Annotated in this window: 63 protein-coding genes (1 of these 63 only partly in view); 30 read left to right on the plus strand and 33 right to left on the minus strand. The window is 50.1% G+C overall.

Translation table 11 applies throughout. From position 1 onward, the window contains the following. From BUB38_RS03755 to BUB38_RS03770, 4 genes are all read left to right on the plus strand, one after another. A protein-coding gene (locus tag BUB38_RS03755) for a glycoside hydrolase family 9 protein (protein ID WP_073157228.1) crosses the window boundary here: on the plus strand, nt 1–4,807 show its 3' portion. It extends 1,097 nt beyond the left edge of the window; the window shows 4,807 of its 5,904 coding nt (coding positions 1,098–5,904); its start codon lies beyond the left edge, outside the window; it ends in the stop codon at nt 4,805–4,807. 85 nt (nt 4,808–4,892) lie between these two features. Beyond that, nucleotides 4,893–7,178 carry a PAS domain-containing sensor histidine kinase gene (locus tag BUB38_RS03760; RefSeq protein WP_073235557.1) on the plus strand — a complete coding sequence of 762 codons (2,286 nt, stop codon included), beginning with the start codon at nt 4,893–4,895 and terminating at the stop codon, nt 7,176–7,178. A 1-nt stretch (nt 7,179) separates the two neighbouring features. After that, nucleotides 7,180–7,554: a response regulator transcription factor gene (locus BUB38_RS03765; protein WP_073157234.1), complete on the plus strand. Its 375-nt coding sequence runs from the start codon at nt 7,180–7,182 to the stop codon at nt 7,552–7,554. Between the two features lie 24 nt (nt 7,555–7,578). Then, the gene (locus tag BUB38_RS03770; RefSeq protein ID WP_073157238.1) at nt 7,579–9,105 is read left to right on the plus strand and encodes a sigma-54 dependent transcriptional regulator; all 1,527 of its coding nucleotides are present in this window, start codon (nt 7,579–7,581) and stop codon (nt 9,103–9,105) included. Here the strand turns inward: BUB38_RS03770 and BUB38_RS03775 are convergent. The 3 genes from BUB38_RS03775 to BUB38_RS03785 all read right to left on the minus strand — a co-directional run bounded on the left by BUB38_RS03775 (nt 9,102) and on the right by BUB38_RS03785 (nt 12,748). Further along, nucleotides 9,102–10,055, minus strand: a complete 954-nt coding sequence (locus BUB38_RS03775; RefSeq protein ID WP_073157241.1) for a class I SAM-dependent rRNA methyltransferase — start codon at nt 10,053–10,055, stop codon at nt 9,102–9,104. The two genes, BUB38_RS03770 and BUB38_RS03775, sit on opposite strands and share 4 nt — an antisense overlap. A gap of 32 nt (nt 10,056–10,087) precedes the next feature. Next, nucleotides 10,088–10,531 carry a transcriptional regulator NrdR gene (nrdR, locus tag BUB38_RS03780; protein ID WP_073157245.1) on the minus strand — a complete coding sequence of 148 codons (444 nt, stop codon included), beginning with the start codon at nt 10,529–10,531 and terminating at the stop codon, nt 10,088–10,090. A 147-nt stretch (nt 10,532–10,678) separates the two neighbouring features. Then, nucleotides 10,679–12,748, minus strand: coding sequence for a transketolase family protein (locus BUB38_RS03785; protein ID WP_073157248.1), 2,070 nt, complete (start codon nt 12,746–12,748; stop codon nt 10,679–10,681). A gap of 225 nt (nt 12,749–12,973) precedes the next feature. On the opposite strand from BUB38_RS03785, the gene BUB38_RS03790 reads away from it, so the two are divergent. From BUB38_RS03790 to gmk, 4 genes are all read left to right on the plus strand, one after another. Continuing rightward, nucleotides 12,974–14,938, plus strand: coding sequence for a M6 family metalloprotease domain-containing protein (locus BUB38_RS03790; RefSeq protein WP_175547635.1), 1,965 nt, complete (start codon nt 12,974–12,976; stop codon nt 14,936–14,938). After that, nucleotides 14,935–17,541: an NPCBM/NEW2 domain-containing protein gene (locus tag BUB38_RS03795; protein ID WP_073157254.1), complete on the plus strand. Its 2,607-nt coding sequence runs from the start codon at nt 14,935–14,937 to the stop codon at nt 17,539–17,541. The genes BUB38_RS03790 and BUB38_RS03795 overlap by 4 nt, the downstream gene beginning before the upstream one ends. A gap of 20 nt (nt 17,542–17,561) precedes the next feature. Next, nucleotides 17,562–18,473, plus strand: coding sequence for a glycosyltransferase family 2 protein (locus BUB38_RS03800; protein WP_073157257.1), 912 nt, complete (start codon nt 17,562–17,564; stop codon nt 18,471–18,473). Between the two features lie 119 nt (nt 18,474–18,592). Next, nucleotides 18,593–19,153, plus strand: a complete 561-nt coding sequence (gene gmk / locus BUB38_RS03805) for a guanylate kinase (protein WP_073157260.1) — start codon at nt 18,593–18,595, stop codon at nt 19,151–19,153. A 126-nt stretch (nt 19,154–19,279) separates the two neighbouring features. Here gmk and BUB38_RS03810 read toward each other — a convergent pair whose 3' ends face one another. Both BUB38_RS03810 and BUB38_RS03815 read right to left on the minus strand, forming a co-directional pair. Beyond that, the gene (locus BUB38_RS03810) at nt 19,280–20,251 is read right to left on the minus strand and encodes an L-threonylcarbamoyladenylate synthase (protein WP_073157262.1); all 972 of its coding nucleotides are present in this window, start codon (nt 20,249–20,251) and stop codon (nt 19,280–19,282) included. A gap of 102 nt (nt 20,252–20,353) precedes the next feature. Beyond that, entirely contained in the window at nt 20,354–23,254 is a 2,901-nt protein-coding gene (locus BUB38_RS03815) for a DUF349 domain-containing protein (RefSeq protein WP_073157265.1), read from the minus strand. A gap of 128 nt (nt 23,255–23,382) precedes the next feature. Here BUB38_RS03815 and priA point away from each other — a divergent pair, with 128 nt between their 5' ends. Further along, nucleotides 23,383–25,470, plus strand: coding sequence for a replication restart helicase PriA (gene priA / locus BUB38_RS03820; protein WP_073157419.1), 2,088 nt, complete (start codon nt 23,383–23,385; stop codon nt 25,468–25,470). Nucleotides 25,471–25,537: 67 nt separating this feature from the next. Here priA and BUB38_RS03825 read toward each other — a convergent pair whose 3' ends face one another. The 3 genes from BUB38_RS03825 to BUB38_RS03835 form a co-directional block, all read right to left on the minus strand. Next, complete coding sequence (locus tag BUB38_RS03825; RefSeq protein WP_139258210.1) at nt 25,538–27,718, minus strand: PEGA domain-containing protein; 2,181 nt, start codon at nt 27,716–27,718, stop codon at nt 25,538–25,540. A gap of 119 nt (nt 27,719–27,837) precedes the next feature. Beyond that, entirely contained in the window at nt 27,838–28,521 is a 684-nt protein-coding gene (locus tag BUB38_RS03830) for a M15 family metallopeptidase (RefSeq protein ID WP_083541893.1), read from the minus strand. 42 nt (nt 28,522–28,563) lie between these two features. Next, nucleotides 28,564–30,909, minus strand: coding sequence for a peptidase associated/transthyretin-like domain-containing protein (locus tag BUB38_RS03835; protein ID WP_073157270.1), 2,346 nt, complete (start codon nt 30,907–30,909; stop codon nt 28,564–28,566). A gap of 36 nt (nt 30,910–30,945) precedes the next feature. On the opposite strand from BUB38_RS03835, the gene BUB38_RS03840 reads away from it, so the two are divergent. From BUB38_RS03840 to BUB38_RS03845, 3 genes are all read left to right on the plus strand, one after another. Beyond that, a complete protein-coding gene (locus BUB38_RS03840) occupies nt 30,946–31,704 on the plus strand; it encodes a nitrilase-related carbon-nitrogen hydrolase (protein WP_073157272.1) in 759 nt (252 codons plus the stop codon). Between the two features lie 192 nt (nt 31,705–31,896). Then, nucleotides 31,897–32,028 (plus strand): hypothetical protein, encoded by a 132-nt coding sequence (locus BUB38_RS16850; protein WP_254917571.1) that lies wholly within the window; start codon nt 31,897–31,899, stop codon nt 32,026–32,028. An 87-nt stretch (nt 32,029–32,115) separates the two neighbouring features. After that, nucleotides 32,116–32,421, plus strand: a complete 306-nt coding sequence (locus tag BUB38_RS03845) for a hypothetical protein (RefSeq protein WP_139258212.1) — start codon at nt 32,116–32,118, stop codon at nt 32,419–32,421. An 80-nt stretch (nt 32,422–32,501) separates the two neighbouring features. Here the strand turns inward: BUB38_RS03845 and queA are convergent, their stop codons facing one another. From queA to gltX, 4 genes are all read right to left on the minus strand, one after another. Beyond that, nucleotides 32,502–33,545 (minus strand): tRNA preQ1(34) S-adenosylmethionine ribosyltransferase-isomerase QueA, encoded by a 1,044-nt coding sequence (gene queA, locus BUB38_RS03850; RefSeq protein ID WP_073157278.1) that lies wholly within the window; start codon nt 33,543–33,545, stop codon nt 32,502–32,504. Between the two features lie 2 nt (nt 33,546–33,547). After that, nucleotides 33,548–34,528 carry a WYL domain-containing protein gene (locus BUB38_RS03855; RefSeq protein WP_073157281.1) on the minus strand — a complete coding sequence of 327 codons (981 nt, stop codon included), beginning with the start codon at nt 34,526–34,528 and terminating at the stop codon, nt 33,548–33,550. A 13-nt stretch (nt 34,529–34,541) separates the two neighbouring features. After that, a complete protein-coding gene (locus tag BUB38_RS03860) occupies nt 34,542–35,786 on the minus strand; it encodes a BON domain-containing protein (RefSeq protein WP_073157284.1) in 1,245 nt (414 codons plus the stop codon). Between the two features lie 139 nt (nt 35,787–35,925). After that, nucleotides 35,926–37,398, minus strand: a complete 1,473-nt coding sequence (gltX, locus tag BUB38_RS03865; protein WP_073157287.1) for a glutamate--tRNA ligase — start codon at nt 37,396–37,398, stop codon at nt 35,926–35,928. Between the two features lie 310 nt (nt 37,399–37,708). On the opposite strand from gltX, the gene BUB38_RS03870 reads away from it, so the two are divergent. After that, entirely contained in the window at nt 37,709–39,151 is a 1,443-nt protein-coding gene (locus BUB38_RS03870; protein WP_073157290.1) for an alanine/glycine:cation symporter family protein, read from the plus strand. Nucleotides 39,152–39,325: 174 nt separating this feature from the next. On the opposite strand, the gene BUB38_RS03875 is transcribed toward BUB38_RS03870, so the two are convergent. Together BUB38_RS03875 and BUB38_RS03880 are read right to left on the minus strand one after the other, a co-directional pair. After that, nucleotides 39,326–39,586, minus strand: a complete 261-nt coding sequence (locus BUB38_RS03875) for a Txe/YoeB family addiction module toxin (RefSeq protein ID WP_073157425.1) — start codon at nt 39,584–39,586, stop codon at nt 39,326–39,328. Continuing rightward, the gene (locus BUB38_RS03880) at nt 39,567–39,851 is read right to left on the minus strand and encodes a type II toxin-antitoxin system RelB/DinJ family antitoxin (RefSeq protein ID WP_073157293.1); all 285 of its coding nucleotides are present in this window, start codon (nt 39,849–39,851) and stop codon (nt 39,567–39,569) included. The genes BUB38_RS03875 and BUB38_RS03880 overlap by 20 nt, the downstream gene beginning before the upstream one ends. A 268-nt stretch (nt 39,852–40,119) precedes the next feature. On the opposite strand from BUB38_RS03880, the gene ispD reads away from it, so the two are divergent. The 4 genes from ispD to BUB38_RS03900 all read left to right on the plus strand — a co-directional run bounded on the left by ispD (nt 40,120) and on the right by BUB38_RS03900 (nt 44,425). Further along, complete coding sequence (gene ispD, locus BUB38_RS03885; RefSeq protein ID WP_073157296.1) at nt 40,120–40,839, plus strand: 2-C-methyl-D-erythritol 4-phosphate cytidylyltransferase; 720 nt, start codon at nt 40,120–40,122, stop codon at nt 40,837–40,839. Nucleotides 40,840–40,926: 87 nt separating this feature from the next. Continuing rightward, a complete protein-coding gene (locus BUB38_RS03890; RefSeq protein ID WP_139258214.1) occupies nt 40,927–42,306 on the plus strand; it encodes a hypothetical protein in 1,380 nt (459 codons plus the stop codon). Between the two features lie 12 nt (nt 42,307–42,318). After that, nucleotides 42,319–43,629 (plus strand): hypothetical protein, encoded by a 1,311-nt coding sequence (locus BUB38_RS03895; RefSeq protein ID WP_073157302.1) that lies wholly within the window; start codon nt 42,319–42,321, stop codon nt 43,627–43,629. Between the two features lie 190 nt (nt 43,630–43,819). Next, nucleotides 43,820–44,425, plus strand: a complete 606-nt coding sequence (locus BUB38_RS03900; protein WP_073157305.1) for an HD-GYP domain-containing protein — start codon at nt 43,820–43,822, stop codon at nt 44,423–44,425. Here the strand turns inward: BUB38_RS03900 and BUB38_RS03905 are convergent. The 8 genes from BUB38_RS03905 to BUB38_RS03940 all read right to left on the minus strand — a co-directional run bounded on the left by BUB38_RS03905 (nt 44,422) and on the right by BUB38_RS03940 (nt 52,988). Continuing rightward, nucleotides 44,422–46,524 (minus strand): heavy metal translocating P-type ATPase, encoded by a 2,103-nt coding sequence (locus tag BUB38_RS03905; protein ID WP_073157307.1) that lies wholly within the window; start codon nt 46,522–46,524, stop codon nt 44,422–44,424. The genes BUB38_RS03900 and BUB38_RS03905 overlap by 4 nt on opposite strands. Before the next feature lie 35 nt (nt 46,525–46,559). After that, entirely contained in the window at nt 46,560–46,787 is a 228-nt protein-coding gene (locus tag BUB38_RS03910) for a DUF1490 domain-containing protein (protein ID WP_073157310.1), read from the minus strand. Between the two features lie 86 nt (nt 46,788–46,873). Further along, nucleotides 46,874–47,302, minus strand: coding sequence for a flavodoxin (locus BUB38_RS03915; RefSeq protein WP_073157312.1), 429 nt, complete (start codon nt 47,300–47,302; stop codon nt 46,874–46,876). A gap of 25 nt (nt 47,303–47,327) precedes the next feature. After that, the gene (locus BUB38_RS03920) at nt 47,328–47,888 is read right to left on the minus strand and encodes a DUF3793 family protein (protein ID WP_073157315.1); all 561 of its coding nucleotides are present in this window, start codon (nt 47,886–47,888) and stop codon (nt 47,328–47,330) included. 127 nt (nt 47,889–48,015) lie between these two features. After that, nucleotides 48,016–49,149 carry a hypothetical protein gene (locus BUB38_RS03925; protein WP_175547636.1) on the minus strand — a complete coding sequence of 378 codons (1,134 nt, stop codon included), beginning with the start codon at nt 49,147–49,149 and terminating at the stop codon, nt 48,016–48,018. A 275-nt stretch (nt 49,150–49,424) separates the two neighbouring features. Further along, a complete protein-coding gene (feoB, locus tag BUB38_RS03930) occupies nt 49,425–52,235 on the minus strand; it encodes a ferrous iron transport protein B (protein WP_073157317.1) in 2,811 nt (936 codons plus the stop codon). A 37-nt stretch (nt 52,236–52,272) separates the two neighbouring features. Further along, nucleotides 52,273–52,557 carry a FeoA family protein gene (locus BUB38_RS03935; RefSeq protein ID WP_083541872.1) on the minus strand — a complete coding sequence of 95 codons (285 nt, stop codon included), beginning with the start codon at nt 52,555–52,557 and terminating at the stop codon, nt 52,273–52,275. After that, nucleotides 52,554–52,988 (minus strand): metal-dependent transcriptional regulator, encoded by a 435-nt coding sequence (locus BUB38_RS03940; protein WP_073157320.1) that lies wholly within the window; start codon nt 52,986–52,988, stop codon nt 52,554–52,556. Before BUB38_RS03940 ends, BUB38_RS03935 begins: the two co-directional genes overlap by 4 nt. A gap of 227 nt (nt 52,989–53,215) precedes the next feature. On the opposite strand from BUB38_RS03940, the gene BUB38_RS03945 reads away from it, so the two are divergent. The 7 genes from BUB38_RS03945 (at nt 53,216) to BUB38_RS03975 (ending at nt 63,947) form a co-directional block, all read left to right on the plus strand. Continuing rightward, a complete protein-coding gene (locus BUB38_RS03945; protein WP_073157323.1) occupies nt 53,216–54,598 on the plus strand; it encodes a hypothetical protein in 1,383 nt (460 codons plus the stop codon). 14 nt (nt 54,599–54,612) lie between these two features. After that, nucleotides 54,613–56,445, plus strand: a complete 1,833-nt coding sequence (locus BUB38_RS03950; protein WP_073157326.1) for a hypothetical protein — start codon at nt 54,613–54,615, stop codon at nt 56,443–56,445. A gap of 27 nt (nt 56,446–56,472) precedes the next feature. Next, on the plus strand, nt 56,473–57,180 hold the full coding sequence (locus BUB38_RS03955; RefSeq protein ID WP_083538158.1) for an outer membrane beta-barrel protein: 708 nt from the start codon (nt 56,473–56,475) through the stop codon (nt 57,178–57,180). An 18-nt stretch (nt 57,181–57,198) separates the two neighbouring features. After that, on the plus strand, nt 57,199–58,806 hold the full coding sequence (locus BUB38_RS03960; protein ID WP_139258216.1) for an NAD(P)H-hydrate dehydratase: 1,608 nt from the start codon (nt 57,199–57,201) through the stop codon (nt 58,804–58,806). Nucleotides 58,807–58,825: 19 nt separating this feature from the next. Further along, nucleotides 58,826–61,663 (plus strand): DNA polymerase I, encoded by a 2,838-nt coding sequence (gene polA, locus BUB38_RS03965; RefSeq protein WP_073157331.1) that lies wholly within the window; start codon nt 58,826–58,828, stop codon nt 61,661–61,663. Between the two features lie 106 nt (nt 61,664–61,769). Beyond that, on the plus strand, nt 61,770–62,378 hold the full coding sequence (locus tag BUB38_RS03970; protein WP_073157333.1) for a hypothetical protein: 609 nt from the start codon (nt 61,770–61,772) through the stop codon (nt 62,376–62,378). Between the two features lie 123 nt (nt 62,379–62,501). Further along, complete coding sequence (locus BUB38_RS03975; RefSeq protein ID WP_073157336.1) at nt 62,502–63,947, plus strand: glycoside hydrolase family 5 protein; 1,446 nt, start codon at nt 62,502–62,504, stop codon at nt 63,945–63,947. Nucleotides 63,948–64,027: 80 nt separating this feature from the next. Here BUB38_RS03975 and BUB38_RS03980 read toward each other — a convergent pair whose 3' ends face one another. Continuing rightward, nucleotides 64,028–64,657: a GNAT family N-acetyltransferase gene (locus BUB38_RS03980; protein WP_083538157.1), complete on the minus strand. Its 630-nt coding sequence runs from the start codon at nt 64,655–64,657 to the stop codon at nt 64,028–64,030. 330 nt (nt 64,658–64,987) lie between these two features. Between BUB38_RS03980 and BUB38_RS03985 the strand changes: the two genes are divergently transcribed. Together BUB38_RS03985 and BUB38_RS03990 are read left to right on the plus strand one after the other, a co-directional pair. Then, nucleotides 64,988–67,120: a glycoside hydrolase family 5 protein gene (locus BUB38_RS03985; protein ID WP_073157342.1), complete on the plus strand. Its 2,133-nt coding sequence runs from the start codon at nt 64,988–64,990 to the stop codon at nt 67,118–67,120. 202 nt (nt 67,121–67,322) lie between these two features. After that, nucleotides 67,323–69,398 carry a glycoside hydrolase family 5 protein gene (locus tag BUB38_RS03990; RefSeq protein ID WP_073157344.1) on the plus strand — a complete coding sequence of 692 codons (2,076 nt, stop codon included), beginning with the start codon at nt 67,323–67,325 and terminating at the stop codon, nt 69,396–69,398. A 158-nt stretch (nt 69,399–69,556) separates the two neighbouring features. Here the strand turns inward: BUB38_RS03990 and BUB38_RS03995 are convergent, their stop codons facing one another. From BUB38_RS03995 to BUB38_RS04020, 5 genes are all read right to left on the minus strand, one after another. Further along, entirely contained in the window at nt 69,557–73,300 is a 3,744-nt protein-coding gene (locus tag BUB38_RS03995) for an SNF2-related protein (protein WP_083541877.1), read from the minus strand. 52 nt (nt 73,301–73,352) lie between these two features. Continuing rightward, nucleotides 73,353–75,716, minus strand: coding sequence for an ATP-binding protein (locus tag BUB38_RS04000; RefSeq protein ID WP_073157349.1), 2,364 nt, complete (start codon nt 75,714–75,716; stop codon nt 73,353–73,355). Between the two features lie 131 nt (nt 75,717–75,847). Next, the gene (locus tag BUB38_RS04005) at nt 75,848–77,566 is read right to left on the minus strand and encodes a Na/Pi cotransporter family protein (protein WP_254794871.1); all 1,719 of its coding nucleotides are present in this window, start codon (nt 77,564–77,566) and stop codon (nt 75,848–75,850) included. A gap of 167 nt (nt 77,567–77,733) precedes the next feature. After that, nucleotides 77,734–78,219, minus strand: a complete 486-nt coding sequence (gene ispF, locus BUB38_RS04010) for a 2-C-methyl-D-erythritol 2,4-cyclodiphosphate synthase (RefSeq protein WP_073157352.1) — start codon at nt 78,217–78,219, stop codon at nt 77,734–77,736. 364 nt (nt 78,220–78,583) lie between these two features. Beyond that, nucleotides 78,584–79,357 carry a DUF6261 family protein gene (locus tag BUB38_RS04020; protein ID WP_073157357.1) on the minus strand — a complete coding sequence of 258 codons (774 nt, stop codon included), beginning with the start codon at nt 79,355–79,357 and terminating at the stop codon, nt 78,584–78,586. Nucleotides 79,358–79,604: 247 nt separating this feature from the next. Between BUB38_RS04020 and BUB38_RS04025 the strand changes: the two genes are divergently transcribed. Further along, a complete protein-coding gene (locus BUB38_RS04025) occupies nt 79,605–79,886 on the plus strand; it encodes a hypothetical protein (protein ID WP_139258218.1) in 282 nt (93 codons plus the stop codon). Here the strand turns inward: BUB38_RS04025 and BUB38_RS16240 are convergent. Together BUB38_RS16240 and BUB38_RS04030 are read right to left on the minus strand one after the other, a co-directional pair. Next, on the minus strand, nt 79,883–80,026 hold the full coding sequence (locus BUB38_RS16240) for a hypothetical protein (RefSeq protein WP_175547637.1): 144 nt from the start codon (nt 80,024–80,026) through the stop codon (nt 79,883–79,885). The two genes, BUB38_RS04025 and BUB38_RS16240, sit on opposite strands and share 4 nt — an antisense overlap. A gap of 8 nt (nt 80,027–80,034) precedes the next feature. Continuing rightward, nucleotides 80,035–81,039, minus strand: a complete 1,005-nt coding sequence (locus BUB38_RS04030; protein WP_073157362.1) for a hypothetical protein — start codon at nt 81,037–81,039, stop codon at nt 80,035–80,037. A 345-nt stretch (nt 81,040–81,384) separates the two neighbouring features. Here BUB38_RS04030 and BUB38_RS04035 point away from each other — a divergent pair, with 345 nt between their 5' ends. Beyond that, complete coding sequence (locus BUB38_RS04035) at nt 81,385–82,863, plus strand: GGDEF domain-containing protein (protein ID WP_175547638.1); 1,479 nt, start codon at nt 81,385–81,387, stop codon at nt 82,861–82,863. A 361-nt stretch (nt 82,864–83,224) separates the two neighbouring features. Here the strand turns inward: BUB38_RS04035 and BUB38_RS04040 are convergent, their stop codons facing one another. Then, nucleotides 83,225–83,407 (minus strand): hypothetical protein, encoded by a 183-nt coding sequence (locus BUB38_RS04040; protein ID WP_139258220.1) that lies wholly within the window; start codon nt 83,405–83,407, stop codon nt 83,225–83,227. Between the two features lie 271 nt (nt 83,408–83,678). Here BUB38_RS04040 and BUB38_RS04045 point away from each other — a divergent pair, with 271 nt between their 5' ends. Continuing rightward, nucleotides 83,679–85,409, plus strand: a complete 1,731-nt coding sequence (locus tag BUB38_RS04045) for a hypothetical protein (RefSeq protein WP_073157371.1) — start codon at nt 83,679–83,681, stop codon at nt 85,407–85,409. Nucleotides 85,410–85,421: 12 nt separating this feature from the next. Next, nucleotides 85,422–85,577 (plus strand): hypothetical protein, encoded by a 156-nt coding sequence (locus BUB38_RS16245; RefSeq protein ID WP_170932261.1) that lies wholly within the window; start codon nt 85,422–85,424, stop codon nt 85,575–85,577. Here BUB38_RS16245 and BUB38_RS04050 read toward each other — a convergent pair. Continuing rightward, nucleotides 85,574–86,263, minus strand: a complete 690-nt coding sequence (locus BUB38_RS04050; RefSeq protein ID WP_073157374.1) for a PD-(D/E)XK nuclease family transposase — start codon at nt 86,261–86,263, stop codon at nt 85,574–85,576. The genes BUB38_RS16245 and BUB38_RS04050 overlap by 4 nt on opposite strands. A gap of 219 nt (nt 86,264–86,482) precedes the next feature. Then, nucleotides 86,483–86,680, minus strand: a 198-nt coding sequence (locus BUB38_RS16250) for a hypothetical protein (protein ID WP_175547639.1), incomplete at its 5' end; no start/stop codon positions are given.

The raw sequence follows: 86,680 nt of genomic DNA on the forward strand, positions 1-86,680 counted from the left end.
CTATTCCAAGATTGTCAAGCCCACATTCATAAAATACGGAAGCGAAAAGGAAGGGGAATTTTTAGAAAAAGCCTGCGCTAGAAAAGGAAAGGCCACTTTCTACAAGACCGATCCTACCGATCCAATCCAGTTTAATGGTAAGGGTTACTACTCCGGCATGGGTCTCTGCGAAGACGATGCGGCAGCGGCCGCCACCTCTCTTTGGTACGCAACCGGAGACACGACCTATAAATATGACTTGTTCAACAACAAGGAACTGAATGTCAATAGCCATGCCGTATATGACCTAGCCTTCTTTGAAGCTGGTTATCTGGGAACAGGTCCGGGTTTCAACAATTCCTGGGCAACAGACTATCAGAATCTTTTTGCCTATGTCCTGTTCTCGATCCAGAAATTGATTCTTAACGATCCGCAAGTTACAGCCAAGTACAACATTTCTGAAACGGAACGAGATGCACTCACAAAGCGAGTCATGGCCGCTTTCCGCAAGCAGATCCAAACAAACACTAGCGGCGATTCCACCGCAGTCACCTATCCGGGATCCGCAGGAGAACCCAGAGAAAGCGAGACTAAGGTTCAAGTAACACCGCCCTACAACCTGGTATGGCCAGGCTTTGACTGGGGTGTTGTCCGTTACAATATGGGTTCGGCCGTCGCTGTGTTCCTTCTTTACGAACTGATGCAGGATGAACGCTACCTGAGAGTTTCTCTTGACAACATGTATTATGCATTAGGTGCAAACCCTTGGGATATTTCTCTGCTACTGGGCGCTGGCGACAAGAACCCACAGCACCCCCATAACCGAGCCGCCAACCCCGATGGATATAATGCAGGCGCAATGCCCTACAAGTACAAGTGCCCCATCGGCGCCCTCATGGGAGGACGTGAACCCACAAAGACATTGATTGAAGACTGGAGCAAATTCACCTCTACAGAAACTTGCATTGACTTCTCTGCACAGCTTCTCTTCCCGGCTCAGAGTTTGGCACAAACCTTGCCCATCGATGCAGAAGGTCCGCTGTTCAGCAACATTGCAGGCACTCCGATTTCTGACACAGAAGCCATTATTAGCTGGGACGCAAACGAAGTCGCCCTGGTAACCGTATTCTACAACACCTCCCCCGATCTTTCTACCGCCAAGTCCGTGCAGCAATCAAAGGCAACCAAGGGCGGCGCCATTACCTTGGAAGGTCTGACCTTGGGTGAAACCTACTACTTCTTCCTGGAAGGTATGGACACCAAGCGCAATATGACCACCGATGACAATCATGGACAGTGGTACCAGTTTACCATGACCAAGGCCGCCACAACGATCAGCGGCGTAACCATCTGCCAGGTCGACAATAGGAGCGCAAAGATTTACTGGTGGTCTTCTGACCGCATGAATGGCGTTGTCAATTACGGCACCTCCATGAGCGCCCTGAACGAAGCTCAAAATGCAGAAGGCGGAGCTGTTCTGTTCCACGAAGCAAAACTTACCGATTTACAGCCGGGCACGACATACTACTTTACCGTTTCTTCAGGCATCACCACCGATAACAACGGCGGCACAGGTTACAGTTTCACAACGGATTCCTACGCCACCTACGCCGACCTGGAAATATATATCAAGCCCAGTTCCTACCAGGCAGAATGCACCAACTGGCAAGACTGCCATGAATTCTTCATTTCTATATCCAACAACGATTCCATCAGCTTCCATGATTTTGAAGTCAGACTCTATCTGGGTAAGTCGTCAAATTTCCAGGTAATCACCTGGACTCCCCTTACCCAGAACTGGAATGGCAATGGAACCATGAAATCGATCAAGGAGATTTCTTTCGGAAACCCCACTCCTACAAATGGCGAGTACTACCTGCCCATTACCATCAAGGATACCTTGAGCGTTTCGGGCCAGATGATTTTCCAGGTCAAGTTTATGGATGGCGGAGCCACCTTCAAGGACTTTGATGGCGGCTGGTCCCTCATTCCCCATACAGCAAGCAGCGACCCGGCCTATTTCGCAGGCGTAGACCTTACACAGGCTCCCTACTTCACCGCCCAGGAAACTGAAGCGGTGGAAACCGATGCCAACGGCAACAAGGTTATTTCCTACGTGGAAGACCCCTACATCGTTGTTTACTATCACGGCAAGCATATCTACGGCTATGGCCCCGACTACACTCCGGAAAATGGTCCCCAGGTCAACCGCACCGTAGCCCTGAATTTCACCTCGCCCTTTATCAGCCCCCATTATTCTGTTGAAACAGTTGACTCCGCAATCTCCTATGTGGGATCCAGCACTGTAAGCCCCACAGGCTTCCTGGATGACCTGGAGATGAATGGAGTCTCCCAGGACTTCGTATACGACGCCTCTCCGCGTACCGACTCCTTCATCTTCAAGAAGGATTCCATTCTAGGTTACGGTAACAACTACGTAGAATGGGTCAGCTGGCACAACCATGGCGCCAATAAGAGTTCCCAGAATCAGTATGACTGCGCCTGCGCCATCTATAGGACCAACGTAGAAGTCGACACCATTACAACCCCGCCGGAACAGCGCTATCTTGTTTTTGACAAGAAGCAGTATGTTACCTACAAGGGCGAAAATGGAGCCCACAAGGCCGAAGTTCACGTATCCCTGCTAGACAGTACAATGGCCCTTATGGATACGGTTAGCATTACGCTGGAACTGACTACAGACAACAATACGGTTCAGTTCTATGCCACCTATGATGCCACAATCTCTATTACCAGCATCACCCTGATTAATGGAGAAGCCACATTCTATGTCGCCTCCAGCATTGCAGACACGACCATAATGTATGCCCGCAGCAGTGGCGGCTCCAAGATTGAGTACCAGCCAGCCTCTGCGGAACTATTCATTCAGGATCTGCCGCCCTGGCCCATTATCGAAGTGGCCAAGATGGTAGACACCGATTGCGACAACAAGCCAGACGCATTGAACATCACCCTGTCAAAGGCTTACGACGACAGTGCCTCCTTCATCGAGGTCAGATACCTTTATAAGTCCGATACCCTTACAACAACCAATATCGTCAGCCAATCCGGAAAGGACATTGTCCTCGCTCTCAATATCAGCGACACCACAACGAACACGAATCCCTTCGGATACATAGCCCTCCTCTCTAACTATAAGGGAGAAATCAAGAACGAGGAAGCTCAATACCTAGACGGTATCGCACCCACTTTGCTGTCAATCTCCGTTCTGGAACGTATGGACACCGCGAAAACGGATAAGGTGTACATGAAGTTCAGCGAACCGATTTCGGCCCCCGGCGAAATCTGGCCCATCCAGCTTTTCGCAACGGATAAGTCGACTAAGGCAGAGGCCCCCACCGTCTTGTTCTCTCAGCTTTACAACGACTCCTTGAACGTTTGGGAATTCGAAATTGCCTTCAACGCTGATGGCAGTTCCGCCGTAACAGAAGGCATGTTCGGCCAGCTGTTGACCACCAGTTCCATTACCGACAAGAGCGGCAACAAGGTATCTGAAGTCTGCGGACAGCCCATCCTCCCCATAACTCTGAAGTTACTGCCAATCCCGCTGCAGTATGCAGTGATTTCCGACGCAGACGAAGACGGCTCTGCAGAACATATCGACCTGCAATACTCCCGAGCCATGGACAGAAAACACATTCCTGACCAGATATCCATTATCTTCGGCAAGGCAAAGCCGGAAACTCTGTGGGTTGCAGGCACCTCCCTGACCTTCACTCCGGACAGTCTCTACGCAAGCCTGAATCTCCCTATTCCCTTCAGCTACGGTAACACAAGTGGTCCTTATGATGGAGGAACCATCGGGATGAACAATGCAGGTAAGGTTGCACAGCACCTCGGTTCAGACGCATCCTACGAATCAAACGAAATTCTCGCAAAGGATTCTGTCGGTCCCGTGTTCGTGTCCGCATACCTCACAAGGACAGACAAGTTTGACCTGCTGGACATCGAAATTAGTGAACCGGTAAATATCCACGACATAAATCAAATTTTCTACCGTCAGAAAAATGGTGACACGGATTCGGCAATCTATCAAAACACGATTCAGTCTTGCGCGCTGCTCGGCGGAAACTCTCATATACAGGGAATCTACCTGCAGAATGACAAGATTACCATTAACGACGGAAGTCTGCTCCGTATGCAGCCCAAGGAATTCAGCGCCCTGGTGGACCAGAACGGAAACACCCCCTCGCTGAACAACCCCTGGATTCCTATTTCTGGTTCTGGTAATCCGACCATCAAGTTTGACATTCACCTCCGCGAACAGGTGACAAGACCCCTTGCTACCGACTTGAGCCTTCCCGGAAAGTCCGGTATAAGATTCTATGCACTTGACGTAAATACAAAAAAAATAGACCTTATAGAGAACGGTCAAATCGTTCAAACAGGAATCAGTCCCGATCTTCTCCGTGGAGCCATCTGGGAAATCGAGATGGAAGTCCCCCGTGGAGCCTCCACTTCGGAATCTGCAGCATGGGACGCACTCACATTCAAACTTAACATGCCTATCTACTCCAACCTGGGCAGCTATGTTAACCGTTCCCTGGTTCGGTACGTCTTGACTCCCGACAAGCATCTGTCAACTGCCGGCAAGATAAAACTCTACCTGGAATGGCCCAATATGGCAGTAACAGGCCTTCAGTCTGAAAATGGACGCTCTGTGGGAACAGGTGCCTACATATTCAAGGCTCAGATAGACTACATTTTCACACCGAACCTGTCTAAGGATAGTAAGACAATCAGCAGATTCAATTACAAGGATTCCTACGACAAAACCGAAAAGTTTGGTGTAAAACGAGCAAAATAAAATGTCCGAGATTATCTACTCAGATTCCCCATACTTGTTAATTCTATCGGCAATAGCACTTGTGCTATCCTGCTATTTTCCGACAATGCTCGGAAACAAGATGACGGTTCAGCTGATACCGAAGCCGCTCCGTCGTCTAATCTTGATTAACATCGTCTGGAACCTGTGTAGTATCATCGGCATTCTCTTTTTTAGCGGAATCATGGAACCCGGTTCATCGGCTCATATCGGGCGCCAGATTGTATTCGGGATCCAGGCTCTCGCCTGGATTAGAGTCGGTAATGAATGCTACCATATTGGAGAACAGGTATCGTTCAAGAAGCACGAAAAATTCCGCACCCTATCCAACACCATCGGAACTATTATCATCCTAGCATTAACTCTATTGCTAGCGATTGCTCCCGAAGCTTTGACCAGTTTGACTTTTTGGGAAATCCAGCCGTTTAAGGAACGTCCAATTTTCATTGCATTCGTTCTTATATACATGGTCTTCCTGTTGCCCAGCTACATAGCCGTCATTTATCAACTGGGACGAAACGGACTCAGCTCCATCAACGTCGTGGCGGCCAAGACCAGTTCTTACATGGGTGTGTCCTTCGCTATCATTGCGGCTCTGGCCTTCTGTTTCGACATCATCATTCCCTTGCTGAAGGGAGTCTATACCGGCCCCGAAAAATTCATACCGGGCACAACGCAGCTCATGATCTGGAACCAGTTCATGGCGGTATTCCTCACTCTTCTTTGCGGTCAATACTACACCTCGGTATCTTATAAAAATAAAAGTTCCTACTGGTTAGTTAACAAGCTGATCAGCAAGATGGAAGAAGGCATCATCTATTTCGATGACAACGGACAAATCGAGCATGCCAACCAGGGCGCCGCTAAGTTGTTAGGAATTTCCACGACCAACATGAAAGGTCGTTCCATCAAGAGTATCTTCCCGCCCAGTCTGGAATTCTTCAAGGAAACGGTCTACAACGACATTCGCATTACCATCAACGGCGAGACGCACTCTTTCAAGATTCATTTCTTCAAGAACAGTCAGACCTTGACCACCGTGCTGAACATCGCCTTTTTTGTAGACCAGTCAAAGACCTTGCTCCTACAGCAAAATTTGAAGACGTTGAACGACCAGTATGTGGAATACACTCACGACCTCGTCCGTTACCAGGACCGTCTAAATAGAGAAGCCAGCATCAAGGCCGAAAAGGAAAACGTCCTGAACACCTTGATTAACGCGCTCCCCTTTAGAGTGTGGTACAAGAACGAACTGGGTGTCTACCAGAAACAGAATCAGCTGGATCTAGAAAAGAACGGTGCCCGCGAAGGCGCCAGCGATGACGCTCAGGACATTACCAGTTTTGAACGGGATGCAAGAGAACTGGGCGAAGTCCGCGTACACCCCTCCATCGAAGATAAGGACGGCAAGGAGATTACCCAGGACGAAGCCAACGCGCTGGCCAAGAATGGGGAATCCTACGGATTCTTCGACAACATGTACATTCCTATTATCCAGGGCAAGGCCCCCTACAAGACCCTGTGTATCAAGGTGGACATGACGGAACAGCGCAGACTGGAACAGGAACGTAACATGCTCCGCGAACAGAAGTTCATCCATTCCCGCCTCGAAGAATTGGGTACTATGTGCGGTGCATTCGCCCATGACTACAACAACATTCTCGGTTCCCAGATTGGGTTCTGCCAACTTGCCCAGGAAATGCTTCCCGAAGGACACCAAGCCAGCATGTTCATCGCCGAAGCCCTGAAGGCCGCCCAGCGAGGCAAGACATCCCTAGAAGAACTGTTGAACGCCATCCGCGGAAACGCCAGCGCTGCAACGCCGGCCATGGTGTTCTCTCCCTACATGATTATCGAAGATGTGGTTAAGAAGGTTTCGCTGACTCTTCCGCCCAACATTACGCTGAACAGCCGAGAACTGGACCACAGCCTAAAAATCAAGGGCATCGTCGCCTCTTTGGACCGCATCATAAGCAACATGGCCAACAACGCTATTTTCGCCATGAAGAAGACCGGAGGCACCCTGACATTCACCCTCCACCAGGCAATTCTGGAAAAGGAACTGATTACCCCCTATGCGCCCCCCGTACCGGCAGGACAATACGCCCAGATGGACATTTCGGATACCGGCAGCGGCATGGATTCGGGAACCCTGGAACGCATATTCGCCCCCTTCTTTACCACCAAGGCACCGGGCGAAGGCCTGGGATTGGGCCTTTCTTCGGCCCTAAGACTGCTAAAAGAGGGAAATGCGTACTTCACTGTGCATACAACCTTAGGTAAGGGCACAACTTTTAATCTATATTGGCCTTTGTATATAGAAAGTGAAACTGAAACGAAGAAGGAGGACTAATATGTCCACTATTTTGGTTATCGATGACGACGAACAGTTCAACCTGATGTTGAAATCCGCTCTTGAAATCAAGGGCTATTCCGTCGAAACAGCCTCTAACGGTAAGGACGCCAAGGCCCTTTACCAGAACAAGACTTATGACGTGATCATCACCGACATCATCATGCCGGATGTTGACGGTTACGAAGTCATCCTGGACCTCCGTCGCCTGAACATGAGCGACCGTACCATCGCCGTTAGCGGTGGTGGCAGAACTGCAGCCGACGACTATCTGATTACCGCACAGCACTTCGATGTTGCCGCTACCTTCAACAAGCCGGTGGACCTGCAGGCTCTCCGCGCCAAGGTAGAAGAAATCATCAAGGCTCACGCCTAATCGGTTGTTTAGGTTCAGTAGTCCATGAACATCCTGATCGCTGACTTTGATCAGAAATTTATCAGCGACATCCAGCGTTCCTGGTCTGTAGCAGGCACCAACCTGCGTACTTGCAGTACCGAGAGCGAACTCATGCCTATTGCAAAAGAAGGTTCGATAGACCTTGCGTTTATCGAGGTTCCTTTCTTGATGCAAGACAATATGGATATGGTGAGCTACCTCAAGGAACGCCACCCGGGAATTGAAATTTTTGTACTGTGCGATGACCGCAACTGGCAGGGAGCAGCCAGCGCCATCACCCGCGGAGCCAACAGTTTCTTAAAGAAACCCGTAACGCTTTCGCTACTGGAAAGCACCGCACAGAAAATCCAGGCTCAGCTTCAGAACAAGTCCAACAACCAGCTCATGGAGTCTCAGGTGCTGGACAGCCTTTTGGGAAACACTCCCGAAATGCGAAAGATTCTGAAGACGGTCTACAAGATCGCCCCTACCAACAGCACAGTCCTCATCACCGGCGAATCCGGTTCCGGCAAGGAATTCCTGGCCAACGTGGTACACCGCTACAGCAAGCGAGCCAACGAGCCCTTCGTAGCCGTAAACTGCGGAGCCATTCCCGAGAACCTTGTGGAAAGTGAATTGTTCGGTAGCAAGAAGGGAGCCTACACCGGCTCTACCACCGACAAGAAGGGCTTGTTCGAATCCGCCAACGGAGGCACGCTCTTCCTTGATGAAGTGGGCGAACTTTCTCCTGCGACCCAAGTCAAGTTGCTGCGATTCTTGCAGAGTCATGAAATTCGCAGGGTAGGCGAAACCGAAGCCCGCTACCTGGACGTTCGCATTATCGCCGCCACCAACAGGAACCTGCAAGACCGCATGGTCAGCGGAAATTTCCGCGAAGACCTGTACTACCGACTGAACACGTTCCATCTGCAATTGCCGCCCCTTCGCGAACGAAAGGCTGCGCTTCCCAACCTGATTAAATACTTTATTCTAAAGAACAAGGAAAGTCAGGGCAAGGATATTGTAGATGTGGAACCGGCGGCCTTGTATGCCCTGACCAAATACCCCTACCCCGGCAACATCCGTGAACTGGAAAATATTCTGGAACACGCCATCGTGCTATCCGAGGGGGGCATCATCCGTTTCGAAGACCTCCCCGAAAACGTCCAGAACGTTTCCCGAGAGGCTACCGTTGCTATTCCCCATATCAAGCGGGAAGCAGACAGCGAGACTGAAGAATCTGCTGAGCAGAATGCCGCCACGGAATCTATCGATTACGGAACGGTTGTTTTCAACGCCCCGATCAGCCCCATTGCCATCGCCCACGAAAGCAGCCCCGCAACGCCGACTGTCGCCGCCCCCGCAGCAGCACCCGTCGAAGAAAACGACGACCTGATTACCCTCGAGGAAATGGAACGTCGATATATCCTTCGTGCCCTCAGCGTCTGCAAGAACAACAAGACCCTGGTCTGCAGCAAACTAGGCATCAGCCGCGCCACCCTATGGCGCAAGCTTAAAGACCTCAAGATTGAAATGAACGGGGAAGATTAGACTTCAACGAGAGTTGCCACCAGGCAGCTATCCTTGGTGTTACCGCTTCCATTAAAATCAATGTCCTGGGAACGTTTCCAGGCGGTCTGTGCGTTTCCATGTACAGAAGCCACCGCATCCCGGACATCGCGGGCAAAGGCGTTCAAATTGAATTCGCTGTAGTTGGAACTGACCATGAAAAAGCCACCCTTGTTCAGGATGGTCGCACAGTCTGCAACCAGCGGCATCAAGTGTTCCCTGACGTTAAAGTTCGCACCCTTGAATCGGGCAAAGCTGGGCGGATCCAGAACGATGCCGTCGAACTTGAGGCCTTTCTTCTGAGCCCAGTGAACGTACTCGATTGCGTTACCACGGAAGAATTCTCCCGGGCGCAAATCCAGTCCATTCAGCTTAAAGTTCTCGCGGCCCTTGTCCAGAATCTTTCCGCTAATGTCGGCATTGGTAGCGATTTCAGCACCGCCGAGGCGTGCATGAACAGAGAAAGAACAGGTATAGCTGAACAGGTTCAAAAAACGCCTGCCAGCACAGCGTTTACCTATTTCCAAGCGCACAGAACGCATATCCAGGAAGAGTCCCGGATTCACCGTATCCAGCAGGTCGATGTTGAATTGGGCAGGTCCTTCGTGAACAATTCCCACGGAATCAGCAGGAGAACCAACTAGGACCTCCATAGGGGCGTTTTCGAGGGATTTTCCAGCCCGAGAAAGGCGTTCCTTAACCACAAGGCATACGGGATTAAAAACGTCTGCTATGGCCGTGGCAACGGCCTTTTTCTGACTCAACAGTTCAGGTCCAAAAAACTGAATCTGAAAACGGTCGCCAAACTTATCCAGAGTCAAGCCGGGAAAGCCATCTGCTGCCCCATTGACAACACGATAGGCATCCGTCACATCAAAGAGAGGCGAACGTTTTTCGTGGGCTTGCAGCAGAAGATTCTTGAAGTCGGCCATAGAACAAATAAAAAGGAGCCCACAGGGTCTCCTTACTTATCCATAGTTTTGATCTGATTGACGAATTCGTCAACTTCCTTGAATTCGCGATAGATGGACGCAAATCGCACATAGGCGACCGCATCCAGTTTCTTCAGTTCCTGCATGACCAGGTTACCGATCTGATCGTAAGTCACTTCGAAATTTTCGGTAACGGTCAAGGCGTTTTCAACGTTGATCGCCAGCTGTTCCATATCAGAAACGGAGACAGGACGTTTCTTGCAGGAGTTGATGACTCCGCGAAGAAGTTTTTCGCGCTGGAACGGTTCATGTTCCCCGTTGCGTTTGATAACAGTCAAGGGCTGAAGTTCCACGTACTCACGAGTGGAGAAGCGGCGACCGCATTCCACGCACTCGCGACGGCGCCTGATGTAGGAACCGATAGCGCGGCTATCAACGACCTTGTCGTTATCTTTCTTGCAAAACGGGCAAATCATATTGGTATTGAGGTATGAGGTCGGGCCTATGGCCCTAGAGGAGTGAGGTTCCGAAGATAAAACAGAGATTTCACACTTGCTTTACCCCAAAGCCTTGCGCAGCAAGGCGAGCTCACACCTCGAAGGCGCAAAGCGCCGCCCTCACAGCTAGTTATTCTTCTTGAATTCCTCTACGTTAGCCTTGTATTCAGCCAGGTATTCCTTGGCTGCGGCAACAACGGCTTCCGGAGTGTAACCGAATTCCTTTTCCAGGACGCCAGCCGGAGCGGAAGCACCGAAGCGTTCCAGACCGGAAACCTTACCAAAGCCACCTACAACCTGAGCGAACAGCAGCGGGAGACCGCTGGACTTGGCAAACACCGGAGTCCACGGAGTGATGACGGAGTCGCGGTATTCCTTGCTCTGGCTCATGAAGAGGGCCGGGCTAATCATAGAAACAACGCGAACCTTGAGGCCTTCGGCACGGAGCACTTCAGCAGCGTCGTGAGTCAGGAGCACATCGGAACCGTTAGAGACGAAGGTGAGGTCCGGACGGGCGGAACCGCAGTTATCACTAACAACGTAAGCACCCTTGCGGCACTTGGCAGCTTCAACCTTGCGATCGCCGGGGAGAGTCTTCACGTTCTGGCGGGTCAGGATGATGGTAGTGGGGCTATCGTTGTTTTCGAAAGCCATTTCCCAGGCAGCCACAGTTTCAAAAGCGTCAGCCGGACGGAGGACCAGCATTTCAGACTTACCGTTAGCCTTCTTGAGGCCTTCCAGAAGACGAATCTGAGTTTCGTGTTCGATGGGCTGATGAGTGGGACCGTCTTCGCCAACGCGGAAGCTGTCGTGGGTGTACATAAACTTAACAGGCAGACCCATGAGAGCAGCCATACGGAGCACCGGCTTCATGAAGTCGCTGAACACGAAGAAGGTGGCGCAAATCGGGTAGAGACCGCCGTGGAGGGCGATACCGCAGCAGATAGCACCCATGGTCAATTCTGCAACGCCAACCTGGACGAAGCCGCCCTTGAAGTCGTTAGCGCGGAAGATACCGGTCTTGTTCAGGAAGGCCTGAGTGTTATCGGAGTTAGAAAGGTCAGCAGAAGAGCAGATGCAGTTCTTCACATTTTCAGCCAGGTGGCCGAGGATGGTACCGGAGGTAACGCGAGTTGCAACGCCTTCCTTCAGTTCCAGACCGGAGAGGTCGATCTTCGGAGCCTTGCCGGAGAGCCATTCCTTGAGGGTTGCAGCCTTTTCAGGATTTGCAGCGTCCCAGGCAGCCTTGGCCTTCTTCCAGGCTTCAACTTCCTTGCGGAGTTCGGCCTTGCGGGCTTCGAATGCTTCTGCAACTTCGGGGAAAATTTTGAACGGATCAGCCGGATCGCCACCCAGATTCTTGACGGTAGCGTCGGTAGAAGCACCAGCGGCATTCAGCGGCTGGCCGTGAGTGGAAACAGCACCTTCGAAGGACTTACCGTCTTCAGCAATGGCACCCTTGGCCATGGTGGTGTGACCAATCACGATAGTGGGCTTTTCAGTTTCTGCCCATGCTTCCTTGAAAGCCTTACGGAGAGATGCAATGTCGGAACCATCAGCCACGTCGATAACGCGGAAGCCCCATGCTTCGTACTGCTTCTTGAAGTCGTGGCTCATCACGTCTTCGCAACGGCAGGACAGCTGGACCTGGTTTGCATCGTAGAAGAAAATCAAGTTAGAGAGTTTGAGGTGACCAGCAACGCGGCCCACGCCGTAGGCGATTTCTTCTTCGAGACCGCCGTCGGAAACCAGGCAGACCACCTTGTGGTTCAGGATGTCGCCGAAACGTTCCACCATGAAGCGTTCTGCAATGGCGTTACCCAGGGCAACTGCATGACCGATGCCCAGAGGACCACTGGAGTTTTCGATGCCAAGAGCCACTTCAACTTCCGGATGACCGGGAGTACGGCTGTTCAGCTGGCGGAAGTTCTTCAGGTCTTCCATATTGAGCTTACCCTGGAGGGCAAGTTCGGAATAGAGAAGTGCAGACATATGGCCCGGATCCATGAAGAAACGGTCACGAGCTTCCCAATTGGGGTTTTCAGGATCGAAGCGGAGGAATTCTGCGAAAAGCAGGCTGATAGCATCAGCTGCACCCATGGCTCCACCCGGATGACCGGACTTAGCCTTCTGCACCATGGCAGCGGAAAGAATTCGAACGTTGTCAGCCGCTTTAGTAACGATCGCGTCTTGCACTTTTTTACCTCTCTCTATATAATAGGCGATGAGCCGCCCTTAAAATTTGAGCCAAATTTAGTTTTTTACATAAAATTCTCAAGGCCACATATCCCACTACGTGAACGAAAACGGGAATTTCAGCCCCAAGCAGTACACAGACGTTCACTAAACGAAACAAAAAACCTCATTTCTATAAAAATTTGAGTGTTTCTCTGCCATCTTATTTTTTTTATGTTCATTATCATGAAAACGTCTCGTTGTCCTATCTGGGTCTTTGTATGGTCACTCATCCTGGCGACCAGTGTCTGGAGCATACCCGCCCCCGAAAAGAACTACGAGGTAAGACAACCTGACGGAACCACCCTAACCGTAACCAAGAAGGGGGACGAAAGATTCCATTACGTCGAATCCGTTGACGGCTACCCCATGACCCGCGACAGCAAGGGCGTACTCCGTTACGTAGGCGATGACGGCAAACCCTCTTCCAGAAAGCCGCACAAAAAATCAGACGCCCTCAGCAAACTCCGCGAACAAATCAGCAACCCTATCAATCCGGACGCCCCGGCAAAAATGGATAGCGCCAATACGGAGCAATCCACCCCGTCGCCCCTCCGTATGCCCGCCGTAAATCCCAACCTGAAATCCGGAGAAAAAAACGTCCTAGTCGTCCTCGTCCAATTCCAGGATGTGAAATTCTCATCCGAGAATCCCCAGGCCGTTTTCGATAGTCTACTCAACCAGGAAGGATACAAGCTAGGCGGAAATCAGGGCAGCGCCAGAGATTACTATGTAGACAATTCCCTTGGCATATTCAAGCCCCACTTTGACGTGGTCGGTCCATTCACTGTCAGCAACACAGTAGCCAATTACGGAGAACTATCCCGCAACGGAACCATGGGGGCGCAAAACGCCTTGAAGGAAGCGCTGGACTCTCTTAAAAAACAGAATTTTGATTTTAGCAAGTACGACAACGACAACAACCGTTACCTAGACTTCGTCCACATGATCTTTGCCGGCTTCGGCGCCCACGATTCCAAACAGGATTCATCCATTTGGCCCCATAAATGGATATTCAGAAGTCCCTACAGGGTTTCGACATCCCTGAGAAAGACCTACTACGTAGAACCCTACGCCTGCAGCGCCGAACTGGATGGAGCAACGAACCAGCAAGATTCCACGACAAAAATAACATCGGGTGTCGGGCAGTTCCTTCATGAATTCAGCCATCTGTTAGGTCTTATGGACCTGTATTCAAACAACGATACCATTTTCACGCCTTCCACCTGGGACCTTATGGACGCCGGAGCCTACGACCGTCTAACGACTAAAGAAGCGGCAGGAACGGTTCCGCCAAATTTATCTGCATTTGAGAGACTTTCACTGGGCTGGATTTCTACTACGGAATTGAATATAAAAGGATCCGTCAAACTGAGTGGCCTCCAGAACAACGTCGCCCTGCAAGTGACCAGCCCCAAAAATCCCGACGAATTTTTCTTGATGGAATACCGCAGTTCCTCGGGATGGGACAAAGCCTTGCCTACCCACGGCATGCTCATATGGCATATCGACTATAACAAGAATGCCTGGGATTCCGCCGCCGTAAATACGGGCGTTCACCTGCACGTAGACATCGAAGAAGCCAGCGGAAACGGAAGCTATCAGAACCGAACAAGAACGCCATTCCCCGGAAGTGCGCGAGTCAGAAGTTTTAACAAATTCATCACCTGGGGCAACACAGACCTGGGGGTATCCATTAGCAATATTTCCGAATCTCGCAACTATTCCTACATCACGTTCAATGTGGATATGGACGCCGACTCAGGAAGCATCGACCTGATGGAAGGTACTGCAGAGGACCTGATGGAAGTACCCTCGGACAGCGTTCCCGTGGATGAAGAAATCATCGATCTCCAGGTATCTTCCAGCAGCAAAGCGGAAGTGGAACCGGAGCCTGAATCCAGTTCCGCCCCCTGGATTGAAATCGCCGAAGAGGACGTTGCCGGAAACAGGCTTTCGCAGACAAATTTTGAAAGCACGCAAGTCAAGACCTTGCAGGTTTTCTCTATGAACGGTCAGCTTTTATTCCAGGAAGAATTCACCGGCAGCATGCCCACAGAAAAGCTTCGCCATTATAGGCAACCATTGATGCTATCGGTAAGCCGCAACGGCAAAAAAATCGGGCACAGTTTATTTATATTTAGGGAATGAATTCTCTAAAGAAACTTTTGAAAAATCTGGCTCATGGTGGAACCATTGTCGGTCTTATCGTAGCCATCATAATTCCCTTTCTCATTTACCTCGGACCTAATGTAGGCCACAAGTCCACCATACAGATGCTGGATCTTAAATTGCCTATGCCCCTGTTCCTCGTGCAGCTCGCCGCAGGGATCGCCCTGCTTGTCATGCTTCACAAGGATTTGCGCGATTGGCTCAAGTCCATCCTTCCGGCGAAACCTTACTGCATCGCCATCCTGGTCTTTACAGCAGCCATTACCATTTTTGCCGGCACCCAGATTGAGGCCCGCCATCGAGTCCAAAGCGATGAAAGCATTTTCCTTTCTGTTGCACAGAACATGTTCTACAACCAGGAATCAGGAACTTGCAACCAGGGGTACTTCGAAAACGGTTCCCTGAACTGCATCGCCAAATCCAACAGCTTCAAGACCAAGGGTCTGGCATTCCTCTACCTCATCGGCATGCCGTTCCTCGGCACTGATCTTCATTGGATATTCAACATGGAATTGGCCATGCTTCCTCTGGCCATCCTGCTCATGTTCCTGGCCGTGGTCGCCTGGACAAGGCAACCGCTCCTAGCCTTCTTCGCCTCCCTGTTAATGGCGCTACAACCCACCGTACTTTTCCAGTTCCGCGCCATGTCCGTGGAACCCCTCTACATTTTCCTTTCGGCCCTGGCACTCCTGGTTTTCAAATGGACCTATGACCGTAACACAATCAAGCATTGGGCCATACTGGCACTGGTTCTGGCCTTCTTCGCCCAGACCCGTCAAGAAACAGTATTCTGCTTTGCGCCCTTCATCCTGTTTGCATTACCCAAACTGTTGGATTCCAAAAGCGCCAAGTGCCCCACCTTCTTCGTTATCCTTTCCGTATTCTCTACCCCCGTTTTGCTGACCATCAGCTACTTCCAGGGTTTCGGTTTCCAGGGGGGCGAATTCAGCGCCCACGGCCACTTCCTTGAAGACCTGGTCAAGAACTGGCAAGAGATGACCTTACCCCTCAAGGAAAACGGCGAACTGACCAACCCCTTCCTGACTTACTTCAACTATCTGTTTGCCGTTGGCGGAATCTACCTGCTATGCAGAGCCGTCTGGGATTCCGTTAAGGGATCCGGAGAAAGCCGCTACTTCTATCTGAAAATGCTGGCGTTCCTGCTCCTCTATCATATCCAGACCTACATGATTCTTGAAAACGTCTCCGGGGATTTCGGCATCCAGATCAACCAGCGCTACAGCCTAGTCATGATTCCCAGTATGGCTTTCGTGGCAGCACTGCCCATAGCCCACTTGATCCAGGCATTGGCCAACAGCCTAAGCGACAAGAAGCCTTCGCCGGTCACTCTGATCGCCATTATGATACTGGTCGCCCTCGGCTTTACCGGGTGGACGTTCCACTACAAGGCAGACTTCAACAACAACATCATGTATAACCGCAATCACCTGACCGTAGAAGAACATTCCATCCTAGAATGGCTGGGAGAACTTCCCAAGAAACCGAGGATGTTTATCTATGGCAGACCTTGGCACTTTGTCGGTTACGGAATTTCTTCCATTCATTATGACAGGGCCAGAAATCTGTCCTCCGAAAATATGCAGAAATTGATAGATCGCTACCAGGGAGAAGTCTATTATATCCGTGGACTGGATTGTTGGGATAGCAAGACCTACCACAAGAAAGCAGTGGAACACCGCATCCCCACCACTTGCGACGTATTCGAGCGCGAAATGGAAATGGACGGAATCAAGAACATCCTTATTACGAACAACTACTGGGTTCAAATCGCCAAGTTTAACGGTCGCAAGAACTACAATACTCAAAAGATTATTGACGTCCAGGAACCCAAGCTAACCGAAGCACAGCCCGCAGAAAAAAACTTGAACGAGGTTGATGAAAACACAGACGTAAATAAAGTCGTCACCGACACCTTGAGCATTTCCTACTCCCTAAAGGAATCTAGCGAAGCCATCGCAAACTGGGAACTGATCATTACTCTGAACAACAAGATTATGATCCGCAAGCCTTACCAACTTGGTGAGTTCCAGCAGGTCACCTCGACGGAGGCCTTGCAGCCCGGTTTCAACCAGTTCCGCTTTATAGTTAATGACACAAGTAAGCAGAAAAAACTGGCAGACAAGGTGATTAACTATATGAACAAGGAAGGTGGCGCCATTCCGCTAACCGAATTGAATTATGAAAGTCATCAGCAAGGCTGGGGCAATCTTCACTTCAACACAAGCATCGAAGGGAAGAAGATGACCGTTGACGGGCAAAATTACGACAGCGGACTGGGAACCCATTCCCCCTCCCAGACGACTTACGATGTCGGCGGCAAGTACTCCCTATTCCGCACCACAGTGGGTCTGGATGACGAATCCCTCTGCAGTGACGGCGTTTTTGTAGAAATTGAAGGTGACGGAAAGGTGTTGAATTCTACACCGGTCTTCACAAATGGTACCGCACACACCTTAACAGTTCGTATTGAAGGTGTCCAAAAGCTAACTTTGAAGTCGACCCCCAAGGGCAGCAAGGACTGCACTCACGTAGACTTCGTAAATGCAGTTCTTATTCCCTAGTTTAAATCGGTTAGGTTAAAATGCTTTTATCTGTTATTATTCCCGTCTTTAACGAAGAAGAAATCGTTGCCAAGACATACGAAGTTCTTGAAGAAGAACTGAAAAACGTGGAACATGAATTAATTTTCGTGAACGACGGATCCAAGGACCGCACTCGCGAAATTGTAGAAGGTTTACTTCCCAGCAACCCCAACAACAAGATCGTGAACTTCAGCCGCAACTTCGGTCACCAGGCAGCCTTTAGCGCAGGCCTGGACAAGGCTTCTGGCGATGCAGTCGTCATTATTGACGGTGACCTGCAGGACCCGCCCAGCCTGATTCACGAAATGCTGGAAAAGTGGCGTGAAGGTTATCAAGTTGTCTACGCCCAGCGCAACAAGCGTGCCGGCGAAACCATTTTCAAGAAGTTTACCGCATTTGCATTTTATCGCCTTATCGGCAAGTTGACCAGCATCGAGATTCCGCCCGACACAGGCGACTTCCGTCTTATGGACCGTTGCGTGGTGGACCAGCTGAAGAACCTGCCGGAACGTAGCCGATTCCTCCGCGGTCTCGTGTGCTGGGTAGGCTTCAAGAAAATCGGAGTCAAGTACGATCGAGCCGAACGTACTGCAGGCACATCCAAGTATCCCCTAAAGAAGATGCTCCGACTGGCGTTCGACGGCATTACTGGATTCAGTTCCGCCCCCTTGAAGCTCAGTTTCTACGCAGGCATGTTTGCCACAATCGTGGGACTCGGTCTGTTCGTCTGGTCCATTATCGAAAAGATTTTCTACCCCACCACCACGGTTCCCGGCTGGGCATCTCTCATGACGGCCATCGTATTCTTTGGCGGTGTACAGTTGATTTCCATTGGAATCATGGGCGAATACATCGGACGAATCTATGACGAAGTCAAGCAGCGTCCCCTGTACATCGAAGACAAGAAATAGTAGACAGCCACGAGTGATGAGTGGCGAGCATTGAGATTTAAACAAGGCGGCGAAGCCGCGTTAAACAGAGCAGAAAGCAACGCAGTTGCGAGCTCGAAACAGAAAACTGAAAGCAGAATATGAACAACAAATTATTCGTTATGAGTGCCGCTAGTGGCGCAGGCAAGACCACCCTCAAGGACCTGGTCATCAAGGACTTTCCGGACATCAAGTATTCCATCTCTGCAACCACCCGCCAGCCCCGTGCCGGTGAAGTCGATGGCGTTCATTACTTCTTCAAGACCAAGGAAGAATTTGAAGAACTGATCAAGAATGACGGTCTGATTGAATGGAATGAAGTTCATGGAAACTACTATGGAACTCCCAAGAGTTTCGTTGAACAGACTCTGGCCGAAGGCAATCGAGTCCTGTTTGACCTTGATGTTTTCGGCAAGGTGAATTTTGACAAAGTCTATCCCACTGCAACAGGCATCCTGATTCTCCCGCCCAGCGACGAAGAATTGGAACGTCGCCTCCGCGGTCGTGGCACCGACTCCGAAGAAGTCATCCAGCTCCGCCTTGCAAACGCCAAGAAGGAAGTTGAATTTGCTAAAACTCAGGGCAAGTACGAACACATCATCGTCAACGACGACCTGCAAAAAGCCGCCGACGAACTCCGCGCCATCCTGAAAAAGAAATAAAAAATCGTTGAAATAAAACAGTCAATCCCGAGTCCTCTCGGGATTGACAAACAAAAAATCGTTGAAGCGAAACTCAACGACCAGAATGTGCAACGCACATTCTGAGCAGGGGGTCCAGGAGGGCAGTTAGCCCCCATGCATCTTTATAGAAGCTCTCTTTAGGCGATCGTTCAAGGCCATCCCCACCCCAACATTGGGAACCGGGTCCACCAAGATCAAATCGTATTCCGGCAAATCCAGATCATGCATGTAGGCATACAGTTTGGCGGTCGCTTCCAACATATCTCCCTTTTCGGAAAGATTAAGGGTAGCGGGAATCGGCCCGACGGTATCACCAAATGCAATACGCACAGTATGTTCCGGAAGTTTGAATCCGGCAGGAACCTCGCCGTAATAAAGAGGCACCTGAGGGCGGTAATGGGTATCGCACTGGCCAGGAGCGGCCATGGGTTGACCCGGCTTGGATGTAGATTCCTTGATAGCCACCTTACCCAAGACCTTCTCCACCATTTCGGGAGTTATGGCACCGGGGCGAAGAACCGTAGGAATTTCCGTCACCACGGATATGATGGAACTTTCAACGCCCACGTCGCAGGCGCCACCATCAACAATACCCGCCAACCCACGATCAGCCAGCTGGTCTGCCACATGCTGGGCGGTTGTGGGGCTCACGTGCTTAAACAGGTTTGCGCTAGGGGCCGCCAAAGGCACACCAGCCTTGCGGATAATTTCCTGGGCAATGGGATGAGCCGGGAAGCGTACAGCTACAGAAGGAAGGCCGCTAGTACACAGGTCAGGGATGCAATCCTTCTTGGGAAGGATCAAGGTCATGGGACCAGGCCAATAAGCTTCAGCCAGCTTGTAGGCCGCCTCGGGAATATCCTTGGCAATATCCTTCAACTGTTCCACATCGCAAATATGAACAATCAGGGGATCAAAGGTCGGACGTTCCTTAATGGCAAAAATCTGTGCCAGAGCCTTAGGCTCGTATGCATTGCCGGCCAAGCCGTAAACCGTTTCGGTAGGAATAGCCACCACCTGCCCGTCTGCCAAAAGTCGGGCGGCTTCATCCACTGATGTCCAAGGGGGAAATTTCATGATGGCCCAAATTTAGAAATTTGACACCGATTCTGCTAGATGCAAAAAAGGATGGCCCAAAGGACCATCCTTAAATTTTTGCATTTATCCTTAGGTTTCCGCTTATTCTGCGGTTTCGGCAGCGGGAGCCTCTGCAGAAGCATCAGCAGCTTCTTCAGCCTTGGGTTCATCCTTGCGGCCAAAAGCGAACACCTTGTCGCAGGCGGAGTTAAAGCGGTTCCAAGTCTTCTCGGAATGTTCACGGGGAACGGCACCCACTTCCTTCCAGAGGCGACGGAGGTGCTTCACCTTGTTCATGGAAGCGCCCACGGTAGCTTCGCTCAGGTCGGTCAGCAGGTCTTCGGCCTGTTCGCAGAGCAGCAACTTCTTCTGAAGGTTGTTCTGGCGAGCCTGTTCCTGAATGTCCAGCTGGTCACGACGGCGGGTGAAGAAGTCATCGCAGATTTCGCGGAAGCGCTTGTACATAGTCATGTCTTCGGCGCCGCAAGAACCGGCTTCACGCCATTCCTTCTGGATTTCGCGGACAGCATCGGCCAACTGGTTGGATCCGGCGCTTTCTGCAAATTCAGAAACCTTGTTGATCATTTCCTGCTTCTTGGCCTTGATTTCGGCAAGGGCGGCAGCCAGGGTTTCATCGGCTTCTGCCAGGCGGGCAAGAATCTTATTGTAAACGGTATTGAAGCGATCGCTGATAGCTTCTACAGCTTCCTTGGGAACCATACCCAAAGACTTCCATTCTGCTTCGGCGGCCTTCAATTCTTCCAGGGAAGTCTGTTCGCTAGTACCTTCCAGCTTTTCGCAAAGGGCGGTCTTGGCCTCCAGATTCTTCTGCTTGGAAGCATCCATTTCTTCGAAGTGAGCACGCTTCTTTTCAAAGAAGGCATCGCAGGCGGTACGGAAGCGAGTCCAGATTTCGTCAGACTTGCTCTTGGGTACGGGGCCAGTAGCCTTCCATGCATCCTGCAGCTGTTTTAACTTGTTAGAAGTTGCATTCCAGTCGCTGGATTCATGAATGGCTTCTGCTTCCAGGCAGAGGGCAACTTTCTTTTCGTAGTTAGCTTCGCGGGATTCATCTTCAGCCTTCAGGTTTTCCTTATGCTGAGCATAGAAAGCGTTGGTAGCGGCCTTGAAACGTTCGGTAAGGGCAGCCACGTTTTCCTTGGGAACCATGCCGATGTTCTTCCAGGATTCCTGGAGTTCCTGAACGGACTTGAACTTGTCCTTCCAGAAAATTTCAGCATTGGCAACCAGTTCTTCGATCTTCTGGCAAATGGCTTCCTTGTCGGCCAGGTTCTTAATGCGTTCTGCATTCATCTCTTCGATAAAGGCAGTGCAGTTTTCCTTGACCTTTTCATAGTAACCCTGGAAGCGATCGCGGTAGTCCTGAAGCTTTGCTGCAGATACGGGGCCGATTTCCTTCCAGCGGTTGCTGAATTCGCGGAGCTTGCTAAGAACGTTCTGGCTAGCTTCTTCCTTGGTCAGTGCTTCCATTTCGGTCAGCAGTTCATCGCGAGCCTGTTCGTTACGCCAGTTTTCCCACTGCTGCATTTCCTGGAAACGGCTGGTAGCAGCCTTATATTCCTGCCACAGGTCGTGGTACTTGAACTTCTGTTCGCCAACGATTTCCTTCCACTGGTTGTAGCATTCACGAACCTTCTTGTTCAGTTCGCGGAAGTCTTCATTTTCGTCGAAGGACTTGACCTTTTCGATAATGGCCTTCAGCTTGACGGAGTTTTCTTCAACCATCTTCTGAGCGGATTCAGTGAAGGAAGAAATCTTTTCGGAAAGCTTATTGCGAAGAGCATTGTAGGACTGAAGGATCGGATCTTCACCTTCAAGCAGGGGCAGCTTTTCCCATTCGCGGACAATGCCGTGAAGGTGCTTACCGGTAGTTTCATTTACGTCGGTGTCAGCCAGAGCCTGCAGACGTTCCAGCAGTTCCGGACGGGCGGATTCGTCAGCAGCGTCTACAGCAGGAGCATCCACCACCACAGGCTTGCGGACTTCCTGAACCTTGAAGTAGGCGTTGTTAAAGCGCTTGATCAAGGAGGCATCCATCATGGACTTGCCTTCGGCCCAATCGTTCAAGATAGCGTCAACGCGTTCTGCGCAATCGGCCAACTTGTTTTCGGAAACCAGCTGTTCCAGTTCTTCGAGGCTAGCAGAAAGAGCGGCAATCTTGGCGGCCTTTTCGGCGGCAGCCTTTTCAGCGGCAATCTTTTCGGCATTGGCTTCATCGCAGAACTTATTAAAGCTTGCATAAACTTCATCCAGGGCAGCCTGCTTGTCACCCATGCCCAAGGCGCGGGCTTCGGCCATCAGTTCTTCAAACTGAGACTTCACAGCCAGAGGATCCTTCTGGGCAGCCAGGTGATGTGCCTGACCCAGCAGAGCCTCCTGCTTACCAGCCAACAGAGCAGCAGCCTTCTTGCCACCATCTTCGGCTTCCTTCTTGGCGCGAATCTTATCGGCCACCATCTTACGGACGGAAGTATGCTTGGAGCTCTTGGCGATGTCAGCCATAAAGGATTCAGAAGTCACCTTTTCGGCAGCGGCCATGGCAACGGATTCCTTGGCATCGCGGGTAGCCACAATGGTAAGAACGCTAGCCTTGGTGCAAGACTTCACCAGTTCTTCGCGGATGGCATCGCAAGTAGCGGCAGCCTTCAGCAAGTCATCGGCGAAGTGAGTATCCTTAATTTCAGAAAGCAGTGCAATATCTTCACTCGTTGCAGAATCCAGGGACTTCAGCTTCTTGACGATTTCTTCCAGATAGCGGTTCTTTGCCAGGGACTTTACACTTTCGTCGGCATCATTCTGAGAGATGCGCTTGAGAGTATCCAGGCTAGCCACCTTCTTGACGGCAGCTGTACGAACACGAACATCCACGTCGCTGGCAAGACCTTCAATAATGTCCTGATCGTCGACTTCGTCTACTGCCTTGAGGCGGATAGCGGGGTCAGACTTTTTCCAGTTCGGTTTTACAAAATCAAATAAGCTCATAAATTTCTCCAATAGGTAGACAAGCCCTTGGGGGCTCGTGTATAGCATAATCTAACTAAAAAAAGTTTTGTCAATAAAAAAATGGCAGAAATTAGGTGCTTTTTACACTATTAACTATCTTTGTTGCCGTGGCAAGACGAATTCCCAAACTAAACGCCCCCGAAGAAGTTCATAACAAGCTCAAACCCGAGCTGCTGACCGACTTCTGCGAAGTGTACATCCCCATGGCTCCCGATGTCTATACATACGGAGTCCCTGTTGGCGTCACCCTGAAACGCGGTGATGTTGTATGGGTTCAGTTCGCCACACGCAAGAAGCCTGCCCTGGCCGTAGTTTCCAAGGTACACCAGCAGCGGCCCTCATTCCAGGTGCGCCCCGCCTACCCTCACCAATCCGGATACTCCTTTAACGAACGATACATGGAAAATCTGGAATGGGTCGCCAGGTATTATATAAGCACGCCAATGAAATCGCTATTTGTTTTTTGGCCTGCCGATTTTGAAAAGTTCCTGGACGCCCTGGCCGCATCGAAAAATTCAGACTTGCCGGCAGACACCCCTAGTGCAACCGTAAAGCCATCCGCAGAATCTACCGCCCAGCCGCCGCTGACGTTAGAACAAAATAACGCACTGCAGTCCCTAGTCGCCGATCTTAACGGCACCGGTTTCCGCGGCACCCTCCTTCACGGCGTTACCGGTTCCGGCAAGACCCGCATTTATCAGGAGTTAGCCCGAGTCGCCCTGAGCCAGGGCAAAAAAGTTTTAATCCTGGTTCCCGAAATCGGTTTGACACCGCAGACATCCAAACGGTTTGAAGACTTTCTGCAAGTTCCCATCGTGGTTCTGCACTCCGCCCTGTCCGCCCCCAAAAAGCGAGAAGGCTATCTGTCCATTATGCGCGGTGATGCAAAAGTAGTCCTTGGTACCCGCAGCGCCATTCTGGCTCCCTTCGACTTTGACCTTGTCATCTTAGACGAAGAACACGATTCTTCTTTCAAGCAGCAGGACCCTGCCCCACGATATCACACCCGTGAACTAGCATTCCACTTGGCATTCAAGCATGGAGCCCTTGTGGTTTTAGGCAGCGCAACTCCTTGCCTTGAAACCTACACAAACGCACAAACCGGAAAGCTAAAGCTGTTGACGCTAAAGGAACGCGCCACCCAGGCACCCATGCCTCACATCGACATCGTAGACATGGGCAAGAACCGCCAGCAGAAAGGCATCATGCTCTCCCCCGCCCTCCGCGAAGCCCTGACCGAAAACGTGGCCGCCGGAGACCAGGCCATCATCCTGATGAACCGCCGCGGTTATTCAAAGGTTCGAGTCTGCACGGAATGTGGAGAAACCCTTTACTGCAAGAACTGCCACATTCCTCTGGTATATCATAAGCAGTACCGTTCTCTCATGTGCCATTACTGCGCCACCCTCTACCCCGTAAACACCCCCTGCGGCAGCTGCGGAGCAGACACCTACGAATTCGTGGGCGGAGCCATCGAAATGCTGGAAGAAGAAATCAACGGCTGGGTTCCCGGAGCCAAAGTCATCCGCATGGACCGCGACACCACCCAGAACGTAGGTGCCACCGAAAAAATTCTGGACCAGTTCCGCAGCGGTGAATTCAACATTTTGCTTGGCACCCAGATGGTTGCCAAGGGCCACGACTTCCCCGGAGTTCGCTTGGTAGGAATCGTCGGAGCCGACAGCGGCACAGGCATCCCCGATTTTAGAACAACCGAACGTCTTTACCAATTATTGAGTCAGACGGCAGGTCGAGCCGGCCGAGCCTCCCGCAAATCCGACGACCCGCAAAGCGACCAAGGCCGAGTCTTCATTCAGACTTTAAAGCCCTCCGAGCCGGTGATGCAATTTGCCATTCACCATGACTTCGAAGGTTTCGCCTCCATGGAAACTGACGACCGACAAGCCGCCTGCTACCCGCCCTTCTGCAAGCTGGTAGAAATCAGCTGCGGCAGCAAGGACCCAGACCTTTTACGCCATACGGTGGAACGTCTAGAAAACATCCTCCGCGCCGACAAGAGCTTTATGGTATTAGGCCCCGTAGACGCCTTCGTCCCCATTGTGCAAAACGTACACTGGACCAGACTCTACATCAAGACACAGGATCTGGCCCCCGTGCGGAGAATTCTTTCGCCCATCGTCAACTCCCCCAAACCCTGGGTTATGGGAGTAGATATAAAGGTGGAAATTCAATAGGAAACGCATACAAAAAAAACGGATGTTCCTTATAGGAGCATCCGTTCTTCATTAGAAACGTTTTGACTTAGAACACAAAGGTAATCACACCAGCCAAAAGACCTGCACCGGCAACGCCATAGAAAACGTTACGGAGCGTCTGATGATGGTCGATATCATCTACAGCCTTTTTCTGAGCAGCCTGTTTTTCTTCGTAATTGCTGAACACAGAAGTGTTATAATCGTTAGCAACATCATTAGCCTTTGAGTTCTCATAGATGCCCACACCTACACCACCGGCAATAAGAACTGCGGCAGCAATTCGGGTCCATGCGCGCCAAGTCCAGGACTCGCCAGACTGCTGCTGAGTCGAAGGCATATCGCTACCGTAGGCATATTCTGCAGTAAGGCCGCGGGTTTTCAATTCTCCAGCAAGAATAGAATCGGACTTGGCTTTCCAATTGACAAATTCAGGTTCATTGGCAAATTCATTCACAGAGAAAGAACCGTCCACGTCAAAGGGAACTCCGCCACGGCTCAAGTAAAGATTGGACATTGCGATATAGCGGTCGCCAGCCTGAGTCTTCAACGGGAAATTCAGATATTCCACTTCGGTCTTGAAAGGAGCGGAACGATCAAAGGTTGCAGCCTTGTCAATCGGCATTTTCATCACACCGCTAAACAAGAACGGAGTTGCGACATCCAAGGAATCCACCACAGACACGCTGAAGGTTTCAGCTTCAGAATCATAAGAACCAATGGTCACCTGAGCCTTGGGAGCTTCGGCACGAATAGTCTCCGCCTGAACAGCAACCATGTAGTCGTTCAAGACTTCAATGGCGCGAAGCAGACGTTCACGATACTTGTCACAACGGGAAATCAGTTCACTATACTGACGGTTTCCTTCTTCTTGCCACTGATCCCTACGGCGAGCGAATTCTTCGGATGATTCGTTTGGCTGCTGGGGAGACAACTTGGGGTAAGTGGCCATAAACTTGTTGATCATCTGAGTGCGTTCGCCATCAGTCTGTCTGATACGATTTTCGATGATAACCACACGAGCCTTATACTCTTCAGACTTTGTGGAATTCTTGAGCAGAAGTTCAGAAAGTTTGATTTCACCTTCTCTAGAGAAAATGCTCTGTTCTTCAAGAACAACATCAAGTTTCAACTTGGTATTGGCCTTCAATTCAACTTCTACAACTCTTGTTTCGTAAGAGGGATAAGAAACGGTCACCGTCAACTTGCCAGGAACAACGCTTTCGAACTTAGCGGGAGCTTCCAAGGACTCACCCGTAGTAGACAGAACCACTTGAGCATTTTCGGGGAAGGTACGCACTTCTACATCGGAGTACATACCAGACTGAATTTTCCTGATTTTATCAGCCGCTTCTTCAAGTTCAGCGATACGCTTTACTGCAACGCGGGAACGTGCTTCAGAAAGTGACTTAACTTCCTTGTCGTAGACAGCTCTGCGTTTTTCAAAATCAGCCATCTTTTCAAATTCGCCCTTGGGAGCCAGAGGGGGCAATTGAGCCTTGACATCGGATTCAATCTGCTGTACGAAAATGTGGGCGGCGGTAACGCTGTCCATAATCAGCTGCAGTCGGTTGGAATAAATGTTAAAGTCGTCGGTATCCTTGGCGGTCAACTTATCCAGATCCAAAGCGGCACCAGCAGGAGCCACATTAGCCACAGGGGCAGGACTCTGCGGAGCCGGTTCTGATGCTACGGGAGCAACCGACGGTACGAAAGTAGCAGGTTGTTCGGCAGCCGGAGCGGAGGCCGGAGCAGGAGCGGGCTGGGCCACAGGGGCGGGTGCAGGAGCTGGGGCCGGAGCGGGCTGGGCCACAGGGGCGGGTGCCGGGGTAGGAGCCGGAGCGGGCTGGGCCACAGGAGCGGGTGCAGGAGCTGGGGCCGGAGCGGGCTGTGCCACAGGAGCGGGTGCCGGGGCAGGAGCCGGAGCGGGCTGGGCCACAGGGGCGGGTGCCGGGGCAGGAGCCGGAGCGGGCTGTGCCACAGGAGCGGGTGCCGGGGCAGGAGCCGGAGCGGGCTGGGCCACAGGAGCGGGTGCCGGGGTAGGAGCCGGAGCGGGCTGTGCCACAGGAGCGGGTGCCGGGGCAGGAGCCGGAGCGGGCTTAGGAGCAGGTTTTGCCGCGGGAGCAGGTTCATCCCAACCAGCGTCGTCCCAACCTACAGAATCCCAATCATCAGCCAAAACAACCGAACTGCAAAGTACTAGCGCTCCAAAAAGAACTTTTAAATTCATATCGCGTCCCTCAAAATCTTATGTAATAGAAAAGATACATTCTATATGATTTATATGCAACAACTCACCACTCAAAAATCAACCCTAAAGGGTATGTAGGAAAGCAAGCATAGGGGAAATTAGATGCCAAACTTCTCAAAATTTTCGTAGGTATAATCTCGGGTAAAGGCATTAAAATGCCACCATTCGCTTCCTAGAGGAACCCATCCCGCCTTTTTCATAATAGAACGAAGTTTATTGCGATTGTCTATCTGCTGTTGAGTCAAACGACCACTTTGCAAAGCTTCAGACTCCCCTACAGAACCCGCACAGCGTTCAAAGGAATCAAAATCAGTCCCCATATCCAGCAAGTTTCCTTCTGCATCCGTAAGACTCAAATCCAGAGCAAGTCCGAAATTATGAAGTCCCCCTTTCACCGGAGAAGAAACGTAATGGGAATATGGAGTTCCTCGCACGGTATTCCTCAGGGCTGCCTGAGCGTAAACAGGTCGAGCGGCATCAAAGATGACTAGCTTGGCTCCCGGGAATTCCTGTTCCATGACACGGATGGTTTTCTTCAATTTCTCGTAGGCTTCTTTGCGGACAAAAGCCCGCTGCACGCCGCAATACAAGTCATGTCCCGTTACGTTATCAAAAGTCGCATAGCGTAAATCCATGCGCAAGCCTTTCATACGGGTAATTTCCACAAGGCTGGAATCCTGTTCGGCAAAGGCAATCCACTGCTTTACTGCGGAACAGAATCGCAAAGGTTTTTCGGGCTTAGGCGGAACAAAGGCGACATCCGTAGGATTCGCCAATGCCATACCACAAAGGGCCAAAATTACAAGAAGGCGGAACAAGCTAAACTAGAACTGAACTTCTACACCAAACTGAGGGTACAATCCCAAGCCCTTAGCCATAAAGGGAACCAGATCATAACCGTCAGCAGAATTCTTCTTGCGGTCATCACGAGTTACATAAGAACGTTCGCGGTAGTTGTCGGAACCCAGGAATTCAACATCCAGATTTGCAAAGATGTTATCCAGTTCCAGATAGAACCTGGCCGTACGGAAGAAACTCTTCTTGGGAATCAAATCCAAATTGACGCGAAGGTCTGTGCGGAAGAAATCCGTAAACTGGTGATAATCTTTCAGTTCTCGAGTGCCAATGGAATTGGCTGTAGCCGGGGTAATCGAATAGTAATACAGCGGACGATGCAAGGCTGCATGATGAGTCAAAATTACAGACACGATAGAGTCCTTGCGGGGATAGTAGCGGAAGTGAGAAAGAATATCAAGACGGGAATTGGCTTCCCAAGGCAAGCTCCTACCGCCATCCAGTTCATATTCACCGTAGACAGAGCTGATGTTTGTCGCCATGGAGAAATGGTGAGAAGTCTTTAATTCTGCAGAACCCGAAGCACCGGCTACCCAGGCGAAATCCACCGGAGTCACATCATTATAACGGGCATAGGCCTTAGGCAAGGGCAGCAGCGGATCCGCATAATAACGACCAAAACCAGAAGCCTGGGCAATGAAGTACTTGGAATTATAACCAAGGCCCAGCTTAGCGGAAACACCCGATTCCAGACGTCCAGTCAGTTCGCCATCATCAAAGTAAGGTTTCCAGTCGCTGCGGTAGGCGGCATTACCAAAAAGGCGCCAGAAAGCAGTATCGGTCTTAGAAAGATTCTGCTGATAATCGAAAGAGGCCGTAGGAGCGGCTTCATGTTCACCCGCATCGGCAACAGCACCCAAAGAAAGAATCTTCTGAGAGTAGTCGCTCTTCCAGTTCAGACGACCCGCTCCAGAAAGCACACCCGTCTGATGATCCTTGGATTGAACACCACCAAATTCAGGATACTTATGTTCAAGAATATGATGTTCATACAGAAGAGCTCCGCTTAACTTTGATCCATAGATATCACCTTTGAATTTCTTATCCAGGCCACCGCTAAGAGTTGTGTGGGTCTGTTCGTAGCTGTCGATGAAAGCCTTTGCCATATCCTGGTCGGTACTGCCCGGGCTACGGAAACCAATCGTATCGCGCAAGGTGTCGCCCACATGTTCGCGAACCATACCTGCGTGGAAGCTGGTACCAAAACGGGATTCATATTCGGCGCCAATGACCAAGTAAGACTGCACACCTTCAATGATATCGATAAAGGCCACAGAATCAATGCGTCTAGAAGTATCCTGGTGTACGCTATATTCGTCGGAACTATACAAGGTTCGCAGAGCCCAGGTATTTCCTTCGGAATCCGAGCCGTTAAACTGGGCATAAACATCCATGGCGCTCAGGTCATAGGGGTTCGATTCAGCCACCTTGCAATCCTTGCAATCATCGGTATTCTTACGGAACTCAGAGAAGAACTTTTCTCCCATGTTCTTCAACATGTCTGCGTCCAGCATTCGGAATGCAAAACGGAAACTATCCCAGAAGAGCCACGGAGCATCCACCACAACTTCTCTCATGGTAATGCCAGCAGTTCCTCTCAAGCCCCAATCGCCCTTGGTCTGTTCGGGAATGTATTGCACAGAAGTTGCCAGGCCCTGACCGATGGGACCTTCGCCATAGTTGTCATGAATTTCGATACCGCTCAAGGTATGAGGGTTAATCACAGAAAGGTTACCCGGGAATCCCACATCCAGATGACGCATGTTGGGAATGCGGAGACGACCTAGATGGTAAGCCACATCACCGGCACGGGAACCATCATAGTAAAGAGCACTACTAAAATCCTTCTGGCCAGAAATACCAGGCATCTGACTCAAATGTTCCGTAAGGTCGAAACGCATACCGGCAGCATCTTCAAGCTTATCCAGATTAATCTTGCGTTCAACTTCCCACTGAACTTTTTCGGCGCTACCGCCAACAATGGTACTTGCACCCAGGCTACGAACGTTGGTACTCAAGGTAACCACCATATCGAACAGGTCGGCAAAATCCTGAAGTTCCACCACAACGCTATCAAAGCCATCTTTCTTAAAGACGAGGGATGCATTACTGGAGCTTACGGTATACTCAAATCGGCCATCTGAATTCGTTTCACCCACGGACTTACCCGACACATAGGTAATAGTCACATCCTTAATGGGCAAGTCATTTTCGGCTTCAAGAACCACACCCGAAATTAGGGTCGGCGTAGCACCGAATGCTACGACAGCAAAAAATACCACAGACAGAAAAACGATAAGGCGTCGAATACTCATACTAGTTAAATTAGAAATTTTATATTTCGGTATACCATGCTCAAGATTTATTTAGTACAGATGGAAGCGGTTTTAAACGATAAAACCGCAAACTTCAGGAAAGTCCGTCAACTATTAGACGAATGCAATCCCAGGGACGGCCTTATCATTCTCCCTGAAATGTTCGCCACAGGGTACATTCCCGAAGAGCCTGCCAAATATGCAGAAGACTTCGGCCATGCAGATGCAGGACTCACCGCCAACTTCTTGAGCACACTGGCCGACGAAACTGGATGTGCAGTCCTTGGCGCTGGAATTTCTACAGTTCCCAATAAAGGTCAGAACGCCCCCCTGATGCAAAACCATTCCAGCCTTTATCTGCCCGGTCGCAAAGAGGAAGCCGCCTGCTATAACAAGCGAAAGCCCTTCTTCCCCGAAGTGGATTTCATCCCTGGCGATTCCGTTAGCTTATTCAAAATAAACCAGTGGAATGTCGCCGCCGCCATCTGCTACGACCTGCGTTTTCCGGAACTGTTCCGCGACGCCGTAAAAGCCGGGGCAAGACTCATTACCATTCAGGCAGCCTGGCCCGTCATTCGCAAGGAACACTGGATCACCCTGCTGAAAGCCCGCGCCATCGAAAATCAGGTTTATGTAGCTGCCGCAAACCAATACGGAAATTCCATGATTATCTCCCCCACCGGCGAGGTTATCGCCCAGGGAGAAATGGGAGAAAAAGTGATCCAGGGGACCATTTTATCGGCTCCGCAAGAGGAATACCGCAAGGCATTTCCCGTCCTGAAAGGAATAGTCTAAACTGGAATGATTTAAATCACAATATCAAAACAACGTCATTTTCGGCAACTCATTGAGTATCAACAACTTACGGAATCTTTTGAAGAATTTTTCTTTGAAAATGTGATGTAGATGACAGCCAAATGTCAAAAATTAATTGTATCTTTCTTCATGTAAAACGGATATCAACGTCAAAAAAGAGAGAGGTGCATCATGTCAAACGAAAATAAGTTGCAGTATGTCAAGGCGTTGATTAAAGCAGGAGTTACCCGCGAACTGGTCCTCAAGATTACCTCGATTTCTGGCTACCAGTATTCTCAAATTCGCCGCGAACTCGCCGCCTAAAAAGCCAAGGCAATTTAGCTTCAAAAAATGAAAATAATCCTTGTTATACCCGCGCAGCCTGCCACCCTAAATCAGGAACGGCAGGCTGTGCTTTTATCATGCTTTCGCGACGGATCCCTGCTTTTAGAAGGCAAGGACGGAAAGAAACCAGCCCAGTTCTATATGTCTATCAAGGACAATTTTCCCTGGAGCGAATTTCTGAAGAAGATGATGGTGGCCTGGCAGTTGAGCGACTACTCAGGCGTTCCCAACGAGTTTAAGCCACTGAAGAGAATTCCTCAGTTTGTTTTAGACGAAATATTGAACGAGACTCAGGAAAATCAGCTGAAAGTTCTTGCCGCCCTAAGGCAGCAAGGTTACTTCGGGACGCTCCCGCAACGCAAGGACAAGTAGGGAGTCCCTGAGACCCGAGGCACAGAGACCCTGAGACCCTGAAATAAATTCAGGGTGACGTTCTGGGTGACGTTTGGATTCTAAAGGATCAGCATGCCGTCGCCGTAGCTGAACAGCTTCAGGCGATTTTCTACAGCCATCTTGTAGGCGGCCAGAGTGTTTTCGCGGCCATAGAAAGCAGACACCAGCAAGATCAGGGAACTCTTGGGCCAATGGAAATTGGTAAGCAAGCCGTCTACGATCTTGTAGCGATAACCCGGATAGAAGAACGCGTGAGTGACACCGCTCTGGGCACGGACAACGCCGTTGTCGTCGGCGATGGTTTCTACCACGCGGGTACTTGTGGTACCCACGGTAACAACGCGGCCACCGGCGGCTTTTACCTCGTTAATGATGCGAGCATTTTCTTCTGTAAGTTCGTAGTGTTCACCGTGCATCTTGTGCTGAGTGAAATCCTCTACAGAAATATTCTGGAAGGTACCGGGTCCCACATGCAGTGTAACTTCGGCGACCTTGACGCCCTTGTCCTTTAGAGCCTGCAGCATCTCTTCGCTAAAGTGGAGGCTTGCCGTAGGAGCGGCAACGGCACCGGAATACTTGGCAAAAATAGTCTGGTAAGCCTTCTTGTCTTCTTCGTCATCGGGGCGGTTAATGTAGGGCGGCAGGGGCACGTGTCCCTGGGCATTCATCACCGCTTCCAGTTCAACGGGCGTTACGGCAAAGCGCAGAACACGGGAACCGTCTTCGTTGATAGATTCTACAGTGGTCTTAACGCCAGCGATTATCAATTCGCGGCCCACCTTAAAAGCCTTACCCGGGCGAACCTGAGCCTCGTAACGGGCAGAACCATCTTCGGCAGGAATCATGGCCTGCACCAGCAAGGTTTCTACTTCGCCGTCGTGCATGGTCTTTCCATAAAGGCGGGCAGGAATCACCTTGGTGTTGTTCACCACCAGGCAGTCACCGGCCCTGAAAAGATCTACGATATCGGCAGCCTTCATGATATGACGTTCACCACCGTCCTTAGGGCAATGCAAAATGCGAGTCTTGCCCTTGCCCGCCGTGCGGCTGGCAATCAGTTCGGGAGGAAATTCAAAACTGTAGTCAGAAAGATTATGTTCCATGGTTACGCATCCATTTCGGCCAAAGCCTTCAGCAAACTTTCACGAACCTTATTCTTGAGGGTTTCCGGCTTAAGAATAGAGATTTCCGTAGAAACACCCATGAGCCAAGTAATAAAATCAGGGGTGATGCGGAGTTTTACATCCACAACCATATTGCCATTCTTATCGAGACGGCGGGTTGCTTCCGGGAAGAAGTGGGAACGTTCAAACTGAGTCTGAAGCCACTTGGTCTTGACCAACAGGGAAACATCTTCAGGAGTGATTTTAGAATCGGTATACTTGGCGAAAGCATACTTATAATGGATCTTCGCATCGAAGGGTAGCTTAGGTGCGGGAACATTCGTAATCGTCACGTTGGAAATTTTTTCGAACATGAAGTTCTTGAACACCTGAGTTTCTTCATAAGTTTCATCTGCGGCTATCAGATACAGGGTATCCATACGCATAATGACCTTGATAGGATTCACTATCTTCGTCTCTGGTTTTTCAGAAGAGGCGGAGTGAGTGTAATTTATGCGGATCATGGAACCATCGTGAATGGCTTTCAGCACCTTGTTCACCATGGAATCCTGCAATTTATTATCGCAGAAAGGACCGTAATCCAGAATGTAGTCCGGGTCCGTAGAAATGGCATCGGGTTTGAAGTCTTCGGGATCGGTGGTCTGCATGGAATCAATCACCTTTTCCAGCAGTTTGATTGTCTTCAAGTCGGCCGCGTTAGCGACAGAAAGGCTCTTCTTGACCTTTTCAAGTTGACGAACCACTTCCTGGTTGAAGTTCATCTCCTTGTCAGTTTGAATAACATAATAAGTTTCGCCATTTTCCTTAAACTTACGGAGTCCGCAGTTTTCCTTGGCAACGACATCCAGATGACGGAATACCGTACGAGGGCCGCAATTCAACAAAGAGGCAAGCTGTTTTACAGTGACCTTACTTTTTAGGAAGCCCTTGATATTATTGATTTTTTCGTAACCACTTGCCATAGGATTTCTCCAGTTACAGAAGTTTTAAACGGTTTTCAATGGAAGCGGTCTTTGCCTTCTTTACCACAGACAGGAACGCAGCCTGTTTTTGAATAACAGAACGCACATGACCTTCCAGCAGGAATTTTTTGTTCACGCAGGAAACCTTTACCACAGCCCCCTGCATAATGGAATGCAAGGCCAGATCCGTTTCCAGTTCCTTGCACAGCATTTCATTTTCAACTTGATCGGCAGGAATCACGGAAATGGCACAATGAAGCGCCAACACACCAGAAATTTCAGCCACCTTATTTTCCAGATCCCTGGAGTAATATTTTTCGTTGCAATAGGCGGAAACTTCTACACGGCCGAATAGGACCTTTACATCATAATTGAACAGGTGGACATTGGGTGATTCCAGCAAGGCGATAACCGCACGTTCAATTTGAGTATCCGTGATGTAGGAGTCCGTCTGGATTCGGGTAAAGTCAACACAACCACGCACCTTAGGGAGGCCGTTAATGCAAGCCTTCATGGCACGTTTAATGGAAAGGTTGCGGACCATTCCCTTAAGGTAAACCACACCCTGCCCCACTTCAATGGAAACCTTGGAAGCATCCTGCGGGAACACCTGTTTTACCTTGCCCAACACCGCCTGGGTAAGTTTATCGTTAGGCGCATTCTGAGCCTGCAACGGCAAGGTAATGAACAACAGGGTTTTGTCTTTTAACAAAACAGCCAGCTTGTCTTTTTCGCCATCGTTCACCATGCCCACGGCAACGCCGAACTGGTCGCGAATGGTATGGTAGACCTGATCTCCAAGAAGCGTATGGGCACTTTGTGCCGGCAGCAACCGGTAACCATCCGTAGACTCTTCTTTCTGGATTGTCACCTTGGGGCATTCTACCTTTTTTTCGGGACCGCTACCATAATCCAGAACCATGATATCTTTTTCGGGGCCCTGGAAGACACTTTTTACAAGACCAGGCTTAAGACTCTTCTTGAAGTAGAGCCAGTTACCCGGAGCCACACGGTTATGCCCGAAAATCTTGGCGTAGTCGGAATTGATGTGTTCCTTTCGGCAGAAACAAAATTCGTTAGAAAAGGCAACAAAAAGGGCCGTGCAGCGGGTACAGCAGCACAGCACAGGAATATGAGGGTCCAAGCCCCCATAAGTGGTATAGTTTTCCTGGGCAAAAATATCGTGGTCCGTTACCTTCTGGCAACGGCAACAGAATAGCCTCTGACTATACAACTTATGAGGAAACTGAACACGCATTGATTATTACTAGAAAGTAGGAGGCGGTCAGGTATGAGGTCGGAGCTTCGCTCCTAGAGGTATGAGGTACCTTGAAACCTCAGAGCCCCGAAAGGGGCGACCTCACACCTCAAAGGCGCTTTGCGCCGACCTATTGAATTTACCCCATGAGCGGCAAAGCTACGTCGATACGGCGGAGGGTTTCTTCCTTACCCAGGAGTTCGAAGAGTTCCCACAGGCCAGGACCAGCGGTAACGCCAGAAACTGCCAAGCGGGGAGCGCCCACCAGTTCGCCCACCTTGTGGCCGATGCGTTCTGCCAGAGCATAGAATTCCTTTTCGATGACCGGGGTCTTGAAATCTTCGATGGAAGCCAGCATGTCACGGACCTGCTGGCAGAGAGCCTTGGAGCCTTCACCGAAGTGCTTCTTGGCACCCTTTTCGTCGTAAGTTTCCGGAGCCTTGAAGAAGTAGGTGGACATGTCAGCCAGATCCTGCACGAAGTGTGCGCGGGGCTTCAGGTTCTTCACAATTTCCAGGAGACGTGCTTCAGGTTCGGCGCTCAGGTCGAAGCCCTTGGCAGCCAGACCTTCCTTCATAATGCCGAGGAGCATGGCGTCGTCGCACATATGAATGTGCTGGCCGTTCATCCACTGCAGCTTCTTTTCATCGAAGCTTGCGGGCTTGGGGTTGATGCGTTCCAGGGTGAAGCAGTCGATCATTTCCTTGATGGTCATGACTTCGCGGTCGTCACCCGGATTCCAGCCCAGGAGAGCCAGGTAGTTCACGAGAGTTTCGGGCAGGTAGCCCAGGTCGCGGAAGTCACCCACGGAGGCAGCACCCTTACGCTTGGAAAGCTTACCGCCGTTCTTGTCGAGAATCACCGGCAGGTGGCACCATACAGGAGGTTCCCAACCGAAGGCCTTGTACAGCAATTCGTGCTTGGGAGTAGAAGAAATCCATTCGTCACCGCGGAGCACGTGAGAGGTACCCATCAGGTGGTCATCGCAAACACTTGCGAAATGATAAGTGGGGTAACCGTCGCGCTTGATGAGAACCAGGTCGTCCAGCAGTTCATTCTGGTAAGAGATGTGGCCGCGGATCATGTCGTCGAATTCGGTAACGCCAGTTTCGGGAACCTTGAAGCGGATCACAGCCTTTTCGCCAGCGGCAATGCGGGCTTCAGCTTCTTCACGAGGAATGTTACGGCAGTGGCGGTCATAACCGGTCACGGAGACGCCGGCCTTTTCCTGTTCGGCACGGACTTCCTGGAGGCGTTCTTCGGTGCAGAAGCAGTAGTAGGCATCGCCGGAGTCCAGCAACTTCTTGATCTGTTCGTTATAGATGTGCAAGCGTTCGCTCTGGAAGTAGGGGCCGCAATCCTTTTCGCAACCCGGACCTTCGTCCCACTGGAGGCCAAGCCACTTCAGGTCGCGCATCAAGTCGTGCAGTGCAGTTTCGTTATAACGCTTACGGTCGGTATCTTCGATACGGAGGTAGAACACGCCGCCCATGGCCTTTGCAAAGAAGTAGTTGTAGATAGCAGTACGGGCACCGCCAACGTGGAGGTAACCGGTGGGGCTGGGGGCAAAACGTACACGGACGGGACGCTTGTTATTGCAGCAATCGCACATATTGTATTCCTTTTTTAGGGCAGCCGCGCAAGAGATCTTGTCACAGCTCCATAGTTTAAAAATTTCTATGTCAAAATTTAGCAATTTCAAAAAAACAAGATTTCCTCGCAGTCTCCCACGAGGCTAACAAAGCACCTACATAAAATGTAAAACCAATCCACGAGCAGACAATTTTAGCGAATATTTTTCCCAATTCCATCACGTTTCCCATTGAGCATCAACAAATTGACTCATATGTTTCTACATTTCACCTGCAATTTATTCATAGCGAATTTGTCTTTTGGCAAATCCGCGTAGCCAAAGGATCGATATGGAAGCTTTAACCGCTTTTCTTGATACCATCGATGGCTATGTTTGGGGAATTCCCCTCATTGTCGTCATCTTGTTTGTAGGCCTCCTCCTCACGGTCCGTCTGGGCTGCCTGCAGGTGGTAAACCTCCCCAACGCTCTGCGTTACATGCTCCACAACGAAAAGGGCGGCCAGGGCGAAGTCTCTAGCTTCGGCGCACTTTGCACCGCACTTGCCGCAACCATCGGTACAGGTAACATCGTGGGTGTGGCAACCGCTATCGGCACCGGTGGCCCGGGCGCACTCTTCTGGATGGAGGTAGCAGCCTTCTTCGGCATGGCCACCAAGTACGCCGAAGGCGTTCTGGCCGTGAAGTACCGCAAGATGGACAAGGACGGCAAGGTTCTTGGCGGTCCTTTCTACTATATCGAAACAGGCATCAAGGAACGTTTCGGCTGGAATATGAAGTGGCTGGCAGTGCTCTTCGCCATCTTCGGTGTCTGTGCAGGCGTCATGGGCATCGGCACCATCACCCAGGTGAACGGCATTACCAGCGCCATGGCTCGACTCACTCCTAACGCAGCTGAATTCGTGAACATCGGCGGAAACTCCGTCAGCATCACCACCGCCATCGCAGGCGTTCTGGTCACCGCATTCTCCGCCTTCGTGATTATCGGCGGTCTGAAGCGCATTGCCAAGGTTTCTACCTATATCGTTCCTGTCATGGCAATCCTCTACATTCTCGCTTGCATGCTCTTGCTCATGATGAACTTCGCTGCTATTCCCGAAGCGGTCCAGACCATCGTCCGCGCAGCCTTCAACCCCAGCGCTGTTACCGGCGGTGTGGTGGGCACCATCTTTATCGCCATGCAGAAGGGTATCGCCCGCGGTATCTTCAGTAACGAAGCTGGTCTCGGTTCCGCACCTATCGCAGCGGCCGCCGCAAAGACCAACGAACCTGTCCGTCAGGGCCTGGTCTGCATGACCGGTACTTTCTTCGACACCATCATCATTTGTACCATGACCGGCCTTGCCATTGTGGTTTCTGGCGCTTGGGATCCGAAGCTTGGCCTGGAAGGCGTGAACATCACCATGGAAGCATTCTCCCGCGGTCTCGCATTCTTCCCCGGTGGCGCAACCATCGCTCCTTACTTCCTGGCAATCGCTCTTGTGTTCTTCGCATTCACCACCATCTTGGGCTGGGCCTACTATTCTGAAAAGTGCCTGCAGTACCTGATCGGCGGCAAGAAGAAAAAGGCAATCCTCGCCTACCGCTGGATTTACGTTGCAGCCATCTTTATCGGCCCCTACCTGACCGTAAGCGCCGTTTGGACTTGCGCTGACATTTTCAACGGCCTCATGGCATTCCCCAACTTGATTGCCTTGATTCTGTTGAGCGGCATCGTAGCTCTCGAAACCAGGGACTTCCTGGATCGCTTGCACGACGGCAAGGTGGGCGAATAAAAAATTTAGGACGTTTATGCCAGTTCCGGACTTGGCGCAATTGGCGGATGGCTCTTTCTGGGCATTATAATCGCAATTATTTTTGCCTTAATAACTCGCGGCAGAAAAATGTAAGGCAAACACGCTTAATAAAAAAACAGATGGTGATAAACCATCTGTTTTTTTTACTGTCAGTTAATCCTCGTAGTGTCCCTTACAGGAAATCACGTCGATGACGTCTCCATTAACTCGGTACACCAAGCGATTCACATCATCGATTCGACGACTCCAGAAACCGGATAGTTTACCTTTCAAAGGCTCCGGTTTGCCGATTCCATCTTCGGCACTTCGTTCAACATCCTTAAGGAGTTGATTGATTCGTTTCAGGGTTTTCTTGTCTTGGGACTGCCAGTAGAGATAATCTTCCCAGGCTTTATCAAACCAGTTCTTCTTCATCATCCCCCCCAACTTCAATCAGTTCATGAACAACCCCCTTCCCAGCCTTAATGGCCGCAGCGCCTTCTTCCAAGAACTTCATATTGCTTTCGCTATAGAAGGGATCCGGAAGGGAAATTTCGAAAGGGATGCGATTCTCCCTGAGAACCGCCTTGACGAACAAGTTGAGGGCAGAGGACGTAGACAGCCCCACCTTTTCGCAGAACTTGTCGAAACGTTCCTTGTCCTTGGTTTCGATTCTTGCGGAAATTGTAGAAAGGGCCATAATTAAACCTCCATTTTCCGACAATGTAATACATTCGCTTGCATTTTGCAAGCCATCACAACATTTTACCGATATTTCAGCCATCTTTTTCCTTTTTCACGTTATGTTTCGCAAATCAAGCCTTGTTATGGCCTGAAGCAAGAAAGTGTTCCTGCTATTTTCTATACACGTTTTTAAAGGGAAAAATGTTTCACATTCTTGCGTAAAATGATTGTAAAAAAACTAATTTGAAGCGCACAATTACCAATCTCCTTTCATAGGCGGTCACATGGACAAGAAATTTGCAGTGGTTCTCCCGGCCGGTGGCCTGGGCAAGCGCATGGGCGGAAACATTCCCAAGCAGCTGATGCTTTTGGGCGGCAAGCCTGTTTACCGTTATTGCCTTGAGACGTTCCTGCAGATGGACGAAATTGCCGAAGTGGTGATGGCTGTACCTGTCGACTGGAAAAGCCATTTTGAAGATGAACTTTTCGGGTCGGCCGCAGACACGAGCAACTCCTGCCTCACTCCAGAAATGCGAGCCAAGTTGAAAATTGTTGTAGGCGGTGCAGAACGTTGGCAGTCCGTAGAAAACGGCGTCAATGCCTTGACCAGCAATGCAGAATACGTTCTCGTTCACGACGTGGCTCGCCCCTTTATTAGCAAGGAAATCATTCTGGACGTTTGCAACACCTTGTTGAACAAGGGGGCATGCCTTGTGGCAAAGCCTGCCGTAGACACCATCAAGATCGCAGCAGACGGCCGCGTTGAAAAGACCATCGACCGCAATACCGTCTGGATGGCACAGACTCCCCAGGCAGCCCGCATCGACGTTCTTAAGTCGCTGTACAAGCGTATCGCCGCAGAGCCGCTGGACTTTGTCCCCACCGACGAAGCCAGCATTTTGGAATTCTTCGGAGAAACCGTCTACATCGTCAAAGGCGCGGCCGCCAACGACAAACTGACTACGCCCGAAGACTTCGAAATCTTCGCCGCAAAGCTGAAGTAACAAACAGGATTCTCATATTATTTTATTACATTGGTAATTCAGTATATTGGAGTTTTGGGAAACTCAACCTTGTTGGTGAATTAGGATATGAACATTTTAAGAGTCGTGGCATTTATCGGCGCGTTGGCAGCATTTTCCATTGCCAGCCAAACCGTATCCATTTTTGTGAAAGACCCTGCCGAATTAGAAAGCCTTCAGCAGAACTTGGAAAACATCAAGACCGATTTAGGCGAAAGCAATCCTCAAATTGACGAGCTGTTGACCCGAGCATCCAAGATTGCAGAAATGAACAACCGCTGTTCCATGATTTCCATCAACGACGTGCTGGACGAGGAATGCGGACATTTCTATTCCGTGGACCTGCCCGAATTCGAAGCCCAGTACATGGAACTGACAGGTGAATTAAGCTTGAACGCCGTTAAGGTTGGAAACACCCTGGCAGAGCGCACCGAACAGATTCAGGTCTGCGCAAACGCCCTGGGCGGAATTCTCGTTTCCAAGGAAAAGATGTTACGCATGGATGGCGAAATCGCATTGGAACCTTTGAATCTAGAAGGGGCCTTTGACGCGACCTATGATTTCAACCTATACTTTGATGCAGAGCGCATGAAGGTGCAGCAAAACCTGCTGGAACGCTGGGTGGAAAAGTGCAGCGAAGTCGTAGTCCGTCAAGCACACGATGAATTCGCACCCCTATTCGTCGATCGAATCAAAGTAATAAATGACTCTCTAGAAAAGAACAAAGCCAACATGAAGATCGTGCTGGAACCTGAATACCTGGATTTTTATCTGGATATGAACAGACCGGTTGCGGGTTCCTACTTTCTAAACGGAGCGCAGATCTTTAATGTTGAATCCCTACCCTCCGGCAGAAACTTCTCGCACATCATCGTCAGTGCAGTAGACAAGAAAGTGAACCTGCCCCTGGGAACCGACGGCAAAATGCAGAACTTTAGAGGCCGTGTGGAATTCACTGCCGCCTACCAGGAAAAGGACCTGGTGGGCCGCTGGATTTGGGGAAGCCAGAAGGACATTCGACGCGCCAAGGCGAAGGGAGATATTTCCTCTGAAGTTGTTATGGGAGATTCCTCAAAACCTGCACCAGTCGTCAAGAAGTTGGCTTCCATTGACACAACTGCACTCATCACTTCTGTAGCAGATTCCGCAGTTCAAGAAACACCGAAGGATGTTGCCGCCAACGATGCAGCCAAGGACGCAGCAGCAGACAGCGGCAAGAAGAAGTCCTGGATTCCGCCCGCTATCGCAGGGGCTGTCATGATTGGCGGTGGTGTAATGGCCGCAGTCTTCAACAGCAAGGCCAAGAAGGAAAGCGAAAAGAAAACGCTTACCCGTAAAGAATACGACGACCGTTGTGATAAGATTGAAAACGCACAGACGTTGCGAGCCGTAGGTTTGGGAATTGCCGCCGCAGGCCTTGTTGGCGTAGGCGTTACACTGTTTTTCTAAGGAGAGGATGATATGAAATTGAGCAACCTCGCCCGCGTCATTCTGAGCAATCCCGCCCGCGTCATTATGAGCAAAGCGAAGAATCCAGTCCTTGCCGCCTCCCTCGTCGCACTTGTAGCCTGCACCGACTACCTGGAAGACTTCCAGGACAAGTATGACAACGGCAACGCCTTCGCAGAAATTTCTAGCGACAGCGACAATGGCAGCGACGACAGCAGCAGCGACAGCAAACTCAGTTCTTCCAACGGTGGCGACAGCGAGCTCAGTTCTTCCAGCAAGGACAACGGCGATGCAGAATCTTCCGACAGCACGGACAGTTCCAGTTCAGCAACTGATCCAGGCAGTTCTTCTTCTGTCACAGAATCCAGCAGCAGCGCATTCGAATCTTGCACCGGCTCCGTGATTTATGACGCGGAAGAAGATCCAGAGTTTAATAGTTTTGGTCGAAAATTTAGTATGTATGTCCCAGAGTATAGCTCAGATTCGAGCAAAACAAGTTCAGACGGAGTAACAGCACAACTTTCTGAAGCAAGCATGTTAATAATGCCTTTGGCAACATACCCAAATACCATGAATATTGAACCTTGGGGTGGATTCTGTGTTGAATACACTGGTTCAGGAGATCTACATGCTAACGTCGTCGATGAGAGTAGCGGTAATAAACCTATTTTGCTTTACAAAGAGATGCCTAATACAAATGGCGAAAAAAATTCATTCACATGGTCATGGGATGAAAATGAAGGTTTGATGGAGAAACAAGAAGACAATGGCAACTCAGAAGGATTTTCAATAGAAAAGGTAGAATCAATCAATTTTATCAGCTATTTGGGTAATAGCTCTATAACCATTCATAAAATCACAACATTGAAACCCGATGTTCATTTCGAATGCGACGGCGAGGAATTTCCGCTAGAACATATCGAATACTTCTCGCCCTTAGGTTTTAAAGAGAACAGGATAGACCTAGAATCCGTTAAAGAATACAAAATTACTTTATTAGGAAACAACACTGTTCTTGTGAATGATCCAGGCGATCAGGCAAAGTTAGCCAAAGCCGGTGGTTTCTGTATAGAATATTCTTCAGACAAAAATTTCTTGTTATCATTTCACAGCTACGAGACGAACGGCACACTTACAAATGATAGTGCAAATGTCACCGTTGACAAAGGGGAGAAAAAGATTTCTTACATACTATGGAAGGATTTAGAAAAAGAATTTAATGGTTTTAATCCAATTAATAAACATGTACTAGCATTCAGTGCTAAACAAAACGAAAACGAAACAACAAATATATTAATCAGTCGAATGACTCTAATCAATTAAAAAAACAAGACAAGTCAGTATATAAAAAAGGGACTGATGAAGAAATCATCAGTCCTAATTTTTTTCGATTCGTACTCATTTCCATCTTCGAGCGTTAATTCCAGTACCGATCAGCATTAAGAAAATGATGGGAATGTATTTACAAAATAGTTAGCTTTAACTAACTTTAAGTCATCGGAAGGAGGGTCACATGTCAGCCTTATCTCAATACCATGACTTAATCTTGTGCGTCGTTTCCGCCCTGGAAGCAAGAGATTCCTACACCAGTTTCCATTCCTCCCGCGTAGCGGAAATGGTGGAAGCCCTATGCAAGTTCCTTGGCATTTCAGGCGATCAGGAAGAACTATTCCATATTTCGGCACACTTGCATGACGTTGGGAAAATTGGCATACGCGACGACGTTCTTTTAAAAGCAGGACGATTGAATGATGAAGAATGGGAAATCATGAAATCCCATTCTTTGCAAGGTTACGAAATTTTACGGAAGGCAAAGCTATTTGAGAACGTAGCTATCATTGTACGCGGACACCACGAACGCTGGGACGGTAAAGGTTATCCCGATGGACTGTCCGGCGCAAACATTCCCCTGGGTTCAAGAATTATCGCAATCGCCGATTCCATCGACGCCATGATTTCGGACCGTCCGTATCGCAAGGGAATGGACGTTTCCATCTGTAAGGAAGAAATAAAAAAGAACGCAGGAATCATGTACGATCCCGACGTGGTTAAAGTCGCTTTGGAAAATTGGGATGATTTAATTAAATCGGGCACAGCCGTCTGCGCCATGCAGAGTTAAGTTCCAATTTTAGTCATGCTCTTGGCACATATAGCCATGGTGGAGGCATTATGCAGGAACGCTGATGTTGTAGGCGAAAGGAATCCAAGGAAACCGCCCAGCAAAAGCCCCGTATTGAAGGTGACGATGAACTTATAGTTGGTCTGAATTCGATCCATCAGCTTTTGGCTCAGAACGCGAAGCTCAGCCAAGTCTTCCAGATTTTCCCCTCGGAGAGTAACGTCCGCAGTTTCCCGGGCAATGTCGGAAGCATCGCTCATGGCAACAGAAACGTTTGCGGCAGCCAAGGCGGGAGCATCGTTAATGCCATCCCCCACCATAATGACGCGTTTGCCTTCTGCTTTCATCCGTTCCACGTAATTGTGTTTGTCTTCGGGCAAAACTTGTGCGTAGAAAGTGTCTATTCCCAGGATTTCAGCGGTACGTTCTGCAGCCTTCTGACTATCGCCTGTAATCATCACCACATTCCGAATACCGGTTTCACGAAGGCGCTTAATGGCAGTGGCAGCCTCTTCTCGCGGAGGGTCGCTAATGCACAAGACACCAGCCAACTTGCCGCCAATACCCAAGTAGATGACGGATGCGGCACCGCCCACTTCTTCGATGATCGCCTGCTGTTGTTCCGTCACGAGAACCTTTTCATCCTCGATTACGAAATGCCTGCTACCGATGACAGCCCTCTCACCTCTAAGGGTTGTGGCAATGCCGTGGGCCACAATATACTTCACGTCCGCATGTTCTTCCGCGTGGTCAATGCCACGTTCTGCGGCACCGTTCACAATGGCCCGGGCCATACTGTGGGGAAAATGTTCTTCGATGCAGGCCGCTATCTTTAAAATTTCTTCTTCGGAACGACCACCAAAGGCAATGACTTTCTGAAGTTTCGGTTCCGCCTTGGTAAGCGTCCCCGTCTTATCGAAAATGATGGTATCTGCCAAGGCAAATTCCTCCAGATACTTTCCGCCCTTCACCGTCATATTCATGTCCGCCGCCTCGCGCAACGCAGAAATCACAGAAATCGGGGTAGAAAGTTTAATGGCGCAGGAATAATCCACCATCAGAATTGAAACTGCCTTGGTAATGTTTCGGGTAAATAAAAGCGTCAGGCCAAATCCAAAAAAACTGAAAGGCACAATGCTATCCGCCAGATGTTCTGCACGGCTTTGAATACCAGCCTTCAAATCTTCGCTATGGTCAATAAGTTCAATAATCTTCTGGATTTTTGTATTTCCATTAACGGCACGGACCTTTACCACAAAGGAGCCTTCGTCCAAAATGGTGCCAGCAAAAACAGTCTTACCTTCGTTCTTCAGCACCGCCTTGGACTCGCCGGTCATGGTAGATTCGTTGACAAAGGCTTCCCCTTCTACAACGGTACCGTCCACAGGAATCATGGCACCATCGCGGATTCTCACCAAGTCACCCGGCACCACGTCCTTCAAGTTGACTAAGGTGTCCACGCCATTTTTAACCACCCAGACTTTGTCCACTTTTACGGCAAGGCTGCCCGTAAGCGCTGTGCGGGTGCGAGCCTTGGTGTAATCTTCCAATAAGCCAGAAACCCCTAGCAGGAACATGACCGTACCTGCGGACTCATAATTTTTCTGGAGCATGGAGGCTCCAATGGCGGCACCATCCAGAACTTCGACGGTCAACTTACCTTCTGCAAGAGTGGATAATCCCTTAGCCACATATTTGAGGCCGCGGAAAACCGTTATGGCCGTTCGAATCGGCAAAGGAACAAACCAGCGCATGAGATAGCGGCGGGCTATCATTTTGCACAGGCTGTTCTGGAAATTGTCATCCAGGGATTGCAACTGGTAATCCGTATCCGGATCCACTTCGGGCAATTCCCTCGGTTTTAAGGCAGTTACAAAATCCAGAATCATCTGGCGATTTTCAGCAGTTGTTTCTGCAGATTCATCGCAGCCATAGTTCAGCAAAAGGCTTCCATTGGCACTATGGATTACCGCAGACTTTACGCAAGGAATCCCCACGCAAGCCTTATGGATACGGCCTTCAAACTTAGGTTCAAAGGCGTAAGGACCACAGCGAAAACGGATACGCCCCGGCCGATCGTATGCGATTCTGAATTTCATAAACTTACCTACACAAGATGACTTGACAAGAAAAATTACTTGTCCAAGCCTGCTTCGGACTTGGCGTCGTTGCAAATGTCGTTAGCTTCGTCTTTCATATCCTGGAAGGCAGCCTTGGCATCGGCAGAGAACTTCATGCCGTGAGCAAGGCCAGTTACAGCAAGTTCACGAGTTTTCTTTGCCTTGAGCACTTTCTTGGTAATAGCGGAGCCAACAGCACCAGCAACCACCAACCAGAACTTTTCATTTTTGAAGATAGACATAGGTTACTCCTTGTTAGTTTTTAACTAAGTTAGACACTCTAATTTTGTTAGCCAATTTAACTTTGTTAGACCAGCTAACTTTTATTTTAAGCCAAAGCTAAAACCTTGCCCAGTTCCTGACACTTAGCCTTTGCGTCGTCATCGGGAGCATTTTCAACAGCCAAGGGTTCATCCACAAGGTTCAAGCCCGCGGCAACTGCATCCTCTTTCCAGGGAGTCATATATTCGCCGCCGCCCCAGCCGTATGAACCGAAAAGAGCCACCTTCTTGCCAGCAAGAGCAGGTTTCATTTTTTCATAAAGAGGCTGAAATTCGCTGTCTTCCAATTCTTCGGCACCCATGGCAGGGCAACCTAGAGCAAACTTTTCAAACACCGCTGCAGAATCTGCAGAAAACTCGGTGGTATGAAAAATTGAAACGTCTCCGCCGACACCTTGTGCGCCAGCAGCAATTTCCTTCGCCATCATTTCGGTATTTCCGGTTCCGGACCAATAAATAACTGCAATTTTACTCATTTTATTTTTCCTTTTTTTTAGTAAATCAACTTGCGACAGTCAAGCGTTCCAAGGAAGCACCCTGTTCAAATCGAGTCCAAAGAATCTCCTTGCATTTTTTAAAGACCTCAAAAATATGCATGGAATTTTGAACGTCGTTATAAACCTTCCAACAGCCTATTTGCTTGTAATTTCTGCCTCCGTTGGCGATAAAATCCCGCACATCATCCAAGGGATATCCCAGAAAAACCCCTACTTCATGGGGAAAACAAACAGATTTCATCATGCGCTTTCGAAACGATTTTAGCAAGGAATCCACATCGAATTTCGCATACCCGAATCTTTTCAGGAAATTCTGGATTTCACAAGAACAGGTAAGAGATCTAAGCGCACAATCCCTATAGACATAGATGTAATAACAGCCTCTTTTCTCTGCAACAACCTTGACAAAAACGCCTTTAGGATTCAAAACCTTATTCCAGCGGGAAAGAAGATTGCATAACAGAAGGCCGTCGGCAATTTCAAGGCAGAATAAATTCCCCACCTTTACGCCAGCTAGTGTAGGCGCACATTGCCGAACGAGACATGAATCAAACATTCTAGCCATAATTAGATTAGTCTAACTTTAATTTTTTGCCAAATATATCCCGCCCGCGGCATTTACCGGGGCGGGAAACCCTCCAGCTCAATGAGGTAACATAACTTTGAGCTGGCGGAGGTTTTATGGCATTTTCTTAAAAGGCGAAGACGGTTTCCACACCAAGCTGCAAGCTAATGTCGTCATTGTCGCCGTAGTCATCACCCAGGGGCTTATTCAGCATACCGAAGCCGGTAATTTCAAGACCTTCTACAGGGGCAAAGTAAAGACGGAGGCCTGCAGCAAAGGAACCCAAATCCTCATCGCTATCCAAGGTGTTGCTGTGGTATTCCAGCGGGATTCCCAAGGTAAGAGCGCCCACCAAATTCAGGCTGGGTTCCACATAGGCAAAGAAGTATTCCGGGATTTCTTCACCGTGATCGATGGGAGCATCTTCGTCAAAGAGAGCGTAGAATGCGGTTGCCTTGATGTTAAAGCCACCCACTTCAAAAGAGGGTTCCACCAGGAAGGCATGAGTTGCACCCGGTTCATCTTCACCAAGGGCATCCACATGGAGACCATACACGGCGTGGAATCCGAAGCCGCCAAATTTCAGGTTGGCATCCACACCAGCGTGGAGTTCATTGTGTTTCGGTTCCTGATAGGACTTGTAATCCACATAGGGGCGAACCGTGTGTTCGCCTAAGCCCAATTCATAGGCCAAGTGAGCGTTGTATGCAACGCCTACGCACGATTCTTCACCATCTTCTTCAAAGCATACTTGATTGTCGTTGTCGCCGCGACCAAAGCCAAGGCCAAAAACAAAGCCATTATAGTCAACTTCAACTCCTCGGATGTCGTGTTCGGCCATACCAGCGGCATTGTCGGCAGGATCGTCGTAGCCGTAGTAGTTCAGGAAAGCTCCCTCAGAAAAAGTCAAGTCACCGGCCTTGACCACAAAATTTTCGCTCTTGGTGTACTGAACGAATGCGCCATTGTAAATAGCGGCAGGATCAGTAGATTCGCCATCCGCTTCCAACTGCACCTCTGCAGACCATTGATCATTGAACTTTACTGCAAAATTCAAATCAAAGGTGGAGGCGTAGCTATGGGTAACTTCGTCGTCATTGAATAGATCGCCGGTGTAGGCATCGAACTCGACTTCGCCAGAAATTGCGACTTCAGGGCCCTTGGATTCTGCAGCGGATTCAGCGGAAGCGGCTTCTTCTGCAAAAGTATTTGCTGCAAGGAGGGAGGCGGTCATTAAACCGAATGCAATATTGTATTTCATTGTTTTTCCTTTTTTCTTTTTGTTATAAACTTTAAAGGCTGTGCCGGGCATTGCCATCATCTAATGGATAATCGCCGCGCAGTTGTTTTTAGCTTAAGTAAACTTTATTAGACTAGACTAACCACGAGTTTGTAAATTAGGGCCGTTGGAGGAGACACGTTCCAACGGCCCCGATTTACGTTTTTTGTATTTCTCGATTCACACTCATTTCCATCTTCGAACGCTACATTACAATTTCTAAAACTGGAACCTCGCGCCTCGAACCTGGAACCTCATCAGTCTTCGAATCTCTTCTGCTTGTTAGCCTTGATGCCGAAGAGTTTCAGGAAGATTCCAGTACCAATGAGGACAATCACTGCCGTGACAATCCAGCCGGTGCTTCCGCCCACAGGAATCTGGTAGAGAAGTACGGCAATGGCCCAAGCAAGGATCGTCTGAACAGTCGCCATCAGCACGCCAAGACCCAGGCCGATTTCGCGGACCACCACGCCCATGGCTGCCAAGCAAGGCACATACAGCAGGATGAATACCAGGAAGGCAAACACCTGCCAATTGAACCCGTCGTGACCGCCGTTATGGAAGTAGGAACGGAGGTTTGCATAGATGTCGGCGGTTTCGCTCAGGTCGCCTTCTTCAAGAGCACCCATGGCATCTTCATCCAATTCGATACCGGCAGCGGCAAGCTTTGCAAATACAGCTTCGCGAGTCTTTTCGTCCTCCTCTTCTTCGCCGAAGGTTTCGATAGCGGCATATTCTTCGCAGGTCAAGACCTTGGCTTCCTGGATCTTATCCAAGGTTTCCTTCTTCAGTTCTGCAGCGCTTTGGGCTTCAAGTTCGCCAGAGGTTCCCAGGATGTCCGTAAGAGAGCCAAAGACTTCGCTGAGGTTTGCAGGGATAGAAGAAACTGCTTCAATGAATGCAGCCTTGAGATCAGGAGCACCATCTTCCTCTTCTTCTGCAGGGCATTCGTCAACACCTGCGATGAGAGGCTTTTCTTCTTCGGCGGGAGGTTCTGCAACTGCGGCGGTTTCGGCAGGTTCCGCACTGGATTCTTCGCTTGCGCTCAGAATGACGCTAGGAGAGTCGCTCGGAATGACACGGGATGCGGTTTCGCTCAGAATGACGTTGGAGTCAGCAGAAGCAGCAGTGCTGTCGGTAACAGCCACACTTTCTCCTTCTGGTGCCGGGGCGGTTTCAACAGCCGGGGCTTCCTCAGCGACAATTTCTGCGGCTTCAGAAGGTGCAGCGGGTTCAGCCTGAGGGCCTTCCACCGCTTCACTCTTCGGAGCCATGGAGTACAGAGAGTTCATGGTGCCGATGACAGCTTCCTTAGCCAAGAGTCCGGTAAAGAGGGAAACGGAGGCCGGCCAGTTATCTTCTTCGACACCAAAGGGTTCAAACACAGGGGTAATGGTCTTACCCACAGAAGAAAGCAAACTGTTTTCGGAATCTGCGTTACCGGCGGTAAACTTGCCATCCACATAGCCAAAGGCATTGAGGAAGCCGAGAATAGCCACGGCAACAGTAATCACCTTACCAGCGCGAATCACATAGTCCTTCAGCTTGAGCCAGGAATGAATCAGCAAGGACTTGATCTTCGGCAAATGATAGTTAGGAAGTTCCATCACGAAATTGCTGGACTGACCCATGAACAAGGATTTCTTCAGGAACAGACCGTAAATGATGGCGAACACAATACCCACCAGGTAAAGCAGGAACACGATGGTTCCAGCCTGCTTTCCGAAGAAGGCCGCAGCGAACAGAGCGTACACCGGCAAGCGGGCGCCACAGCTCATGAAAGGCACAAGGAATATGGTGAGGAAGCGTTCGCGCTTACTTTCAAGAACGCGAGAACCCATAATACCCGGAACGCCGCAACCGAAGCCCACCATCATGGGAACGAATGCACGACCAGGGAGGCCCAGGAATCTCATAAAGCGATCCGCCACGAAGGCGGCGCGAGCCATGTAACCAGAGTCTTCCAAGAAGGTAAGGCAGAGGAACATGAAGAAGATCACCGGAATAAAGGTAGACACAGTCTGAATACCAGCGCCAACACCATCGGCAAGAACTGCAGAAATCCAGGCAGGAGCACCAATCACATCGCTAAGCAAATAGCCCAGGCCATCCACAAAAATGGCACCGAAAGAAATATCAAAGAAATCAATAAAGGCGCTACCGATGGTCACGGCCACCCAGAACACCAGGTACATCACCAAAAGGAAGATGGGAAGAGAAAGCCAACGATTCAAAAGGATTGCATCCAACTTATCAGAATGCGTTTTCTTGGCGCGATCACCAACGATTACCGTACCGGCGATTTCGTGGGCCATGCTGTAGCGGGCATCGGCCATGACGAATTCAGATTCTTCGCCAAGCTTTGCAGTAACTTCATCCCTGTTCAAGGCAACACCGGCAGCAGCAAACTTGTCTGCATAGCTGTTACTGTTACCCAGGTACATCAAGGAAACCCAACGGGGTTCTGCGTCAAGCAACTTTGCCACAGGAGCGACCAGAGATTCCAATTCCTTCACCACATTCTCCACCTTGTCACCATAGGTGAGACCGGCAGGGATGGCAATAGGGCTAGAGATAACATGGGCCATCTGGCTAATGAAATTGGTAATGCTCTTTTCGTTCACCGCAGAAAGAGGAATGGCGGGAACCCCGAAACGCTTGGAGAGTGCTTCAAGATCAATATGGAGACCGCGCTGTTCAGCGATATCCATCATGTTCACGGCGATGACCATAGGCTGCTGCATATCCACCAGCTGGGTGGTCAGGAACATGTTACGTTCAATGTTCGTGGCATCGACGATGTTTACAATCAAATCGGCTTCGCGAGTGAGGAGGAAATCGACAGCGGCGCGTTCGTCCTCGGAGTTTGCGAAAATGGCGTAAGTACCCGGAAGGTCCACCACACGGATGTGGCGAGCGCCCAGGTCGAAGAAGCCTTCCTTCTTTTCTACAGTGACGCCAGGCCAGTTGCCTACGCTTTGGCGCGAGCCAGTCAAGGCATTAAATAAAGCAGTCTTACCGCAGTTCGGGTTACCTGCAATAGCGATTGTAAACGGTTTTGGTGACATGATATTCTCTTTTCTTTAGAATCCCGCGGATCGGGTATTAGATTCTCTTCAGGTTCAACACATTGCCTTCTTCCCTACGGAGGGAAAGGCGGTAGTTCAAGACACTCACTTCAATGGGATCCCCCAGAGGAGCAATCTGCATCACTTCCAAAGTGACGCCGCGGACAAGGCCCATGGAAAGGAGCTTGGACTTGTAGCGGGCATCGCCTTCGTTGTAGCCAATAATTTCCACCTTGTCGCCTTTCTTCAGTTCAGAGAATTTCGGCTCGACGTTCCACTTTTTCGTTTTTCCGTCGCAGCCACAGCCGCAATTACAGCTCATTTTTTGTTACCCTTTGCAACCTTCAACTTCTTTACAGTTGTGATTACAGTTTCCGAAGGCTTCATGAAGTCTTCAATTTTAGACAGAGTCTCCGCCGAGAGGATATGCTCCATACAGCAGGCGTCCTTGTCCGCAATGGCTTCGGAAACGCCGAGACGAATTAAAAAACCTTTCAAAAGAATGTGACGATTCAGCACATCGGCAGCAGCCTTGCGACCTGCATCCGTCAATTCAATACCGCTATAAGGTTCCTGGGTGACCAAGCCAAGCTTTTTCAATTCCAGGATGGCCTTTGCCACAGAAGGCATTTTAACCTGCAGGGCAGCGGCGATGTCTTTTACGCGAGCGATGCCATGAGCCAGGCGCAGCATGTGCACCATTTCTAGATAATCCTCTAGGCTCTGGCTGAGCTTTACGTGTTCGTTTTCCATTGTTACCTCTTTTTGTTAGCCAGAACTAAATTTAGTAAGCCTAGGCTAATTAGTCAAGGCTAAATTTGATAAAAAATTATCTTTAACTAACTTTTGTTAAAAATCAGACTTTTACACACCCTACGTCCCCCCAGTATCTAAAATGTGTTCGTATTATTTTATTACATTCACACAAACAAGCAGACGGTTTTTAGTTAAAGCCGCCTGGGCTTGGCGGTTTCTAGGATATGAACTTTTTGAACATTGCAAAACTTATGGTCATACTGGCAGCAGCCTCTTTTGCTAGCCAGACCACATCCATTTTCGTTAAGGACCCGACCGAACTGGAAAACCTCCAGCAGAACCTGGAAAACCTTAAGACAGAGCTGGGCGAAAGCAACCCTCAAGTGGATGATTTGCTGAATCGAGCCAGTAAAATCGCAGAAATGAACAACCGTTGTTCCATGATTTCCATCAACGACGTTCTGGACGACGAATGTAGTCACTTCTACTCGGTGGACCTTCCCGAATTCGAAGATATGTATATGGAAGTGACCGGCGAGGTGCGCCTGAATTCCGTCAAAATGGGCAACACCCTGGCCGAGCGAACCGAGCAGATCCAGGTTTGCGCTTCTGCACTTGGCGGCATTCTCGTTCCCAGGGAGCGATTGCTAAAACTGGACGGCAAAGTGGACCTGGAACCCCTTGATCTTGCAGGGGCCTTTGACGCGACCTACGACTTCACCCTGTATTTTGACCCCAGCCGACTGAAGCAGCAGAAAACTCTAGTGGAACGCTGGATGGAAAAATGTGGCGACGTGGTGATTAGAAAGGCCGGCGATGAATTTGCCCCCTTGTTTGTCGATCGAGTCAATGCCGTTAACGACTCCCTTGAAAAAAATAACGTCAACATCAAGATTATCCTGAATTCCGAAAAGCTAGACATTTACCAGGATTTAAGCAAACCCGTTTCCGGAGCCTATTTCTTGAGCGGAGCCCAACTGTTTGACGTGGCAGCCCTTCCCTCCGGCATGGATTACGCTCACTTCGTGGTAAACCTTCGCGACCAGAAGGTGGAGCAGCCTCTGGGTACTCAAGCGAAATTGCAGAATTTTAGGGGACGTGTGGAATTTACAGCTGCCTATCAAGAAAAAGATTTGATGGGACGCTGGATATGGGGAAATCAAAAAGAAATTAAACGAGCAAAGGTCAAGGGCCAGATTGCCGCCAATGTAGTCACTGGCGACACATCCAAGCCCGCCCCCGTGGTAAAGAAGTTGGCTTCTCTTGATACCACGGCATTGATTGTTTCTGTAGCGGACACTGCAGATGTCAACGAGCAAGAAGATGAAGCCGCCAAGAACGCCGCCAAAGACGCCGCACAGAACAACAGCGGTTCCAAGAAATCCTGGATTCCTACAGCCGTTGCAGGCGTGGTGATGATTGGAGGCGGAGTCATGGCCGCCGTATTCAACAACAAGGCAAAAAAAGAAAGCGAAAAGGAAGCGTCTACCCGATCTGAGTACGACGACCGTTGCGATAAGATCAAGAGCGCCCAGAACATGCGCGCCGTCGGTTTTGGCATAGCCGCCGCTGGCCTCGTAGGCGTAGGCGTAACGCTGCTTTTTTAGGACGGAGAAGAAAGATGAAGTTTTTTAGCGTAGCAAAGGACCTTGCCGTAGCCGCATCGCTTTTTGCGTTCGCGGCCTGCACCGACTATCTGGAAAATTTCCAGGACAAGTATAATGACGGCAACGACTTCGCAGAAGTGGTAAGCGGCGACGACACTGATTCTACAAGCAACAACGGTGATGTCAATTCCGCGGGCGGTAACGGCAGCGAAACCAGCAGCGCAATAGATAACGCAGCCGGTTCAAGTAGCAGCAACGCAAACAACGGTTCCAGCACTTCAAATGGAAACACCTCTTCCAGCAGCGAGCAGAAGACTGGCCTAAACGATGAAGGTTGTACGGGCACAGTCATTTACGACGCAAATAAAGACGTCAACAAAAACGTTTTTGGCAATCCGATAGAAGCGAACGACAGCGTCAGTTTCATAAAGGATGTCGGAGCAACCGCAAAAATCTACTATAGCACAAAACTTCACTCATTAATAACAGACATTGCCTCCTCGGACGACTCCTCATCAACAAGGAACATTACATCGTGGGAAGGCCTCTGCATTGAATACGCCACCGATGGTCCTGCAAACCTATACCTAGGCATTGAAAACAACTACAGACTACAAGTGCTACCAATAACTAACGGCGAAAAGAAATCATTCAAATTATCATGGGAAGACCCCAAGAATAGCAACAACATTATAAAAGGTAATTTTTCAACAGACAAGATAAAATTTTTCTCCTTCGAGAACGAAAAGTCAGACCCAACAAATATAACCGTCTCTAAAATCACAACACTCGCCAAAGTCAGTTTGGAGGAAAACTCCTCCACGGAGCAACACTGTACAGGTACGGCTATTTACGAAAATGGCAAATACAAATTGGGACAAGTTTTCGATGCAGATAATGCTGCCGAGATTGTTAACTTAAAAGATCTAACCATCAATAGTTCTAATAATCAAGTGTTCTTTTACCTTGATTCAGTTAAATCAGCCCTTTTGAATAAATACAGCATAATACACTGGGACGGTCTATGCATAGAATACTCAGCGACAGCTGATTTAGCCGTTACTGTACGCGATGCCGAAAAACAACAAGACCAAATCAATCATCCTCAAGTATTGAAAATCTACGCCACAACACAAGGATTACTACAGTCCAGACAATTTTATTGGAACGAATGGTCTGAATCCAATGGCTATTATAGGAATAACATCATAAATTCCTCAAGCGTGATTTCATTCAGTCTCGATGATCCCAATTCTACGGGATCAGTCAAAATCAACAAGATTACCACAATCGCCAACGTGCCCGAAGACAGCCTTTTGAAGCCAGCCACTTGCGGCGGCAAAGAAATTTATAATGCAAAAAAGAGCTTAAACTATTCCTTACAAGGATACCAATTACAGTTCTCAAGTACAAATCATTCAGAAAATTCCACCAAGGACGGACTCGACCTATTTTTTTCTAACGATACGACCGAAAACTACATTACCATACCTGTAGCGGATGTTTTGAGCGAAAAGACAATCGATGCGAGAGAATGGAAAGGTCTCTGTATCGAATACACTTCGGAAGACTCCTTATCTTTACAAATTTCAAAGTTAATCTCCTCTGGGTGGATAATGGAAAATTGGGAATCGGCCGCGATTCCCGAAAGGGGAACATCTCATCCACTTATGGTACCTTTTGAGAAATTTCAAAATTTCAAAACAGCGGGTTTCAATACGTTCTTAGAAGAAATAAACGAAATCGCCCTTGTATGGAAAAACGATCATAAGACTTCTTCCAAAGCAACCATTTACAAAATCACGACAATAAACCCCAACGTCACTATACCTAATCACTTTCAATAATTTCAACCCATACGAAAAGAGAACAAAATGAAAACTTTATTTACAAAGATGTTATTGATCGCAGGCCTCGCCGCCTCTGCAGCCCTCGCCCAGGAATCCCCCGCAAAGAAGGGTCATGATGCAGGCGTTGGCGTTCGTGTCGCTTTTGATTACGACATGATGTACGGTTTTGAAGAACCGGATGACGACTTCACTGACGACCCCACAGGCTTCGGTTTTGAAGCGGGTCTTACCGCACGCGTTGAAATGGTAAACAATCTGTACTTCGTTCCGGAAGTGGACTTCAATTACAGCAGCACAAACCACAGCGCAGGCCGAAATGAAAGAACCTACTCCAGCATGAATCTGGAAATCCCCCTGATGTTCCGCGGCGTTGTAGCAGAACGTTTCTACGTGAATGCAGGTGCCCAGCTGAATCTCCGTCTCGCCAGCAACGTAGATGCCCCCACATACCACACCGACCCGATTACCCACAAGGAAGTCAAGGAAGAAATGGATGACTTCGAACAGGGAGCTTTCAGCTTCGGCATTGTGGCCGGTGGAGGAGTTTTCGTAATGGACCAGGTTAGCATTGATTTGCGTTTCTACATGGGCATGTCCGAACTGTTCCCCGACGCCGATTACATCGGCGGTGGATTCAGCAACATGGATGAAATCAAGCACCCGTCTTCCATCGATATGGCTGGTGCAAAGATGATGAGCATCAAGCTCGGCGTTAACTTCTGGTTCATCTAATCCGTTGTTTTTTTCAGCATGAAACTGCTAACCGATTTTTCGTATAGCGAATGCCTCCCCATCGTGTCTAACGACGCCATGAGGGCATTAGATAACGACACAAAGGTCTACAACACCCGAAACGATTTCGCATCGTCTGCCGATGCTTCCAGAATCAGTAACACCCCCATTGGAGCAGGTTACATCTTGATGAAGGAGGCCGCCCAAGCCCTCCGCGACACAGTGCTGGATTTTCTAAAAAAGAAAAAAATGCACAAGAGCGTTGCGGTCTTTATTGGCGGCGGCAACAATGGCGGCGACGGTCTTGTTCTTGCAAAGCTCTTGATCGAAGACGGCATTCCTTGCACGGTCTATTCTCTTGCAAAGCCCGATGCCTTCAAGGACGAAGCCCGCATGGCCTGCGATGATTTTATATCGGCAGGAGGCAGACTTTATTCCTGTGAGCAGCTCCCCCTAGCACCCCACTTTACCCTAATAGTCGACTGCATGCTGGGTAACGGGGCCTCCGGAGAATTACGTCCCGCCTTCGCACAAGCGGTAAACACCATCAACAGCTGGAAAATTCCCGTATTGGCTGCAGACGCCCCTACCGGTTATGATTCCCAGCAGCACATAATGTGCGACCCCTGCATCCACGCTGCAGAAACATTGCAGTTTGGCCTCCCCCGTCTGGACGCCTACACCTCTGCAGGCGCCGCCGCTTTCGGAACCGCACTTTTGGCACAGCTCCCCTACCCCGACGAATTGATCCGCAGGGTAGACGCAGGCGTATTCCTGGCCAACGAAAGCATGATTCCCGACCTTCTGCCGGAACGCAACGAAATCGGCGACAAGCGCGCCCAGGGAACCGCCATGATTATCGCCGGTTCTTCCAATATGCCCGGCGCAGCAGCCCTTTGCACCGCATCGGCTCTTAGAAGTGGCGCAGGCCTTGTCACCTTGGCCACACCCAAGTCTAACTTGCGCACACTGCAGGCAAAGCTTAGCGAGCCCGTATTCTGCGGCCTTGGAGATGACAGTTGCGATTGTCTTTCTGTAATGCACCTGATGCACCTTCAGAGTGTCGCCTCTAGGCAGACGGCCATCGCCATCGGCCCTGGCATCGGAACCACCCAGGAAACCCAGGACGCCGTCCGTATGTTCCTGACAGGCTTAAGCACCCCGGTGGTCATTGACGCCGACGCCATTAACGCCTGCGGTTCCGCATACTTCTGCATGGAAGGCGGCCCCGCCAACGCCATCATTACGCCCCACAAGCGCGAATGGGAACGCAACTTCGGACCTCTGCCGACCAACGAAAGTTACTACCCGGAATACTTGCGTCATTTCGCCATGCAGTTCCAGCTGACTATCGTGCTGAAGGGTTCCCCCATTTACGTCGCCCTCCCGGACGGTCGCGTATATGTGATTCCCGCACGCAACTCCGGCTTGGCCAAGGGCGGTAGCGGCGACGTGCTTACAGGCGTGATCGTCTCTCTGCTTTCTCAGGGCATGCCCACTGGCGAAGCAGCCGTTCTCGGTGTGCTGATTCATCAAAAGGCAGGCCGCCTGACCCGCGAAGAACTGGGGCCATTCTCCATGCTCCCCAGCGACGTCATCAAGAACTTGTACAGAGCTTTCTGTTAGAACATTCTACTTTCGAACCATGGCCGAAAAAACTTTACTCTTGCTCGACTCCTACGCTCTCGCGTTCCGCATGTTCTATGCCTATTCCCAGAACCCGCTTAAAAACAGCGCTGGCGAAGATGTGTCCATGATGCATGGCTACTGGGGCGCCGTCCTTAGGATTCTTGCAAAGCACAAACCCACCCATTTCGCCATCGCCCGCGACGTGGCTCATACAAAAACGTTCCGCCACGAACTGTACCCGGATTACAAGGCCAATCGCGGCCCCATGCCCGAAGAAATGGCCGCCCAGATGCCCCTGCTTGGAGAATCTCTGGAGGCAAGCGGCATTCCCCTTTTGTCGGAACCGGGTTACGAAGCGGACGACGTGATGGCAAGTACCGCCGTGGCTGCCGCCGAGGCCGGTTTTGACCATGTGCTGATTATCAGTAAAGACAAGGACATGAGCCAGATCGTGAACGAAAAGATTCATTTGTTCCATCTGGAAAAAGGAGCTGACGGTATTGACTTCGGTCCGGAACAGGTTCTGGAAAAGTACGGCCTTCCGCCTGAAAAAATCCGCGACTATCTGGCCTTGATGGGAGACGCCAGCGATAACGTTCCCGGCGTTCCCAAGGTTGGCCCCAAGACCGCCATTACCCTGCTTGAAGAGTATGGTGACATGGATAATATTTACGCCAACATCGACAACATCAAGAAGAAAGGTCTGCACGACAATCTGGCCAACAACAAGGAACAGGCATTCCTGAGCCGCGAACTGGTAACGCTTCAGACCAAGCGAGCCTTTAACGGAAATTTGGATGCCCTGGAATATAACGGCATCCATGTAGACACCTTGGCCGACATGTTCAAGGAGCACGAAATCAACAGTCTGTTGAGATTGCTGGAAAAAGTTCCGAGCAAGACTGGTTTTGTGAAGCCGGCGGACGCCGACAATGCCGCAGACGAAACTACTGGAGAAAACAAGGAAGTAATCCGCGTCGATTTCGATTTGCCCAAGGATATTCTCCCCACCTACATCTGCGTAGACTCCACTGAAATCTTTGAACAGATGAAGGCCGAGTTTGCAGCCGCCCCCCTGATTGGCGTAGACACGGAAACAGACGGCCTGGACCCCATGCAGTGCGGGTTGGTTGGATTATGCTTGTCTGCAGATGAAGCCAAGGGCTATTACATCCCCCTGAACCATCACGACGAAATCGGGTTCCCCCTGCCCGTGGCCAAGGGAGCCAACTTCGACATCAACGCCGTTAAGCAATGGTTCGTTGAGATTTTTAGCCAGGATGAATCGGCAGAAGTTCAGCACACCTTTGTGTTCCACAATGCAAAATTCGACCTGCACGTTCTGGCCCGCGCCTTTGATTTGACATTACAGCAGATCGAGAAAGCAAACATTATAGACACTCTCATTGCCGCCTGGATGTTAAGCCCCGGCGAAAATGGACTGGGTCTGGATAACCAGGTGATGCAGCGACTGCAGCACGAGATGATTCCTATCGAGAATCTCATTGGCCGCGGCAAGAACCAAATTACCTTCGACCGCGCTCCCATTCCCCAGGCCACCGAATACGGCGCCGAAGATGCAGTTTACACCTTGCGCCTGTGGGCTCCGCTGCAAAAGCAGCTGCAGAAGTACGATTACGAAAAGTACTTCTACCAGCAAGAAATGCCCATGCTCAAGGTTCTGTACCAGATGGAAACCGTAGGCATCGCCGTTGACGTTCCTAGCCTTAAAACTCTGGAATACGAACTGCAACGCCGCATCGAAAATCTGGAAAAGGAAATCTGCGACATGGCTGGCTGCGAATTCAACATCGGCAGCCCCAAGCAGTTGGCAGAAGTCCTGTTCGACACCTTAGGCATGCGCCAGGTTAAAAAGCGCAGCACCGACGCCGCCGTACTGGAAGAACTTTTCTACGAAACCGCCAGTCCCTTTATTGCAGCCATTCTGGAATACCGCGAACTGAAGAAAATGCAGAGCACCTACATCAGCGTGCTGCCCACTCTGGTAAATCCAGAAACCAGGCGCATCCACACCAGCTTTGTGCAGTGGGGTACTGCAACAGGTCGCCTCAGCAGTCGCGATCCCAACTTGCAGAACATTCCCGTGCGTAGCGAACTGGGCAAAAAGATCCGTGCGGCCTTTGTTCCCCAGGATCCCGAGAACGTAATTCTTGCAGTGGACTACTCCCAGATTGAATTGCGCATGCTGGCTCATTTAAGCGGTGACGAAGCCCTGATTGATTCCTACCGCAACAACATCGACATTCACGCCCGTACCGCCGCCGCCATCTATGGCGTACCTCTGGAAAACGTCACCAGCGATATGCGCCGCGATGCCAAGGTGGTGAACTTCGGCGTGCTTTACGGTATGACCGCCTTCCGCCTGAGCCGCGATCTGAAAATTCCCATGGGTCAGGCCAAGGATTTTATTACCGGCTACTTCGACATGTTCCAGGGCGTTCAGATGTTCATCGAGAGCACCAAGGCCAACGCCCACCGCGACGGCTACGTTGAAACCCTTACCGGCCGCCGCCGCTACATCGCAGGCATCGACAGTTCCGACCGCATGGAATCCCAGATGGCAGAACGCATGGCCGTAAACACTCCCGTGCAGGGCAGCGCCGCCGACCTGATCAAGATTGCCATGATCCGCATCCAGAAGCGCATTAACGATGAAGCCATGCCTCTGCGCATGATGCTGCAGGTCCACGACGAACTTGTTTTCGAATGTCCCCGCGACCGCGTCGACGAACTTTCCGCCATGGTCAAATCCGAAATGGAAAACGCCATGAAACTTCAAGTTCCCTTGGTAGCCAGCGTAGGCTTTGGCGAAAACTGGCTAATCGCACATTAAGGAGATTTTATGGAACCCCAAAAGAAAATGTCTAACAAGACCGCCATCGCATTGATTATCGGTCTGCTGGTTTTGTGCAACGCCATCGTTCTGCTGGCACGATAACATGTCCGCAAACATGAAGTTGCTCCCGGCAATTTTGACGGCTTTGTTTTTCGTCGCCTGCAGTGACGATTCTTCTGCAGACGTGGGCTCGATTCCCGAACCGTCTTCTTCAAGCGTTGAAGTTCCCGCCCCCGAATCCTCCAGCGGGGCAGTCTCTGTCCCCGAATCCTCCAGCGACAATACGCCCGCCGAACCAGAATCCTCCGCAAACGAAATTCAGTGGAATCGCGCCAACTTGACCTGGTACGAATCCTACCCTGATGAAGGCAGCGAAGAGTGCATTGAATATAATGGTTGCGAATGGGCAGGTTGGTTTGCAGGTCTAGATGAACAACAGACCCCAGAATGGGTGGCCGAAAACAACATCATTGCCGTTCACGAAAAGGACTGGAATACATACAAGTTAAAGACATTCCGATTACGTAAAGGCGGTCACGAAATTGACGCCGTAGTGTACGATATGTGCTCTGACGCAGACTGCGACGGTTGCTGTACCAGGAATGCAGGCGCTCTCGGATTCCTCATCGATATCGAGGTCAACACGAAGGCCCGTTTCGGAGGGCAAGGTTCCGGCGTTGTGGAATGGACTTGCCTCGACTGCAATCCATAAGCATCATAGACTTATCCCGTTGAGTAAATTTCAACCTTTATAAAAAGGGTAGACGTTTTTTTTCGTACGTTCCACCCTTTATTTATATAGTTTTGTATTTGTTGTTAAAAAAAAGGGTTGATTATGAAAAAGAGTGTATTGGGAGCAGCTCTTGTAGCTGCGTTTGGTTTTGCCCAGGCAGAACCGCTTCCTACCGCCACAGAAATTTTTGAAAAGATGGGTTTGGGAATCAACATCGGCAACACCATGGAAGTGCCGGTAAATCCCACCTGGTGGGGAAACAAGTTCCCTACAGAAGCTTATATCGACACAGTAAAAGCCGCCGGCTTCAACACCATCCGCATTCCTTGCGCCTGGTATAGCCATTCCAACGCCATGAGTCGCGACTCCAGCACAACAGATATTGTCCCCGGAGGCAGCGCCAATGAAATTGCTTCTAGCTGGATGGATTCCGTACAGACCGTTGTCGATTACTGCATGCGTGCAGGCCTCGTGACCATCTTGAACATCCATTGGGATAGCGGCTGGTTAGAAGAAAAACTGAACGACGCCGATAAAGAAAAGGTTAACGAACGTCAGAAAGATTTCTGGACACAGATCGCCACCCGCTTTAGGAATTATAACGAAAATCTGCTTTTTGCCAGCGCGAACGAGCCCGCTACGACCGACGGCAACTACCAACATGAAACAGAAATCCTGATGGATTACCATCAGACGTTCGTAAATGCAGTTCGTGCAACAGGTGGAAATAACGCAAGCCGTACCTTGATTATTCAAGGACCTTCCACTAGCATCGACCGTTCCGTAGAAGTCTACCCGGCAAACAAGATGCCTAAGGATGTAATCGATGGTCGACTTATGTTCGAAGTGCATTACTATGATCCGTCACCGTACACCATTGTAGGCGAGCCAGTAAACTGGGGCGCCATTGTGGAACCGCAATATTACTGGGGCGAAGAAAATTACGCCACCGGCGCAGACATCGTTCATAACTGCGGTTACAACCCCTGGGGTGGCGCTATGGGAACCCCCTGCAGCGCCGACGATGCCATGAAGGCCTTCAAGAAGATGAAGGAAAACTACGTGGACAAGGGAATCCCCGTAATTATCGGGGAATACGGCGCCAATGACCGCGTGAATATTCTTGAAGGTGATGACTATGCAAGGCACCGTAAGGGACGTATCGGCTGGTACACCGCCGTAGCCAAGGCCGCTCTAGAAAACAAGGTTGTTCCCATCGCCTGGGATACCGGCCACGAAGGCAAAAATAACATGACCATCATTCAGCGTCAATCAGTTGACGCAGCGGTCTTCGATGTCGAGATACTGAACGCCTTGCGAAAGGTCTACGGCATGGGAGATTACGTGAACACAGGCATCACCCACGTCGATGACTTCACCAGCGAGAATACAAACAAGATTCGCACGAAGCCCATTACCAACATCAAGGCACCTACAGGCGACAACCGTATTTTTGACATGAACGGAAACCTGGTTCGCGGCAAATTGCGTCCCGGCTCCTACATATCAAAACAGGGCGGTACAACCACCCGCTTTAACGTAAAATAGTCCGACAAGTTTTCTTTCCTCACCAAAAGAAGCTGGCGAATTGCCAGCTTCTTTTTTTTGTTAGACGTTTTCTGTCGGCTTTAAACCGCCAAAATTTTCGCTCTGAAAGTCCAGTTTCCAAGATGCTTCTTGTTCAGGAGCAAATCCTCGTAGACGATTTCCCTAAAACGGTTCCGTGAATAGAATTTGGCATTGTTCTGGGAATTGGTAACCAGGTAAAGGTCGCCGCCACCATTTTTGGCAATGTAAGAGAAAATGCCTTCTTGCAGCATGCGGGATCCGTAGCCCATTCGCTGGCATTCAGGCGCCACGGCGAAATTGCTCAGGTGCCAGTGTGGTTCCTTGATGCTTTTGCAATGACGTTCCAGGCGGTCCATCATACTGGCGTAACCCAGCAGGTTAAACATTCCTCCGGGAAATGCCGCCCGGAGCGCCCCGTTCTTCAGGTATTCCCCCAAAGTCATGGTCTTGTGCCAAGGAGCGTCCATGCAGGCACAACAGACGATACGATCGCCCTCGACGCCCACAAACAGCATTTTTCGCTTGAAATAGATGTTCACCGCCGTACGATGAATGGCCCAGGTAAACCTCCGGTAGCGTTTTTCGCACTTGGGGCGGTAAATATTGCTGAACTCGTAAGGCATAAAAGCCTCGGAGCACACCCTAATACATTCCTTTAGTTCTTCTTTTTTCGCTAAACGGAACTCCATATCCTAGCCCTTCCAATCCAGTTAAACCTAAAGTATGTTATTTATGGGCAGAAAAATAGGTCAAATTTCTTATTTTTCGCAAATTTCGCCATTTTTACATAGCGCGCCCCTGGTGTGACGTAGACCTCATCTTTTGATTTGGAACACATTTTATGGCTTACAGCCGACCGGAAAGGTAAACTTTCATATACATTTGTTGAAGATATTGCACCGCTTATTTTGACGCACATCAAAGTAATGGTCCCAAACAGCCATCCCCTATTTAACTTTAGCCTTGGTTGTTTGGTTTTTGGTTGGTTAAATGGGATTTTCCCGCAAAAAGGAGTAACGATGAACGTCTCTAGACTTTTGAGCCTGGTTGCAGGCTTTGGCCTCATGGCAAGCATTTCCGCTTTCGCCCTCCCCAAGGCTTCTGATATTTACCCCAAGATGGGTTTGGGTTACAACATCGGCAACACGATGGAAGTGCCCAACGATCCTACCAACTGGGGCAACATTGTGCCGAACAAGACCATTATCGATGGCATCAAGGCAGCCGGATTTAACACCATCCGCATTCCCTGCGCATGGTACACTCATTCTACAAACGGCGTCATTGACGAAACTTGGCTCAAGACCGTCAAGGACGTAATCGACCTGGCTATCGCCAACGACATGTACGTGATGCTGAACAGCCACTGGGATAACGGTTGGCTGGAAGACAACGTTTTCGACGGCGCCCATATCGACCGCAACGGACAGAACAGCACTACCGACGCCAAGGCCATCGCCGAACTCCAGGGCAAGTTCTGGACCCAGATCGCCAACTATTTCAAGAGCTACGACGAACACCTGATTTTCGCCTCCGCCAACGAACCGGGCGTTAACGACCACCGCGGTTCTGGCGCCGCCTACACCGACAACGGTCAGCTGGGTTTTGGTGCAGACCGAATGAACATCCTTAAGGATTACCACGAAGCTTGCCTCAAGGCAGTGCGTGCAACTGGCGGCAACAACGAAACCCGTACCGTGATCGTGCAGGTTCCCCGTACTGAACACGACAAGGCCGACTTGCTCAGCGCCCAGTATCCCGAAGATCCGGCCGGTGCAGGTTACACCATGGCCGAATTCCATTACTACCCCTACCAGTTGGCCTTTATGCCCGCCGACGAAAGCTGGGGCAAGGTGTACTACTATTGGGAAGACCAGACCACCGGTGCTGACGCCGCCCATACTTGTTCCGGTTCCGCAACCGGTTCCAAGAGCGACATCGAAAAGACCTTCTCCAAGATGCAGAAGCTGTTCTCTGACAAGGGCATCCCTGTGGTGATCGGTGAAATGGGTATTGCAGGCCACTACACCCTTAGCGGTTCCGACCTGGAAATGCACCAGAAGGCTCGCGCCGCCTGGTACGGCTACACCGTGGCAACCGCCAAGAAGCACGGCCTTGTTCCCGTTGTGTGGGATACCGGCTTTGAAGGCACCTTCGCCAAGGACGAAAACGGCTCCATCAACGTGAACAACTTTACCATTATCCGCCGTCAGGCAGCTTACGGTTCCGATCTGGGTTCCGTTGTTGACAAGCAGGTCATGAACGCCATGGTCACTCAGTTCGCCGCTGCAGAAGAATACACCCCCGCACAAAAGATTGAAGTCAAGGAAGGCGACAAGGCACTTTGGGTTACCTACAACACCAAGATCAGCACCGCAAGCGAAACTGGTACCGTCCGCCTCAACTTCAACGGTGGCGTAGACTGGTCCCAGTACACAGCAATTTCCTTCCAGCTCCGCACCGAACCTGTTTCCGTCATTGGTTGCGTCGGTGATTCGACCAAGGGTTGCAATGGCTACGCCTGGACAAGTGTCGACGCCTTTGGCATGAGCACGGCAGCAAGCAGCTGGTCCGACTTCCATCTGGGAGCCATGGAAGACTTCAAGAGCGTACTGAACACTGTTACCATCAAGCTGGTTGACGCCGATGGCGACAAGGCAGACGGTCTCAAGTTCAAGGACAAGTCCAAGGTGACCGCATTCGGAATCAACATTTACGCCACCCAGCTCCAGGGCACCATGTACCTGGACAACATCGTCTTGATCAAGGCTGACGGCACTTGCGATACCCTCCAGAGCTTCGACGCTGATTTGCCGGATACCGATGGCATTGCCAAGGCTCAGCTCATTGACGCCAACGCAGACGGCACCGGTCCCGAATTTGTTGCAGGCATCAAGGCCGTGGCCGCTGTCAACAGCAAGATGTTCGTGAACGTGCAGCAGGGTTATGTGAATGCCACCTTTACCGCAGCCAAGGCAGGTGAAGCTTCCGCCAAGTTGATCAACGGTCTGGGTCAAGTTATCGCCTCCCAGAACTTCACCGCCCATGCAGGGGCCAACACGGTTCAGCTCACCACCGGCTACCGCGGCGCCGCCATGTTGCTGGTCAAGCAGGGCAGCCAGAAGTTCATGCAGAAGGTTATTCTGAAGTAATGAACTAGGTTCGCAAAAAAGTACTGCATACCTTTGATTACGGCCCCTCCCTGGAGGGGCCGTTTCTTTATAAAGTATGCGTTGTAAATTCCGATACCCATGTTGAGAACTCTACACCGGCTTTTTCAACAGCGGCACGAAAAAACAACTAATGCTCCAATCCGGAATATAAATTGTCCTTAAATAAAACTAAGGAGCAATTATGAACTTCAAAAATGCATTCGGTCTCGCCTGCGCCACTTCTTTGCTGGCAAGCGCTTCTGCATTCGCAGCACTTCCCAAGGCCGCCGATCTGGCAGGAAAGATGGGATTCGGTTTCAACATCGGTAACTCCCTGGAAGTCCCCAGCAACCCCACAGCTTGGGGCAACCCGTTCCCCACCCAGGAACTGCTGGATTCCATCAAGGCTGTTGGATTCTCTACCGTCCGTATTCCCTGCGCTTGGGATTCTCACGCTCCTAACGGTGTCATTACCGAAACCTGGCTGGACTCCGTAAAGACCGTCGTTGATTTCGCAATCAAGAACGACCTCTATGTGGTACTGAACATCCACCACGAAGGCGAAGATGGCTGGTTCCAGACTCACATCGGCGAAACTGTAGAAGCCGCAGTCGACACCAAGATGAAGAACTACTGGACCCAGATTGCAAACAAGTTCAAGGATTACGACGAACACCTGCTTTTTGCTGGTGCCAACGAACCGGGCTCTAACCTGGGTGATAATGACTGGAACGCAGCCCATGCTCAGACCTTGATGCATTACTACCAGACCTTCATTGACGCTGTCCGCGCTACTGGCGGCAACAACGAAACTCGTACCCTGATTATCCAGGGCACCAACACCGACATCGACAAGTCTGTCACCCACATCAAGCCCAACATGCTCCCCACCGACAAGCAGGCAGGCTACATGATGTTCGAAGTCCATTACTATAGCCCCTACCAGTACACCATCATGCCCAGCGAACAGGACTGGGGCGCACCTGGTGGCGAAAAGATTCTGACCCAGTATTTCTACGGTGATTACCAGAGTGCCGATGCCAAGCGCAACGCAGGCTACAACGCATGGACAAATTCCGTCGACGCTACCGTCAGCACCGGCGCCTACGTCGACAATCAGTTCCAGAAGATTGCCCAGGCTTACGGCATCCCCGTCCTGATTGGTGAATTCGGCGCCAACATCCGCTACCCGGAACTCAGCGGCGAAGAACTGCAGAAGCACATCGAAGGCCGTATCCAGTGGCACCGCGACGTGGCCAAGGCCGCCAAGAAGAACGGCGTCATCCCCGTTATCTGGGACATGGGTAACGAAAGCACCGAAGCTTACGACAATATGGCTTATCTCCGTCGTCAGTCCGCTCCCATGGGCAAGCTGCTTGACGCAGGCGCCATCAACGCCATCCGCGAAGTTTATGGTCTCCCCGCCATCAGCGGCGCCTCTACTCCCAGCTCCTCCCAGGTTGTGGAAGGCGACAAGGCTGTTCACATTTCTTACAAGACCGTACAGTCTGACTCCAGCGAAGCAGGTACCTTCCGTATCGACCTGAGCGGTGCAAACTGGAGCGACTATGTGGCCATTTCCTTCGACATGCGTGTCGCCGGTACTGTTGCAGGCCCCTGCCTGGATCAGACTCGCGACGGTTGCGGCGAATACGGTTGGGCAAGCGTTTCCCTGTTCAACATGTCCGGCAACTGGAAGTGGAAGGAAGTCAGCCTGGGCAACGTGGATTCCCTCGCTGCACTGGGTCTGAAGAACTACAAGGTTGAATTTGGTGAAAGCGCCAACCAGATGGCTATCGTCGACGCCAAGGGCATGAAGGCTATCGGCATCAACATTTACGGCACCCAGTTCACCGGCGACATGTACCTGGACAATATGCTCCTGTGGAAGGCCGACGGTACTGTTGACACCCTGAACAACTTCGACAAGAAATCTGGCACCTTCGATGGTATCGCAAGCGGTTCTCTCATTGCAGCAAACGCAACCGGCGACTGGGGTACATCTACTACTGCCGCCATCAAGAGCATCGCCGCTACCAACAACAAGGTGATGGTCACCGCCCAGAACGGTCTCGTTAGCGCCACCTTCAACGCCCACAGAAGCAGCCAGACTTCCGTCAAGTTGCTCAACAGCCTTGGTCAGGAAATCGCCTCCAAGAACTACACCGCCATGCAGGGCCTCAGCACCGTTCAGCTGAAGACTGATTACCGCGGCTCCGCTCTCCTGGTCATCAAGCAGGATAACGTGAAGTATGTTCAGAAGGTAACCCTGAAGTAAGCGGTAACGCTTCTAAAAAACTCAAAATCCTTGCGCGACTCAGGAGTGTGTTCCGCAAGGCGGGTCGGTAAAGTGGCGACATAGCCGACCCGGAGATTGTCGCCAAAAATTTGGTCCCTTGGTTTGGGAAGACGGTCGCAGACGTGCGGCCGTTTTTTTTATCCGTCCAGTCTGAAGATTTCGTCTAGCTGTTTGTCGTCCATGTCGGCAAGCCAGGTTTCGCCGGCGTTCACCGTCATCTGGGCAATAGCCTTCTTGGATTCCAGCAGGGCGTTGATCTTTTCTTCGAAAGTACCCTTGGTAATAAAGCGGTGGACCTGCACATTGCGGGTCTGCCCGATTCTAAAGGCACGGTCCGTGGCCTGGGCTTCGATAGCCGGGTTCCACCACAAGTCATAATGAATCACCTGGGAAGCCGCCGTCAGGTTCAAGCCCGTTCCCGCCGCCTTCAGAGAAAGAATCAGCACCTTGGAATCAGGATTTTCCTGGAAGTTCTTCACCATGGCGTTACGCTGGGTCTGGGAACAGCCGCCGTGATAGAAATCCACCTGCAGCCCCATTTCTCGCTGAATCACTTCCTGGAGCAGGTCGCCCATTTCGCGGAACTGGGTAAAGATTAAAGTCTTTTCGCCCTGTTCCTGGATAGAGGCCAGCAGGTCCAAAAGCATACGGAGCTTTCCGGAATCTTCCACCTTGCCCTCCCCCACCTTCAGGAATGTTCTGGGATGGTTGCAAATCTGCTTTAAGGCCATGATCATCTGAAGAATCAGACCCTTGCGCTTGAACAGGCTGCCACCCGCCGGCACTTCGGCCATTTCCAGGACATCCGCCGTAGAATCATCCATAGAAATGACGGATTCCCCATTCATAGCCGCCAACTGGGCCATAAAATCGTCCAGGGTATGCTTGTAGAGAGCCGCCTGGCTCTTGGTCAGTTCGGCGTATTCGTCCTGCTGGATCTTATCGGGCAGGTCGCTAATGATGGTCTTGTCAGTCTTCATGCGGCGAAGCATAAAGGGGGCGGTAATATTCTTGAACCGTTCGGCCACCGCCTGGTTATTGAACTTCTGAATAGGAGTCTCGTACTTGTCGCGGAACTCGGCCTGACCCGGCAAAAAACCGCGGTTACAGAAGTCCATGATGGTCCAGAATTCCAGCAGACGGTTCTCCACAGGCGTACCGCTCATGGCAATTTTCATGGGAGCCTGCTGGGCTCGCAACAGACGGCTCTGTTCACTGTCGGCATTCTTGATATTCTGGGCTTCGTCAATAATCACCACCTGCCAGCGCATGTCACGCAACTTCTTGTGATCCAGGCGGTAAGTGGAATAAGTGGTCAGCAAAATATGGTGCTGGAACTTGTCCAGTTTGCGTCCCGGGCCGTGATAAGTATAAACGGAAAGCTCCGGCGCAAAGCGGGCCACTTCCATTTTCCAGTTGCACAAAAGACCTGCAGGCACAACCACCAGCACGGAGCCGGGGCCAGGGATACCCTGTTCATCAAACCACCCCCGGGGTGTAATCTTGCCTTCCTGCTTGATCTTCAACAAGAAGGTAATCACCTGGAGAGTCTTACCAAGACCCATATCGTCGGCCAGGATACAGCCAAAGCCCATTTCAAGATTCTTATGCATCCAGGCATAGCCTCTTTCCTGGTAGGGTCGCAATGTGGCATTCAGACCTTCGGGTAACGTAAGGGAAGTATCCGCACGCCATTCATCCAGCTGGGCCTTCAACCCGTCGGTCATGGTAATGGGAACTTCGTCGCAGCGGCCCGTCAAGGCAGCCTGCAGCAGACGTGCCGTAGAGAATATGGTCTGTGAAGATTCTTCTTCCGAATCCTCAGACGAGCCGTTTTCCGAGCCTTCTGCTGTGCCCTCACCCGACGTATCCACCCCAGCGGCACCAGCCTTTCCAGAAGCCTTCTTGTCTTGCAGTCGCTGTTCCAGTAGCTTCAAGTCGTCTTCGCTGTATTCCACATACTGGGACTTCATCTTCAGAAGACCGCCGGCGTTCTTCGCCAGCTTCAAAAATTCCTGGGCAGAAACAGTCTCGTCGCCAAGGGCCACTTCCCAGTCAAAGTCCAACAGGTCGCTGGCCTTAAAGGCGCCAATGCCAAGGCTACCCTTAAGCCTCATCTGGGCCTTGGGCTTGGCAATATTCAACAGCGACTTGGGCAGTTCTGTCTTGATGCCGAATACTTCAAACTTCTTGATTCCATAGGTAACGAATTCCTTTAATTCGGCACCTTCCAAAATCAGCGTTTCCGACCCGCGATTTTCCAAATAAACCTTCATAGGCTTAAAGGTTTCGGCCACGCAGTTCAGCACATTCATCAACGCCAGAAGCCTCGGGTCGTTAGCGGCAAAAAGGTTAGCCAGGGGCGAGCGCACCTTGGTCTCGCCATCCTCTTCCACAAAAACTTCCAGGCCAACAGCCTTGCCCACTTCACCGCAGACAAACACAATCTGATTGTTGAAATCCAGGGAGTTGTAAACCGAGAACCACTTCTGGATTTTTGAGGGGATCTTCAGGCCGCCGGCAGCCAGGCGCCCGGATTTGCAGTCGAAGAAAAATCCCAGCAAGTTGTCGTGAACGCTTTTCTTGCTGCTCTGGGCCGTGCGGGAAAACCGCAAAAGTCGACCGATAAAAATGGAAAGGATATGTTCGGCAGCCTGGGCCAACTCCTTGCGCACCGGCACCTTTTCAGGCGGGTTCCCGGAATCGTCTTCAGCCCCTTCCTTGGCCACCATCTTCTCGTCAAAGGCGAAATCGTCGGGCACGAACTTTTCCAGTTCCATGACCACATTCAAGACGTCGGGGAGCATTTCGGCAGGGAGCCAGCGGACTTGTGCCGTAAAGCTGTTGACCCAGAACACCTGGGGGTAAATGGCACCGCAACGGACAAGGTAATAGGCCACCGTCAAAAGCTGGTGCAGGTAGCGCACCGTCACATGGTTATGCCACACGCAACTCTGGTTCAGGCGGCACAGAGCCCCCATGATGTTCTCTACCGCAAGGCCAGAAGCCACCACGCGGTCTTCTACCAGCTGGTCAAAAGTCCAGGACCAACCCTTGGCATGGATAACCTGCAGCCGTTCCTTTTCCATAAGGAAGGTGCGGGCGTGATAAATGCCGAAGTCCTGGGCGAACTGTTCGAAGGTTTCGAAATGATTGTAAAAGCTGCGGCACCGTTCCAGTTCGTCGACAAAGCTCTTCTTGAAGTTTCCGCCGGGGCAGAAATCCGGGAAGTTGGTGAGCATGGCCGGCAGCACATGGGAATAGTCCCGCCAGTCCTCAAAACGGAACATGGGAACGCGGGGCGTCTCTTCGCGGAATCCGGGAAACACATGGACCAGCGCCCGCTCCATGGGCACATCCGTTTCCACATTCTCGGGCTTGTAATCCTTCAGGAACGTCAGGTCCAGACCATGAATCTTGAACAGCACCAGCGGGTCAGCGGCAATCTTTTCCGCCATTTTCAGAAAGGTGGAAATCACGTACTTGCAGGGCAGAGCATCCCTGCAATCGCAGTTCATGTTCACCCGGTGGGCTTCGTCAAACAGAGCAAGGCCGCTCTTTTCAAGCAGGATCTCGATGGAAGGGTTGATGGAATCGTGGGATATGGCCACCAGGTCTGCAGGCTGCTGCTTCAAGAGCCCTACGAAAATATCGGCCTGTTCCTTGGGGAACTTGGGAAATACGATGTAGTTGTCGTGGGAGCCCCCATTGGGGCCCTTCACCTCGGAACGCACACGGTTATCCATCACGTCTAGCGACGTGACTTGACCCCTCGCCACATATTTAAGGGCAACCTCTACATCATGGGACGATACGCCGGCAAGCAAGGTGTCGAGCCACTTCTTGCTCCACCACGTCCCTCCATAAACTCCATATTCCATAACGAGCGCAAATGTAATAAAATTACGGCACTTTTGTGCAGCTCTTCGCGCTCTACTTTCTGAATTTAGCCAAGGTCTGCTTCAGCTGTGCTACGTTAATAGGCTTTGCCAGGTGGCCGTTCATGCCCACTTCCTTGCACTTCTGGGCGTCTTCTGCAAAGGCGTTAGCAGACAGGGCAATAATGGGGATCAGGTTGCCATCCTTCTTTTCAGACAGGCGGATCCTCCTGGTGGCGTCATAGCCGTTCATCACAGGCATCATCAGGTCCATCAGAATCATATCCAGGCTACCTTCAGGGGTACGTTCGAAAACCTTTACCGCCTCTTCGCCATTGTTAGCGCAAGTCACCACCAGGCCCATGTCTTCCAGGAAGTTCTGTGCGATTTCCATGTTCAGGGCGTTGTCTTCCACCAGCAGCACACGCATGCCTTCCACCGACACATTCTCGGTAGAAACCTCTTCCCTAGCCAGGGGATTGTGGTTGATCTTGAAGGGGACCGTCACGGCAAAGCGCGTACCCATGCCCTCTTCGCTATGGACTTCGATATGGCCGTTCATCTTGTCTACCAGGCGCTTTACAATAGCCATGCCCATGCCGGATCCCTGGTAGGTGCTGCGGGCGTCGGAGTGCTCCTGGGCGAACGGTTCAAAGATATGCTGAACAAAATCGCTGCTCATGCCAATGCCCGTATCATCCACGTGGAAGCAGTACACCACCTGGTCTTCCGTTTCGCTAATCATCTCGGAATGGCAGAACACGGAGCCGCCGTGCCTGTTGTACTTGATGGCATTGGTCAGCAAGTTCAGAAAAATCTGACGGACATACAGCGGGCTTCCAATAAGATCCCTATGCTTCAGGCTTACGCCGCAGTCATGATCCAGGGTCACGTTATTTTCGACAGCACGCAAACCGGCAATGGTATAGACATCCGACAGCAAGTCATAAAGGTGGAAGGGTTCCTCGGCCAGAACCGTGTCCGCATCTTCCAGCTTGCTCATTTCCAGAACGTCGTTCAGCAAGGAGAGCAAGTGGTTGGCCGCCGTGCGGGATTTCTTGCGGAACTCGTCGCGGGCCTCGCCTTCGATTTTCTTCATCTCGTCCAGTTCCAGCAAACCAAGGATTCCGTTCAGGGGAGTGCGGATATCATGGGACATGCGGGTCAAGAAGCTGGACTTGGCGGCGCTGGCACGTTCCGCCTTCTGGGCTGCGGCCTTCAGCTGAGCCTTGTAAACTTCTTCACGGGCCACCTCGTCGCTTACAGAGCGGATCACCCACAGCACACTGATACAGCGGCCATTGTCATCACGTTCCATGGCAATGAACTGACCTTCACCCCAGCCAATGTATGTACCCTTGAAGCGGACACTAATGGACTCGTGGCCACCCATGCGCAAAGGCAAGGTATCCAGGTTGGTAAAGTCGGTAATAACCTGTTCGTAGCCGGGCTCCACCATCTGTTCGCTCATGACCTTGAACTTTTCACGAGCATCCCCTTCCTGACCGATGAAGCTCTTGATGGCATCCACATCGGTGTGTCCCAGTTCGCGGAACTTGCCCGACGTTAAATCCACATAGTAAACACAGAAGTAAGCCCGTTCCAGGGCGGCAAAAACCTTCTTGCGGAATTTATCTTCATCCAGCAACATGGTCATGCGTTCCTTTTCCTTCTTTTCCTGGGTAATATCCAGGCCATACAGGATGCATTCCAGGTGTGAATTTCTGGGATTCATCAGCAAACGGACATGAATACGGCAAGGCGACAAGACCTCGTCCACAATAATGTTGTATTCCTGGTCAAAGGAAATATTACCGTCTACAAAGAACTTCTGCAGTTTTTCGCAAGAATAGTTCTGCACAAAGCGGATCTGTGACGCCTCATCGGGAATAAAACGTCCCATGTAAGCAATCAACTGGTCTACGGAACGGCAGTTCCTAAAGCTTTCTACAGAGCGGGACTTCCCGTTCAGGCCAAGCACCACGTTATCGGTTACATCCAGGTGGAAAATTCCAAACGCATCGGGAATGGAAGCGAACAGCAGGCTCACCTGGCTTTCATAAAGCTTCTCGGTACGGCGGATGTTGGTAATGTCCCAGGCGTACTCGATAAAGACCTTGCGGCCCTTCCATTCCGAAACCACGAACTTCTGCGACAGCACGCGCTTGCCCACTTCAAGTTCGTCTTCCTTGATCTTTTCGCCATCCATCTTTTCCAGCAGACAGAACGGGCAGGGGTTATCCAGACCCACCAGATACTTATGGCAGACCGCCCCCGACACAGAGGCTCCGGGAATAAAGGCCAGGCTTCGTGCAACAGGATTCGCATACAGAATCTCGTGAGTCACATAATCGCACACGATAATAATCTGGTTCGAATGCTCAAAAACCTGCTCAAGAATCTCGGAACTGTCAGCCATTTCTCACCTCTATAAAAATGCGGCAAATTACAAAAAACTTACATCACGAAATATAAACAAAAAAAAGTCCCCCGGAGGGGACTCTTCAATCTAGACCGCAAACAGGGCCTATTTTCGTCTAGAAGATTGAATTAGGAAGTCTGCTTCTTGTTCACGTGGGCTTCTACCACGTTGATCACGTAGTCGCCCAGGTGTTCACAGGCATTCACCACATCCATGTAGTGCACCGACATCTGGTAATCATACTTCTTGTCGTTGATGTCCACTACGTTGCGTTCCTTCAGGCTCTTGCGGTAATTGTTGATTTCATTTTCCACATTGCGGGAACGGTTATAGTCGGCACCGGGCTTGCCCTCTTCCACCTCGATCATATAGTCCAGAGCCACATTGCACAGTTCAATCATGTGGTTGATGTGCTTGTACTGATCTTCGGTAAAGTCGTCCTTGCTACGGAACTTGTGGTTGATGGCGCGGGCCATGTTGTAGCAGGCGTCGCCGATACTTTCCATTTCAGAAATTTCACGGAGCATGGAGCGGATATTGCTCTTACTTTCAAGGGAGAGTCGGCCTTCGCTGACCTGGTTCAGGTACTTGGCGATTTCCACTTCCATGCTGTCACTGATGCCTTCATACTTTTCGATGCGGCTGAAGATCTTGGTAAACTCGTTTTCGTCCTTGGTAGTCAGAAGGTCGGGCACCATATTGAACATCTTCTTGCAGCGCTGGGCGAACAGCACGATTTCCTTGCGGGCTTCGAACAGAGAAAGTTCTGCGGTGCTGAGGATACCGCCGGTAATGAACTTCAGACGGAATTCGTCGTCGTCGGCCTTGTCCTTGATAATCTTGCAGATGAGCTTTTCCATGGGCTGGATGAACCAGATCAGGATCAGCACGTTGCACACGTTAAACATGGTATGGAAGCCAGCCACGGCGAAGGTAACGCCATCCTGGGCGGCCTTGACTTCTTCGGGAGTAGAAGGCTTGATAGAAGGATCGAAACCCACCAGGCTGCAAACCAAGTTGATGAAGGGGTGGAACACGCAGAGCACCCACACCACACCGAACAAGTTAAACAGCATATGGGCAAGGGCCGCACGGCGAGCCTGGGTCGAAGCACTGAGGGCAACCACGTTAGAAGTGACGGTGGTACCGATGTTCTCGCCCATCACCAGAGCGATACCCTGGTAAATTTCGAGAGCGCCGCTGGAGCAGAGGATCAAGGTGATGGCCATGACTGCGGCAGAAGACTGCACACACATGGTCATAATGCTACCGATCAGCAAGAACAGCAAGGTGCTGGCAAAGCCCCACTGGCCGCAGGACTGCACAAAGCTCTGCACCGCCGGGATGTCGCCCAGGTGCATAGAGGCACCCGTGGTTCGCAGGGTGGTAATGGCAAACAGCATGAAGGCCAAGCCGAACAGGAATTCACTAAAGCTCTTGGTTCCGTTCTTCTTGGAGTAGCTCAGAATGATGCCCAGTACAAAGCAAGGGTACACCAGGTAGAGCATGTCGAACTTGAACCCCAGCACCATGATCCAACCAGAGATGGTGGTACCGATGTTCGCGCCCATGATAATAGAAATGGCCTGCTTCAAAGTAAGCAGACCAGCATTAACGAAGCTCACGGTGAGCACGGTAGTAGCGGTAGAAGACTGGATGGTGGCAGTGACTGCGGTACCGGTGGCCACACCCATTACGCGGTGTTTAGTCATGGTACCCAGCATGGTACGCAGGGTGTTTCCGGTGAGTTTCTGAAGACCTTCAGACATGGTCTTCATACCGAACATCAAAAGTGCAAGACACCCAAGAAGGGTGAGCACAGCGAGTTTCATGTCCACAGCGGGCATATATTTTCCTATCTAGCCCATCCACAGGGCCGAGTTTTGCGCCGTTATCGGATCGTACAAGCGGATTCGCATTCGCAAGAGCGCTTTCACAGTAGTTCTGCTAGTCCGGGCTCACGGCGTAGTTTTCTGTTTGTATCAAGTGCGGCTAAATATAGAAAAACATGTGCTTATTTGGAACGGACCATGGCAACAGCCTGGCTGGCAATGCCTTCACCGCGGCCCGTAAAGCCCAACTTTTCGGTGGTAGTGCCCTTGATGCCAATCTGCTTTACATCCAGGTTCAGCACACGGGCGATGTTCGCCTTCATCTGGTCCTTGTGGGGGTTCACCTTGGGGCGTTCGCACATGACAATGGCGTCGATATTGATGATGTCGTAGCCAGCCTTCGCCACTTCCTCACCCACCTTGCGCAAGAGCTCCAGACTGTCGGCGCCCTTGAAGGCGGGGTCGGTATCCGGGAAATAGGTTCCGATGTCGCCCAGGCCTGCGGCACCCAGCAGGGCGTCGCTAATAGCATGGAGCAGCACGTCGGCATCGCTATGGCCCAGCAAACCCTTTTCGTAAGGAATGTCTACGCCGCCGATAATGCACTTGCGGCCTTCCACCAACTTGTGAACGTCAAAACCAATACCAGAACGATAAATCTTATCCATAATGAATCCTTTTTTATTTACGGCAGGAAATATAAAAAATCCCCGGGTTGCGTTTTTCAGCAAGCCGGGGAGATTTTGAATGTTTGTAGAACGACGATATTTAAGTCTGTTAATTAGTCCAAAGACTCACCTTCATCATTAAGCGACTGGAAGCCATAACCGCAATCCTGGCTACATTCCAGAAGAGACGAAGTGCATTGTTACAGAAAGAACCGCGAGACGCAAAAGTAAAGGCTATAAACTTTTTCATAAGCCAAAATTCCTTCTTAAAATTTTCTCCAGCGCTGAAAAATAACAAAAAGCAAAAAAAATTCCCGGCCTTTCGTGAAGGTCGGGGTTAAAATGTGTTCCGATTAAGGAGTTTTTATGCAGCATGTTCCTTTATCTCCTCGGTAGCCGGATTTTCAGTTACCGAGTCGTCAGCCAGCTTGGCCGTCTTGCCGCGGGTTCGTCGGCTATCGACCTGAGCCAGCTTGGTCTTGACCGCATCGTTCACGGAATCGATGAACTTGTCACAGGAAGCATCCCCCTGCGCAGCAAGAACCACAGCCTGGAACGCAACCAGTTCAAAAGCCAGGGAGCACTTGCGGCGAAGCTTGAGGCCACACTCATGTTCCCGCTGGCCATTTTCCGCATTACGATCCATGGCAGCCCTTTCGAAGTTCTTGTTGGCTTCGTCAAGGCGATCCACCCAGGTCTTGAAACCGCAGGCGTTCAGCACATCTTCGCCAAGGCCCCGCAGGCCGTTCACGACGTCATCCACGTAGCCCGTCATCTGCACCTGGTTCAAGCGAGACATATTCGAATGTTCAAATATCTTCCACACCTTGGCCCCGGCTTCTGCGGCACCCTCGTTAGGATAGTCCGAAGCCACGCTGGCCGCCTTGCGGCACTTAGAGAACAGGTTGCGTCGTTCCTCGTGCAGCAAGCTGGCCACATGGCCAACTGATTCGTCTGCATTCTTGTCCATGTATCTGCTGAACTCATTGTAAGCCAACTCGTAGTCCCTGACCAGGGGTAGCATCTGCTGGGCAGTCAACTCCTTGGCGAACTGCACGCCCGCGCTGTGAATTCCCTTGAACTCATCGTTGCGCATGGTTTTATAATGGATGTTCTTGATCTTCTTGAATTCATTCATATTTTTACCTCTTTATTTTTACGTTATCAACATAACGTTCGTTTGTTGAGACAAGCATAAACTACAAAGTTCGTTTTTTCCAGACCAAGAATTTCAGGACTTTTTTGAACATTTTTTCAAAATCTGCATTTTTCGTTCAAAAAAGCCAATTTTATCGCAAAAAAAATTTATTCCTTTGTATGGCAGAGCTCTTTTCCCTCACATCCTTGCCACTTTTTTCGAATGCAGAGCACTTTTCCCTGAGGGAATGAGTGCATTTTTTTCGTGCAGAGCGGTTTTCCACCGCGGTGAAAGTGCAACATTTTGCGGCAGAGCGGAATCACGTCTCACGCAAAGTGCAAATTTTTTCGACAGAGGGGAATTCCGTTTCACGGAAAGCACAAAATTTCTTGACAAAGCAAAATCCCGCCTTCTCAAAGGCGGGATTTTGCTTGGCAGAGCCCTTTTCCTTCGCAGGAAAGGCACTCCGTTTTTAAAATTTGCAAAATTCCGTTTTGCGGAAACTGCAATGTTTTTGGATTTTGACTAATTCAACCTCAGGAAATCGCCCCAACCTTCATCATCTGCAGTATCACTCTGACTGGCACTCAGCAAGGGAGCCGCGGTCTGAACATCCACCACAGTCATCTGGGGAGCTTCGTATTCTTTCTTTTCGATTTTCACGTTCATGATTCCCCCTACTTGACCATTACCGGTGTGCGGTCGTTAACGTAAACGCCATGAGCCTTAGGCTTATTCAGGCTACGGCCAGCGGCATCATGCCAGCGACCAGCCTTGGAAGCTGCAGTAGTCTTGACAGTCTTGATTGCAGTGACGTCTTCGTCACCTTTTTCATCGGAACCTGCGCCAGGAACGGACGGATTCACGATATAAACAGAGAAGGTTTCGGGCAGGTCTTCAACAGAAACAGCCGGAGCAAAAAGCGGTTCGCTGCCAGGAACGGCAGGCTTGTTTTGACCGCATTCACCCTGCATCATGTATCCGCGCATCGGATCCACAGCGACACCGGACTTGACCTTTATAAACTGGCCAACTTGGACAGGACCTGCGCCATCCACATAATTCTGAGCATCAGCTCCAGAAAGAGCAAAGCCAGCGAATCCATACACCTTGCCAATTTCGGCCTCATACTTGCCGCCATCCTTCCAGCCCTTAAGGGTCGTGGTTCCCATCATTCGCCATCCGCCGCTATTTGCACACGGATTATTCCAGACATTGCCAGCAGTATTTGTATCAACGGTAGCCAATAATGTTACAGGAGATTCTTTGAAAGAGATCGTTTCTCCCTCAGGCACAACGATATAAGCCGCATAAGAAAAAACAAACTGATCTTCTTTATACAAGCCAACCGATGCGCTATTAACATCTACACTAGCCAACCTGTTGAATGTCGCACCGGAAACTTTACCCGGAGCAATCTTAAAAGGCAGCATAACGGTTGCGGAAACACCTTCTTGAAACTTACGTTCCAATTTTACAGAATCCACCACAACATCTTTACTAATGTTGAAAGTTCTTTGAGCTTCAAGAATGGTAGCGACCAACTTGCCATTCACGCTATCAAACTTCACACTGCCTTCAGCAAGCTTATTCAGCTCAGCCAACGGACTTCTATCCACATCTACTGCAAAAGCGGACACGGCCAGCGCGCCTGCAAACAGAGAAAAGAACAAACGTTTCATTCTTAAGACTCCCTTTGATAACATTACCAAACTAGGGAAAATTTAAAAAAACAGAAAAAATTTTCAATATTTTAAAATCGGGCTATGTTCTTTACGACCTAAAAACTTTTCGTCCCAAATTTAGGTTTTACCATAAATATGGCAATATTCGGCCTGCTTTTTCTGTATGTTCTATCACATTTAGCACTTGATTTTTGATGTCCATAATAAAAAACATATTTTTTCAAGGCACTTACAAAAAACTTACACTTTTTCATTGATTTATTCCTATCTTTTTCATAGCCTTTAAAAAAAGTTTGGTGTCTTATGTTTACAGAAATCAAGAGTTTTCTCGTAAATGCGCATATGAATCCCCAGGAGCTTCGAGCCACCCAGGAGGCAATCGATAGCAGAAACCGCAGAACCCTAAATGCGTTTTCGTTGCTTTCTATGGCAGCTTTCGCAGCGGCGACCGCGGCCGCACTTTCAGCAGACATCAACGGTATTTCGCAGAAGGCCACGGGTTACATCGCAGCCCTGGTTCTGTCAATAGTGATCTTTCTGGCCAACAAGTTGCTCGTGCCCAGATTCCCACAACTTCTGCACTCATTGGAATTTGCGTTCGAGTGTGCGCTTTATGCCGCAGGCATGTTCCTGACGTTCGTCAATTCCCCGGAACAGTTGACCATTACCCTATTCGGCATGTACCTGATCGTACCTCAACTTTTCGCCACAAGGCCTTTCCGAGTAACAGTCCTTACCATCGTTGTCGCCCTATCGTTTATCGCCCTCTATTACGGCACCGACATAAAACCCGCCGCAATCCGCATGCAGGAAATTGTCAATTCGACCATTTTCTCTTGCGTGGGTATATTCCTGGGCTGCTGCGTGAAAAAGGCCTTGCTGGAGCGTTTTGTTTTTGAGCATCGCGAAAACCTGGCCAACAGTAAGGAACGCAAGATGCAGTTGTTGCAGTGGAAGTCCATGGCCAACATCTACATTTCTATGGCGCAGGTCGACATGGATACCGACGAGTTCACCATGATGCGAACCAACCAGTTTATCCAGGACTCCCTGCCCACCGAAAAGAATTTTACCGTTTGCGTCAAAAAAGTGATGGAAGCCACCACGGATCCCGACTACTTGGAAGAGGTTCTCGCCTTTACCGACATGACCACCCTGAAGGATCGACTGAGGGACAAGAACACCATCACCCACGAATTTTTGGGAAAACATTTCGGATGGTGCCGCGCACGTTTCATCGCCGTGAAAGATAGCGAAGAAGAAGTTCTGCACCGCGTCATCTATGTGGTTGAAAATATCGACGAACAGAAGAACCGCGAAGCACACTTGACTTCCATGGCAGAAACCGACGCCATGACGGGATTGTTCAACCGCCAGGCCGGATCCACCAAGATCAAGGAAAAATTGTTCAACAAGGTGGATGGTATGTTCTGCCTTTTCGACATCGACAAGTTCAAGCAGGTGAATGATACGCTGGGGCATCAGGCTGGCGACGAGGTGATTATCGCTACCGCAAAGGCACTGCGCAAGGCTTTCCGCGACAACGACATTCTGATGCGCTTGGGCGGTGACGAATTTGTGCTTTTCGCCAAGGATATCACTACCGAGGAACTGGGCGCAAGGGTTATCCAGAGATTCTTTAATACGCTGGAAAACACCCAGGTGAAGGGCCTTGAAGATTATCGCATTTCTGTAAGCCTAGGTGCAACTATCGCAAAGGGCGGCGAAGCAAACTTCGATGAGCTTTACAAGCAGGCGGACGCTTGCACTTACGAAAGCAAGAAAGTTCCCGGCAAGTCCTTCACGTTCTACCGCGGTTAAGCGAAAACAATCCCCAAAATTCTTCCCTATTTAAAACCAACATTTATTCGTGAGTGCTGGGAAAAAAGTCGCCCCCGAAATAAGGAAATCGCCCCGACTTTTTCGTGAAGGATACAAAAAAATCCCGCAGGCTCTGCGGGATTTTTTAACGCTGTATTTGTTCTGCTTCGACTAGAGTGTTACAAGAACGTTCTCGTATCGATAGAACGAAAGTTAATCCAGGGATTCACCTTCATCATTAAGCGACTGGGAACCATAACCGCAATTATCAGAACAACAGAGCGGAGTCGCAACACCGTCCATCTTCAAAACGGTCATTTGAGGAGGACGTATTCTTTCTTTTCGATATTTTCGTTAATATTCATTTTTCACTCCTTACTTGACGATTACTTGCTTGCTGTAGAAGGAACCACGATTGGAAGGTTTCTTCTTCCGGGTCAATCACTTCGCCACCAACAGAAGGATCAACGGTCTTTATAGAATTGAGGCGATAAAGATCCGCAGCCGCTCTAATCTGATAACAGCCACGAGAATTTTTAACCATATTTACTTCTGCAGTGGGAGTCCATTTTATTAACATAATGTTTCCACCTGGTTTATTTTGTTACAAAAATAAAAATACGGATTATAAGCTGTAAATTTTTTTCCAACCCCCTTGTGATATTCATCACTACGATTTTTATAAAAATTTTACACTCCTAAAAAAAAACACCTTTTTCCCCTATATTCCAATCTATTGCGACTTTTTTTTAGTGACACCAAGAGACCACTTAACTAAATTTGGAACTGAATTTTACCTAAGAAGTGGGAACAACATGATACGTACCCTAAAAATTTCAGCAGCAATCGCTATCGCCGGAGCATTCTCCGTCGCCCAGGCCGCAACCACCTGCACCGATACACCCAAACAGTACGGACCTATTACTATCAAAAAGGTCGGTAATAAATGTTTCGCAGAAATTGATGCAGATGGCGAACATCACAATGAGCCTGCGGCAATCACTACCACAGAAACGGTGGATTCAGTATACTACTACAGAAAGAATTCTGCTACTTCCGCAAAACAAACTATTGTATTGCCCGTATACCCATCTCAAGGGTGCAAACCCACATCTACCGGCGCGAACTTAAGCGATATTCGAAGAATTTATAAAAACAAAGATTCTGTTTGGACTGTACTAACAAATCCAGTAACAACCTCTTCCACAGGATTCGAGGCAAACCGTCCTTATCTAATCGAGTTTAAGGAACGCGATAGTAACGGACTATATTTCAAGTTGGGCGGAAAAGATTGTACATTTGACCTAAATACCACTGATGGTGCTGCCGTCTCCAAATATTCTGCAAACCCTGATACCAATTCACCCACTGGTTTAAAAGGAATTTGGGAATTCAAGGGAGTTTACACAACAAAGACCTGGGACGCAAACGATACAGAGCGAAGTCATTCCTATGGATTAGCTGGCGCAGGCACTATTGGAAAATTCGTAAAAGCAGGAACAAACGCCAGTGTTCCGCCCATGCGAGCTTACTTGGTTTACAATAGTCAGGGAACCATGGGAAAAGCCGCACCGGGATTGTCTTTTGCACCCGCAGCTGACGACCCCGGCTTGCTCCCCGCATCTATGGAAGTCATTGAAGAAGGCGATTGTTTCCAGGAAGGCGACGGCATCTTTGAAGTGAAGATGATCAATGACAAGAGGGTCGCCTGTATCGACGGCAAGAGCGAAGCAAGACTGCAGACGTTGAGCATTCCGGAAGACGTGACCGTTGACTCTATTGTTTATAATAGAGAATTCAATATTGGGCAATACAGTGATGTTGCATCCACAGTCGTTCTACCCTTTGACATCGCAGGTGGATGCTTAAATAGCGCAACACAGCTCTACGAAATAGCAAATATCCAAAACAACCAAGGTTCATGGGCAGTTTATGCAGTTGGTTATTTGAACACGATGAAAGCAAACACACCCTACTTCGTTGTAGCAAGCAAGGCACAAATTGAGTTCAATTCTTCTGGATGGGACGGACCTTGTCAATACACGCTTAGCACAAAAAATGGCATAAACGACGCTGAATTCACAGCAGATTATAATAAAAACGATGGCAACCAGGGACTACCCGGAACTTGGACATTCAAGGGCACCTACGAAAAGATCACCTTCAATGAATCCTCAAAGAAGGGCGTCTATGGTTTCGCCGGGAATTCTCAAGGAGACAATATTACCGCAGGCCAGTTCATAAAGGCGGGTACAGGAGCAACTGTTCCGCCCATGCGAGCCTACCTCAAGTACAACAGCGCAGGCGTTCTTGCCAAGGCTGCAGCCGGCGCCGAAATCGCTGAAGAAGATCTTCCGGAAACAATCGTGGTCAAGTTTATTGATGGCGACGGATCAACAACCGCCACCGGCACCATGAACACCATCACCGGCGAAATCACCATGGACGAAAACAAGTGGTTTGACATGAAGGGCCGCATGATGAACAAGAAGCCCACTGTCAAGGGAACATATTACAACAAGGGCCAAAAGGTCATTATCAAATAAGGGAATAGGAAAATGGAAATGAAAGAATACGTCGCACCGAAAATGACCATCGTCGACATGAAGTTTGAATCTTCCCTGCTTGCAGGCTCTGGTGAGGGTCCCGATGTTCCGGAATACGAAGGCGAGTTCGGCCTCAACTTCGATGTTGAAAACAAGAAGAACGCCTAAGTTTCGAGAATCTTGAAAAAGCCCGGCCTCATTGAAGTCGGGTCTTTTTTATGCAATAAAATTCGGTGGTAATTTTTTTCATACCTTGCAAAGGCCGCAGATTCTTCCCTATTCAAAGCGTCAATAGCACGAAGCCACTGAGCCAGCCGACTATGGTCATCCTTGAAGTACTCAGCGTGTTTCAAGAACTTTTTCACCTCCACGAGGGTGATTGTCTGTTTACTGAAATACACGAGATCGTTCTGAGTCCGCATCTGGATTGTATAACGGTAATCCTTGCAAACTTTCCACGGGTACGTATCGAAAAGTTGAAAGCTAATTAGATTCAAGTTGTCCAGCGGACGCATGTCGTTTGGGGGCACCATACGGCTTGTATGACGGGCAACATAAAGCATCAACCGATCGCTAAAAATCGAGCTACCATTGTGCTGAACCTCCACTGAGATGATATCATCAGGAGGCTTTGTTCCGCAATATACAGGATGAACTTTCCGCAGCAAAACATCAGGTTCAACGTTCTTAAAGCCAAGTTCTCCGGGAATGTAAGGATTCGTGAGTGTCGGATTCTCTATACGTTCTTCGCCTTGCAAATTAAGAGCTGCATTCACCAGATCCGTGGTCAAGTCAAGATTTTCATTCGCCACCCTCAATTTTTTCAAAAGTTCGGCAAATTCTTCTCGTGTCATGCTATTCTTTATTCTTGTTCAAATGCCAAATAGCAGTTGAGGCGGAGTGAATTATCCACCTGCTATATAACACGACTTTTTCAAGACGACGCTCCCGTTTTTTTTGATTTTTTTCATCCCAAAAACAAAAAAGGAACCCACCGGCTGGGGGTTTTCATTTTATACAATAAAAAAAGGACCCGCGAGGGGTCCTAACGTTATGCGAAATGATCGCAGCAGCTATTTGCCACTCTTAAGCCGTTCGATTTCTGCCTTGAGAGCAGCAATTTCAGCAGCGTTATCGGCAAGAGCATTGGCCTGGTCGGCCAGTTTCGCATCTTTTGCCTTGCTTGCCGACTCCATTCTGCGAACCTTGCGTTCAAGAGCGCGTCGTTCGTCGCCTGCACTCACAAAGCCAAGCCTTTGTCCAATACTCTT

The sequence above is a fragment of the Fibrobacter sp. UWH5 genome (genome assembly GCF_900142505.1).
In the GTDB taxonomy this organism is placed as follows: domain Bacteria; phylum Fibrobacterota; class Fibrobacteria; order Fibrobacterales; family Fibrobacteraceae; genus Fibrobacter.

What these genes read in the sequence shown, in the direction of transcription:
- BUB38_RS03920 (WP_073157315.1), bottom strand. Translation starts at nt 47,888, where the DNA reads ATGGCTAGAATGTTTGATTCATGTCTCGTTCGGCAATGTGCGCCTACA.
- BUB38_RS03815 (WP_073157265.1), bottom strand. Translation starts at nt 23,254, where the DNA reads ATGAGCTTATTTGATTTTGTAAAACCGAACTGGAAAAAGTCTGACCCC.
- BUB38_RS03960 (WP_139258216.1), top strand. Translation starts at nt 57,199, where the DNA reads ATGAAACTGCTAACCGATTTTTCGTATAGCGAATGCCTCCCCATCGTG.
- ispF (WP_073157352.1), bottom strand. Translation starts at nt 78,219, where the DNA reads ATGGATAAGATTTATCGTTCTGGTATTGGTTTTGACGTTCACAAGTTG.
- BUB38_RS03855 (WP_073157281.1), bottom strand. Translation starts at nt 34,528, where the DNA reads ATGGCAAGTGGTTACGAAAAAATCAATAATATCAAGGGCTTCCTAAAA.
- BUB38_RS04020 (WP_073157357.1), bottom strand. Translation starts at nt 79,357, where the DNA reads ATGAATGAATTCAAGAAGATCAAGAACATCCATTATAAAACCATGCGC.
- polA (WP_073157331.1), top strand. Translation starts at nt 58,826, where the DNA reads ATGGCCGAAAAAACTTTACTCTTGCTCGACTCCTACGCTCTCGCGTTC.
- BUB38_RS03765 (WP_073157234.1), top strand. Translation starts at nt 7,180, where the DNA reads ATGTCCACTATTTTGGTTATCGATGACGACGAACAGTTCAACCTGATG.
- BUB38_RS03830 (WP_083541893.1), bottom strand. Translation starts at nt 28,521, where the DNA reads ATGGCATTGGCGAATCCTACGGATGTCGCCTTTGTTCCGCCTAAGCCC.
- BUB38_RS03980 (WP_083538157.1), bottom strand. Translation starts at nt 64,657, where the DNA reads ATGGAGTTCCGTTTAGCGAAAAAAGAAGAACTAAAGGAATGTATTAGG.
- BUB38_RS04025 (WP_139258218.1), top strand. Translation starts at nt 79,605, where the DNA reads ATGAGTGCATTTTTTTCGTGCAGAGCGGTTTTCCACCGCGGTGAAAGT.
- BUB38_RS03995 (WP_083541877.1), bottom strand. Translation starts at nt 73,300, where the DNA reads ATGGAATATGGAGTTTATGGAGGGACGTGGTGGAGCAAGAAGTGGCTC.
- BUB38_RS03875 (WP_073157425.1), bottom strand. Translation starts at nt 39,586, where the DNA reads ATGAAGAAGAACTGGTTTGATAAAGCCTGGGAAGATTATCTCTACTGG.
- BUB38_RS03840 (WP_073157272.1), top strand. Translation starts at nt 30,946, where the DNA reads ATGCTCAAGATTTATTTAGTACAGATGGAAGCGGTTTTAAACGATAAA.
- BUB38_RS03825 (WP_139258210.1), bottom strand. Translation starts at nt 27,718, where the DNA reads ATGAATTTAAAAGTTCTTTTTGGAGCGCTAGTACTTTGCAGTTCGGTT.
- BUB38_RS04005 (WP_254794871.1), bottom strand. Translation starts at nt 77,566, where the DNA reads ATGCCCGCTGTGGACATGAAACTCGCTGTGCTCACCCTTCTTGGGTGT.
- BUB38_RS03860 (WP_073157284.1), bottom strand. Translation starts at nt 35,786, where the DNA reads ATGCGTGTTCAGTTTCCTCATAAGTTGTATAGTCAGAGGCTATTCTGT.
- BUB38_RS03975 (WP_073157336.1), top strand. Translation starts at nt 62,502, where the DNA reads ATGAAAAAGAGTGTATTGGGAGCAGCTCTTGTAGCTGCGTTTGGTTTT.
- queA (WP_073157278.1), bottom strand. Translation starts at nt 33,545, where the DNA reads ATGGAACATAATCTTTCTGACTACAGTTTTGAATTTCCTCCCGAACTG.
- BUB38_RS03770 (WP_073157238.1), top strand. Translation starts at nt 7,579, where the DNA reads ATGAACATCCTGATCGCTGACTTTGATCAGAAATTTATCAGCGACATC.
- BUB38_RS16240 (WP_175547637.1), bottom strand. Translation starts at nt 80,026, where the DNA reads ATGAACGTGAAAATCGAAAAGAAAGAATACGAAGCTCCCCAGATGACT.
- BUB38_RS03950 (WP_073157326.1), top strand. Translation starts at nt 54,613, where the DNA reads ATGAAGTTTTTTAGCGTAGCAAAGGACCTTGCCGTAGCCGCATCGCTT.
- BUB38_RS03760 (WP_073235557.1), top strand. Translation starts at nt 4,893, where the DNA reads ATGCTCGGAAACAAGATGACGGTTCAGCTGATACCGAAGCCGCTCCGT.
- BUB38_RS03970 (WP_073157333.1), top strand. Translation starts at nt 61,770, where the DNA reads ATGTCCGCAAACATGAAGTTGCTCCCGGCAATTTTGACGGCTTTGTTT.
- BUB38_RS03790 (WP_175547635.1), top strand. Translation starts at nt 12,974, where the DNA reads ATGAAAACGTCTCGTTGTCCTATCTGGGTCTTTGTATGGTCACTCATC.
- BUB38_RS03795 (WP_073157254.1), top strand. Translation starts at nt 14,935, where the DNA reads ATGAATTCTCTAAAGAAACTTTTGAAAAATCTGGCTCATGGTGGAACC.
- gltX (WP_073157287.1), bottom strand. Translation starts at nt 37,398, where the DNA reads ATGTGCGATTGCTGCAATAACAAGCGTCCCGTCCGTGTACGTTTTGCC.
- BUB38_RS03900 (WP_073157305.1), top strand. Translation starts at nt 43,820, where the DNA reads ATGTCAGCCTTATCTCAATACCATGACTTAATCTTGTGCGTCGTTTCC.
- BUB38_RS03880 (WP_073157293.1), bottom strand. Translation starts at nt 39,851, where the DNA reads ATGGCCCTTTCTACAATTTCCGCAAGAATCGAAACCAAGGACAAGGAA.
- BUB38_RS03910 (WP_073157310.1), bottom strand. Translation starts at nt 46,787, where the DNA reads ATGTCTATCTTCAAAAATGAAAAGTTCTGGTTGGTGGTTGCTGGTGCT.
- BUB38_RS03990 (WP_073157344.1), top strand. Translation starts at nt 67,323, where the DNA reads ATGAACTTCAAAAATGCATTCGGTCTCGCCTGCGCCACTTCTTTGCTG.
- BUB38_RS03835 (WP_073157270.1), bottom strand. Translation starts at nt 30,909, where the DNA reads ATGAGTATTCGACGCCTTATCGTTTTTCTGTCTGTGGTATTTTTTGCT.
- BUB38_RS16850 (WP_254917571.1), top strand. Translation starts at nt 31,897, where the DNA reads ATGTCAAACGAAAATAAGTTGCAGTATGTCAAGGCGTTGATTAAAGCA.
- feoB (WP_073157317.1), bottom strand. Translation starts at nt 52,235, where the DNA reads ATGTCACCAAAACCGTTTACAATCGCTATTGCAGGTAACCCGAACTGC.
- nrdR (WP_073157245.1), bottom strand. Translation starts at nt 10,531, where the DNA reads ATGATTTGCCCGTTTTGCAAGAAAGATAACGACAAGGTCGTTGATAGC.
- BUB38_RS03895 (WP_073157302.1), top strand. Translation starts at nt 42,319, where the DNA reads ATGAAATTGAGCAACCTCGCCCGCGTCATTCTGAGCAATCCCGCCCGC.
- BUB38_RS03915 (WP_073157312.1), bottom strand. Translation starts at nt 47,302, where the DNA reads ATGAGTAAAATTGCAGTTATTTATTGGTCCGGAACCGGAAATACCGAA.
- BUB38_RS03935 (WP_083541872.1), bottom strand. Translation starts at nt 52,557, where the DNA reads ATGAGCTGTAATTGCGGCTGTGGCTGCGACGGAAAAACGAAAAAGTGG.
- BUB38_RS03925 (WP_175547636.1), bottom strand. Translation starts at nt 49,149, where the DNA reads ATGAAATACAATATTGCATTCGGTTTAATGACCGCCTCCCTCCTTGCA.
- BUB38_RS04000 (WP_073157349.1), bottom strand. Translation starts at nt 75,716, where the DNA reads ATGGCTGACAGTTCCGAGATTCTTGAGCAGGTTTTTGAGCATTCGAAC.
- BUB38_RS03870 (WP_073157290.1), top strand. Translation starts at nt 37,709, where the DNA reads ATGGAAGCTTTAACCGCTTTTCTTGATACCATCGATGGCTATGTTTGG.
- BUB38_RS03945 (WP_073157323.1), top strand. Translation starts at nt 53,216, where the DNA reads ATGAACTTTTTGAACATTGCAAAACTTATGGTCATACTGGCAGCAGCC.
- gmk (WP_073157260.1), top strand. Translation starts at nt 18,593, where the DNA reads ATGAACAACAAATTATTCGTTATGAGTGCCGCTAGTGGCGCAGGCAAG.
- BUB38_RS04045 (WP_073157371.1), top strand. Translation starts at nt 83,679, where the DNA reads ATGATACGTACCCTAAAAATTTCAGCAGCAATCGCTATCGCCGGAGCA.
- BUB38_RS03985 (WP_073157342.1), top strand. Translation starts at nt 64,988, where the DNA reads ATGAACGTCTCTAGACTTTTGAGCCTGGTTGCAGGCTTTGGCCTCATG.
- BUB38_RS04040 (WP_139258220.1), bottom strand. Translation starts at nt 83,407, where the DNA reads ATGGTTAAAAATTCTCGTGGCTGTTATCAGATTAGAGCGGCTGCGGAT.
- BUB38_RS03955 (WP_083538158.1), top strand. Translation starts at nt 56,473, where the DNA reads ATGAAAACTTTATTTACAAAGATGTTATTGATCGCAGGCCTCGCCGCC.
- BUB38_RS03800 (WP_073157257.1), top strand. Translation starts at nt 17,562, where the DNA reads ATGCTTTTATCTGTTATTATTCCCGTCTTTAACGAAGAAGAAATCGTT.
- ispD (WP_073157296.1), top strand. Translation starts at nt 40,120, where the DNA reads ATGGACAAGAAATTTGCAGTGGTTCTCCCGGCCGGTGGCCTGGGCAAG.
- BUB38_RS03905 (WP_073157307.1), bottom strand. Translation starts at nt 46,524, where the DNA reads ATGAAATTCAGAATCGCATACGATCGGCCGGGGCGTATCCGTTTTCGC.
- BUB38_RS16245 (WP_170932261.1), top strand. Translation starts at nt 85,422, where the DNA reads ATGGAAATGAAAGAATACGTCGCACCGAAAATGACCATCGTCGACATG.
- BUB38_RS04035 (WP_175547638.1), top strand. Translation starts at nt 81,385, where the DNA reads ATGAATCCCCAGGAGCTTCGAGCCACCCAGGAGGCAATCGATAGCAGA.
- BUB38_RS03810 (WP_073157262.1), bottom strand. Translation starts at nt 20,251, where the DNA reads ATGAAATTTCCCCCTTGGACATCAGTGGATGAAGCCGCCCGACTTTTG.
- BUB38_RS03775 (WP_073157241.1), bottom strand. Translation starts at nt 10,055, where the DNA reads ATGGCCGACTTCAAGAATCTTCTGCTGCAAGCCCACGAAAAACGTTCG.
- BUB38_RS03940 (WP_073157320.1), bottom strand. Translation starts at nt 52,988, where the DNA reads ATGGAAAACGAACACGTAAAGCTCAGCCAGAGCCTAGAGGATTATCTA.
- BUB38_RS04030 (WP_073157362.1), bottom strand. Translation starts at nt 81,039, where the DNA reads ATGAAACGTTTGTTCTTTTCTCTGTTTGCAGGCGCGCTGGCCGTGTCC.
- BUB38_RS03890 (WP_139258214.1), top strand. Translation starts at nt 40,927, where the DNA reads ATGAACATTTTAAGAGTCGTGGCATTTATCGGCGCGTTGGCAGCATTT.
- BUB38_RS04050 (WP_073157374.1), bottom strand. Translation starts at nt 86,263, where the DNA reads ATGACACGAGAAGAATTTGCCGAACTTTTGAAAAAATTGAGGGTGGCG.